Source organism: Ignavibacteriota bacterium, assembly GCA_016212665.1.
Taxonomy (GTDB): Bacteria; Bacteroidota; Ignavibacteria; order UBA10030; family SZUA-254; genus FW602-bin19.
In genome coordinates this window covers 1-106,372 of sequence record JACREZ010000028.1, presented here as the reverse complement: position 1 = coordinate 106,372, position 106,372 = coordinate 1, and the positions used below count along the sequence as shown (strand labels likewise).

Below are 106,372 nucleotides of genomic sequence, written 5' to 3'. Positions count from 1 at the left end.
TGGAACGACAAACGCGAATACGGAAACTGAATGCATTCCAACTGATCGAAGAAACAATTGAGTATATGAAATCGAAAAACCATGCTAAGATACTGAACGCCGCTTAATGAAAAGTTTACACAACATTTGGTTATGATTCACTTTCTTCCGTTTTATTCGTTTTCTATATAGCATTTTACACCAAATCAATCAGTATTTTAATTTTTTTCATGCGAATTGTCTCTCTATACTTTCTCTTGCTCTCAGCGCTTTCACTCGTCTTCGCGGATGAATCAAAAATGTTATCATTGAAAAAAACGACTGAGCGAATTTCCATTGATGGCGTCATTGAACCTGCCTGGGCAACAGCCGATTCTATCTCCGACTTCATTCAGCAACAACCGTTTCATGGTCAGCCCGGAACAAAGCGAACGGTGGCAAAAGTCCTCACGACTGACGAAGCATTGTATTGCATGATATACTGTGAAGACGATGTTACCAACATCCAGCAGAACACAGGAAAACAGGATGACTTCGGCGGCGATGTCGTTTCGATTATGTTCGATACGTTCGGAGACAAACGAACGGCGTACAAGTTTGCCGTCAGCGCATCCGGCATCCGCGCAGATTGCCGTTTACTTGATGACGCTCGCAACCGCGATTATAGTTGGGATGGCGTTTGGTTTGCCGATGCGAAAGTGAACGGCAACGGCTACATTATCGAAATGGAAATTCCGTATCGAACAATTCAGTACGATGAAAAACTGACCGAGTGGGGATTGGATTTCGACCGGTGGATTCCATCATCGAAAGAAGATTTATACTGGTGCAACTACGAGGAGAACGAAGGACAACGAATATCAAAATTCGGAAAGTTGAAGTTTGAAGATTTTACTCCGTCGGTTCATGGATTGAATTTGGAAGTTTATCCGGTCGGCATCGCAAAGGCAACACATCTTCGGGGAACTGATTACAAAGTGGAACCGGATGCAGGAATTGATATTTTCTATAATCCTTCTCAATCGCTCACGTTCCAATTGACAGGCAATCCTGATTTTGCGCAAATCGAAGCCGACCCGTTCAGTTTCAACATCTCCCGTTATGAATCTTACTTCAGCGAACGACGTCCGTTCTTTACACAAGGGAACGAAGTCTTCATGCCATCGGGTCGTGAACGGAATTCCGGTTTCTATCGTCCGCTTGAGTTATTTTATTCGCGTCGTATCGGCAAAAAACTTCCCGACGGTTCGGAAGTTCCGCTTCAGGTCGGAACAAAAGCATTCGGCAGATTTGAAGATTGGGAATACGGCGGCTTCCTTGCAAAGACCGGTGAGCAGGATTATATGCTCGACACTTTCTCGCTGACAGAACCACAAGCAATTTTTACTTCTGCAAGAATCAAGAAACAAGTTTTGGATAATTCATCGGTCGGAATGTTGTTCGTCGGCAAGCATACTTCAACAGATGACTACGGAGTGCTTGATATTGACGGAGCGATTCGTTCATCTGAGTGGCAGTTGGCGTATCAGTTTGCTCGCTCGTTCAAAGGTTCCGACGGAGACTTTGCCGCATCCGCCGGATTCACATGGTTCAAAGATGATTGGATGACACTCGTGCGCGGACGACACATCGGAAAAAATTTCGACATTAGTCAGGTCGGTTTCGTTCCGTGGATTGGAACCTCAAATCTCGTCGGCATTACGGGACCACGCTGGTATTCCGATGAAGGAGAAATCCGGACGATTCTTTTGTACGGCGGCTTCGCTCTTTATGATGAGCGAGTAGATAATTTCATGGATTATGCAGGGGTGCTTGGCTACAATATGCAGTTTCGTTCCAACTGGGGATTTGAAATCAATCTCGATGCGGGCAAATCAAAAGATTACAACATTGAATACGATTCGTACTCGGCAAGTTTTTCCAGTTGGTATAACATTTCTCCAACGTGGAATGCAAGTTTGTACGGTGGATATCAGAAGACATACAACTTCAACCGGAATTATCTTGCATCATATTCTTGGGGCGGAGTTTGGTTTGAATGGAAACCGGTCAATGTTCTTGAAATCGGAACTTCACTTGATATGTTCAGAGAAGGAAATCCCGACGGAGAACTCGAAGACCTGACGCTCAACTCACGACCGTTTATCTCCTTCACTCCGGTCAATGATTTGAATCTCCGATTTTATCTCGACAATGTATATGTGAACTCCACCGAACATGTCGAGCAGTTTATCGGCGGACTTCTCTTCTCGTATCAATTCCTCCCGAAGAGTTGGATATATTTTGCTCTGAATGAAGTCGCTGATCGAAGTTCGGAACGTGATGTTCTTGGAAATATTCTCCCCCAGCGTATGCACATAACCGATAGAGTCGGCGTGTTGAAGGTGAAGTATTTGTATTATCTCTAATCATCTTTGCGCCTCCTTCGCGTTCTCTGCGGTTAAAGAAACATTTCTCAACCGCAGAGAACGCTGAGAAGACGCGAAGGGCGCGAAGGGTATCTTGTGTTTTTCAAATAAAGTATTTTAGCGTAGAATAACCTTCCCCGAATCATTCGCCTTCACCCAATACCCTATACCTGGAACGATACTATCGCTAACAGCATAACCAGTTACAGTCGAGTAGCCATAGAAATTACTCGAAATTAAATTAGGAGGAATTGTTTCAAGACTATCCACAAAAACCGATTGAGAGATTGAGCCGATAATATTCCATCCCTTCCTCACAGCAAATGTATCAACAAGGACTTTCTTCCCGATAGCGAAAACAGAATGTGAGGAATCTGACTTCAACCAATAACCGTTTCCCACGTGTAACGATTCGGCAACACGGTATTTGCCATCATACTGAAATGCCTCAGAGGAAGTTGTTGAAAATACTCGTTTCTTCGTTTGAACAAATGTTTGAAGAGGAAGCGAAACCAAGTTCCATCCCTCTTCAAATGAAACGCTTTGAAAAATAATAGAATCAGAAAACGGATGCATCCACACACCATCGTTCGTTCCTGCAAGAAGCAACCCGTTATTGACGGAAAGAGAAAAGACAGATAAATCAGAAGGAAAGTCATCAGCAAAGGATGTCCACAGTTCCCCCTGATTTGTTGATTGAAAGACTCCTCCATGTTCCATTCCGGATAAGAGTGTTGTTCCGTTTTGAATTAAGGCATTTACTTTTATTGTTTCGGGAAGTCCAACACTTTTCCGCTCGAACATCGAATCAATGAGAGAGTATTTGTACACTCCGGAATCTAACGTCCCAATAAAAATGCTTTCATCAATACCTTTCATGACCGTAACAAAGTCAATCCTTCCATCAAATATAGGAGTATATGAACGACGATGCCAACTTGAGCCTTCATCAACTGAGTTAGTAATATAATTGAAGTATGACGTGAATAATTCTGAGTTAATGACAGTTAAACCAACCGAGCAATTCATCGGCAACGCGTCCCAAGTTTCACCTTCGTCTTGTGAACGATAAACATCTTGACCAATTAAACAATTATTGACCAATTGGTTTATAAAAAAAATTGAGTTTGAGGTCTGGACAAGACTACTTACACTTCCATTACGGAGTGTCGTTGATCGCCATTCTTCGCCGTGGTTTGTCGTTATATAGATTGGTGAAACATTATACCACATCAATCCCGCTATCATTCTATTTCCTCGTTCTAACAGCGCTGACACGTTGAATAGACCGATTATTCCCTTACTACTTGCATTCCACAATCCCCCGTGATTAAACGAACGAAATATTCCGTTCACCGTCCCCGCCAAATACACGCTGTCATTTGTCAGGAGTGCATTAACAATTTTCCCTTCCGTCCCCGGACATTGAAACCACTGTGCCAATCCATAGGAAGGAATCATCAACCATAAAACAAGAGCAAGAAGAAACGGCATCCCTCTGTTCTTCGTTCTCATTTGTTTATGATTCGCACATCTCATATCTCACAACTCACATGAGTCCCGACTTCTTCAACTCCCCGCTAATCATTTCCGCCGCTTGTTGTTTTGAAATCTGAAGTCGTGAGCCGGAGGCTGAGATTGCCTGTTCGAGTGTTCCTTGTTTTTGCGTAAGCCACCGGTACACATGATAGCCCAACCGGTTTCTGTCATTCGGTTCGACGGTGGGAATTGCACTGACGCTTGCATACGCTTTCGCTTCGATGCTCTCCGGTGAAAATTGTTGAACTGCTGATGCTGGTTTCGTTGCCATAATCTCGTTTCTTGTTTTTCGTTTGTAGTTTGTAAGACAACAAAAATATAACCAATCATCTGATGAAAATAAAACACTCCCGAAACACGTGTAACGAGTAACCGATAACGTGTAACTTCCACCGAACGGAGAACGAATTTTGCATTGCCTACGTTAGAGTGCTATATTCAATCACCAAAAAATGAGACTTTACCGATACATCCTCCGCGCTCACGCCGGTCCGTTTCTCTTCTCTTTCTTCACACTGATGTTCATCTTTCTTCTCCAATTCATCATGAAGTTTGTTGACCAACTCGTCGGGAAAGGATTGAGCGCAATCGTGATTGCCGAACTCATAATTCTCAATCTTGCATGGATGGTCGTGCTTGCCGTTCCGATGTCGGTGCTGGTGGCGACGCTTATGGGCTTCGGCGGACTTTCTTCCCGCAACGAAATCACCGCAATGAAAGCAAGCGGCATGAGTTTGTATCGGATGATGGCTCCGGTCATTTTCATGAGCATCCTTCTCGCGCTTCTTCTGTTTGAATTTTACAACGACATTCTTCCTGAAGCAAATCACCGATTGAAGACTCTCATCTTCGATATCAGAAGAAAGAAGCCGACCTTCACGCTCGTGCAGGGAATGTTCTCACAGGAACTTCCGGGCTACAGCATTCTCGTCCGGAAAACATTTGAAGGAACGAACGACCTCGAAGGCGTCACAATTTATGATTACACTCAGCCCGAACGAAACGCCGTCATCACGGCAGAACAAGGAAAAGTTTCATTCACGCCCGATTTCAGGAACCTCATTATGGATCTGGACGAAGGAGAAATTCACGAACTCACAACGACCGAATCAGACAAGTATCAACGCATCCGTTTCAAACAACATCGCATCGTGATGGATGTCGAGGGCTTTGATTTCGAGCGTTCAAGTCTGGGAACGTTCAGCCGCGGCGAGCGTGAATTGAAAGCGAACGAACTCAGTCGCTTGGTTGATAGTCTCAAACAAGAAAATATCACTGCAACCCAAGCAGGCGTTTCGGAAATTGAACGGGATTTTACAGCGCCTCGTTCGTACGCGCGGCAAATTCCTCAAGGAGCGTTCCTTACACCAAAACCGAATCCGCATGTTACCGCGACTGTGCGGGCAAGAACGACACTCAACTCCATCGCCGCGCAACTTGCGCTCATCAATTCCAACAACGACCGTATCAACGAAAACTTAGTTGAGTTGTATAAGAAGTATGCGATTCCTGTTGCGTGCATTGTGTTCGTGTTCATCGGCGCGCCGCTCGGCGTACTTGCGCGGCGAGGCACGTTTGGCATGGCGGCAACGCTCAGTCTCGGATTTTTTCTTGTCTATTGGGCATGTTTGATTGGCGGAGAAAAACTCGCTGACCGGAGTTTACTCTCCCCGTTAGTCGGAATGTGGATGGCGAACATCATCATGGGAACGCTGGGATTGTATCTCACTTTCCGCATCGGAAAAGAAACGCCGCAACTCCGCTTCGACCGCTTGAAGCGATTCATCCCGAAATCTCTCCGCTCGCCGGAAGAACAACCGACGGAGTAACATGCGCCAATTAGACAGATACATTCTCCGACAGTTTATCGTTACGGCAATCTTTGCTGTCGTGGCATTCGTCGTCGTCTTTCTCTCGGTTGATATGATGGAAAACCTCGATGACTTTATTGACCATAACGCGACGCTTGGAATTATCCTGACGTATTATCTCTACTTCATGCCGGAAATTATCAAACTGACAATTCCTGTCGGCATGTTGATGTCGGCGTTGTTCACAACGGGACGGCTTTCTACGTTCAATGAACTGACGGCAATGAAATCGAGCGGTATCAGTTTGTACCGGATGATGGTTCCTTTGCTTGTGTTCTCGCTTTTCGTTAGTGCGGCATCAATTTATTTTAACGGCTGGATTGTTCCTCAGGCGAACAAGAAAAAGTTTGCCATCGGGCGGACGTATTTCAAAAAAGGAATCGAGTATATTTCAAAAAATAATATTTTCATTCAGGATAATCCGACGCGCATCATCTCGCTCGGTCAGTATGATGACCTTTCGGATGTCGCAACAACAGTTTCGCTTCAGGAGTTTGATGCCGTTGACCCGACAATCATCACGGCACGATACGATGCACGGGAAATGCGCTGGCAACCTGATACAAAAACGTGGACTCTCGGCAACGGAACGATGCGCATATTCACAAACGGAAAAGAATCCATCAGCAAATTCACTTCGATGGCATTGACGCTGAACTTCACTCCCGACGATATCAGAAAAAAGCAAGAGCATCCCGACGAAATGGATTATACATCGTTACATCGTTTCATTGAAAATCAGAAACGCGCCGGGCAGGATGCGGCACGATGGGAAGTGGATTACTACGGGAAAATAGCGTTCCCGTTTGCTAGTTTTATTGTGGTGTTGTTTGGTGTACCGTTCTCATCCGTCAAACGGCGGGGCGGGCTTGGCGTGGAGTTCGGGATTGCTGTTGCAATTTGTTTCTTCTATATGATTTTTTTGAAAGTGAGTCAGGCGTTCGGCTACAACGGAGACCTCCATCCGGTTCTGACTGCGTGGCTGGCAAATGGAATTTTTCTTGTCTTGGGAATTTATAATTTGCTACGTGTACAGAAGTAGGGTTAAAGAATTGAATCATTGACGATTGCCTACGGCTCGTAGAGAGTCATTGACGATTTTTAATAATCAATGAATCATTGATTCAATCGTAAATCGTCAATAAAAACTATATCTTCACTCAGAAGGTCTTAACTTTTTCTATTTGGCTTACTACCAAATTATACCGCTCGCTATTTGGAGGTAGAATTGTTAAATACCGTTCAAGAATACCAATCATTTTTTCTTTTTCTGCTGTAATCCCATAAATAATGGTGAGATTTAGGTAGGCTGATTCCAAATTTTTATTTACTGCTATTGCCCTCATCAAATCTTTTTCCGATTCGTTCAGTTGACCCAGTCCTAACAAAATCTCTCCTCTTGCCGCAAGGAGTTCACCATCTTCAGGATTTCGTTGAAGATAAAAATTCATGTGTTTTAATGCTTCTTCTTTTTTTTCCTGACGTAGCAAGATGAGTACTAATTGTCTCCTTGCTTCAAGATGTTCGCCGTCATACTTCACTGCCAATCGAAACATTTGCTCACTTTTTCCAAGAAAGCCTTTGAGTGAAAATATCGTTCCAATTTTTCCTGCAAAGTTTACCAGATTTTGCTTATTCTCAACTTGTTCTAATCTGTTTACTATCCTCTCATCGAGAGTATGTTGATTCGAGTCCGGAGTTGGTTGAAAAAACCAAAATGTCGGACCGTTCCTTTTTTCATTAGGTGAAATCTCATGAAGCAATTTGCAAGTTGTCCTTAAAGAATCATAAAAATTGATGAACGTTTTATACTGTTGTGTATCTAAAACGTACCTGTCATAATCAAAACTACTTCCAATGATGTAATCAAAATTTCTGTACAAGTCGAGATGATAAAATGGTTCAACCGACTGCGGAAGGACCGGATGAAAAGGAATCGGAACGATAAAATAATTCCTTTCCTTCAGTTCCATTCCCAACGGCAGAGTGGCAATCGTTTTCCCCGGTGGCATGTTCTTTTTCATCCACTCTTTCGCGAGCGTTCTTGTGTCCGGCAATAAATATGTATTCTGATATTTCAACACCCCGATAGCAGGAGGAACAACACACACAAATCCAAGAATCGGAATAACAATAAACCTCAGAAACACCGGGGATATTTTGTTTACATATTTTTCTCTCAGCAACCTTCCCGCTGCAACGATACCTGCCGAACCAAAAAGCACGATAAACGGAAGTACGGGAAGCGCATATCGTTCCGCTCTCATCTCCCATGAAACCAATACGCCTAAATATATTACAGGAAATAAAACCAGGATGATTGATTCTTTCTTTCTCTTATAAACGACATAACCGAAAAAGAAACCTGCGGCTATTGCTATTGGAATCCCTACACTCGAAGGAATAGTATCGAAGAAATAATAACTGCTTGTATTTTGGCTGGGGTCAATTCCTAAATGTCCTGTTGCGACATGGTATTGTTCAAACGAAAAACTGTAATAGAACTCATCGAAGTGAGTCAGGATAAAAGGATTGATTACTATAAACACAATTCCAGATAAAGCAATCGCAATCAGAAAGTTAAGACTTACTATAGACTGTTTGGTATTTCGAGAAATTGATTGCATCAAATGTGCAGTCAAGAGTACAATAAGGAGAATCGCTCCATTATATTTTGATGCTGTTGCTAATCCGATAGCAACGCCAGAAAGTATGTACCATTTCTTTTTAGGTTGATTGTATAATTTCAATATGAAATATAGGGACAGAACTGAAAAGAAGGTTAAAGCGGAGTCAACACTGATAACATGGGATTGCTTGAGATGAATTGGATTAAGAGACAACAATAGGGCAACTAAGAAAGCTACAAATTTATCAAAATATTTTCGAGCAATGATGTAAAGAACAATTATGGTGCTTACATCAAAAAAAACTGAAACAAGCCGTCCGAGAACAATGAACGTACTTGGGTCATTTACGTATGCCTGATGATATGCTTGTACATTAGGATACAAACCCAAGACTGAACCAATGAGGTAGTGAAAAGTCTGTACAAGAAATTGTACATAAAATGTTAAGGCAGGATAATTAAAAAAGTGAGGATTGAAATCGAAACCTTGTCCATCCCAGTTCCAAAATTTCCATGCTATGTGAAACGGATATGCCTCCTCATATATCTCCGGTAAACTCCAATTGATATTCCATAATCGAATGGAAAATGCAAAGACAAGAATACTGAGTAAGAAAAGCCATTCTTTTCTGTTATCTCTTGAACCTATCATTATTCCTCTTTGCTATCTAACAAAATGAATCAATGACTCAATCGTAAATCGTCAATCAATTCAATCGTCAATCAAAAAGTATAATTCAACTTTAATTCTTTTATCGGAACCATCCCGAACGGCGTCGGCTGCATTTTCAGATTCACACGCGCTTCGAGTGCGTTGTTGTATCGCGCGGCTGTCCACGCGGCATCAAGCGCGCTGAGAACGTGATTGATGACGGCAACGCTGACCATCGTAGATGCTACATCGTAGTAATCATTCGCCTGTGCGCGCATCCGTGAATAGATTTTGAAACGGGAATCATTTGCCGGGGTAAAGTCGGACGGTTTGACTTCAATTTTCTTATCGCCCGTTGTCGGGTCTGCATCATCCCATCCGGCATAAAACTGCACGTACTTTCCAATCAACTCATAGTATTGTTGCTGACCATAATACGGAAGTGTGTGTGTGAATCCGTTAGTTGTTCCATCTGCAACCTGTCGTTCAACCGCTTGTAACTCTTCCCAATTAATACTACCAAACGGTGGTGTATGACGATTCGGGTCGTTCGGGTCATAACTGCTTGTATATACACTCGGGTCCCATGAAGCGCCTGAGTTCAGCATGGCAATATGACTTTCAATCCATTCCGCGTAACGCACCGCGCTCCAATGCTCGTTCGCATACGCCTCAAACAACACTGTCTGGTCGTCTCCTTTTTTGTCGTAGAGATAGGCGGTCACAAGCGTTCCGACTTCTATACCGAAGAAGATTGCACCTTTGAGATAATTCCCCGCGTACACTTCGCCCGCCCCGGGCACAAGAAGCGACATCGCTCCTGCAAGCCACGGCGATGTTGTATTTGTGGATGTCATCGCTTCATCCGATTGAAATGACGACGGAGTTGACAACTGAAACGTGTTCAACTCTCTCGTACTGAAAAAATCTACTTGCGGATTTCCGGTGAGATGAAGTTCTTTCGGTTCACCTGCAACAGCGAGATGAGCAAAAAGAAGAATACTGAAGAGCATTTGTGTGAATTTCATAGTGTCTTTCTATTGAACATTATTCTATAAAATTGTTAAACATTATGTGATACGGCTTTACGAATAAATTTAAACCACGAAGGACATAAAGAGTTTTTCACAAAGTTCACCAAGAAACAAATCAACTCTGTGTCCCTTTGTGAAATACGTTGAGGTCTTTGTGGTACATCAATCAAACTCAAACCCGAACAACACACCGAAATGGAATTGCCATTCTTTTCCGTACGTGACAGTTGTTTGTGCATTTCGAATTTCCCGGTCAAACTCGTCCAAGCCGTATGTTGCATTGAAGAAAACACGAGTCGGGAAAGCGTAGTACGAAAACGCTTCGAGTCGTAACTCAATGCCGACATCTTTCTTGAACTTCAATCCGCCCGGACTTCCTTCTTTCCACACATTTCCGACATCACTATACACGGCGGCGTAGAGTTTATCAAAGTATATGTGAAGCAGACGGAAATCAATTTTTTCAGAAATCGGGAAACGGTACGTGAGATTGCCGATGACAAATTCATTGCCGCCGAGCGAATAGAACGGATAGCCTTTCATCCCCGCAAGTCCGCCGATGTAAAAATCAAAAAAATTATCCACCGGAGGACCGAAAATAGTTCCGCCGCGCACATGCGTTGAAAGCGTGTGTCTCCAGCCGGGCAGAGCAATGTATTCTTTCCAACTTGCTTCAAGTTTATGGAACGATGGTCGGTCATATTTCGGAAGAAGGTAGCCGTCCTGAATTTCGTACTCACCTTCTGAATTGAACTTGTTGAACTCGTAATCGTAACGGAGCCGCACTTTCCTTCCGACAGGACGAATCTCCATCGTGCGCGACGGGGCGATTCCGTTGTACTCAAACTTTGCCGAGAGGTCATTGCCGATAAAATACAAATCACTGCTTGACTGTACTAAGTACGGAGCGTTGTTGCTGAGGTGAATGAGAAACTGACCGATGTTGGCAGTGTAACGGCTGTGAGCGAACCGTAATTCGAAATCGAGCGCTTCCGTAAACAATTTTTGCTTGAATGCAACATCGAACTCAATCAGGTTGTAAGAAATTTCCACCGGAAGCGTGTCGAGCGAGAGCCGTAGATAGGAATCGGTTTTGCGGGTAATGTTGTAAAACTCCAGCGACATTGCCGGTTCCAAACCAAGTTCATACAAACCCGGAAGTTTCCCGCGAAAATCAAAATTAAAAAATAAATCCCGCTCGAACTTGCTGTTCGCCGCCGCTCCGGCAAAAAAACCGTAACGCTCCAGCACATCGTATGAATACATGTAGAGTCCTGGCTTCAATATTTCCAATCCCGTGTTTTTCGGATTGTAGTTGTCCACTCTCAGGAACGGAATGAAGGATAAACTTGATGCGATGTTTTTGTATTCCGTCGAAGTATCAGCCGGAACTTTTGAATCATCATAGGAGCGAAGCGATTTCCAATCGAATATCGCGCTTACTTTGTTATGCTCTTCTGAAGCAAGTTTCACCGGCTGTTCATCCTGTTTGATGTAGTGACCGGCATTTTCCATCGGCGTTGACAACTGCGCCATCATGATTTTGTACCCGGTTGAAGTGTAGTTTGCAAAGGCAATTTTTCCATCACTGTTGAGCGAAGGCATGAACGCGCCGCCTAAGACATTTGTACGTTGTACTTTGTTCTTTGTGCTTAGGTTATATTCATAAAGATTGAAAATCCCTGTTTCATCCGAACTACATACAATCTTTCCGTCTTGTGTAAAGATTGCATTTCGTTCATCGGCAGATGTTTGCAGAACGAATGTTACTTCACCGCCGGTTGCAGGAATTGTCGCGATATCACGCCCGTCTTTGATGGAATAATCGAAGATAATTGTTTTCCCGTCGGGCGACCACTTGGGATGATAGACTTGTTCGCCGTTTGAATAGTTGGTGAGTTTTTGATAATTCTTTCCGTCTGCATCGGACGTTGCGAGATTCAACGTTCCATCCGAACCGACAACGAACGCGAGTTTTGTTCCGTCATTCGAGACGGAAACTGACGCGGCACGCCATCCGTGCGAGATACGTGTTTCTTCTTCCGTTTCAAGTTCATACACATACACATCGGAAAGATTCGACCAGTGCGGATTATCCCGTGTAATTTTGGTGTAGTAAATTTTCTTTCCGTCGGGAGACCAGGCAACCTGCGAGCGAACTCCTGCTTGCAGTCGTTTTTCTTCCTTCGTCGTCAAATCATACACATACAAACCGGAGAGACCGAAGTAATCTGCTTTCTTGTTCGAAACGTATGCAAGCTTCTTTCCGTTGGGAGAAAATGCGGGATAGAAATTTCCGAATCCTTCGAACGCAATCGTATCGAGCGGTGTCAAGGTTGCTTTGATGTTCTTCGTTCGTTCGTTGTAATCGCGTTGGAGATACTCGCGCCATTCGTTGTACACATCTTCCCCGTCCTTGCCAACCGCCCGTTTGATAGCGCCGCCGATTGTGAGTTCCGTCAGCAAAGAAAGATTACGTGAGATTTCAACAATCTTTTCCTGACCAAATCGTTCCGCAATGTACCGGACAAACGCAAAGCCCGCGTTGTATGATGATTCATTTCCCAAACTTGTCTTACCGAACACTGCCATCTCATTCCATGAAAGCATGTTTCCGTCGAGCGCGTACATGCGGAGAATCATATCACGGTGAGAGTCCCAGTAATCGTACGAAAGTTCATGACGGTTGTACTGAGCGACTCCTTCAGCGAACCAACTCGGAACCACAACGCCGGAAATCGGATACGAGACAACGACATTCGGAAACCCGTACAGCACATCCGTCCGCCGTTCCGATTCATAACCGAGCCATTGGAAATAAATTCCCGGTACGCGCCGACCGAATTTCATCGAGGTCTGAATCTGAATGATGTGAGTAAACTCGTGCGTGATAACGTTACGAAGCCAGTTGTGTGTTCCGCGCAAATCGAAATCGAGCGCGGGCGCCCAAATTTCTATTTTGTTGTCGAAGAAATATGCCGCACCATTTGAGTAATCATCATAATCTTTGATAATGAAACTGATTTTCTGGTCGGGCTTGTGGTTGTAGAGTGTCGTGACAGGTTCAAAAATCTCCTCGGCAATTTTTGAAACGACACGCGCTGTCCGCTCCGCTCCGTCGTGGTAGTGAACATAGAAATGTTCCGTCTCGATAGATTTCCACTCAAGTTCGGGATGATAAAATTCTTCCTGTGCATAGAGTGAGGTGTTGAACATCAACAACAAAAAACAGAGTACAAAGTACAAAGAACTAATTTTCATTCGATAGTAAACGTTCGCTTGGTGATAAAATCTTTTTGAACGACGATGGAATACGAACCCTGCTTCGTTCCCTTCTGCAGGAACAGTTCGACATTTTCTTTCACGCGGAATGTTCCTTCGTAACGGCGGCTGTTATCAAAAATATCAAATTGCTCGCCGACAGGAAGCGACTCGTGTTCGAGAATAAACTCGCCTTTGTAGTTTGATGTTGCCGTGATCTTTCCATCAATAAGGACGGGAATGGTACGGACAAAACTTGTATCATAAAGGTATTTGATAAAATATTTTCCGCTTGGAAATGTATCACCGATAGCATCGAAGAAATATCTCGGCAATGGTCCGCTCGAAGGAAAACCGGAGAACAACGTTCTCACAAATCGTTCCTTTGCATCATACACATTGATTTGCAGTCGCTTTGTTGTGTCGGTGACATAATAATTTGCCGTGTCCACCGGGAACGTACTCGTTCGTACATAGGTATAAAATACTTTCACCGACACGTTATCAAGCGCCACGCCATTCGTGCTTGTCACTTTGCCGTTGATTTGATACCCCAGTATCGGAACAGGCGCGTTGAAGGAATGATATTCCCGGCAAGAGAGCAACACAACGCATAATATTCCAAGCCAGACAATTCGCACACGCTCACTTCACAACGGCGATTTTGATGATTGCCATACCACTCTGCGATGCACCTTTTGCTTCGATGCGTGCAAAATAAATTCCGCTTTCGATGTTGGAGACATCCCACTCGATTTCGTTATCGAGTCCGCCTGTGCCTTGAGCGTTCAGCGTCGTTACCAAATCACCCGCTAAATCAAGAATCTTAATTTCGACCGAGGCATCTTCGCTGAGGAAATACCGGATGTGTGTTTTGAAATTATGTTCTGCACCGACCGGGTTGGGCCAATTGTACGCAAGCGATGTCGGAAGAAACTCGTTGCTTCGAGGATTAGGAACGCTTGCATCTTCGACTAAGCCGGTGTTTTGCGCGTCGTGCATGTATTGGGACCATGGATTATACCATCGAATTGATGGTTGAAAAAATTCCGGTAAAAAACCCAAATGCCATGTATAAACATACCCATCAACTCCAGCTACAGCTATTCCAATCCTTCCAGTATATCCGTCAAATGTTGGAAATACTGCGGGTGTTGAGCCGCCGTTCCTTCCTGCTTGAAGCGGAAGTCCTTTTGCTATCTCACCATTTTTATCATAGGCAACAACAAGCCCTTCTTGTGTTACTGCAACAATATCAACATCTATGTCTCCATCTATATCTGCAATGATTGGAGATGTGAGAATAGTTTTATCGGTTGAAACGATAATCGGGAAATTATCTAAGACCGCGCCTGCGGCATTGATTGCCCAAATCTTATTTCCGCTGAAGACAATAATGTCGCGTTGACCGTCTTTATCAATGTCAGCAAGGGCGGGAACATTTTTAATTTCTCCGTTCGTTGCAAAAGGAAATCCCGGCAGTACGTTCAAGTTTTCATCGGTAAGATAGACTTCTCCATTCGTCGAACCGAAGACGAGACATTCTCCTTTCACCGTTGAAATTGTTCCGGTTACAACAGGGAGTTTGTTGATGTTTGAAAAATTCTTTCGTCGAAAAATTCCATTCGACCGTACAAGAACAATATCTCCGTTCGATAGCGTCACGGCAAACCTATCCGGTTGTGCAAAGAGACTCATTCCCACAATATGTTCGCTTGTGTCTGCTGTGAGCGATACTTCGATGTGTGTTCCGTCAGATTTGTTGAACGATATAAGTCCATCCGACAATCCGAACGCAATGAACGAATCCGATGCAACAGGAGAAGTTACGGTCGAATTATAATCCAGTACAAATTCCTTCGTTTTATCAGATGTGCCATCGGAGTTTGTATCCTTCAACGACCAATACGAAACCAAGCTACCATGGGATGAAAGATGACACGCATTTTCACTTTGAACTATTTCAGGTTGTCCATCACCGCCGACATCTTTCAATACACCCGTTCCAAAAAATCCTTGTTGACAATTTGAATTTGATTGTGCTATTATTCCTGTTTGATTTCCGGTTGGGAAAAGCGGTGTATTTTGAGAAACATTCCAACTAAAAATAGAACTGTCTGTTGAAAGAACAATAATGGAACTACCACCGGCTATCTCCTGAGCATGAATAGAACTGTTTTTCAAATCTCCACCAATGTACTTAGGAAAACCATCCAATGGTTTCACATCATCCCCCACTTGAATCTTCACCGTCATCTGCGGTTTGCGAGCGGAGAAGTCTTTGAGATAGACGTGGCTGTTCGCTCCTGCGTAACTGTTGCTGTTCGGGAATGTCGTCGGAGTAAAAAAGTTTTTTCTGTTACGGACGGGGGCGGTGTTTCCTGAATACCAGAAATCGAGAGCGGTGCCGTCTTCACTGCCGGCGCCGGGTTCGAGAAACTCGTACGATTGCCCGATGTCCTGAGAGCCGTCCGCTTCTTCGAGGTCAACGCCGCGGTGGTCGGGATTGGCGTTCACTGAATTCGTCTGCAGGTTTGCTTCAATCACATGTTCATCAATATGCCAGATGAGCGCGCCGCCGTTGAACCACTCGTTCGTTTTCGTGTTGACTCCGCCGGGTAAACTCCAATCAAATTCGTCCACGTTAATAATTGTCCCGTAGAGCGAATCAATATCATACGCGTTAAAGTTTGTTGTATCGCGGTACCATGTTTTTGAATAGATGTTGCCGCCGAGTGAGTACGTAATTGTCACTCCATTGCTGTCTGCATCCCGGTTTCTATTTTCCAGCAGAAAATATTCTTTAGCGCTGATGAGAACTTTGTAAATTGTATCTTCCTGTCCGCTCTTGCTGACGGCGGGAAGCGAGTACAGCGAATCGCCGGAAGAAACCGTGATTGGATTCGCCCAACCGAGAAATGTTTTTTCCCACGCCGATGGTTCGGGAGGAAACACTCCGAACCAACTGAAAATTGATTGTCCGTCCATCAACCCGAAACGACCGATGCCCGTGCGCCCGGTTTTGGTATCAAACAAATCGGGCAAGCCGAGATGACTGCCAATGCTCGCTACCAGCAATCCGTTGATTCCGAGTTGCAGTAAATACGAGCCGAGAATGGTGGAAACTTTTCTGCTTTCCGTTTCCGGAAGAATCATCGTGTTCTTGATGAAGTACGAACTATCCGCAACGGGAACGCCCTGATACGTTGAACCGAATATTGTTTGAAGCGTCGGCAGGTTGAGATAAATCGAAGGAATATCGAACGGCGACGGGTCTAACTCTTTGATGTCCGATGCAACGTCGCGTCCTGCCCCGGCGTGGAAGATGATGAACGCGTCATAGTTGCCGTACTGAATTCCCGGAGTCACCGAATCAACAACTCTCCACGCGTCGTTCATAAACAATCCGAGTTTTGTGTTATCGTTACTGCTTCTTGGAGGACTGTAGTACGGCATCTGATTCGGAACGCGGTACACGCTGTCCAACACATCTCCGACAACGATAAACTTTCCATCCGATGCTTTGCGGAAATAATTTTGCGCGAACGTGAGATGATGTTCGAAATATTGTTTGTTGTGCGGCGCCGGGTCAATGACACGCGGGAGCGTGTCGGACAAATCGAAACGACCGTTGCCATTCGTTCTGCCGTCGTTATCTTCCTGAAACTCGACCATTGCACACAACACTCGAAGTGTTTCGGGAAAAGTACGCGTTGCTATAAATTGCTGTCGCGCGTTCGGACTGAATGAAGAACTACTGAGTTGATGGTCAAACACCACACGCGGCTTCTGCTGTGAATAACCCATGAGAGAAATTCCCAGAAGCATGGTGACAATGAAAAGATATTGACGGTTCACAATGAGCAGGCGATAATTTTTGAAAGGAGAATTAAATTTTCTGAGGTTATTCAAAAAGTACTATCGGTATCGTTCTGAGCGAAAGCGGAGAATCTCCCTTCGACTTCAGAGATTCTTCAGAGGCTGTCCAAAAAGTCCTAACAATGGTAGGACAGACATTCCTGTCTGTCGAAATCAATTGATATTCAAGGACATGACAGGCAAGAATGCCTGTCCTACTTATTTTTTGGACAACCACATTCAGAATGACATACCTGAATAGTTTTTTTTTGAATAACCTCAGATTCAATCAACGGAAAACCTTATTCCGGTTCTCCGACTAACAACGTAAAACGAAGAGTTTCTCCCAATGGATGGTTTTCTTCAACAGCCGAGAGATAACTGAAATCAAACCCGAAAATGCTGTACCGGATACCGGCGCCGAACGTCATAAACTTCCGGTTTCCGTTCTCAGGGTGTTCGTAGAAATATCCCCAACGAAGTGCAATGAGACGCGGGCTACCGTACCAGTATTCAAAACCGCCGCCGATGGTGAAATTCTTCCAAACATTATCCTGTTCCCACGTTGAGATGAGTGACTTCGGAAGGTCATCTACATGCGGGTCTATCACAGTTGAGTCCGTAATCGTTCCTAATGAATCGTACATATATGTTTTGATTTCCGGGTAACGGCGAATCAACAAGCGACTGAAATCTGCGGCAACAGTAAGATTGTTGTATTGACTTTTCAGGATTTGAAAACCAAGACTGACGCGAAGATTCGTCGGAAGCGGGTCTGCTTGCGCCGCATCAATGTACGTTACTTTCGGTCCGATGTTGGAAATGTTCAACCCGAACCTGAACCGGTCTTCAATATCTCCAATGAATGGAAGTACCAACGAGGTCGGTCGCCACATTGTTGCAATATCGAAACTGAATGTATTGGCAACACCTTCACGCCCCTGTCCCTGCACATCGAATGGCGCGAGTGAACTTCGGATGTACCGTAGATTCAAACCAACGCCTAAATCTTCAAATACCTGCGTCGCATACCCTGCTGTAACAGCAAACTCGTACGCTTTCCATGTATCGAGCGGAGTCGGGTCGTTTTCCGTTCGGACAAATTCTCCTAAGTTCAAATAGGTAATACTGCCGCCAAGCGTTCCGCCGATTTCGGGCATATACATTTTCCCCGCGAGATATTCATAAAACAAATCGGATTGGTTGAATTGCGGTAACCAATTGGAGTGCGTAAGACTTGCTTCACGCCCGCGTTGAAATGCCAGACCCGCCGGATTCCAACTAATGGCTGAAGCGTCATCGGCAAGCGCGCCGCCCGATTCTCCCATACCATCAGCACGCGCATCAGGCGCGATAAGTAAAAACGGAACCGCAGAGCCGCCGGCTTGCGCCCACACAGAATTCGGCACAAGCAACGCCAGCGCCATTAATCCAAGAAATCCATAGAGACCGAATCTTCGATTCATGGAGAACATCATATATCTTCCTTTGTAAATATGCTTAAAACGAGATGAATTAAAACTATTTGAAGCTTCACCCGTGTAAATGTATTGTCTTTTGTTTTGATATACAACTTTCATTTTCACAGGTTAGCGTAACACACTCAGCTTACCATACGCCTCGCCCGTCAACCGACGGTCGGAGGTTGTAACAATGACTTTATACAAATAAATTCCGTTAGCAATTTCATCCCCATCACGGTCTCGCCCGTCCCATGTCATGTTTATTATTTGATTGTTGACATTGTTTTGTTCGAGTGATTGAATAAGACGACCGGCAACGGTATAAATTTTTACTTCCGCATCAACACTTTCATATTGGTTATGTTCGATGCTGAAAATGGTAGATGAAGAAAACGGATTCGGATAGTTGAACACACTTGTCAATCTTAATCCTACAGAGTTGACAACGTCGAACACGGTTTCCGATGTCGAAGCGTTGTTGTAGGTATCCCATGCACGAAGACGAATCTTGTGCGTTCCGGGAGTCAGCGCGCCGAGCGAATATTCAACCGCTCCTTCCTGATACGTATTGAGATTACTTTTGTAGAACGCTGTCAGGTCTGCGCTTTGCGGATTCTCATCGAGCCACGATTCAATTCGATGACCGATTCCCGCGCCCGAAGTATTGATGCCGTGTTCATCTTCAAGGTCGGCGATAAGAAGCGGTGTTGCACTCACAACATCACCGCTCCGGAATGTTCTTCTATCAAGAAAGAGACGAATTGCCGGACCTTCCGTATCATTGCCTGCTGTGGTATCGGTTCCACCGATGCGAACGTTGGTCGTAAATCCCGCGCCGTCAGTTGTTCCATCCGAAAAATACACCGTCACACGACCTTGTTCATTTGTATAGGAAATATCTTTCGGGACAATAAATTGTGTCGTAAGTTTTCCGCTGTCAATTTTTGCTTCGCCGCGAAAGATGACGTTGCCATCGGTTTTGTAATCAAGCGGCTCGAATCCCTCTTGAACAATTCTCACCGTTCTTTCAGCATCGAACACAACAACCTGAGCTGTTCCATCATAAATGTTTATTATCGATTTCGTCGTGTCTCGGACAGTAGCGCGTAGAGACGAGTTACTCAAAGCCTGAAGTTGTGCTGTTTGCGAAGATGGAACTCCATTGATGCTATCAATTGATGCAAGCAATCGTGGAATTGCAATTCTAACTGCCGGATCTCCAAGCAAAACATATTTTCTGTCGTTAACACCCGTTTGATTTTGGCGGGTATGAAAAATAATGTCACCGAATCGTCGGGGGATGGTTTGTCCGGAAGAATTCTTCTCGAACAGTTTATTATATAATGTAGTATTCAAGTCGAAATTTTCCGGGGCATACACTGGACGAGTAGCACTATAAGTAGCAATTGCGCCCGCATTCGGAAGTAATACCAACACTTCACCACTACTCTGTTCGTTTAATAAATCAATTGCTGAATAATTGCAGGTGGCGGCAATGAGGAAAAAGTACTTTCCTTTATTTGACAACAATGGAAAATCAGTTTCTCGTACAAACACTTGCTCGTGAGTCCAAAGCCGTGGATTACCATGTCCCGCAAAATTTACTATGAGTGTTCCTTGATTAATATAATTACGAATCGTTTCGTTGACTGCCGGTTTTCTTCTTCCGTTAGCGGTGAAAACAATCGGGTATTCATGCAAAAATATTTTTTTTGTTTGAAATAATTGAGGGACAATATCAGATATATCTCTGATATTCTCCGCATGTTGGAATCCCTCGCGGTCACCGTGTTCAGGTGTCCACCCATCATCAGCAACCAGAGTAAGTCGTAACTTCCACAAATCTTGAACTGGATGAGTTTCATATTCTATAATTTTATCAACGACAGCATTCGCTTCAGAAAGTGTTCGTGAAGGAATTCTTCCCACTCCCAATGCAACCCGGTTCGATGAATTGAAAATGACAAAATCATCATCCGTCGTATAGGAATTAATCGGGTCAAATTCTGTCCCGGTTTCCCACACTGGAATTTTATTTGCTCGCTGAGTCAGAATTCCGCGATAATCGAAATCGCCATCACCAAACAGAAGTAAATATTTTGGTTTCTTTATCCAGTTATTGTAACAGTATTTGATATAATTTCTTATCGCATACGGACTTGGTAATCCGCCGCCAAACTCGTTGTAAATTTTTTCGATGTCAACGATAAGCGTTTTCAGATACTCGCTCCCCGGACGTTCCCGGTGCGTTTTCAACCGCTCCGCCGCTGACATGAATTCTGAATTTGTTACAATAATTTCATCTGCTTCTGTTGTATCTCCATGCAGATTTTGATTGTTCACTCGTGTCAAGGGTCCTACCGATAAGAAGCTATTTTTCCCAACAGCGAAAATTTCCCGTGAACTTCCCGAAGTCAATTGAAGCGTAAACGAACATGTGTCCACAGTAAGATTTGGATTGGTGTTGATGAGAACGCTATCATATCGCGAGGCATCAAACAGGAAAACCTGATTCGTCGTAAATCCGGGAATCTTGTATTGGGTTACAGCGGAAACATCATGTGTATGAAAGGCTAAACTGTTCCCCTGTGCTTTGGGAAATTGTTGATAGAATATTTCATACGAGTCCAGAAAGCCGTAACCGTTTCTGTCATCCGATGTAAATGCAAAACGGATACGGCTTTGGTCATCGGAAAAATTCGGCATCACTGAGTCTGTTAAAACTGCCGGGTACGTTCCGACAAAATATGGTCCGTAGCGAGCAATGTTTGTCGGATAAATCAGTGGCGTGGTAAGAATAACATCCGAGTGTTCATAGATTGTGAAATTCGAATATCCTAGTGCCTGTGCACCGACACGAAACTTATACACAATCGGCTTTGAACCATCAAGCCCCGACAAGGGATGAATGTAAGTAATGGATTCACCAAAGTTAAATTGCTGTCCGAGCCATTCAAGTCCCGAATTTGTTACATTGATTTTTTCATCCTCGCGATACAACTTCGCGTTTATCGTTGCCGGTTGATATTCCACGGGTTGCGTACTAAAAGTTAGCGGCGACATTTGTTTCGATGGGGAGTCATCAACTCTCAACCAATACACATTCGATTCGGTGAAGTGATTGAGAAAATGTGAAAATGTCTTCGTTCCTTCATTATATTTCCAACCCCGAACACCCTTGCCGTAGAAGAGAACGTAATCATCCGCATCTAACGTATTGTTTGATGTCGCATCAAAAGTATAGATGGCAACTTCGTTCAAATCATCCATCACGTTTGCCGTAACAGATACAGGTAGTTCTTCACCGCCGTTGTTATACAGTTTGATGTTGATTGGATTCGTGCCGGCAGGAATTCCCGTTGCGAGCAATGTACTCCCCTGGAGTTTGTACATTCCGCTTTCGTTGATGGAAAATTTGAACCACATTCCAGATGCGAGAAGACTGTTTTGTAACGAACTTGTCCTTACCGACTTTACAACTCTCGGAACCGATTGTAATTCTTTTTGATTGATTGCAATTCCTTCTACAAGTTCATCGGGGTGCTGGCTTACCGCATCGCTCGCTCCGAAATTTACACGAACGACAAGTCGTGTTATTTTTTTTACCGTTCTTGTCGCCGGATTGTATTGAAACGGACTGAACAATAAATTCCCCAGAATCACCCCGCGCGTCTCCCCGACATTCTTCAACTCAACAACTTTCTCCGGGAGAAATGAATTTTGTGAATAGGCATCTTTCTTCATTTCAAACAACGGCGACATTCCAACATCCGATTGTTGAAACGTCGGAACAGGTTGAAGCAGGATGTTTTGCATTTCTTCATACTCAAGATTCATTACTTCTACCGAATTTCCGTCTGCACCCATTAACCGAATCGGTAACGCGCGCATAAATAATTCAGGAAAACCCAGGCTTTGTTCCGTAGCCGGATAACAATCAGCGCCACGAAATCGGTAGAACTCTTCTACTCCGAATTTTACTTTAAGAAATTCGGTTGAAGTTGGTTCGTACTCAAGAGTGATTCCGTTTGCATCAGATTTTATGATACGAAAATCCTTTTCGATTGCTTTCACATCAACGATTGAAAAACAAACCAAAAAAATAATTATTGATTTATATTGATAGAGAACGTTCAGACTAAGCATAAGTAAATAAAAAAGCCGATGTCAGAACCCTGACACCGGCTGTATCAACACCCGTTAGTAAAATATCGTCAAAGGTTCAGAAAAAAAAATATACCAGCATGAATGTCGGATAGATTTCGACTGTTGCTGTAAAAACCTTTAACAAATATTTCTATAGAAAACTTTCTGTTTATTCCTGATTAAATGTAGGTGAATATAGAGAAGATTTTTCTGATTGTCAAATGCTTTTTGAAAATTTCAAAATATTTTTTCTGACCGTAAAAATCATTTTCTGAAAATTTGCATAAAAGTTAGCTTGTTTTTCTGTTGAAAAAATTGTACCTTGTAGACGAACTTCTGGATTTTATTCCATTTTTGAAGAAAAAAGGGCATGTCCAAACCATTAGACATTCTTTTCGTCGCGAGCGAAGTAGAACCATTTGCAAAAACAGGCAGCATCGCTGAAGTAGCTGCCGCACTCCCCAAGTTAGTGAAATCTATGGGGCATGAAATTCGAGTCATGCTTCCGGGATATGGCTTTATCAATGAACGCCGTAATCACCTGCACCGTTTACTCCGTATGAAAGACATTCCGATTCCTATGGGAAGCGGAAGCGAACTTGCATACGTCAAATCATCATATCTCGCCACAGATAATAAAAAGGTGCAGGTGTACTTTGTCAGCAACGATAAGTTTTTTAACCGAGTCGGATTGTATAGCCATCCCGAAACGAAACAATACTTTCCCGACAACGATGAACGATTCATTTTCTTCTGCCGCGGAATTCTTGAAACGTTGAAACGCCTCGGTTGGCAACCGAAAATTATTCATTGCAACGATTGGCAGTGCGGACTCATTCCGGTCTATTTGAAAACATTGTACAAAAATGACCCGTACTTCAAGAATGTGAAAACAATTTTCACAGCGTATAATCTCGCCTATCACGGTTCATTTCCAAGCACCTCAGTGGAAAAGACAGGATTGCCTTCTTCGATTTTTACTACAAACGGTTCAAAGACGGGCAAACTTGATTTTCTGCGGGCAGGGTTGGAATATGCGGATGTTATAACCACGGTTGGCGCAAAAGCCGATAAGAAATTTTCGACGGAAGAAAGTTTGATGGATTTATTCAAGCAACAAAAGAAATCCATCATCTCACTTACTTCGCCGATGGCAAACGGCAGCAAACATGAACAACTTGCTGAGAAGTTTGTTTCGATTTATTCCGACCTCGCAAAAATGCCGAAGTAAATGCACGTCGGCATTTTCTTCGACCGTGACGGTACTATCAATGAAGAGGGCAATTATCTTTCCTCGCCCGAACAACTGAAACTCATCCCGCGAGCAACAAAAGCGATTCTTGAGGCCAACACGACAGGCAGTAAAGTGTTTATTATTTCAAATCAGGCGGGAGTAGCACGCGGGTTCATGAGTGAACTGCAAGTTCAACTCGTCAACAATTCACTTCTTCAATTATTACACAATGAACATTGTACGATTGACAAACTCTATTATTGTCCGCATCATCCTGACTATGGTGAACCGCCATATCGTGCAAACTGTGAATGTCGAAAACCGAAAACAGGAATGTTGCTTCAAGCCGCTCTGGAATTTCACATCGACCTTGCATCCTCCTTTGTTGTCGGTGATAAATTGATAGACATTCAAACAGCAATCAATGCAGGCGCAACAGGAATTCTTGTTAAAACCGGCTACGGATTGAAAGAAATGAACCTTCTTCAACAAAACAACGTTCACCCTGCGTACATAGCGGAAGATAGTTACGACGCAGTACAATTCATCAAACAACAACTCACAGCAAGAGCAAACAAACAAGTTTCATGAAACAACAATTTTCTTTTTTCCTTTTTCTGATTTTGATTTTTTCAATTTGGCTCGGATGTAGCGACGACCCGAATTCCGTCGGTATCGGTTTACTACCGCCACAGGATTCTGTCGGCATTCGAACTCTTACAACGATAGCCACTCTCGATACATCATATCTCTCACGCATCATGGGCGGCTCGACACGTCAACTCGTCGGCATGGATGAAGGTATCGAAGCGAGGGCAATCATCCAATTCTCCGGAATTCCTACCGACGCGCCCAACGCAATTATTGATACTGCCATTTTACGTTTTCCGATTACGTACCGGTTCAAAGATTCTGTCGGTGAGTTCGGACTTCACATCCGACGGATGATACGCTCATGGACCAAAGACTCACTGACATGGGACAGCACTAATGTTCCTACTCTCGTTAGTACGGTTGATGATACATCGTTCCTGAAAAATATTACCGTGCTTGATTCAACCATTGAAATGCGGGTTGATGCTGTCGTCCGAAAATGGTTCCACGATACATTGAAACTCAGTTCTCCTTATGGCATCGTTCTCATTCCGACTTCAACATCGAATATTATCATCGGTGCATCAACTGTGTATGTTAGTAGCACCGATTCACGACCGGAGTTATATATTTCGTATCGAAGCGACACCAATACCTCGCGTTCGACCTTAACGCTAAAACCATTTCAACAGGTCTTTGTTGCTAACGGCTCTATTCCTTTAACGACTGATTCTCTTTTTTATCTTCAGGCAGGAATTGCTTACCGCGGCAAACTACACTTCGACCTTTCCTTGATTCCGAAACAAGCGAGCATCACTGCCGCAACGTTACAACTCTCACTCGAAAAAAATCAATCACTGAGAAATTCTCAAACATCGAACAGTTTCATAGCGCATCTTGACCTTGACGGCGCATCGCCACCGAAACTCAGTTCACTGACTGCCACCGGAAGTTTTGCAAGTGACACAGCAACGATTATATCACTTGATGTAAAAACACTCGTTCAACAACTCGCATCAAAGAAAGTATCGAACAACGGTTTCGTCATTCGTGCAGGAAACGAGTTTATCTCTGCCGACCGATATGCTTTTTATTCGAACGTAGCGAGCGATTCTACGCTCCGACCGCAATTGAAAATCACCTACACAATTTTACCGTGAGTCGAACATGAACCGATTTAGAATTTTTCTCTTTCTCATTTTCTCATGCAGTTCGTTGTTGATTTCAGGAAACGGCGGCTCAGGATATTCACGATACGGCATCGGCGACCTGAAATATTTTTACTCTGACCGCGCAAGCGGAATGGCTAACACCGGCATCGCAGCGTTTTCTTCCAGCAGCATCGAAGGGCTCAATCCGGCTTCGTGGTCAACAATTAACCGAACTCGATTCTCCATTGGTGCGATGTACGAAGGATATAACACAACCGATGGAACCAACTCTGCATTTCTCAGCGGGACATCGTTCGGCGGATTCATGGTTGCATTTCCTGTCTATACTCCGTCGGGAATTGTTCTCGGCGCGGGCATCACTCCGTTCAGCACCATCAACTATAATATTGTGTCGAATGCCTCGTTCGGAAGTTTGTTGTACAACATCAATCATAAAGGCGAAGGCGGAATTTCCGAAAGTCATCTCGGTCTCTCATTCGCCCCGCATCCCGATTTCAACATCGGAGCGAAATACACTTACTACTTCGGCACAATGCGGCATATCGTCTCACAGAAATTCAGCATCTCGGAGTATTCCAATGCGGAAGAAATTCGTTCGATGCAGTTGCACGGGATGGGCGCTTCGTTCGGTCTGATTTATTCCGGCTTGAACAATATTCTTCATCTCGATACAAGTCGCTCGTTGACGCTTGGTTTGATTGCCGCAACCGCTTCAACCGTTTCAGGAACGGAAGAACATTTTTTGAAATATGATGCGACGAATCAGAGCGTAACAACGCGTGACACAATTTCACTTCCCGAATCTCAGTTTACGATTCCGTTTCGATTCGGCATCGGCGTTGCGTTTCGTACGCCGGAATTTCTTGTTGCAAGCGACCTCCACGTCCAGCAATGGAGCAATTTCTCCGGCAACGGAGTCGTCACCGGAAACTTCCGCGATAGTTATCGCTTCAGCATTGGCGGCGAGTTGTTTCCACGTCGTGAAGGAACGGCAACATTTTTCCAGCGCATCGCATACCGTGCAGGATTTTTCTACGACGCATCGTATTACAAAATCAATAACGAGCCGATTGATGAACTCGGATTCACGGGCGGGTTCGGCGTTCCGATTTTCAGCGACACTCGATTGAACATTGCCGCAGAATACAGTTTCCGCGGAACAACGAACAACGGTTTGCAGAAAGATAAAATTCTTCGACTCTCCTTTACGTTGAGCGGAAGCGAGCGTTGGTTCGTTCCATCAGAAGAAGAATAGGTGATGTATGATTGCTCTCGGCGCAGACCACGCAGGTTTTGAATTCAAAGAAAAAGTAAAAGAACTCCTGATTTCACTTGACTACGAGTTCATTGATTTCGGAACGCACTCTACCGAATCGGTTGACTATCCCGACTTCGCACACAAAGTAGCATCAGGAGTTTCCTCTGGAAAATTTGAAACCGGAATTCTTGTCTGCGGAACGGGAATCGGGATGTGCATCGTTGCCAACAAACATGAAAACGTCCGCGCCGCCGTTGTTGAATCGGTTGACGCCGCACGCTTCACACGTCTCCACAACGATGCAAACATTCTCTGCCTCGGCTCCCGCATCATTCCTTGGGAACGGGCAATCGAAATCATCAAAACATTTCTCACTACAGATTTTGAAGGCGGACGACATCAGAAACGAATTGAAAAAATCCACACGCTTACTTCACTTTGATATGAGTTTTGAGATTTGCGTTTTGAGATTTTAGGATTCAAGATTTATGATTGAAGATTTAAGATTGATTATTCATGAACCAACTTCAACAAAACGAAAATTTCTTTGTGTCCTTTGCGTATCAACTTTGTGCCCTTTGCGGTTTATAAAAATGTGAAATGAAAACAACTCCCGAACAAGAACTATGAATACACTAAACAAACGCGACCCCGACATCTTCCAAGCAATTCAAAACGAAACCAATCGTCAAAACACCAAACTCGAACTGATTGCCTCCGAAAACTTCGTCAGCACGGCTGTGCTTGAAGCGCTCGGCTCCACTCTGACAAATAAATACGCCGAAGGCTATCCCGGCAAACGCTATTACGGCGGGTGCGAATTTGTTGATGTCGCGGAAAACATCGCACGAGACCGTGTGAAAAAACTGTTCGGCGCGGAGTACGCGAACGTTCAGCCTCACTCCGGCTCACAGGCAAACATGGCTGTCTATTTCACCTTCATCAAACCGGGAGATAAAGTGTTGGGGATGAACCTTTCGCACGGCGGACATCTCACGCACGGTTCGCCGGTTAATTTCTCCGGACAATTGTACAACTTCGTTGCGTACGGTGTGAAAAAAGAAACCGGCTACATTGACCTCGACGATGTCGAAGCAGTTGCAACTCGTGAGAAACCGAAAATGATTACTGTCGGTGCGAGCGCATACTCACGCAACATTGATTACAAGGCATTCCGTCAGATTGCAGATAAAGTCGGTGCGTTTCTCTTTGCCGACATAGCTCATCCCGCCGGATTGATTGCAAAGAAATTGCTGAACGACCCGGTTCCCCATTGTCATGTCGTTACTTCGACGACGCACAAAACCCTGCGCGGTCCCCGCGGCGGTTTGATTCTGCTCGGAAAAGATTTTGAAAATCCCTTTGGCTTGGTTGCGCCGAAATCAGGCAGAACAAAAATGATGTCTGAGTTACTCGATTCAATGGTTATTCCCGGCATTCAAGGTGGACCGTTGATGCACGTGATTGCGGCAAAAGCAGTCGGCTTCCTCGAAAATCTTCAACCGGAATTTGAAACGTACGCGAAGCAAATCATCAAGAACGCACAAGCGCTCGCAAGTAAGTTGATGTCGCTTGGCTACAACATCATCTCCGGCGGAACGGACAACCACCTGATGCTGATTGACTTGCGGAATAAAAATCTTACAGGAAAAGCCGCACAGGAAGCGCTTGACCTTGCAGGAATTACCGTCAACAAAAATGCTGTCCCATTCGATGACAAGAGTCCGCTCATCACCAGCGGCATCCGTGTCGGCACTCCCGCACTGACAACCCGCGGAATGAAAGAACCGGAAATGGAAATTGTCGGTGAGTTGATTGATGAAGTGTTGAGGAATGTTGGAAAGACGGATGTGTACCGAGATGTGGAGAATAAAGTGAAATTGTTGTGTGAGAAGTTTCCGTTGTATTCTAAGTTGGTATAAACATATAAATAGGAAGGTTTTATGATTCGGATTATTTTCATCGTCTTATTATTTTTCATTACTTTTTCATCTGTGTTCTCACAATTTCCATACAACTCATCGTTAGATATTCCCTCCGATTCTCGAAGCATTTCAATGGGTGAATCGTTTGTAGCAGTCAAACATCCTATTTCTTCCTTATTGTACAATCCGGCTTCATATTCAGGCAAAAGAGGATTGATAATTTCTTATTCCTTACGCCGAGCTAATTTTTTTGACCAAATTAATGAAACTAAGTTGTATAATTTTTCAATGAGTTATTCGTCCATCTTAGGAGAGTTTGGTTTCATGTATAATCGGTATGATTGGGGTGAAGGAGTTGTGACTCTCAACGACCCTACTCCAATAGGAAAAGTCCACTTCTATGATCATGTATTTTTAGCAAAGTATTCAAAACTACTTTTGAAAAATTTTTCGGTTGGGATAATTGTCAAAACTTTTAATTTTGTTGAATCGCAAACTGAGGGGATTCCAGTTCCTTTAAATGAGACTTCTTCTTTACCGATCCTTATTGATATCGGGTCAATGTATTCAACCACTTTGGCAAAACAACTTCAATCTATTCATGATGAATTAATTTTCGGATGTTCTATTCAAAATTATGGAACAGATTACCGTGTGAAATCTCCCCCTGATCCAGTAGGACAAATCGAAGAACATTTTGAAAAACTCCCCCGTTACCTGCGCTTTGGTTTTTCATATTCATTGAAGTTCAAATCACCTCTCAATGAGAATTTAACTCCAGTTCAACTTTTATTAACGGGAGAATACAGAAACCTATTGAATGCTGATGAACGACAAAATGACTCTCGCGATTTTTGGGGCTATGGTAGTGAGATTTCCTTTTTTGAAGTCTTCTCTTTTCGCTTAGGTGGTTACATTAATCCTTATAGGAGCGTTTATGGTGAAAAGGGTAAACCATCAACCCGTTTTGGATTTGGTTTGAATATCCCTTTCGAAAGAATCGTACCTAATATTCCAATCACACTTTCTTTTGATTACAGTAATATTCCCCTCAATACAAGTGTGTATAATGGATGGGATATCACTGCAAACAATTCTTTGGACGTTTTTACAATTAGTCTGAAGTACAATAAAAATCTTTTTAGTAAAACCGAAAGTGAATAACTCAGACGAACATATTTCATCGGAAGAGCCCACCACCGACGAACGCGAAATGACGTTCCTCGACCACCTTGAGGAACTCAGGTGGCGCATCGTCAAGGCGTTGATGGGATTGATTATCTGCATGGCAATCACCGGATACTTTGCCGATTGGATTGTCAATGATGTCGTGCTTCGACCCGGACGATTGACCACTCCTCCCATCGAAATCATCAACACCGTACCGTACGGGCAAATTACGTTTTATATGATGGTTGTGATTGTCTCCGGCTTAATCCTTTCCATGCCATGGATTTTATTTCAGGTGTGGAAGTTCATTCAGCCAGGGCTGATGCCGAAAGAGCGGAAACATATTTCATCAATTGTTTTTTTTACTTCATTTTGTTTCCTTGCAGGCGTATCTTTTGCGTACTTTATTATGCTTCCGTACATGTTGCAGTTCTTTGCCACGTTCGGAACCTCCGACATCAAGAACATGATTTCGGTAAACGAGTACATGAGTTTCGTGATTCAGTTGGTTCTCATCTCCGGTTTGATTTTTGAACTGCCGATGGTTGCGTATTTTCTTGCACGGCTCGGATTACTCACGCCTGCGTTCATGCGGCATTACCGTCGCCACGCAATCGTTGCGATCCTGATTCTCGCCGCAATCGTTACCCCGACCACCGACCCGATAACTATGGGCGTGTTCTCACTGCCGATTTTACTTCTCTACGAAATCAGCATTTGGATTGCCGGCATCGCGCAGCGCAAACGAAACGCTTCACTTTCAACACCATAAAAGAGTTTATGTCATTTTCTGAAATCAAAGAACCCATCCGTCACGAACTTGACCGGTTTGAAGACCGCTTCAAAGAAGCGATGCGCTCGAAGGTTGCCTTCGTGGATGTCATAGCGAAATACATCGTTCGGCAAAAAGGGAAAAAAATTCGCCCAATTCTTGTTCTGCTCACAGCGAAAGCATGTGGCGAAGTAAACGAAAGCACCTACCGAGGCGCATCGCTCGTCGAGATTCTTCACACCGCCACACTCATCCACGACGATGTGGTGGATGATGCGGACACACGACGCGGACTCGCCTCCATCAACGCTGTGTGGAAAAATAAAATCGCCGTGCTGATGGGCGATTACATGCTGGCGAAAGGATTGTTGCTTTCGCTCGATAACAACGACTTTCAGTTCTTGAAAATTATTTCCGATTCCGTTCGCAGAATGAGCGAGGCAGAGATTCTCCAAATCAAAAAAAGCCGCGACCTCGATATTGATGAAGCAACATATTTGAAAATCATCTCTGACAAAACCGCCTCTCTCATTTCAACCTGCACACAAATCGGAACTGCAAGCGTCACGAAGGATTCAATACTCCTTCAACGAATGAAAGAATACGGCGAAAATCTCGGCATGGTGTTTCAGATTCGGGATGACTTACTCGATTACACCGGAAGAAAAAGTATCACCGGCAAACCGACCGGCTTGGACATGAAAGAAAAGAAAATTACGTTGCCGTTGATTCACTCGCTCGCAAAAGCGCCGACAAAGCAATCAAAGCAAATGCTCAAAATCATTAAAGACGGAGCAAATAAGAAGGATTTACAGCAACTCGTCGAGTTCGCCTACGAATTTGGCGGCATTGAGTATGCAGCGAAGAAAGCAGAAGAGTATTCATCGCTTGCCAACGATGCGCTTCAATCGTTACCAACTTCCCCCGCAAAGAAAGCGTTGGAACGTTTCGTGGAGTTTGTGATGGAGCGAAGTAAATAAGGAGGATGGAAGCAAAGTCTTCTTACAGATTTTCCTTCGCCTCTGTTCGTTTCTTCAACTCCCGAACCTGTGTAAAGAACTCTTCGAGATTCATCTCTTTCAAAAAGATAAACCCCCGAGCCGCACGCAGACGCGGGTGAGAATTCTTCAAAAAGAACTCTTCGCCAAGACATGTTTTCAACATCTCGTATTGCTCGACCTGTATTTTCTGAGCGAGTTTTGAAAATGGTCCATCATGTTCGTAACTCGGAAATGAGGCGGCTCTCTGAGAACCAAAACAATTCATAAATGCAGAGTGCAACATCGAAAGTGAATTCAAAGAAACCGGAACAAACAAATTCGCTTCTGCAGGTTTGAACCGATACCAGACATTCCTGTATCCCCACACTTTCACATCAGAAATTTTCGCTTCTTCCTGATATTTTTTTAACGCCCCTGCTACCGCCTGCAATGCTTTGTAATGCGTGTCCGGTCCACTTCCTTCGGGGTCGAACGCGACGCTGACAATATCCGGTTTCACTTCTTTCATGTATTCATAAATCGGAAGCGCGTCTCGGTGCAACTCCGGCTCATCGGTAAAAATATCTCCCGTGTAAAATCCCAACCGCAACGGACGGATTGAACTCGCTTCAATTCCGAAATATGCCCAGAGCAACTCGACCTCGAATTCGCGAAACGTTCCTTTCAGTGTTTGAACATCGTGCTTGTCTCTCGCTCCGGGGTATTGCATGGTAAAATATTCATGTAACTGTTTGATATGCTGTTTCAACGCATTCATGTCGGATGTTTGATAAACATCCGACAAATTTCGGAACAAGCGATATGCTTCAGCACGCTTCTTCTTTTCCGGATTATTTGCGGCAACCCCATCGAGGAAAAGATACACGTCTGCCATCCGTGCGATGGTATTTTCCGAAGCGAAGTAATCGTCCTTCAACAATCGAAGAAGTTCGGCATCGTCTAAAAAATCTTCTAACTCTTTCAACGTCTCAAGGACAAACGCGTTTGTTACTGCCGTAAACCCGGAAGTCAGATTTGCAAAGTAATGCTGGTTTGTTGCATCGCGAACGAGATGATACAAATGCGCAAGATAGCCAAGCATGATGTCATCGTGGTGCGGTTCGGTGTGCAAGAAGGTTGTTTGAGAAACATGCTTCAACCCTTTTTCGATATTCTGTATAATTCGCTGACGTGCTTGCAACGTAATTTCGAGATGAGAAGATAACGTCTTTTTGAGAAGCATCGAAGCAAACTTATCGCTTTCAAAATCATCTTTCGTTAATTCATGGAGCGGTTTGTTCTTCGATAAAGAAAGTGAAATGACAACATCGTCTCGTTCTGCTTCTGAATAGTTTTCCCTTGATGAGAAATCAAAATATTTCCGTTCAACAAGTTCCGATGCCGCGCCTTTGGTGAGATAGAACCTCGCGTTCTCCAACTCCTGAAGCACCGAAGCAGGATACTGTGGATTCTTTTCATGTTGGATTGCATCGGAAACAATTTTTGCCTTCGCGTCTCCTGCAGCAATAATAATTGCTGTGCAAGTAGGGTTGTACGTTATCGTCGCAAGTCCGATAGTAATGACAAGACGATTGCGCGAGGTTTCCATTCCTCCCAAATCCGTAGCCGCGGCGGCTTGCGTTTCGTAATTCGTTCCGGTGAGGCGCGTTACAGAATACACGCTTGAACCACGGACATTAAACGCAATGTGTCCATCGGGACCGATACCGCCGAGGAAAAATCCTATGCCGCCCATCTCTCGAATCTTCGATTCATACTCCATGCAAAACTCGTCAACACGATTGATGACGCTTTTTTGCAGCCGCTCAAGTTCGGTTCGTGTTTGCCTGATACGAAGGGTCAAGTCAACAATGTTGTCGGGAAAAACCTCTTCCATGTTCTTTCCCTCAGGAAGTCCGAGCGAGGTTGAATCAATCAGCAATGTTTTTCGTGCATCAAGACTAAATCCCTTGATGTAAAACTCGTTCACATAATAATTGAAACTGTTCTGCTGACGGCTGTCCATCGGATAAAACTCATCAATCTGAACAAACGAGAGACTTTGCATGTCGGGTTTTGTCCTTCCATCTACTCCGTACAGTTCAAGCAACTGCTGAATGTCTTTTGACTCCCACCGAGAAAGAATCCTCTGAACCCATTTAATGAAATGTTCAGGAGTTTTTCCCGTCGGCAGAGAAATAACTCCACCGCGATTTTTCTGTACCCACTCGATAAACCGAAGCGCAGTTAACTTTCCGAGTAACGGAAAATTCTCCACTTCAATCACTTGTATTTTTTCTGTTGGGGAATAGATTGATTGGTGCTTGCTTCTTGATAGTTCGAATGCTTCAACGCTTGAACTTGAGTTGTAAATTATCTGTGTCAATCAGTGTTCCTTTCCGTGCATCTCCGCCCGAGGCGGACAGGCGTGGTGAATTCTTTCAACATCTCTTGCACTTTATTTGCGTTCACAACCTGTCGCTTGGCATTAAACATTCGGGCATCAGAATATTCGACAACATCACACACCGCTTTACCAACATGAATTTCTCCTGCTCCCGTTTCCTCTATAATTCTGTTTATGTTTGATAACGTAATCCCGCTCGCCGGCATGATGATAATTCTTCCATTTGCCTGATGCACAAGTTCCTTCAACAAAGGCAATCCTTCCTCTGCTGTGTTTGCCTGTCCCGATGTAAGAAGTCGGTTACAACCGCATTGAATTATTTCTTCCAGCGACTGCAAAGGAAGTTGCACAACATCAAACGCACGATGAAACGTTACGCTCATTGGACGTGCAAGAGCAATCAATTCTTTCGTTCGTGCAACATCAACTGAGTATTCTTTCGTTAAAACTCCGAACACAACTCCATCCGCACCGAATTGCTTTGCTGTGATTATGTCCCACTTCATCACTTCAAACTCGGCATCGGAGTAACAAAAATCTCCGCTCCTCGGACGAATCATCACATGCAAGCGAATGGTGAGTACTTTTCTTGCAAGAGCGATCATGCCTGCGCTTGGGGTTGTTCCTTCAGAAATTAAATCACCGCATAATTCTACGCGAGACGCTTCTCCTTCCTGCGCGGCGAGCGCGGATTTTATAGAATCAACACAAATTTCTAACTGAATGTTCTTCATCAAAATCAATCGTCAATGACTCAATCGTAAATCCCCAATCCTAATTCAATCCTTCAAAAACTTCGATTTCACAACTTCAAACTTCCCATCCCGATACACCGAATACTCAAATCTTTTCTTGTAGCAAAATCCACCATGCTCGCCATCTTTGTTGAAGGCACAGAAGCCGTAAATGAACTTGCTTCTAATCGTATTAATGGTTTTTCTCCAGATTTTTTCCATTTAACCCAATCTCTTCCGGTTGCAGAGTTATAATTTTTCCGGCTCTTGAGATAACTATCGGTTGTCCGAGGCGACGGTGTCTTTCTAATGCATCGGCAATTGCTGCTTTAATGCCTGCATCAATATTTTCTCGTAATTGTTTCTTCTCTTCAACTGTCATTGTGTTTCCTTAATTATTTGATCCCAAACATTCTGAGAATAAACTACAATACGGTCATCTTCAGTCAGTTCAGCTACCGGAATTGGCGATTCATCCGAATTGTCGTACACAATCCATGTATCTGCAATAGGACGATACAATGTGACGAAATTTTTCCTTCCGCTTTCAAATCTTCTTTTGATAATTTCCTCAGATACATGATGTCCGCCAGAACTGACCCGTTTTATACACGCTCGATTGCAAGTTCAAGACTATTAAGCCAAAGATAGATGAGGTGGAATGTGTACCCTTTTTCTTTTGCATCTTTTATTAACGGTACAAACGTTCGTGACGCTAACGTGGTCTCGAAAGCAAAATCTGTTTTTTCATCAATGAGTGAATGGATACGTTTAAGCATCAATCGTCCCGCCTCAATTGATACAGTTTGGGTTAAACGCAGATAGACCACTTGCAATAGTATCTGCATTGACAAACTCATTACATTGAAGAAAATTCAGTAGAAGTTTGCTTGCTGTAGTGGTTTTTCCGGAACCATTCGCTCCACCAATAATATACAATCGTGGCATGAAGTAAATTAACAATTACTTTTGTAATATGAAACGACTTTTTCTCAAATAATTTCAATGTATTTTTTTTCAATCTACGGACTCAGGTTCATACATGACTCAGACGTAAATCCTCAATCCTACATCAATCCTTCAAATACTTCGACTTCACCACCTCATACTTGCCATCCTTATACACCGAATACTCAAATCCTTTCTTGTAGCAAAATCCACCGTGCTCACCATCTTTGTTGAACGCGCAGAAGCCGACAAGAAAACCGTTGTCTGCTTTGTACTGTGGTTGTTTGTGGAGAATTCGTTCAAGCGCAAGTTGACATGCTTCCTGCGGAGATTTTCCCTGTCGCATCAACTCAACTATCAAAAAACTGCCGCACACTTTGATGACCGCCTCACCGATTCCCGTTGCCGTCGCCGCACCGACTTCATTATCAACGTACAATCCTGCGCCAATCATGGGCGAATCGCCGACACGACCGCGAATCTTCCACGCCATTCCGCTCGTACTGCACGCGCCTGCCATATCGCCGTTCGCATCCATCGCAATCAAACCAATTGTGTCATGGTTTTCTTTCCGCTTTTTGATTGATTCGTCACTCGATTCTTTCAGCCATTTTTCATATTCCTTCTTCGCCTGCTCGGTCAGCAAATTTTCTTTCGTGAATCCATTTTCTAAGGCAAACTGTAACGCCCCTTCTCCGGCAAGATACACATGCTGAGTTTTTTCCATCACCAACCGTGCAACTGAAACCGGGTGAAGAATATGTTCAAGAAACACGACCGAACCGCAGTTTCCGTTTCCATCCATGATGCTTGCATCAAGCGTAACTTTGCCGTCCTTGTCAGGAAATCCGCCGCGCCCCACGCTTGTCACTTCCGGGTCTGCCTCAGGTATCATCACGGCTTTTTCCACCGCATCAAGAACACTCCCCCCGTTGAGAATTGTTTGATACGCGGTTTCGGGGACGATTTGTTTATAATCCCACGTGTTCACAACCAAAGGAGTTTTGAGTTTTGGGTTTTGAGTTTTGGGTATCAAGCGCTGAGAGGTGGCTAACGTGACTCCGGCGAGTGATGTTGTTTTGATAAAGGTTCTTCTGTTCATTTTTTTCTGTGTTCTCCGCGTCTCTGCGGTTTAAATACTCTTTTAGTTAAAGTGTTGAAATAATTCTTCCGTCTTCCCTGCTCATGAAGAGAACCGAAGTTCGTTGCGCAGGAACAATAACGTGTATTGATGTTTTCGCTTCAATGTGTTTGAAATTGATTTTGGTATCCCGGTCAGTTTCAGAAACAAATGTGTACATCACTGAATCCTTGAATATCGTCGGTAGGATTAAAACGCCCAGCGCTTCTTCTTCTAACGAAAAAGTCCGCTCAACGTTTGCTTGCTTCAGCGCGAGCGAATACAATACAACCGTTGCCTGAATCTGCTCTGATAATTCCACAGGGAGCGGAGACCAAATAATGTTTCCTTTCCCTCGTGGAATCAGATGGACTCCACCCGCGAGGTGGAGTCCATCTTTGCTACTTCGAAGAACTGCTTTTTCAAGTCGTTGAATCTTATTCCCCCGGAAACTCAACTGAATTTCATTCCCGTCAATGTTCAAAAATTCTTCCTGCATGATTGGTTGAACTGTTGCACTCAATCCGAGTTGTTTTGTTCGTTCAACCGGCAGACAATGCTCATCCGAATCGAACACTCCGGTAATAAGAACTGTCGAACCAGCTTCTGCAAATTTCAATAACGATGCCCACGCTTGTTGATTCAGAATTCTTGGCGATGGCACAACAAACAACTTCGGCGGTTGTTTCAATAAATCAATATTATACTCAGAAACTGCACGCATCGGCACCCGACAATGATAACACATCGCTCGTACACATTTCTGTGTTGCTTCTGTCGCGAAGTTTCTCGTCGAAAACATTTGTGAATGAGGAATCATCATGACGACATCCTCATCAATCCTGCCGTTCATTAAGTGACCATTCTCAGCAAAAAATTTCGAGTACTTGAGTATTGGCTCAAGTTCCGGCTTCGCAGTTCCGTCAACACGATGCGCGCCAATCGCCGCTTCGTTATCCGACTTCATGTACGGATTCGTATTCCAAACCCATTCAATAAAACCCGCACCGTTCGCGCCAAGGGAGAAGGCAAGTTTTCGTTCAAGCAGGTTTGCAACTTCCTGCTCTGTTCGCCATGCACTGCCGCCGGGCTTTTCATAAAACATAACGCCTGTTTCTTCTACGAGATTTGGCTTACCGGGCGCTTTCGTCATGATGCTGTCCCACAACAGGTCATCATTGTACCACCAGTTGTGCAGGCAAGTGAAATCAACCACGCCTGCATAGAATTGCGGACTTGGTCGCTCGAAGGTTCCGCCTTCATCCTGTCCGACTGTAATGAGTTGATTCGGATTTCCGTTTGAACGAATCGCCTTTGTCATCTCCTTCACCCAATTGTTGAACATTTCTTGTGCGAACAAACGATAGTCAACAACTTTCATCGGACGCCGTTCATTGAAAATGTTCATGTCGGCAAAATCATCCAACGATGGAAGCGTGATTGCTTCGTCCGCCGTGCAACGATACACCTCCTGCAACTTCGTTGTCAACTCTTCATCACTCGTTGTTTGATATTTTTCCTTCAGCCACTTGTTCCATGCCTCTACTTCAAAGCGGTCGCCGTTCGGTCGCGTGAGCCAGAGTTGATTGGGATTCGAAAACGACGGCTCGTTGATAAAATCCCAAATGATGTCATTGACAGTTCGATACCGATGAGTGAATGCGGCAATAAATTCTTTCTGTGCATTCACCGAGCGCGGGTCAAGATACGGATTTTCTCCTCCCCACATTTCGGGCAGGAACGCGAAGAACGTGAAGATGACGGGAATGTCATGCTTCTTCGCCGTCAGCAGAAACGCATCAACAGCACGCAACACACCTTCCGTCGGAGCGCCGACATCGAGCATATAATTTTTCCACGCTGTCCAGATTCCTGTCCGTACCATGTTGATGTTTGCTTCTTTCATCTCAGCAAAATCATTCTCCCACACAAATACATTCGGCTCAAACAAAAACTTCCGATGCACATCCGAACCCATGTATGAGGTTCCGGTGACAGGATATGGTTTTCCATCACGAAGCAGATACGATTCATTTGTCGTGAACGGCTTTCCACGTTCCATCAGTTTTTTATCATACACCCAAAAGCCCGTTGTGTATGAAAGAAATTCTGCCCATTCCAAATGTGGAAAGCGAATCTTCTGTTTCACTTGCACTTGATAAAATCCCGGCGCGAATGAAGTTCGTTTCGATGTAAGATAGCCAGTCAATAATTCCCCATTTCCCTGAAGTTGAACTGCTTGTTTCTCAATTAATTTTCCTCTCTCATTCAAAATCTCAACAGAACATCCTCCATCACTCCACGACTCCGAAACTCCATTACTCCATCGCTCCATTACCCCCTTTGGATTTCTTAATTGAATTGTGAACGATGGAATTTCCCCTTCATGATAACACGCAAAAGAACATCGTGCAGTCAAATCCATGGCTCCGCATGCCGCCCGCTCAACAAGAACCTGAATCACAACCTTTTCGATTATACCCTTGAAGTTTACAAGAACCCAACGTCCACCAGCATAGTCGCCCATCATTCTGTCAATCTCGACGATTGGCGCGGCAACTTTTTTCTTGTCCTCAGAATATCCGTACGCAAGCGCTTTCAGGTTTGCATCACGAGCACCCGCGGGTCCATCTTCGTTTGGAAAATCTTTCGTCTCTGTGAAGCGAACATAGAGTTCATACACTTCTTCAACCGTTGTTAGGTGGACTCCACCCGCGAGGTGGAGTCCACCTGTTGCTACAGGAAATGCTTGAGTAATTCCAATCTTTTTATGATATGCCGTTTGACGAACTTCTTTCCTCCATCCATCTCCCTCTTTCACGACAGGAAGATCGAACGGAATGCCTCCAAGGTTCACCCAATTGCCGCCTGCTTTCAAATACTTGATGATTGCACCCCACGCCTGTTTAGGAAATGCAGAACCATACGGCAACACAAGCACATCGAACGATTGAACATTCAACCGCTCTTTCAACTCATTGAGATTGAGAAATTCGACATGAGAATCCTTGAGTGCATCGCGCAAAAATTCTTTTGTGATTGACATTCCATCTTCGACAGGAAACCCTTCGTCGAAGAAAACAGCAACGCGTAACTTCTTTTTCGATTCTTGTTTTTCGTCTGTGAACAGCGGAAACGAGTAGGCAACAGTTGCAAGGGCAAGCGTGCTTGTTGATTTGATGAATTCGCGGCGGTTATACTTCATTGCTTTTTATTAAACTCCTCCAACACTTCATCCACCGGTTCCCACAATTCAATCTTATTTCCTTCGAGGTCAACAATCCAACCGAACTTGCCGTAATCGTACACCTCAGTTTTCTCTTCGACGTGGACGCCTTCCGCTTTCAACTTCGCAAGCATCGCATCGAGATTCTTCACACGGAAGTTAAACATGAACTGTTTCTCGCTCGGCTGAAAGTACGTTGTTGTTTCTTTGAAGACGCTGAACTCTGTTCTTCCAATCTTCGATGGATGTTCCCGTTCACGCCACTTGAATGTGTTCCATGTATTTTCTCCGAAGTGTGTTCCGAGATGTTCGTCGTACCATGTTGTTAGCGCCTTCGGGTCTTTTGATTTAAAGAAGACTCCGCCCAATCCTTGGATTGCATTCTCATCTTCTTTGCCTTCAGAATATTTTTGCATGATATCAAACGGAATTTTTACATCAGCATATACTTGCCAGAGTTTAATCTTCCCATCCTCGACAATCGCTTTCCATGATGCAGGCAATCGCCAATGCGCATCAGGATTGTCACTCATTCCTCTAAATGTTCCACTTGCATAACCGAATATTGAAACTGTGTTTCCATTTTCAAACATTTGTTCAACTTCAATTTTGTAATCAGGAAACAACGCAAAGTAACCGAGCCAACCGGTTTTCATTTTCTCTTTACCGTCATACCTGTTACCGTGTGAATCAATGAATGTATGGTCATCAGACATTAACGATACAATTCCATCAACGAACACGGAATTGATATGCGAAATAAAACTCTTTACAACAGATAGCATTTGTTCATTTTTCATTTTGAATTTTGCATTGAATTTCATCTACAAACAACCACGCCTTCTCACCTTTGCCCTTGTGCCAATCGGGACAACGCCCCACATTCTTCGCTTGAACACGAACGTATCTCGCTTGTTGATTTTTCAGGTCCGCTGTAAATTCTTTCAGCAATGCCCCTTCATCTTCCGGCGAGATGTCATTTTGAATTGTCTGTTCATTCGCGAAATTCTTTCCATCATCAGAAAAAGAAAATGTTACAAGGGTAGGGAAGAAAATCCATGAGTTGTTGTCCTGCAAACAACCAAGCGTTACCTGCTGTATCTCCTTCGATGCACCAAGGTCAAGTACGGCATCAAGGTCAACTTCGTGATACCCTTGCCACTCACCATTTCTGAAATCCGTTCCGCCTCGGATGCCGTCAATGAGGGCATCGTTACCTCCGGCTGTATATTGAGCATCAAATTTTGTGTGAAGCGAAAGCATTCCAACCGACTTGAATTGTGTGAACACTGCGCTCATGAATCGGCTGTCAATCATTCCTTCTTTCACAGCGATTGCTTTTACAGTAGTTGTCTTGTTCAACCAAAGCGGAGACTGATACAGATGTGAAGATGTTGTTGGCATTGTTCCATCCAACGTATAAAATATTTTCGCATCGCTTGTTGATGTCACCAACCGAAGTACTGTTGAATCGGAAAATGTTTTTTCCGTTGCTTCGATATACGGAACAACAACAATTTCTTTTGTTGATGCTGAACTCTGTCTGACTTCGCTTCCCCATGCTTCGTTCGGGCGAGGACTCATTTTCAATTGCAGAGTTCCGCCATTTATTAACTCATCATGCAGGAAGAATGAAGACGAAAGCGGGTTTCCGTTCAGCACCGCAGATTGAATGTATTTGTTCTTTGATGAATTCTCGTCGGCTTGAATAACAAACGACTTCCCGTTTTCCAAATGAATTGTTACTTTCTTGAATAACGGACTGCCGATTGCATACGTCGGTTCGCCGGGGCAAACCTGATAAAATCCCAACGCGCTCATCACGTACCATGCAGACATCTGTCCGCAATCATCGTTGCCGCAAATTCCATCCGGCTTTTCCGTGAAGAGCGAATCCATAATCATTCGGACTGTTTCCTGAGTCTTCCATGATTTGCCTGCATAGTTGTACAAGTACGCAACGTGGTGACTCGGTTCGTTTCCCTGCGCGTATTGTCCGAACATGCCCGAAATATCCGACTGCTCTCTTCCCGTCATCTTCGATGAACTGTTGAACATCGAATCAAGCATCGAGACAAATCCATTCGCTCCGCCCATGAGTTTCATCATTCCATCAACATCGTGCGGCGCGAAGAAATTATATTGCCACGAATTCGCTTCCGTAAAATGAAACGTCACCGAAGTCGGGTCAAACGGTGTTGCCCACATTCCGTTCACTCGTGCCCGCATGAACCCCGTTGATACATCAAACATATTTTTATAGAACTGAGAACGCTCAGTGAATTGCTCAAACACATCATTCTTGCCAAGCGATTTTGCAAACTGAGCGATGCACCAATCGTCATAGACATATTCGAGCACCTTGGAAACCGACTCGCTCTCCTTTTCTCCGGGAATATATCCGTGTGTCCGGTAATGTTCGAGACCGTAACGATTCGCATTCGCACTTGCGAGCATCGCCTTCATCGCTTTCTCTGAATCGAAATTGTTGATGCCTTTCACATACGCATCAACAATCACCGGAACGGAATGATATCCAATCATGCACCACGTTTCATTCGAAGCAAGTTCCCACACCGGAAGCGTTCCGCTCTCATCAAACTTTGCCAACAATGACTTGACAAAATCGAGCGTCCGCTTTTGGTCAATAATGGTGAGGAGCGGATGTTCGCCCCGAAACGTATCCCACAGCGAAAAGACCGTGTACATGTCGAAGCCGCTCGCTTTATGAATTTTCCCATCCATGCCGCGGTACTGTCCGTCAACATCGGAAAAAATATTCGGCGCAATCATGGCGTGGTATAACGCTGTGTAAAATGTTGTGAGTTGCTCCTTTGTTCCACCTTCGACTTCAATCTTGCTCAATTCTTTTTCCCATGCCTGCTCTGCTTCTCTTTTCACCTTATCAAAATCCCATCCCGGCATTTCTTTTTCAAGATTTTTCCTCGCCCCTTCGATGCTCACCGAAGACAACCCGACCTTTACCACCAACGATTCCGTTCGTTCCGTCTTGAATCGCATAAAAAATTTCAGATTTGTCCCTTTCCATTCCGGGAAATAGGGCGTGATGGAATCGTTCTCGACAATCCCGAATGCTTTGAACGGCTTCGAGAATTTTGCTACGAAATAAATCCGTTGGTCTTTCGCCCAACCTTCCGAGCGGCGGTAACCGGAAACTTCCGTCAAATCAGAAAACTCAATCTTCGAATCGAGTACTTTATCGGGACCAAGTCCATGTGTCAAATCAATAACGATATTCGCGCTGTCGGTTTTTGGAAACGTGTAGCGATGCACACCAACTCGTTGTGTCGCGGTCAACTCGGCAAGGATGTTGAACGATTTCAATTTCACCGCGTAGTATCCGGGACTTGCCCGTTCTGTTTTATGATTGAAGACCGACTTCTTACTGAACGCACCGTCCTTCAATTCACCAACGCTCGGTGTGAAGAGAATGTCGCCGTAATCCGCAACACCTGTTCCGCTCAGATGCGTGTGGCTGAATCCGAGAATGAGCGAATCGGAATAATGATACCCGCCGCACGCATCCCATCCTTCAACACGAGTATCGGGACTGAGTTGCACCATCCCGAACGGAACAGTTGCACCCGGAAATGTATGTCCGTGTCCGTCCGTTCCGATGAATGGATTGACATGTTTAGTGAAGTTTGCAGGCTGAGAGAATGAAAATGAGAGAAGGAAAAGAAATCCTGAAAGAAGATAAATAAATTGTTTCATCGTTTGTTGCTTTTTCTTGTTGTACGATATGGAACGTATGGTTCATCAACCCGAAATCCTATCGGACGTTTTGGCTTTTCCGGCGGTATCATCAGTTGACGAATTGCATCGAAGACTATTTTGAATTGAGCATCATATTTTTTCTCAAGTTCTTCAAGTTTGTGAGCTAAATCTTTATTCGCCGTGAGAATCTCCCTCAAACGAACAAACGTTCTCATGATTTCGACATTTACATGCACTGCCCTATCGCTTTGTAAAACACTTGAAAGCATTGCTACACCCTGCTCTGTAAAGGCATAAGGTAAATATCTCGTACCACCCCAACTTGAGGTGCCAAATTGGTACCTCAAGTTATTCCATTCTTCTTGAGAAAGTTGAAAGACAAAATCTACTGGAAAACGATTTTTATTTCTCTTGACTGCACGCTTCAACGCCTTCGTTTCTACTTCGTACAACTGAGCAAGATGAAAATCCAACATCACTTTCTGTCCGCGTATCAGCAGAATTTTATTTTCAATTATTTCTTTGAGTATAATATTTGTGGTTGCCATAGATGTAAAATATTTGAAATTCCGAATTGAATATACGTTCTATTTCAACAAAAAACATCTCAAAAAAGAAGTGTTACAACATCTACGGTCATTGACACACGAGGTTCTCACAGAAGAACTTAATTAACAATTGACCGTTGACCATTCACTCACTGAGCCGTAGGCCATTGACAATTATTTATTAATCCTCACCAGAGCCACCCCATGCCACGGAACTTCCACATCAAACTGCTCTTCGTACATTCCTAAATCTTCCTGTCGCCACACATCACGCACGGTAAATCTTCCATTGAAGCCAAGACTTGAAGCAGGCAATGATATTATAGTTTTCGATTTCTTTTCCCATTCAAAATAATCCGCCGGAGATTTCTTTTCATCATCGCCAACATAAAACAATCCAACCGCTTTCGAACCGTCTTCCAACTCTTTCACCCAAATTTGTTTCCCGTCTTGATTGAAGATCCGTTCTGCCTGTTTGCCCAGCGGGTCTTGATTGATTTCGATGACTTCATCATTCGTAAGAAGGTTCAGCGTGAAATCATCCATGCGGCTCAAATCGCAGCCGATGAGAAGCGGCGATGCGAGCAAACTCCACAAACTGATATGCGTGTATTGTTCATCGGGAGTAAGACGCGATGGATGAAGTTGCGGTCCCCAACCGACCAGACCAACCACCAGCATATCCGGGTCGTTCCAATGTCCGGGCTTTGCATATCGTTCATGTCCCGACTCACCGAACCCAATCTTCGACATGCTTGACCATGTGTCAGTGATATCGCCCGTTGTTCGCCAGAGATTTCCTCCGACTTCCTCTCCCCATTCCCACACATTCCCCATTCCATATTGACACAAACTATACACGATGTCGCGTGGAACTTTATCGAGCGCGGAACGCATCACCTGATACGGTTTCTTCAACTCCGGCAAACTTCTGTCTTTCGCAATCCGACCGTACGAACACCAATCGTATTTCAAATAATCAATTCCCCATTCTCCGTATCGCTGTGCATCATGCAATTCGTACTGATAACTTGCAGTAAAACCAGCGCACGTGAGTGGTCCGGGTCCCGAGTAGATTCCCAGTTTCAATCCTTTGCTATGAACGTAATCGCTAAGCGCTTTCATGTCAGGAAATTTTTTGTTCGTGTTGACCATTCCTTCTGCATCTCGTATCTCGCCCTTCAGCAATTCATCATCTGTTTCCGGTTTGATCTCCCAGCAATCATCAATGTTAATATATGTCCAACCATGATTCACCAAACCGGAAGAAACCATCGCATCGGCTGAAGCGCGTACCTTTCCATCATCCACTGCGCACGCCCAGCAGTTCCAACTATTCCAACCCATTGGAGGCGTGAGGCAAATTTTCTCACCGACAGAAATTTTCAATTCACGTTCTGCTTGTCCAAGTTCATTCTTTGCAACGAGAGTTACGTCGTAATCGCCGCGCTTTTCAATTTTTCCTGTAATTTGTCCTGTTGATGCATCAAGAGATAATCCTTCCGGCAAGCCCTTTGCATCGAATGTCATCGGTCGCATGCCGGTTGCCGCAATAGTATAGAGGAACGGATTCCCCGGACGCACGCCAAACACTTTTGCGCTATTTATCTTCGGCATGTCGGATGGTTTTGGTGTGAGAATGTACGGCTCGACACTTCGCTTTGAGACAAGTCGAGAGGAAGAAACCGGCTCAGTCATTTCAAGTTTCGCATCACACCAATCGGCATGGTCGTAATCAATTCCATCATCACTCCCCGTGACAAGCAACCCAAGTTTGTTGATAGATGAAATATCAATATCAATCTTTCTTGCCGAATCTGTCGCTTTCATAATTCCGCTTTGCCAGAGAATCTTTTTATCACCAAGGATAATGAACTCAATGCTTGCAATTTCGTTTTCTGTTTCATCATCAACTCCTACAAACGCGGTGAACCGTTTTCCTTTTCCATCCAACTTCAGCAGGAACGTACTGACCGCGTGTGTTCCAACTCCTCGCTCAAATTTCTGTCCACCGACCGAGAGCGGGTTTTCATCAACCGACTTCTTTGCGTGCGGACTTCCCCAACCGATTTCCATCGCGGAAAGGTCAAGTTCATCAAGCCAGATGGTTTGGGAAAACAAAGGAGAAATTAGACAGAACAGAGAAATGATGAGAGAGAGAAATAGGTTTTTCATAGATGTTCCGATGGAGGTTACAGGTTTGAGGTTTCCGGTTTGTGGTCTTAAGTTCCAGGATTCATGATTGGAGATTTAGGATTGAAGATTATTGAAGTAAAACATTGACAGAAATCGAACAAGTTCTACTTATACCACGCAACAAAATAAACTATACTGCCACTCCCCGCTCATAATCAAAAACGGGGACGGAAACAATTTTTACCGGTTGAAATTTATGTTTTGCAATCGCCATAATTTCATCTGTTACTTCAGGAGAATATGTTCGTTCACCGCATCGTGTACAAACTTCTGCAGAAACATTCTCCACGAAGAGTTGCTTGTCTTTTTCTTCAAACACGAACGTAACTTTTTTACCTTCAATTGTTCCTCCACAAATGACACACTTGTTCATAATTATTTCCTTATGCTAAAATTAATCCATTCATTTTCGTCTGGTTCATAGACGGTTATTACTGCAACTCTCGGAGATACAACTGAACACGATATCAATCTTTTAGAATTGCAATTGCAAACCAACAATATCATTTCTGATCTTTTCAACTGTATCCTTTAGTGGTTGTAATTCCTTTTTAACTACCTGCCACGTCAATTTTAAATCCACACCGAAGTATTCATGGATTAATACATCCCGCATCCCTGCTATCTTCTTCCATGGAGTTTCGGGACTCATTGACTTCACATTCGTTGGTAAACGTTTCACTGCTTCCTCGATAATTTCCAATCTTCTGATAACCATATCTTGTATGCGGATTGATTGAAAAAAGTCAGTTTCAGCAATCCCTCGAGTATATTCTTCAATAAGAGCAATGCTCTCCAGAATATATTCAAGATAAATTTCCGGGTGCTTCTTGATAAAAGATTTCTTGTTCGTCAAGGATTGCATCCCGCAACCTTATGTGAACACCGTTATAGGTAACAACATCAACATCCATCCCGAGAAGTTCATTCAAATCAAGTTGAAGACCCACGAGATCAAATAACGATTTACCTTCTTGAAATTCAACTAGAAAATCAACATCACTTTGGTCTGTATTCTCGCCCCGAACAACTGAACCGAACAAAGCGGCTTTTTTCACGCCATTTTTTCTCAGAATAGGAATCGTCCGTGATTTTATTTGTTCTTTGTTTAACATAATTGTTTCAAGGTAGGAAAAATCAAAGCAAAACAAAAAACAACAAACTGGAAACAGAAAACTGTAAACTGGAAACCATCAACTGTAAACTGGAAACCATCAACTGTAAACAAAAAATCACATCTCCATCACTTGCAACTTGCGTGGCGTCTTCCATTTCCCATCTGTAAAATCAGGAAACTTTACCGGCTCGCCGTTCAGAGAAATTGATTTACCACTCAGTTCCGTTACAGCAGAAATTACTGCCGCATCATAGACATCCATATCGGGCTCAACTCCTTTCAACAATGAATTGATGAGACGATAATCTTCGATGAAATCCATGCCACCATGTCCAGCACCTTTGCTTTGTTCTTCCAGTTCAACCCAAATCGGGTGCATGTATTGTTTCATGTATTCCTCAATCGGTTCCCAGCGATGCGGTTCACTCTTTCCTTCGATGTAGATTTTTGGTTCAGGATATTTTCGCACGATGCCTTTCGTCCCCTGAACTAAAATATCCCGGCTGTATGGACGGGGAGAACTCGTGTCATGCTTCAGAATAATCGTTTCACCGTTCATTGTTTTGATGAGCGTTGTAACGACATCGCTCAGAACAAATTCCTCTTTCGCCTGCGGACTATCAGCGCCGAATTTTTCCACTGCATAGAGATGCAGTCCGCGGGTTTTCGTTCCGACAGAAACGAGATAATTGAAATAATTTCCCCGGTTGATATCCAGACATTGAGCGACGGGACCAAGTCCGTGCGTCGGATACAAATCTCCGTTCCGTTGCATCGAATGTTTCCTCCGCCAGAGTCCTTCACCTTCCATGTCATGCTTCACGTCGCGTAAGTCATGGAGATACCCGCACTCTGCATGAAGCAGTTCACCAAACATTCCTTTTTTCACCATGTTCAAAATCATCATCTCAACTTTATCGTAATTACAGTTCTCCATCATGATACAATGCTTGCGTGTCTTTTCAGATGTTTCAACTAATTGCCAGCACTGTTCAATCGTCAGGGCGGCGGGAACTTCCACTGCGGCGTGCTTGCCGGTCTTCATCGCTTCGAGACACATCGGCACATGCCACTCCCACGGTGATGCAATAAAAACCAAATCGAGGTCATCCCGTTCGCACATCCGTTTGTAGTCGGTGTCGCCGCGAGAATATCCATCGGGCTTTTTGAATCCTGCTTTTTCCACCATTTCTTGTACACGTTGCACCTTGCTTTCCACAATATCGCAGACTGCCCGAACTTCCGCTCCTTTAATCTTCAGAAGATTCTCGACATGTGCGCTCCCCATTCCACCAACACCAATATAACCGATGCGAACAACATCAAGCGGCGGAGCGTTGTAGCCCATCATGCTCTCTTGTGAAAGTGAAGCTCGTGCATCGTTGTGCAACATCCGGGTTGCAAGAACGCCGCTTAATCCGGCAGTTCCAATTTTTAAAAATTCACGGCGTTTAATTTCGTTCATTGTGTATTCCTTTTAATTGTTAGTAAAAGATGTTTTGTCATGCCGAATTTATTTCGGCATCCATTTCAACTTGAGATGGTAGATTCCGACATACGTCGGAATGACAAGGGAATTTTTTAACTCATTTAATAATTTCAAACGATTGCTTGCGTGCATAAAATTTAAACTCTTTAATTTTCCCCGGAGCGTTTCCACTCCTGGATTGATATTGAAAACCGGAAATTACATACTCATTTCCCAAATCAATCGCGATAGCATGAGGATGTGGCGGCTTCGCGCTTCCCCATTGGGTGTGCCAGATAGTTTCAATGTCATCATCAAACGCGTTCTCCGCTCTCCCATCTTCCGCCTTCAGTTCTTCACTTTCAACGGCAAAGATTTTCCATCCCTCACGCGGAAGTGGTTTCCCTTTTTCATCCAGCACAAACAACTCGGCAATGGATGCGAACGGGTCATTCCGTAAAGACGAGAGCGATTGCAAACAAATATATCTCGCATGTGTCGGTTTGAAGTTTTTCGTTTGAAGTGAATCGCCGGGAACGAATTCTCCATAACTCACTATATTGGTTTCATCAAGTTTTAACATTCCCGGAACTCTCACGGAAAACGATGGCGCAAGTTCATCCTGTTTCAATTCATTAAGAACCGGCTCTTTCAAACCTTGAATGGAATGAAAATCGGATTGTTCCAAATCCAACACGGTGATTTCATTGTCGCCTTCTTTCAACCAAACGCCCGGCACATACAGCGTTTGCTGCGGACCAATGTACCAGAAGCGACCAAGATTATGTTCGTTCACCCAGACACAACCTTTGTTCCAGCCCCGCATATCGAGAAATGTATCGCCCACTTTCGGAAGTACAATTGTGCTTCGGTACAACACCGGCGCGCTTGACGCTTGTTGAAACTCAAACCTGACATTCGACACATCATCGAACGGCAACGAGAAGATTTCCCAATCCGTTAATTCATTTCCATTGAATGTCACCTGTTCGGTAATTCCATTTCGGTTGTCTGTCAGTTTGTTACCGTAGTTGATGCGTCCTCCGTTCTCGATAAGAATATCAAGCGTGGCTGAATATCCTTCGATGTTGATATCAATTTTACTTTGCTTGTGTCTTCTATCGAGCGATGCAATTTTTGTTCTGTCAAGAAAGACCGCCGCATAGTCGCGCAAATCCTTGATGACTAACTTTCCCTCGCCATGTTGTTTGATTTGTGTTCGATATAAAATATAACCGTACGACTGTCCGACATCCTCCATTGTCAAAATCTTTTTTGATGAAATTGCATTCGGAAGCGATTCAAACAGACTTGCAGATTTACTTAGTTCAGTTCTTGGAATTTCGATAATCGAATTTGGCGGAGGAACATCCGGCAATTTCGTCCCTTCCGGAAGATGCTTTGCTATGATTTCTCTGAGTTTGAAATACTTTGGCGTCGGTCTTCCCGCTTCATCGAGCGGAGCGTCGTAATCGTACGACGTCGGCTGAGGCTGGAACTTCCCACCGTAGTTCGCCCCGTTCATGAATCCAAAATTTGTTCCTCCATGAAACATGTAGAGCGAAACCGAGATACCATTGAGCAACAACGTATCAAATTTTCCGATGAACGATTCAACGGGAACGATGGATTTTTCTTCTCCCCAATGGTCGAGCCAGCCCGGATAAAACTCCGGCACGAAGAAGGGACCTTTGCCGCCATTATATTTTCTCACGGTATCTTTTACCGACTGCGGATTGTAATCTCCGTTGATTCCGGGAAGAACTTCGTTCACATATCCATTCTTGCACTGACTTGGTCCGTCGGCTGTGAATAACGGAACATCGAAACCTGCGCTGCGGATGTAATCTCGCATCTTCCCCATAAACTCTTTGTCATCTCCGTACGAGCCGTATTCGTTCTCCACCTGAACCATCAATACTGGTCCCCCTTTGGTAATTTGAAGCGAGCCGATTTCTTCACCGAATCGTTTCAGGTAGCGTTCGCTTGCCTGAAGAAACCGCGCATCCTTACTTCTAACAAGTACATCTTTATCTTTGAGAAGCCACGCGGGGTAACCGCCGAACTCCCACTCAGCGCAAGCGTACGGACCCGGACGTACAACTACCCACAAACCTTCTTCCTGTGCGATGCGAATAAACTCCGTGATATTTCTGTTCTCTGTTGTGAAATCAAATTCTCCCGGTTTCGGTTCGTGGTAATTCCAGAAAACATATGTCGTTATCGTGTTCAATCCCATTGCCCGCGCCATCTTCAAACGATGCCGCCAATACTCTTTCGGAATACGCGCATAGTGCATCTCGCCTGCAATCATTTGAAACGGTTTTCCATCGAGAAGAAAATCATTATCGCCCAGCGCAAATGAATGTTTCGCTGATTGAGCTAACCCAAACGAGGAACACCAAAAAATAAATGCAAGAAGAATAAACGATTTCACTTTCATAAGACTATTCCATTAGAGAGTTACTCAACAATAATTTCATCAACAAATAACCACGCCTTGTCCCCTCTTCCAATGTGCCAGTCGGGACACAGTCCAACATTCTTTGCATTCACACGGACGTAACGAACGTTGATACTTGGAAACTCCTGTTGCACTTCTTTCATACTTGGCTCTTCGTTTTTCTTTGCAACCGGTATTTCTGTTCTTCGCACTGTTTGAAAATTGACCGAGTCTGTTGACACAGAAATTTCGACCGATTGCGGATGAAAAATCCACGATTTGGTATTTTGAAGAAAGTTCACTGAAATGGATGAAATGGAAGTTACATCGCCCAAATCTATCACGGCTTCAAAATCATTCTGATGGTAGCCTTGCCAGTTTCCGTCGTTGAAAGCTATTCCGCCGCGAAGTCCGTTTGTTAATGTTTGGTCGTCGCCATATCGCTCATACGGATACGTGATGGTAACATTCTTGAACATTGCTTTATGGAAAAGTATTTTTCGCTCTGTGAACTTGCTGAGAAGTTCGGCATCAACAAATGTTCCTGCCTGAATTACGGAGGTTTGATTTACAATGAACGGCTCTTTGTAGATTGGTGAGCGCGCTGTCGGCTTTGTTCCATCAAGTGTGTACCGGATTTCTCCGTTAGCCATTTCCTTCGATAAGGAAACCGAAACCCGTTTCGTCAACGTATCTATCGTCGGTGCAATTGAAACAAGGTACGCTGTCGTTGCATAGTTGTATCCCGCCGCTTCGTACCGTTCAAACTGTTTTTCCAAACGTTGGGAGAAATCATTCCAATTGCGTGACTCTTTCGGCGACCAGAGAACTTCCGCCATCGCCGCCATGCGAGGAAGTGTCATATACTGTGCGTGTTTCAGAGTAGGAATATATTCTGTCCAGACATTTGCCTGTGCGCCGAGAACATGCTTTGCTTGTTCAGTTGTCAAACTTTCAGGCACCGGTTCAAACGAGTACACTTTACTAAGCGGAGTGAATCCTCCAATCGCAAGCGGTTCACTTTCACGCGGTCCCTGATAATAATCGAAATAACAATGCGAGCCGGGTGTCATCACAACATCATGATTTTGTCGCGCTGCCGTTATTCCGCCTTCTACTCCGCGCCACGACATCACTGTAGCGTCCGGTGCGAGTCCGCCTTCGAGAATTTCATCCCAGCCAATCATCCGGCGACCTTTTGACACAATAAACTTTTCAATTCGTTTGACGAGATAACTTTGAAGTTCCGATTCATCCTTCAGTCCTTCATCTTTCATTCTCTTTTGACATTTCGGACACGCCCGCCATTCTTTCTTATCCGCTTCATCGCCTCCGATATGGATGTACGTTCCGGGAAACAAGTCCATTACCTCCGTGAGAACATCTTGCAGAAAATAAAAAGTACTGTCGTTTCCCGCACAATAAATATCAGTGACGGGCCAAACGCCGCCGGGAGGAACCTTGAACGGTCCGCCCGTGCAGGAATATTGGGGATACGCGGCAAGTGCTGCTGTTGTATGCGCGGGCATTTCAATTTCAGGAACGATGGTGATGTTTCGTTCCGCCGCGTATTTCACAATCTTTTTGATTTCATTCTGAGTGTAATATCCGCCGTAGGTCGCTTGCTCGTTATCTTTCGGCGGGTCTCGGAAATCCCAGTTTTGATGTTCTCTGTCAACGCGCCACGCACCTATTTCCGTCAGCTTCGGATATTTTTTAATTTCGATTCGCCACCCTTGGTCATCAGTCAAATGCCAGTGAAACACATTGAACTTGTGCATCGCAAGCATGTCGAGATAGGTGTAGATAAATTTTCTCGGAAAGAAATGCCGACTGACATCGAGATGCATTCCGCGCCATTTGAAACGGGGAGTGTCAACGATTGACACACTTGGAATAAACCATTTCAGTATTCGTTTATTTATTGTGATACTTGTTGCTTGCGAAGCCAATTGTGACAAAGACTGGACGGCATAAAACAATCCTTTCGAATGATGTGATTGTATAATTACCGAGTCGAGGTGCACTGCAACCCTATATCCTTCTTCACCTAAAGATTGGTCGTTGACGAATTGTAGACGAATAAAATTTGATTTTCCTGTTTTATTGTTTTTGGCTATCCGTAAAGGTAATCTTGTTTTTTCACGTAGAAACCTGATTGAGCGAAAGAATTCATTGTTGGTTTGGGAATTTGCATCAGCGACAATAATCGTTCTTTTGTTGATTTCGAAATGTCCCTTATGGAATTCAATCTTTGCAGGTTGAGGTATAATGCTCGGAGGGAGATATTTTTTTATTTTGAGAGTTCTTGCATCTCCGGTATAATTCAAACAGAAAAAACAAAAGACAACTAAAAACGCGTAATACTTCATGACAAAAAATGCTTTTGTAAATACTCCTTCACAATCGGAATATCTGATTGGTTCGTCAAATCAATGACATGCTCGGCAAGCGGAATTGTCCATACGGATTTCGGCTGAGACTGTGCAAGCATCTTCACCGCAACGGGAAGTTCTTTCTCGTTGCGAACAGGATGCAGCGGAATCGTTTCGAGAAATGGAAGAATATCCTCATACGTCAAACGAAAAATATTCATACTCACGCCAATCCTTCCTGATGAATCTTCTGCTTGATTGATTTCCTCAGCGGTTGGCTTTTCAACTATGTCAGTGAGAAATCCTTGTTCATCTTTTTTGATGACGGCAAATCCGAGAATTCGTTCTTCATCGAACCGAAGCGCGGCGCGGTCATAATCAATGAGTGCGTTTGCGTGTGTCTCTTTTAACAGCAATTGCAACGCGTTCACAGAGTACAGATTGTCGCTGTTGCACACCGTGAATGATTGTTCCTTCCACTCCGGCTTTGAACGAAGAGCGGCAAGAAGCGCATCGGCGGTTCCGAGCGGCTTTGTTCTCCCCGTCGGAATTGTTTGAGTAGCATAGGAAATATCTAAAAGTGGAAATTGATTTTTGCCGTTCAAATCATAGTACCTTCTAATCGAATCATCACGTTCACCAACGACAATAACAACATGACGATAACCTGCCCGCTCAACGTAGTTCAATAAATAATCGAGAAACGGGCGAGTATTGTTCCCGACTCCAATCATTGCCTTCGATTTTTCAAGCGCATCCTTCAGCAATTGCGGCTCGATGCCGTTAGTGTTATCCGGCATTTTTTTCATACGTGAAGAAATCCCCCCGGCAAGGATGACAATGTTCGGCTCGTTCATTTCACGTTCTCGATTCGTGTTCCTTCATCAACCCGAATAATGTATGCTTTGCCTCCTACCCGTTCGATTGCTTCTGCGACTTGTTCTGTATTACTTGGCGCATAGACAAACATACAACCGCCGCCGCCGGAGCCATTGATTTTTCCTCCGAGAGCGCCTGCACTCAACGCGGCATCAAGCATCCTGTCAATTTTCTTTGTTGAGATTTTCAAAACATCGCGTAAGATAGTTTGATGACGATACAACAACGCTCCGAACGTTTGCTCATCAAGTTTTTTCTTTTGAAGAACGTTCAACGCCTCAATGGTTATATCTCGATTCTGAAGCGTCCCCGATAACAAGGTTTGGTCAGTCTTGTTGAGGCTCACGTTGTTTTGTTTCCATTCTTCAGTGGAAATCGTTTGAAGTGAAAAACCCGAATTGGATTGTTGCAACCGACCGACAATTTCCAACACATGATGTTTCACCCGTGCAAGAATTTTCATCGTCTCCTTCGGTTGTTGAGAATCTCCGAGGACGAACGCTCCGGGGTTTGCTGAAATCGGTTTGACAATCAAACGGGGAAAAAACGAGAGATGGAGAATCCCGCCGTACGCAGTCGTGACCTGGTCCATCATCCCTCCCGGTTCCTGAAACTCCAACACTTCGGATTGATATGCAAATTGGGCACATTGCCTTGCAGTCAACGATTTCTTCTGGTCGCTCATTCGTGCAAGAAATTTACTCCACGAGACGGTCAGCGCAGAAGAACTCGATGTTCCCGCCGCAATGGGAATTTCTCCACGTACGACACAATCAAAACCGTGCGAAAAACTAAATCCATTTCGACGAAGGACGTTCACTCCGCTTCTGAAATAATCCCGTCCGTTCCGGTAGCGCATCTGCTTGTCGAGTGTGAATCTGACACGGGATTTGATGTCCGGTAATTCTATTCTGACAGTGGAATCGTTTCGTTGTTTTCCTTCGATGGAGACGCGGAGAGAAATGGCGACGGCAATGACCGGCAATCCGAGATAATCCTGATGCTCGCCGAAGAGGCAAATTCTCCCGGGGGTTGAGACAGTGAGCGATGGTATGTGTTTGCTCATGCCTTATGAATCTGTTCGATATGATTCTCTGCCAATTTCATTGACCAAAATGGATTTCGTTCGGGAAGAATATATCTTTTCTCGGAGGTAAATCAAAGAAAGAAAATTGAAAAAACAATCGGCAATAATTCAAATCAACATTCTTCGAGTTTGTCGCTGAACGATTTCGAGGAACAAAAAAACTTGTTTTGTCAAATGACGTTCATGTCTGCCCAAGAGTGGTTTATTATGAAATCCACTTGTCGGGCAGAAACACATCTGCTTTGAATGAAATATCAATCTAAAGTGAGCTTTTCGAGGATTCGAGCAAAACTACAGGACAACCTCAAAAACAGGCTATTTTTGAGGTTTTTATAACTTAGGGAAGATTTCTAAGTACTTAGCAAAGATTTTTAAGTTCATAGAAAACATTTCTAAGTACTCAGAAAAAATTTCTAAGTGCTTTGGGAAAAAAGTTAGGTTCTGAGAAGCCATTCCAAAGTACTCAGAGAAGAATTCTAAGAACTTAGGGAAGAAAGTTAAGTTCTTCGAAAACGTTTCTAAGAGTTCAGAAAATATTTCTCAAGGCATAGAACGGTAGGGTAGTGGTAGTGTTTCTAAAACAGTGTCATATGAACATTGAAGAAGAAAACAGAATCCTGAACCCGTTCAGAAAAGAATCATGTTTCCTGATTTGTAAACATGTTGACCTTCTTCCCTTTAAGAAAAAAATATGAACACACCGTTATACACAGAAATAATGCAACTCAGCATGAATGAGCGGTTGCAATAAGTAAAAAACCAGTGGGATAGTTTTCAGGCACAGCCTGACGAACTACCGCTTCAATCGTTAGAACATCATCCTACGATATAATCTCATCATCCTCTAACAGAAGACAACCATCCTCTAACAGAAGATGGCCATTCTCTGACAGAAGACAGCCATCCTCTAACAGAAGACAGCCATCCTCTAACAGAAGACAGCCATCCTCTGACAGAAGACAGCCATCCTCTGACAGAAACTCATCATCCTCTAACAGAAGACAGCCATTCTCTGACAGAATTTTGCCATCCGAAGAACGTACCGAAGGAATTGTCAATCCAAAAACTAATACATTCCTGTTTCTGAGGACATATGATCGAACCAAGATTGATATGTGCCTTATTTTGGATTTGTAAATGTATGTTGACATTCTTACCTTAAAGAAAAAATATGAACACACCCTTATACACAGAAATAATGCAACTCAGCATGAATGAGCGGTTGCAATTAGTTGAAGACTTGTGGGATAGTATTCAGGCACAGCCTGACGAACTGCCGCTATCGGATGAACATCAGGCAATTGTCGAACAACGACTTCAAGATTTAGAAAAATCTCCTTCACAAACTATTTCCTGGGAAGAACTGAAAGTTCATGCATCGCGTTCATTGAAATGAGCAGAGTTGAATTTTGGAAAGAAGCCGCCGATGAATTTCTTGATGCTGTACGTTGGTATGAAGAACGAAGTGCGGGGCTTGGCAGGGAATTTCTTCGTTCTTTAGATATTTGCCTTTCCAACATCCGGCGTTACCCCAAACTCTATCCTGAAATTTATCGAACTGCAAGGAGAGCATTACTAAGAAAATTTCCGTATGCGCTCTATTACGTTATTCAGGAAGAAACAATTATTGTCATTGCAATCTTACACACAAGCCGACATCCAAAGTTGTTAAGAAAGCGAATGAGGTAATTTCTTGCCCGATTTTCATAAATAAAAAACGCGCAGTGAACATGGTTAGTTCGCTGTGCGTTTCAAAAAAGAGGGGGTCTGTTACTTGTTCCGCGTGTAGGTTATTTCACCAGTCATAAAATCATCCATCTTGCCATACAGAGTGAGAACTTTTTCGCTTTGTTCGAACGTTCCTTCCATCGTAAAAACGCACCGAAGGAATTGTCAATCCAAAAACTTTATACTCCTATTGATGTGTCATCATCAATTCGGAAAACATATCCGAACCAATTCTTGATTGCACATCAAAGCGTTATTGAATCTGAATCTGTTGCTCGTCCAATTCCATTTCGAAGATTGGCAACTCCGTGGCTAACTCCTCCGTACCCAATGCACGGAACAAATGTGGTCCGAACGGACGGAAGAGTAAACGGGATTTGACGTTCCAAAATCCTGTTGCATTCGCTTTGAATTTGTATGTTGCCTTGTGCGAACCGAACGGCGGAATTGTTTTATTGTACACGGAATCAAGTTCGACAAGAATTCCTGTTTCATGTCCGTCCTTGTACAGTGTCCCGTTGAACAACGCAAGGTCTTTGTCTTCGTTCGGGCGAAGCGCGCTGTTTTTGTCCATCAAATCTCCGTTCGCATCGAGATGGCCGGAGCGATATACTGTGTCTGTTCCTTTCCAGACCGTAACTTCAATCCACATCTGGCGATTGAAAAATACTGACGTCGGCAAGTTATGCCCGGTTTTATCATTGCAAATTGTAACATGGACAGAAACACTATCGGAGAGATTTGCCTGCGTCGGAACATCAAGTTTGAGTGAAGCGGAGTTCTTCATGAAGGAATCTACTTCCGCTTTTTGTTCCGCTCTGAATGGAAAATCTGTTATCGCTACATCGGCGCCGGCGAATGTGTGACGATGTAAATCGTTCCGAACGGGACCGCCGACAGCGGCTTGACCGGTATAAGTTTTCATGTGGCACTTCTGGCACTCGACCGACATCGCTCCCCACGCGCTGTTCTGCCATTCGGTGAACGTGATTTCGAACGGAACGCCATTGAGAATCAAATCATGACATTGCCTGCATGATTCCGAACGGTCGTATGCCGGTTCAAATCCGTTTTCGTGCGCGGCATTAGCAACCGGATTCGACAGTACACCATATTTTATATTGCCGGGTTGAATTGTGTATTCAATTTGTTGATTGGTTGTTTTGAACGGCGGACGAAGAATATGGCAAATGTCGCAGTTGATTCCCTCACGCACAAGCGGGTCTAACTCTGAAAATTCAAACGATGGTTTGTACGTATCAGTCAGCCAGCCGATAGGTGAATGACATTGGAAACATGCTTTCCCCAAACCGCCGTTGGTGTGTGCTTGCAGGGAATTATTTGCAAGCCGCCAAATCGGGTCGCTCGTCGAATAGCGATGCATCGAACCACTCCACTCATCATAGTATTGCGGATGACAGGTCGAGCATTGCAACGACGGAGTAAAATCCGTGAGTTTGTATTTCGGTGTTTGAGGAACCGGTACAATTGCCGGTTCGTCTTCTTTACAGGCGGCAATCAAAAGAACAAAAAGAAATGATAGGCACGTGAACCATTGTTTCATGGTGTTGTCCATCGTTGATTATTGAGTAACACAAAGCCCGGTCGGCATTTTCCCGACCTCAAGAACTTTGACGACTTGATTAAGAACTGCATCAATAACACAGACATTGCCGATGTTATCGTTCGCGTAGCGCGGCACATATCCGGGCGTTGCATTTTCGTTCGAGATGAAAATATATTTTCCGTTTGATGAAATATCACACCCGTGCGGGTAGTCGAAGTAGCGGGGCGAGTTTGCAGTGATTGTTTCCATCACATGCCGCATCGGGATATGAATGACAGAAACCGTATGCCCCTCACGATTGGTAACATAACACCAATTTCCGTCGGGCGTGAATTGCAAATGCCATGGTTGTTGTCCGACTTGGAACGAATCAACTAACGCGTACGTGTGTGCGTTAAACATTCTCACTTCATTATTATCCGAACAAGTTACCAACAAGTAATTATCATCGGGCGAGACAGCAACTTCCATCGGAGAGTATTTTACCGGTCCGAACGGGTTTGCATCAAAGGCAAGCGGGATTTCCGCAACGACTGAATCGGTGGCAACTTCAATAACTGAAAGATAATCCGACATCATGTTGGCAACGAACACTTTCGTACCATCATGGCTTATCCTGATTCCGTGAGGCATTGTCATAACATTTATTGTTCTCGTTTGTGTCATGGTAGAAGTGTTGACGACGGAAATTTTATTCGTGCTCGATGACATGAACTGAGAAACATACAACTTGCTTCCATCCGGGGTGAGAGCAAGTAACGCAGGCGCGCCAAGAACGCTTGCTTTCTTTACCAATGTATCCGCATGTGCATCAAATTTCCAGACTTGCCCCGCGTTAATGAGCGAGACATACCAGAAATGGTCATTCGCAACAATAAAATGCGGACCTTCCGCCGCCGATGAATTTCCAACAGAAATAAATCGTGTTACAACCAAACTATCCTGGTCTATGATGGCAACGTTATCTTCCTGTTGATTCGGGACATACACTTTCTTCATCGAGTGTGCAAACGGAATAGCGCCGTCATCGTTCTTCGCACCTTCGGTAATCCATCGCTTCAGGAAATTACTTTCTGCCTGAGATAACGGAGAAGAAATTGCAGGATGTTGCCGACGCAACGTTGTTCCATCGAATAAATATGTGAGCAAACTTTTCTCCGCACGAAACGGGACGATAACATTTCCGAAAGTTGAGCCTTTGATAAGCCGTTGCCAACTTGATAAGGAAAGTCCGGCTGAACTTGTGGAATTATCATGACAACCGGAAGTTGCACACCGGTTCTGCAAAATCGGCTGAACGTGCTGTGAGTAGGAAATCGTCACGATAGAATCATAGTCAGGCGTAACGATTTGTTCATCCTCCCGACATGATTGAACAACAACCAACACAACAACAAGGTGAAGAAAAAATAAAATTCGTTTCACGAAAGTTCTTTCAATGATATTCAATAATTTGACAATGATTAATAACAGATTTATAAAATGATAAACATCTCAGAGAACCTGTACATACATTCTAAGAAAAAGTTGTGTAGGAAAGAAAACTATAGCATGTATTCTACGCTGAGGTCTTCCGACTGAGAACAGGTACACGCATATTCTGTCTGAATATGCTCGCGCATTTGCCTGCACGATTTACTGCAGTCGCGTAATCCTCGAAATACATCCGACGATTCCCATACTTCCCGAAAATCGAAATCGGTTATTCGTAAATCACCCGCATTTGCACTGAGGCCACTACATAACTGCACCTTCCCGTCCGCGCTAATGTATGCAAATCGTTTACCCGCAAGACAAAGATGCCGCCACTGAAATCCTTTTTCTTTGTCAAGAGGCGAATTGCTTTCGAATGATAACTCATTAAACCCGACATATCCGTATTGCACACATTGCGGTGAAAAATACATGTTGTCGGGACTGAACCGTTTTATCTTGGCAATGGCTTCAAGATATTCTTCAATTTGTTCTTCCGTATAATCGTTTTGTTTTCCTTTGGGTTGATTGTCCCGATTGAAATTCAGGTGACAATATAAGCCGCGTGCCGCGCGGCGAAAAGCATAATCATGCTCGAACGCCAACTCTCGAACTACGGGGCGATCAATCGTTGTTGCTAAATGAATTTCATACCCTGCACTTTTCAAGAGGCGAATGCACCGTTCGAGCGTATAGAACTCGGTCGTCCGCCGAAACCGCGTATCCATATCTTCAATGATGCAACCATCAATTGAAATACGAAAGACCCGAGGTCCAAACTCTGCATATTGACGAAGTAATTCCTGTGTAATATCTTCCGGAGGAGTTTCAAGAATCATTTTCAATCCAAGCCCTTGCCCGAACTCGACAATCGAAAAAATATCTTCCCTCTTGAGAAGATGCGACCCTGTAAAAACGATGATAGGTTTTGCCATCCGCGCGATACTTTCGAGCGTCTGCATACATTCTTCCGTATTCAGCGTTTTAACTTTTGTTTGAAAGATTCCGCTCGCGACGCTCCCGTTTTTACTCTGTTCAAGTTCCCACATAATTAAGCGTGGACGAAAATCTTCTTGCTCTACTTCGTATCGGAAATTCATTGCGTTCCCTATTGATAACTATTGATGAATTGATGATTGCTGTTGAGATTGTATTTCACATGCTTCTTCCAACATGGCAAAGGCGTCTGTTCCGTACCTTCGATGCCGAAATCAGTCAGACACGTTCCGCACCCGTCACCCTCGAAACAACCGGATACCCTCCGGGTGTCACTCGCATACCAATAATGTTGAAGTTTGCTCATCAAACTTTGTTTGCTTGTTTTGATTCTAAAGAACAAATCAGTAATTGTGAAATCCATTCCTGCTACTACGTCGGAAAAGACGTCAGTAACCTTTCTCAAAGTGGCAAGCATTATGCCAATAGAAACTGGCTCATGGTGTTGATTTTCAATCAAGATTGAAGTAAATCCATGCTTTTACACATTTTCTTCTCACAGATGACATTCCCTTCTCATGGATGAAAGAAATAGTCAGGTTGAGGTAATACATTGTTGATACTCCTCAGGCGTATTTACATTTCTTAATGATTGCTCAAACCGAATCCCCTCCTGAACAGATAACACAACTTTTCTTGAATTTCGCGTCTGTAAAAAGTCCATCACTGAAAACTGTTTTTCCTGTAGCCGTTCTTCTATACTTTGCATGGTTGATTTTTTATAGAAGCCACACAGCGGGTGAACAAATGAACCAAGAGAAGGAACAAGCACGTCTTCATCTGAAATTTTTTGAAGAAGAAAATAAATGAATTCAGATTGAATCAGCGGCGTGTCACACGAAACAATAAATACTCTTTCAGTAGGAGCATGAAGTAGCGCAGAATGAATACCACCAAGTGGACCACAATCTTTGTACATATCGGGAACAACAGGAAGTTGGAGAAATTCGAAACGCGAAGATTCATCGGCAACGAGAAAAACATTTCCGAATATTTCGGTGAGTGTGTTTGCAATTCGTTCGATAAATGGAATGCCATGTAAATGAAGGAGAGCCTTCTCTTTTCCCATGCGAGTACTTTTTCCTCCTGCCAGAATTGCCCCGCTGATGTCTGTTCGTCGCTTCACTAAAAGAAGAACATCAAACTCGCACCGATACCGGAGAAGTTGAACATCGGTCGTTTTACAACCGAATAAATTTTCCGCTGAAACTCTGCTTTGTTTTCCTGAGAGAGTATATCTTTGTAAGAACCGTCAATCGTGTAGAGATATTTTACTTCTACCTGCATTGCATTATTGGCAGTAAGCGGAATATACACTCCCGCCATTGCATGACCGCCTGCAAGACCGACTAACGCAGACGCATCGCCGCGAACACTGGTATCCACCCGAATCAAGGAAACAGATAATTTTTCTATGCCGCCATATCCTTCAACTCCGATTCCCAAAAAGGGTGTGATAGTTTCATGAGGATTTCCTCCGGTGAATCGGGCAACTACTGACGCCTGAAGATTGATCGCCCAAAATCCCACGTCGCCGGAATTAAATTGCCATGATGTATCCTGGAGAATCGGTACTCCTTCTCCACCAACCACTCCTCCCGTTAAGCGCAAACCAAACATCTCCCACAACCACTGAGTTCTGCCGATATGAATTCCGAAAATTCCATCGTACACATTGTTCATTTCTTCTTTTTGAAATCGTTGGTAACTTAACAACAGTCCCCACTTTGCATACGTTGAATCACCAATTGGTCGTGGTTCAATTGCAGTAAGTTGTGCCGATGCCTTCGTTAACGGAAACAAGAAGCCGGAAATGAAAAGCAGAAAAAACCAGACTGACCGCTTAGTATATTTCATGTGATTGTTCTGTAGTGAAGATGAACTTGTCTATCGCCGGTAAATCTATTAAAAGCTGTAGTGAAAAACAATTCCGGTAAAAAATACAGATGACTTGCTTCCGAGTGGTATAAAAAAATGCGCTCCGAATTTCCAAGAAACAAATTTCCGAAACGAACCGGTATGACCCTAAAGTGACTCAAAAAGAATATGATATTTATTTGATGAATGGGGAAAGTAAGGAACTGAAGAGTGTTACCGACACGACTTTCTATTATGAACAGGTACCGGTGTTTGTTGAACAATGAACTGAATTGTAATCAGAAGTTGTAAAGTTTCAGTCCCTTGATAAATCTGTAATCACGAACATTATTCGTATAGAGTTTGATATCATATACCAATGCAGTTGCGGCAATCAATGCATCCGGAATTTCTAAACGATGACTCAAAACATACGAATTCATTAATCCAAGAAATGTAGTTGAAATTAGTTCATCAAGATGAATAATAGTCAAACCAGACAGATCATTCATTATTTAATTAAGCTCTTTCTTGTTCCTTGCGCCATATACAAGTTCGGCAACAGTTATTGAACTGACTGCCATTTGTTCCTGTTTAACCTGCTTGAGGATTTCAATGACCTTCGGATTTCGCTTATAAAGTTCTATGAGAACATCCGAATCACAAAGAATCATTTTTTCTTTGACCATGCTTCAGCTCTGATTTTTTCGATTGAAATATCTCTACCTTCCCACATACCTGCTGACTCGAAAATATCACGCTTTTTCTTTTTGACTTTTGTAAGTTTTGCTTTTTGAACTTCTACGACATCAAACAATTTGAGTAATTCCAAGAAGGGAGCGAATTTTTTTTTATTTTTTATCGAAAGTGTTATGGTATCCATAATTTTGCTTTTTTCTAGTAGTAATATCCTTAAAAACCAAAATAGAAACAAACATACTTCAAGGATAACGTAACTTTTCCAATCCCCTTCTTAACCGCTTCACACCTTCCTCAAGTTCTTTCATTGAGCAGGCGTACGAGAGTCGGAGATAATTCTTCGCTCCAAACGCAGAGCCGGGAACAAGCACGAGATGTTCTTCTTCAATTAAATATTGGCAGATGTCCATATCATCTTTCAGCACCTTTCCGTTGTGCCGCTTTCCGGCAAACGCTCCGACGTAAGGAAAAAGTAAAAACGCTCCTTTGGGAAAATCCACTTCGACTTCGGGAACCTGCTTGAGTTGTTCGACTGCATAATCCCGTCGCCTTTTAAATTCCGTCACCATTTCACCAAGTTCGGAAGAGTGATTTGAGAGCGCAGCAACTGCGGCTTTTTGTGCAATCGAGTTTGCATTGGATGTTACCTGACTCTGAATCTTCGCCGCTGCTTGTGCAATTTCTTTCTTCGCTCCGAGATACCCAATACGCCATCCAGTCATCGAGTACGCTTTCGAAACACCATTCACCGTTACCACTTGCTCTTTAATTTGCTTGATGCTTCCGATGCTGAAATGTTTCGCACCGTCAAACACAACTTTCTCATAAATCTCATCCGACACAACATAGATTCCTGTTTCAGCAATCACATCGGCAAGTTCCTCAATCTCTCCTTGTGAATACACAGCGCCGGTCGGATTGGAAGGCGAGTTAAAGATGAGCGCTTTTGTTTTTGCATTAATTGCCTGTCGAAGTTGCCGTGCAGTAATTTTAAAACCGGCATCATGCATCGCATTGACAAACACAGGATTCGCATCCACCAACTTCACCATTTCGGGATAACTCACCCAATACGGCGCCGGGATAACAACTTCATCGCCGGGATTACAAATTGCCTGCAACGAATTGAAAATCGCCTGCTTCGCTCCAGTTGAAACAACAATCTGGTCGGGTTGAAAAACAAGATTATTATCCTTCTCGAACTTTTGAGTGATAGCTTTGATGAGTTGCGGAATTCCTTCGTTGGCAGTGTAGCGAGTGAAGTTTTCTTCAATTGCCTGAATTGCCGCCATCTTGATATGTGCAGGCGTTGGAAAATCCGGTTCGCCGGCTGTGAGACTGAGAACATCAACTCCCTGCTCTTTTAATTTGCGGGCAAGTGATGTAAGCGCGAGTGTTTGTGATTCTTCAAGTTGTTGGATTTTTAGAGAACAGGATTTCATGATACCCTTACAAAGAACTGTTAACGCTTGAATTTTTTCTTGAGTTTTTTGAGAACAATTTCCGGAACGAAGTCAGATACATCGCCAATGTGTTGAGCAATTTCTCTTACAAGACTTGAACTGAGGTACGTGTACTTTTCATGTGGCATGAGGAAAACCGTGGTCAGTTTTCCTGCAAGTTTTCGGTTCGTCAGCGCCATTTGAAATTCATATTCAAAATCGGAGACGGCGCGAAGTCCTCGCACCACGACGGATGCTTTTTTCTTTTTCGCGTACTCGACAAGCAATCCTTCGAAACAATCAACCTGAACATTCTTCAAATGCTGAACCGATGAACGAATCATTTCCAATCGTTCTTCATCCGTAAACAACGGATTCTTTGTTGAGTTCCGGGCGACCGCAACAATAACGTCAGAGAAAATCTCTGCCGCTCGCTCAATGATATCGAGATGACCGTTCGTAATCGGGTCGAAGGTTCCGGGATAGATAGCTTTTATTTTCATTGTTTCATTGACGATTGAGTCATTGACGATTGAAGAAACTAACTCTCGTTTGTCCAAACTCTTTTTGTACAGAAAGTTGAAATTTGTCAGACTGTTCAAATGTTATGTGTTTCGTGTGTTCAATGATAAGCAAACCATCGTTGTTGAGCAAGTTCTTTTCAAAAATTAATGACGGTAATTCTTTTGTTTGTTCGTATGCGTACGGCGGGTCGGCAAAAATCAAATCAAATTTTTCCCGGCATGAATTTAAATAATACAGTGCATCTAATTGTATGACTTCCGCTCGTTCATCGCATTTCAACAGTTCAATATTTTTTTGAATTGTTCTTACAACATTATTTGATGATTCAACAAACACCGTGTTTGCGGCGCCGCGGCTGAGCGCCTCAAATCCCAAATTGCCTGTTCCTGCAAACAAATCAAGAACATTCGCTCCATGAATCCGGAGACGATTTTGTAACATATTGAAGATTGTACTTTTTACGCGGTCGGTTGCGGGGCGTACACTATTGTCCCGGACAGAAACAAGTGTGCGTCCTTTGAATTCACCTGCGATGATTCTCATGAATGTTACTTAGAATTTCGTCCGGAATCAGGTAACATACAACCCACGCACGCGCTGAACCGATGTTCATGACCGAGAAAACGGGAAAAGTTTTTTACTTCGGGTGTAACACGGAATTTTCTAAATGGATTTAACGGAACAATGACACCCAGCGATGACTTCAATGCTTTAATCCATTCATACGAAAGCGCGGCGCCAAACACAAACATGGTTTCGGGTAAAACGTCAAGTAATTCGTTGGCTAAAAACTCGACGGCGGATTTTGGTTCCAACCCGATTGCATACCTGTGCATCGTCAGCGCTCCCGATTCGAACACAAGAACATCTAACCGCAAATGAGATATACTGAGAAGCGCAATTGTTTTTGTAGAAATTTCCGGATGAACGAGGCGGAGTGCACGTTCGGAAGTTGACGTGTGTAATTCAATCGTATCACATTGTAGATTTGATTTTTGAAACGACGCTTTTATTTCATTCAGCAACGAATGTTTGAGAATGCTTGAAAGTACAACATGCGTCTCTTCATTATTGGATTTCAACATTCTCGTTTGCCGGAGATACTCCCCCGAAGAAAATTCAGGGACAAAATTCTTCCATTCCCAATCAAGATGTTCCTCGCGTTCATCGGTTGTCAATGAAGCATCAAGCGGAAATGTTTGTAACACAGCGCGGTCTATTTCCATACTCACTCCGACTTTAGCAATCTTTCCGAACGGTTTCAATGCCTGCACCATCGTTTCAGGCAAAAAATAAAAAGGCAGTTCGTCTTGGCGAACTATTTCATCCAGATATTTCAGGTCGGTTCCGTCGTCTCTGAATTCTGCGGCAACGATTTGTGTCCTGTCGCCTGAAAACCCGATTCCAACACGAATTTCTTTTGTCATAAGTTACTTCTCAATCTTAATCATTGGTTTGAGCGCTTCAAATTTCTTTTCACCGATTCCCTTTACTTTCAACAATTCCTTCGCTGATTTGAATACTCCCCTCTCCTCCCTGTACATGATAATTCTCTCGGCGACTGCTTCACCTACTCCGGGAAGTTTCATCAATTCTTCTTTTGTTGCTGTGTTGATATTGACCGGAATAGTATCGTTCAGGTTCTTTACACTTTGATGTGTTGAATTGTTTCCCGTTTCATTGTGAACTGAATCTCCGTTATCATTTGAAGCGTTGAGAAGATTTGCCTTGCTTTTGAACTCAGAATCAATGGAAGAATAATCAAACTGTGGCGGTTGTTCCGTTGATACTCCGAGAAGATTCAATGTACCCCCGACAAGAAACGCTCCGATTAGAAAGAAAACAATTTTTCCTTCGTTAGGGGTGAAGCCGATAAGCAGACGTAACTTCTCGAAATATTTCATACCTCACTTGAAGATGTTTTTCATTTTCTCAAAAAAACTTCTCTCTGCATTTGCGGATTTGTCACCCTCTTTCGGTTTGATATTCTCCGAGGCATTCATTTGTTTTAACAAATCTTTTTCTTTGGAATTGATTTTCGTCGGGACCCAAACATTGACACGCACAAGTTGGTCGCCTTTTCCATATCCACGAAGTCGCGGGAATCCTTTATCTTTCATGCGCAAATATCTTCCCGATTGTGTTCCCGCATCAATTGATAACAATGCCTTGCCATACAATGTCGGTATTTCTACTTCTGTCCCAAGTACCGCATCGGGATAACTTATCAGTAAATCAAGCACAACATCTTCGCCGTTTCTGACAAACAAGGGGTGACGTTCTTCCTCGATGAGAACTATTAAATCTCCTGCAGGTCCGCCACGTTGCCCTGAATTTCCTTGCCCCTCCAATTGAATATAATTTCCCTCCGCAACACCTGCCGGTATTGTTACTTTCACCGTAGATTCACCTTGCACTCTCCCCTCGCCGCGACATTTCGAGCAATGTTCTTTTACAATTTCTCCTTCACCATCGCATTGATGACATGTAGAAATATTAACAAACTGACCGAAGATGGTTCGATTAGCCTGACGAATTTCCCCCGAACCACCACACACATGGCAGGTTGTTTTTGAACTTCCCGCTTTCGCTCCCGAACCGTTACACATCTCACATCCAACATAGCGTTTTACTTTCAACTTTTTCTCGATGCCTGTCGCGATTTCTTCAAATGATAACTTCAAGCGAATTTTTAAATCCGAGCCGGGAATTCCGCTCACCGTTCTTCCTCTTCCTCGCCCCTGATTAAAAACATCTCCGAACATACTACCACCAAACGCCTGTCCGAAAATATCCTGAAAATTCACAAAGATATCATTCACATCCCTGTAACCATGGAAGTCCATTCCCGGCTTCATGCCTTCGTGACCGAAGCGGTCGTAACGTGCGCGCTTGTCGTTATCGCTCAAGACTTCGTACGCTTCCGTTGCTTCTTTGAATTTTTCCTCCGCATCTTTGTTATTCGGATTCCTGTCGGGATGATATTTCATTGCCGCCTGCCGGTAGGCTTTTTTGATTTCATCCTGTGAGACCCCGCGATTCAGTCCGAGGATTTCATAATAGTCGCGTTTTGCCATTCCTTAATTCGCACCTTCTGTTGTTGCAGGTTCAACACTTTCGATCTGAGGAGGTTCTTCGACCACTTCTCCCGAAACAACAACTTTTGCATGACGCAGAACTTTTCCATGCATCATGTATCCCTTCTCTACTTCTTCGAGAATTGTATGAGGCGGAACATCGCTCTTTGGTAATTGCATCAATGCATCATGCAGATGCGGGTCAAATTCTTTCCCAATGACATCGTACGCTTCAACTCCCTGCTTTGCAAAAAGTTTCAGGCATTTTTGATAGATAAGCTCCACGCCTCGAAAGAATGAATCAAAATCTTTTTTCTCACGACTGAGTTTAAGTGAACGTTCAAAATCATCAAGCACGGGAAGTAAATCGTAGATCAAATCTTCGTTTGCATACTTCACCCGTTCCAAATAATCATTTTCTGTACGACGCTTGTAGTTCTCAAACTCTGCCGCTTTCCTGAGCAATTGGTCTTTCAATTGCACGATGGTCTTTTCCAATTCTTCCATACGATTATCGGGAACCTCTGTCTCAGGTTGTTCCTGAGCAATCGGTTCCGAAACTTCAGGCGTGTTCTGTTCCTCTATGATGTTCTCTTCCATGTTAACTTAATGATGATGATACTTCTTCTGCCATATAACTGACCAACGGAATAACCCTTGCATAATTCATTCGTTTTGGTCCGAGAATTCCGACCGTTCCCTGCACGTCACCGATGGTGTACGTCTTTAATATGATACTATAATTTTTCAACTTTGTGTTTCCATGTTCTTCCCCGATTGCAACTGCGACTCCTTGCTGTACTTCCTTCACGTCTGATTGTTCCAGAATATCCGCAAGGTTCGTTTCATCGTTAATGAGTTCGATGATAGTTCGAATGTTATCCTTTTCACCATACTCCGGTTGCTCAATGAGTGTCTGAGTCCCGCCGATGTGAAGTTTTTCCCGTTCCTTGCTATCATCAAAAATTCTCCCCGCCGAATTGACCATGAGATTAATGATGCCCGATTTATCATTGGCAAAATCTTTCACTCGCTCGCTGAACGTATCGCGAATAGTCTTCAATGTCAGGCCGGAAAGTTTCTCATTCAGATACTGACCGACATCAGCAAGGTGCATGGGTGAAATTTCAACAGGAATTTCCATCGTAATTGTCTTAATGATTCCCGATTTCACTTCCAACACGACTAATATTTTATGGGAAGCAATACAGATTAATTCGATTCGTTCAAGCACACCAGCGCTTAGATGAAGCGATGACACAACACTTAGTTGATGAGAAATTGTCCCAAGCAACCGCGCCGCCTCACGGAGAACTTCGTTCGACTCAATCATCAGGTCAAACTGGCGTCGGATATTACCTTTTTCACGCGGGGTAACCTGTTGTATTTCCATCAGCCAATCAACAAAATACCGATATCCCTTATCGGTCGGAATACTTCCAGCGGATGTATGCGGATGATGGATATAGCCCAACTCTTCCAAATCCGAAAGCACGTTCCGTATTGTTGCCGCGCTCAGATTCAAATGATGATGTTTGGAAATATAACGCGAGGCGACCGGCACAGCCGAATCAATAAAGCGATACACCACATAGCGGAGTATCTCCCGTTCACGTTCGTTGAGTTCTTTTTCCATTGATAAGCTACAATTTGCCTTGATTTTGATAAAATAATAATCATTTTTGATGAGTTTACCAAAGCAATTGTCTTTGGATAATTCTGTTGCTTTTGCTACTATCGTACAACACTTACATTGATAAAGTATGAAACTCTTTGGGAAAATCGGCATTTCAATTTTGCTTCTCTTCATAACGTTCAGTTGTGAAGAAGAAATTATTCAGTCAATTCCAGTCGAGCAGGAATTTCCGTTTGAAATTTCCGCGGCGGACTACTCTGATTCACATTTTTTCCTTGATACTATATACAGACATATTTTTGAAGATTATCATCAGACATATCCACCAAATATAACTTCTGAAATGATGGCTAATTCAATAAATGAAATTGACGTTTGGATTAGTACAACAAATATGGTCGAACTAAGTTTAATCTATGCAACAGCATACATTAACCTTCCATCAAAGGATAGCCCATCCTCTTTGTATGATACTACATACGATACCCTTATAAATCCAACACAAGGCAAATCAGAAGTGGGATTTTTCAGAAAACTGGTCTTAAACCAAGATTTTATAATTCATGATATGGAGGGATATATTTCTTTGAGAACAAAAGTGAATGATGACCAAGCAATTGCTGTGGCATACAGTACGAATGACAAAAAGTATTTTGGTGAATTTGCTGGAATCGATACAGCACCACATCCTTCATATACCTTAAAACTCATCAAACCCAAGTATCTCAATTCAAGCCTCAAACCCGCTTTTGATTTAATGTTAAAAAACATTTACAAACTCGATTCTTCTTTTTCTACTTTACAAGCAAAAGATTTTGATTTGGAGATAATGTTTAGAACTCAAAACCGAATCAAAGATACATTGTTTTTGGGAGAACATTTACTTCGCATCATCGGTTTTGATTATCATTCAGATACCGCAGGTTACATACCGGATAATACATTTGATTTCCTTCCCATGTTTACTATTGATAAAAAGTATGCGGAAATTATTTTTCCAACACTTCGTCCGTTTGATAAAGGAATCAAAAAATACTTTAAGCAGAAAAACCCTTCTGTAACAGTTCCGGATTCACTTCTCTTTAGCGCACCTTATGATTCTATGCAATCAATAGCACGAAGAAGCCCTATGAATCGTTTTTTTATCAAATGGAGAATTCAAAACCATTGACAAACTACCTCTGGAAATGTTCTTTGGTTGTTCACTCTCATTTCAGTATATTTTCACCGCCTTAAACGTTTTTTCCTTTTTAATTTATCATTTTTAATTGATTGGGGCTGTAGCTCAGCTGGGAGAGCGTTCGGTTCGCATCCGAAAGGTCGAGGGTTCGAATCCCTTCAGCTCCACAAATTTTTCTAATTTTGAATGTCCTTCTTTGTTTACATTCTCGTAAGTCTTGTAGATGGTTCCTTATATACTGGTCAAACTAGTAATCTTCAAAAAAGATTAGAAAGACATAATAAAGGATATGGAAAATCAACAAAAGCAAAGGCTCCTTTTAGACTCGGTTACTTTGAGACTTACTTAACTCGTTCAGAAGCTATGTGGCGTGAATGGGATCTTAAAAAAAACTTTAGCACTGAACAGAAAAAAGAACTCATAATGAAGTTTGATAAATCAAAGATTATACAATATTCCGAAGTCTAAATGGAGCGTTCGGTTCGCATCTCTACGAGCCGTAGGCCGAAAGGTCGAGGGTTCGAATCCTCTACGAGTCGTTGACCTTCAGCTCCACAAGTTTGGTGAGTGGTTAATTGGTGAGTGGTGAGTTACTGAAGTTCCGAAACACCAAAAAAATATCAATGGAGTAACCCCATCCTTTAGGATGGGGAGATAAACAATAGAACAACATTGGGCTTTAGCCCTGATGTCAGTGGCTAAAGCCACTTCTGTGTGGAGAATTTTTCCCCCCACGATAAATCGTGGGGTTAATACATGTATTTTTTACCCTTGCGTAACTTCCTTTAGTTAGTAACTTTTTAACAAATACACATCGTTAAATTTCACCTCATACAGCGTAATCCAAATTTTACTCACCACTAACGACTCACTCTCAATAAATCAGATTCACTTCCCTAATTGTCCTTCATGAAGAAATCAACAACTACAAACCGACTCATCAAAGAAAAAAGTCCTTACTTACTCCAACACGCATATAATCCCGTTGATTGGTTTCCGTGGGGAGATGAAGCATTTGAGAAAGCGCGAAACGAAGACAAGCCGATTTTTCTTTCCATCGGCTACTCGACGTGCTACTGGTGTCACGTGATGGAGCGTGAGGTGTTTGAGAATGAAGAAATCGCCAAGTTGATGAACGAAAAACTCATCTGCATCAAAGTGGATAGAGAAGAGCAACCTGATATTGACAGAATTTACATGTCGGCAGTACAGGCAATGACGGGTAGCGGCGGTTGGCCACTCTCCGTTTTTCTCACACACGATTTGAAACCGTTCTTCGGAGGAACCTATTTCCCGCCAACATCGCATTACGGGAAACCGGGATTCCGTCAGGTCGTTCAGCGAATTTCTACACTCTGGAAATCTGAAAAGAAAAATATTACGGAGTCGAGTAATTCAATTACTGAATATCTCACGAACCAAAAACACACCGCTCACCACTCACCACTTACGACTCACCAACTCACGAAAGCATTCGATTTATTCCATAACGAATTCGACATCGTTCATGCCGGCTTCGGTCGTGCGCCGAAGTTTCCCCGTCCATCCGTGTTCAATTTCCTGTTGAGATATTATTATCAAACAAGAAAAAAGGACGCGTTGGAAATGACGTTGCAAACTCTTCGCAAAATGGCGGAGGGCGGAATGTACGACCAACTCGGCGGCGGCTTTCATCGTTACTCGGTTGATGAGCAATGGCGGATTCCACATTTTGAAAAAATGTTGTACGACCAGGGGCAACTTGCCTGCTCGTATCTTGAAGCATATCAGATTACCCACGATGAGTTTTATGCAGATGTTGCACGAAATATTCTTGATTATGTTCTGCGTGTCATAACTTCTCCTGAAGGCGGTTTCTACTCTGCAGAAGATGCAGAGAGCGCATTCACCCACGAACATCCTCATGAAAAAGAAGAGGGGACCTTTTATCTCTGGACAAAAGTGGAAGTCAACACATTGCTCGGAAACGATGCTGACCTTTTCTGTTTTCACTTTGGAATAGAAGAACAAGGAAACGCTCTCTCCGACCCGCTTGGCGTTTTCCAAAAGAAGAATGTTTTGTTCATCAAACATTCACTCGAAGAAACGGCAACACAATTCAATAAACCGATTGAAGAAGTCGAACGAATCATCGTTTCATGCAAAAAGATTTTGTTTAAGAAACGGGAACAACGACCTCGCCCTCACCTTGATGATAAAATCATCACAGCATGGAACGGTTTGATGATTTCAGCATTTTCGCGCGCGTATCAGATTTTCAATGAAGAACACTATCTCAAAGCGGCTTTGAAAGCAACACGATTTATTACAAAATCACTCTACAATAAAGAAGCAAAAGCGCTTCACCGCCGCTACCGGGATGGGGAAGCACGATTTCATGGTTCGCTGCAGGACTATGCGTTCCTCATTCAAGGATTGATTGACCTCTATGAATCATCGTTCGATGTGCATTGGTTAACAACGGCAATCAATCTAACAAAACAACAAATCAGAATTTTCTGGGATGAAACTGATGGAGGCTTTTTTGATTCCGCATCAAACGATTCGTCCCTTCTTCTTCGACTGAAGGAAGATTATGACGGAGCCGAACCAACAGGAAACTCTGTTTCCGTTCTCAACCTGCTTCGACTCTCTCACATCACATCGAACAATGATTGGAAATTAAAGGCAGAACAAACTCTCAATCTCTTCGGTGCAAGTCTGAGTATGCATCCTCACGTTCTTCCCCAAATGCTTGTTGCGCTCGATTGGTTTTTATCCACACCGAAAGAACTTATTCTTGTCGGAACGAGCGCAGGGGAAACAAAACCACTGCTCAACGAGATTCACTCGCACTACATTCCGGGCAAAATATTGCTCATGGTTGATGAAAAGAACAGAACATCTCTTGAAAAATTCCTTCCGTTCATAAAAGATATGCAACCGATTGATGGCAAAGCGACGGCATACATTTGCAAAAATTTTGCATGTCAACTTCCAACTTCTGATATTTCGGTCGTGCGTGAATTACTTATGAAATAACACCGATGGACCAAGTCGTTCTAACACAAAGCAACGATGAAGTAAACGCCAATAGCAAGTTTGCGATGCGGCTCTCGCTTGGAGTCGGCGTCTTCATGCTGGTGGTGAAAATGTACGCGTATATTGTCACCGGCTCGGCGGCAATTCTTTCTGACGCGGCGGAATCGGTCGTTCACATTCTTGCAATTTCGTTTGCCGCGTACAGTTTGTGGCTCAGTCTCAAACCCGCAGACGATACACACCTCTATGGTCACGACCGCATCAGTTTTTTCTCTGCCGGCTTTGAAGGTGCGATGATTATCCTTGCCGCAATCTATATAATAGTGGAATCCATTCTCAAATGGATTCAGGGATTGCAAATTGAGAATATCGAGCAAGGAATTTATTTCACCGTCGCGGCAACAATCATCAACGGTGCTCTCGGCGGATATTTGTTGTACCGGGGGAAGAAAAATCACTCACTCATTCTCGAAGCGAATGGTAAGCACGTTCTTACCGATAGTTGGACAAGTCTCGGTGTCATCGTAGGATTGTTGCTGACAAAATTTACCGGATGGCTTCCGTTTGACCCGCTTGTTGCTATCGTCGTCGCGATTAATATTTTGTGGACAGGCGGCAATCTCATCCGTCAATCCATCGGCGGATTGATGGATGAAGCCGACCCTGAAGTCGGTGCGAAACTTCAATCAATCCTTCAAACTCAAACTCAAAAATTCAATATCGGATTTCATCACCTTCGACACCGCAACGCTGGAAACAAACTCCTCATCGAATTTCATCTTCTCTTCCCCGATAATGCTACGATTGCCGATGCACATCTTGAAGCAACAGTTATCGAACAGGAAATCAAAAAAGCATTTCCGATGCAGACGGAAATTATCAGTCATCTTGAGCCGAGCGAAAGTCACGATGAAGTTCACGCGCAACTTCTGAACGCACGCGGGTAGTTTTCTCTATGCGAAAGATTTTCAAAGAACATCTTTGGCTTCTCGTTGTATGTTTTTTGTTTTTCGTTTTTGGGTTATTGCGCGTTAGCGACCGGAATTTATTAACGCCCGATAGTAGCCAATATCTTCTCTGGGGAAACTCGCTCGCTCACCTTCAAGGTTTCGTTGACAATACTACTCCCGAACCAGACAAGTTCGTCAATCATGGTCCGTTGTATTCTCTTCTAATAGCACCTGTTGAACTCATTTTCCCGCTCTCTGTTCCTGCGGTAAAGGTGTGGACATTGTTCTTCGGGATTTCTGCTATCATACTTTTCTACATTCTCCTCCTTCGATTCTTTCACCAAACAACTACTGTAGTTGCGACTACATTTTTCGCTTTCAATCCGCTCTTGCTTCTCTACTCGACGGAAGTCCTCTCGGATGTTCCGTTCATTGTTGCAATCCTCGCTACATTTATTTTCTACTTCAAACAAGATGAAGAAACAGCACGGCAGAATTTATATTTCATTTTTCTCATCATCAGCATCGTCGCTGCAACATTACTTCGCGAAATCGGATTATCGCTCGTTGCAGTCGTCATCTTGATGTATGCAATGAGAAAAGATTGGAAACGAGCGTTCATCACAGCGGGATGTGTTACCGTTGCTCTCGGAATATGGAATATCCGAAATCATCTCCTCGTCGAACAAACAGTGTTCTCACAAACGGGAAATTCTCCATGGGTGTTCGACCACATCATGACTTCACTCGATACATCGTTCGTGAACGAACTCCTCGTTCGCTATTGGCACAACCTGAAAGCCTACTCGGATTTTCTTCTCGGCATGATGTTCTATCCGACATTTGCCACTCAACAACTTTCATCCATATTCAACGAAGCATCATGGCTCTACCAGTTTATCAGGCAAATATTTGAAACAGGCAGATATTTCATTTTCTTTCTTTTCCTTCCAACATTTTTTCTTGGACTCATTTCACCGCTCCAACACTCCAACACTCCGACACTCCATTATTCCATTGCTCCATTGTACAACAGCACTCGCGCTCCGCTGTTCCTCTTCATCCTCGCATACCTTCTGGTGCTGTGCATCTTCCCGTTCAACGACATGCGTTACATGCTTCCACTCGTTCCGTTCGTTCTTTTCTTTTGTTTGATTGGGTTGAATAATATTGTCAACAGGTTTTCTTGGTTTGATTTTTTCAAACAAAAAGTCTTCATTATTTTGTTGGCAGGAGTTGTTATCATCCCTAATGCCGTCAGCGTTTCAGAAATGATTCACCATACCATTCGCTCGAACAAAGCGAACGCGTTACCCTGGAGCGAACTTGGAACATGGATTCAGGAGAACACTCCTGAGAATAGTGTTATAGCAAGCCCGCTCAAAGACCTTGCTCTGTTCTCAGGCGGTGAACGAAAAGTTTTTTTGATGTATCCGAACATCGAAGTTCCTCCATTTGAAATTTCTCTTCGTGATAATCATACCGATTATCTTTTATCGCCTCATTTCATTGAAGACGCGACAATGTTTGAAATGAACATGCTCGAATCATCCCGATTTACGTTCGAGCATGTTTATACTGCCGGAAATCTCCATCTCTATAAAATACATTCGTTGCTGAAAGAACCGTTACGGGAAAAATTCGATGTCGAAAATACGACGAGCATCTCCGGGCATCTTGTCACAGCGCGAAGATTGATGTTGAATGAAGAATATAAGAGCGCCGAGAGAATACTCGATTCGATTATACAATTTGCACCCACTCGTCCCGACGTTATCTTTCAAAGATTAGTTTGTTTTTCTTTGCAAGGAAACGAAGTGCAGGCACAACAGGTTTATCAACAACTAACCACATTACCCTCGGATGTTGGCATTTATATTCAACCCGCGCAACGGCAACTCGAACTCCTCCGTCTTCTCCTTGAAGCCAAAACCTCGACTTCCGATGAAATCAGAAGTGTCAATAAATTGAAAGCCGCATCGGGATATTGGAACTCAGGGTATTACAATCGTGCTTCCTCATTGATGAAGAATACGCTGACTGACTCTTCTCAATTTTTCGAGGGATTGCTTTGGGGAACACACTTTGCCATTCAACGACAAGACTTCAAACAGGCAAGACATTATCATCAACAATTATGGATGATTGATTCAACAAACCCGCTTGTCCGTTCATACCGGAAAATTCTCGCGTTAAAAGATTCACTGAGAATTGATACAACTTCCTATTCCCGTTCAGTGTATCATTTCAATCTCGCTCAATTTTATCAGAAAATGGAAATGAAAGAAGAAGCGCTTGATGAAGCGGAACGAAGTGTGGGCGTCAATCCGAAAAATCAAGAAGCGGTTGAACTGATTACTTTGATTCAGAATAAAAAGTGAACTCACTATATTTGATTTATGAATCCTGAAACAAAGTCAACAAACTCATAACACAAAACTCAAAACTCGTATGACTCTCTCCGTTATCATTCCGATTTACAACGAACGTGCAACCGTTCTTGAACTTGTCCGCCGCGTGCAGGCTGTAGATTTTCCGAAAGAAATTATCCTTGTTGATGATTACTCAACCGACGGGACAAGAGAAATCCTGAAACAGTTCGAGCAAGATAAACCTGCAGGCATCAAATTTCTCTACCATGAAATCAACAAAGGAAAAGGTGCGGCATTCAGAACCGGAACAACCGTTGTCGCGGGAGATATTGTCGTTGTGCAGGATGCCGACCTCGAATACGACCCGAACGATTACTACAAACTCCTCAAACCAATTCTCGACGGCCGCGCAGATGTGGTGTTCGGTTCACGCTTTGTCGGTAGTGAAGAACATCGAGTGCTATACTTCTGGCATTACATGGGAAATAAATTTCTCACGCTCTTCATCAACATGGTTACCAATCTCAACCTCAGCGATATGGAAACATGTTACAAAATGATTCGCGCCGATGTGTTGAAAAAGATATCCCTTCAGGAAAACCGTTTCGGCTTCGACCCGGAGTTTACCGCTAAGGTTGCCAAACTCAAATGCAGAATTTATGAAGTCGGCGTTTCCTACAGCGGACGTGATTATGCTCAGGGAAAGAAAATTACGTGGAAAGATGGGGTGCGAGTGTTGTGGTGTATTGTGAAGTATGGGCTGTAATGAATTTCGGATTTGATAATATTGAAAAATATTGTATCATCTTATTGTAACTCTAATTTAGGAGATGGTGAAAATGACTCAAACGCTAATTGAATTATCTGATGAACAAATGAAAATTATTGAAGAAATGGCTACAAAACGTCATTTAACAATTATCGAATTCATTAAAGAAAAACTTGGACAATTTTTATTAAATGAAACGCGAAAACCGGACGTTCAGCAGAAACAACGCGCTCTATCCGTTGCGGGTCGTTTCAAATCCGGTTTACATGATTTATCAACTCGACACGATGACTATCTTGCGGAGAGTTTACGGCTGTGAAGGTGTTTTTGGATACTTCTGCTTTTCTCGCAGTATTAGATGAAGATGATGAAAACCATGAATCGGCAACGAATACCTGGAACGAACTTATTACAAACGACAAAATTCTCATAACATCAAATTATATTATTGTTGAGACATTAGCGTTAGCCCAGCATCGCTTCGGACTGGAATCAGTACGAGTATTTCAAGAGGATATTTATCCCTTACTCCAAATAGTATGGATGGATAAACTCACTCATGAACAAGCAATAAATAATTTACTTACTTTTTCACGCCGCAAACTAAGTTATGTTGATTGTACCAGTTTCCAGGTAATGCGTGAATTAAGTATAGAAGGTGTATTCTGTTTCGATGAACATTTTGTTGAACAAGGATTTACTGTTGTAATTCATTCATAAACAAAAAAAGGTGACCATCTCTGACCACCTTTTTCTACTGAACTACCTACCAATCACGTCCCCGCGCTGTAATCATTCATATATTTACTTTGTGCGGCAGTGAGTTTGTCAATCTTTATTCCCATGGTTGCAAGTTTTACTCCGGCTATTTCCTGGTCTTGTTCGGCGGAAATATCATAGACTTTATTTTCGAGTTTCTTTCCTTGCTTATGTGCTTCTGCCAAGCGTAACTGCGACATGAATTGATTTGCAAACGACATGTCCATCACTTCCGATGGATGTCCTTCTGCAGCGGCAAGATTGACAAGCCGACCTTTTGCAAGAACGAATACGCTCTTCCCATCGTTCATCACATATTCTTCATTGTTCGGTCGAACGTCTTTCACTTCTTTCGATATTCCTTGCAAATCAACCAAGTTTACTTCGCAATCGTAGTGTCCGGTGTTACAAACAATTGCGCCATGTTTCATCTTTTTGAAATGCCGTGCAACGATAATATCCTTCACACCTGTTGCAGTGATAAATACATCACCAACTTTTGCCGCTTCATCCATTGTCATCACTCTCATTCCGTCGAGCGTTGCCTTCAAAGCGGTCGTTGCTTTTATTTCCGTAACAATGACATTCGCTCCGAGACCTTTTGCACGCATTGCAACTCCGCGTCCGCAATGTCCGTAACCGGCAACCACAACATTCTTACCCGCAAGTAAAATACTTGTTGCGCGAAGAATTCCATCGAGTGTTGATTGTCCCGTTCCATACACATTGTCAAAATCCCATTTTGTCTCTGCATCGTTCACGGCAATGACCGGATATTTCAACGCGCCATCCGCCGCCATCGCACGAAGCCGATGAACGCCTGTTGTCGTTTCTTCCGTTCCGCCGATGACATACTTTTCTGCAAACTCAGGATGTTTGTTGTGAATAGTAAAAATCAAATCGGCGCCATCATCGAGCGTTAAATTCGGTTTGATTTTCAATGTCTCTTCGATGCACCAATAAAATTCCTTCACCGACATTCCATGCCATGCGAAAATGGAAATTCCGTCCGCCGCAAGCGAAGCAGAAACAGCATCGTTTGTGGAAAGAGGATTGCACCCGCTCCAACTGACTTTCGCACCTGCATCAACAAATGTTTTGACAAGCACGGCTGTTTCTTTCGTTACGTGCAAGCATCCCGCGATGCGATACCCTTTCAGCGGCTTTGTTCTTTTATACTTCTCGCGCAATGCCATCAAGACCGGCATTCTTGATTCCGCCCATGCGATAAGTTTCTTTCCTTCCGCTGCGAGTTTGAGATTTTTTACTTTGTAGTGTCCTGGTTTGTTGTCCATGTTATGGTGACTGGTTAGTGGTTAATTGGTTAGTTAAAAAAGTTAGTTGTGAGTTGTTAGTGGGTAGTTTTATTCGTTTTGTTGTCGCTTTTGATTTTGAAGATAGACAATATATCCATTTATTCTTTTCAACAATGTGTATGCTTCATTTTTTAGTTCTATGATTTTACTTTCGTCAATATATTTTTCATCATGGCATATATTCAAATCATCTATTAATTCCTCAAGCGAACCGCGTGACTGTCTGATAAATTGAATATTTTCCTGATAGTGAAATCGTCCATGACCTTCTGCTATGTTATTTGTGAGTGAAACCGATGCTCGTCTGATTTGTGACACAAGGTTGAATTTTTCATGTGCTGGGAGTTCCTTCGTTAAAGCATACATTTTAGCTCGGAATTCCCTTGCACTTTTGTAAACTTCTAATTCTTCAAATCCATATTTTGGTCGCTCTGCTTCCATAGTATCGAACTAACAACTCACCATTACCCACTAACCAATCAACGAACTGCTCTCTGCAACACTTTCACAAGGTCAAGTTTTTCCCATGTAAATTCTTTTTCGTTTCGTCCGAAGTGACCGTATGCGGCAGTTTTTCTGTAAATCGGGCGACGGAGGTCGAGCCGGGAGATGATGCCGCGGGGAGTTAAATCCATCGCTCCTCCTTCGACCGCATGTTCTTTCACAATCTTTTCTAATTCGTGGTCGGGAATTCTTCCTGTGTTGTATGTATTGACATGTATCGAAACCGGTTCTTTTACACCGATTGCGTACGCGACCTGAATCAAACATTCTGTTGCGAGTCCGGCGGCAACAATATTTTTTGCAATGTGCCGCGATGCGTATGCCGCGCTCCGGTCAACTTTCGTCGGGTCTTTACCGGAGAAAGCGCCGCCACCGTGCGGTGCGCGTCCGCCGTATGTATCAACAATTATTTTTCTTCCCGTCAATCCGCTATCGCCGTGCGGACCGCCAATTTCAAACATTCCCGTCGGGTTGACAAAGTACCGCGTCTTTTTATCAAGCATGCTCGCGGGAATCACTTTCTTTACAACATTCTCGATAACATCTTCTTTGATTTTCTTTTGCAAAATTTTCGGCGCGTGCTGTGTTGAAACAACAACGGTATGAACACGAACAGGCTTTTTGTTATCATACTCAATTGTCACCTGAGATTTTGCATCCGGTCTGAGGTACGGCATCAACCCGTTCTCTTTTTTCCTAATATCGGCAAGACGCTTTACTAACTGATGCGAATACATTATCGGCATCGGCATGAGTTCCGGTGTTTCCGTACATGCGTACCCGAACATCATTCCTTGGTCTCCTGCGCCCCCTTTGTCAACTCCCATTGCAATATCGGGAGATTGTGAGTGAAGCGCCGAAAGCACCGAACATGAATCTGCATCGAAACCGACACCGGCTTCGGTGTAGCCAATATCTTTGATAACATTGCGGACAATTTTCTGAACGTCAACGTATCCTTTCGTTGTTACTTCACCGCCAACAAGCGCAAGTCCGGTCGTAACAAAACTCTCGCACGCTACGCGTGAAGTGTTATCTTGTTCAAACAGCGCGTCAAGCACTGCATCGGAAATCTGGTCACAAACTTTATCGGGATGTCCTTCCGAGACTGATTCGGAAGTAAACAGGTAAGACATGATGAATCCTTTTAATTAATAAAAATCTATTTCTGAAGAATCGCCAACGTTAATACGCTTGAATCCGCCTTTCACCATTGCATGATTTCCGATAATCGAATTATCAAGCAACGAACGAAACACCTGCGCATCTTCACTGACGATGGAGTTACGAATCACCGAATCTGCAACAACGGTGTTTGCCGCGATGGTTGCGTACGGACCGATGACCGAATGAGTAATCTTTGCTTTGTTGGAAATATACACGGGCGGAACAACAACAACGCCATCAAGATTGTACACGGCTTGTTGTTTATCGAGCAGATGACGATTGGTAGAGAGAAGTGTTTCCGGCTTTCCACAATCGTACCAGCCATCAACCTGAAATGTTTTAATTTTGTCGCCACGTTCCATCATCAGTTGCAACGCATCAGTGAGTTGATACTCTCCTCTTGTCCGAATATCTTTTGCAAGCAACTCATCAATACATTGCTCAAGTAATTTCGGATTTTTAATCCAATATAAACCGACAATTGCAAAGTTACTTGTCGGATGTTCCGGCTTCTCAATAAACTTCGAGACAAATCCTTCGCGCAACTCTGTGATGCCGAACCGGCGCGGGTCTTCAACATACTTCACTCCAATCGAAGTGTGTTCGCTTGTAATCACCGGCTTGAGGTCAACATCAAAAATTGTATCGCCTAGGATGATGAGAAACGGTTCGTCGGTCAGCGTTCCTTTTGCTAGATGAATCGCATGAGCCAACCCCTTCCGTTCTTCCTGTTCTATGAAATCAACTTTGATGGAATAATTCGCATGAACATATTCTTTGATTTTTTCTCCCATGTATCCGACGATGATTGTTGCTTCGGTAAATCCATCAGCAATAATTTTATCAAGGATGTGACCGATGATTGGCTTGCCGGCGACATTGAGAAGAACTTTGGGAAGAGAATAGGTGTGCGGACGGAGTCGGCTACCGACTCCGGCGACGGGAATTACAGCAAGCATGTGGAAGTTATGTGTGTGGCTTTCATGCGGTACTCTGTCTCCCAAACTGGTTCTGCGTCAATGAATGACACAGAACCATGTGAGAGTTTTGTACCCCCAACGAGATTCGAACTCGTGTTACAAGCTTGAAAAGCTCGTGTCCTAGGCCTCTAGACGATGGGGGCTTTTTCCATTGCGGATTGCGGATTGCCAATTTCGGATTGACTCAATCCGAAATCCGAAATTCGCGATCCGCAATTGTTATGTTGGGTGCCCAAAGGGACTTGAACCCTCGACCTCCAGGGCCACAACCTGGCGTTCTAACCAGCTGAACTATGGGCACCATGTATAAGTTATATTCTTTTCTTGAGGTGGCACATTCTGGCGTTTCCTTATAACTATCAGGATTGAACTTCGAGACACCTTTATAACAAACGATGCTTTTTCCGCATTTTTGCAGATGTTGTTTTCTAATGTTCCATCTGATTATTTCACAGGAAAGGAACTCAACGCAAGGCATCGTGATTGAGTGGCGATAAAGATATGGAAAAAAGATGAATTTACAAAGCCATCCATTTCACTCATTAGTGGTACTTTCTCTCTCCTGCTCGAATTGCGAACGGCAAAAAATCCTCCCGTCTCGGAACGGCACAACTGTACTTCGCGCTGTAAGCACAGTACGGGTTGAATGCTTTGTTAAAATCAATTGTGTACTTGTAATTCGGGTCTGCAACTTCATTCCCGATTTCAACATACCGACCGACTTCGTACGTTTCCTTCCCGGTCGTTTCATCGGTAAACCAGACCGATAAATAATTACTCGCCGCATTTGCATCTTTATAGACGTTCAGGTTGAACTCTTCATCCCCTAATTCAATCTTGAAGTATCCATACTTCAGATACTTCCGTTCCTCACCTTTTGTCCCAAGCACTTTTACTTGTTCTGATGTATTATTCTTGTACAATCTTGATGTGAAATAAAATCGAACATCCGGCTCGAACCATTTGATGCCGGAAAAATGAGCCGCGGTATCCTGATTGAACGGAGAATCGGAATGATTCTTGAAAAATAATTCTGCTTCCTGACGGTGAGCGATAATCTCATTCACAATCCGAAGACTATCCTCTGTTGACCATTGACTTGTCTGTTCCTTTTTCTGACAACCGAACAATACAACACACACTACGAATACAACCACAACACGTTTACTCATATCTTGAATCCCACATCCCATATCAATCAGAGAGCATCAAGCATCAAGAACCAATCCGCAATTGGCAATCCGAAATCCGAAATTAACGGGTTTCAATTCCCGCCGCAATCTCCACCTTCAACTTCTGTTCACTCTTCGATTTTCCAACATTCAGAGTGACGGTGTATTCTCCCGACTTTACAAAGGTCTGTCCTTCTCCACCATAATCCGTTAGCAGTTCTCTTGACCATTTCAAATCCCAGATGATCCGATTAATGCCAGGAGTTCCCGCTCCGGAAAGATTGGCAACAACATGTCCTGAAGAATTCGTTACAGAGATTCTTGCTTGTTCTCCGGTGAATTCTTTTATGTAATAATTAATGATTGCTCCTTCCGGCGGATTTGACCCGTGGAATTCGCCTACACCGCCCCAATCCACCCAACCCGAAAGTAAATTGGAACCAAATGCGGGGCGAATAGAAAAGAGATGCGCTTCTTTCACTAAAACACTGTCAGCAAGTTCTTGCAACGGATTAATATCATCAACGACAAACAAACTACGTCCGTGTGTTGCAATCACTAAATCATTTTCTCTGGGATGAATAAGAATATCATCAACTGCTACGGTTGGAATATCGGCAAATTTCATCCACGATGCGCCGCCGTTGAGACTTACAAACAAGTTGAACTCGGTTCCGGCAAACAACAAATTCGGATTTTTCAAATCTTCCCGAAGAACTTTTACCGGACCATCAGCCGGTAAATTATTCGTGATGCTTTCCCAACTTTTTCCTCCGTCAATTGTTTTGAACGCAAGCGGAGAGTAGTTCCCTGCACGATGAGCATCAACAGCCAAATAAGCAACCTTCGTATCAAAATGACTCGCTTCGATTCTGCTGAACCACTGTCCCTGAATTTCACTCGGAAGATTCTTTGTCAGGTCAGTCCAGTTCACTCCATCATCTTCCGTGAGCCAGAGTTTACCATCATCCGTTCCAGCCCACAACAATCCTTTCATGATTGGTGACTCGGCGAGCGTATAGACAACGCCGAAATTCTCCGCACCGCTTCCCGTTGTAACAGTTTTATCGGGATGTTGTGTCGAAAGGTCCGGACTGATGACGCTGAATTTTTCTCCTTTCTCTGTCAACTTGAATACACGATTGCCCGCTAAGTACAGTGCGCCTTTCTGATGCACACTTCCGATAAGCGGAGAGTTCCAGTGAAAGCGAAACGCCTTTTGTCCTTCTGCAGGTTCAGGCCGCAATCCCTTTGATTCTCCGGTTTTCAAATTGAAACGATAGACATATCCTTGTTGAGCTTCTGCATAGACGATGTTTGAATCGAGCGGGTCGAATACACAATAAAATCCGTCGCCTCCTTCAATGTTTATCCAATCGGAATTCATGATGCCGTCTTTTGTTCGTGTGCGGCTCGGTCCCACCCAATTGAGATTATCCTGTAAGCCACCCGCGATGCGATATGGCGTACTCATATCAACAGCGATGCGATAAAATTCTCCCGCAGCAAAGTTGTTGAGAAAATGCCAACTCTTCCCTGAATTGAAACTTTGATATACACCACCATCCGTTCCAAGCAGAACTCGTTTGGGATTCTTCGTGTCAATTGTAAGCGCGTGACAATCGGGATGTACTTTTCCGAAATGGTCTTCACGGAACGTTATACCTCCATCCATCGAAACATGAACAGCATAACCAAGCACATACACTTTCATGCTGTCCGCCGGGTCAACACGAATCTGACTGAAGTAGAACGAACGGGGATTGAGTGCGTTCATTCGTGTCCATGTTTCACCTGCATCGGTTGAGCGAAACACACCGCCGCTTTTACTTTTCACTTCATCAATGCTGACCGTGCCTCCTTCATCGCTTTGGATGATTGCGTATAAAATGTTCGGGTTGTTCTTGTAGATTGTCAACCCGATACGTTGAGTTTGTTTTGGTAAATCGTTCTCAAGTTTCTTCCACGTCGCCCCTGCATCAGTTGATTTGAAAATTCCTCCGGCATCATATCCTGCTGTCAACTCAACACCGGAAGCGAACGACCACGGAGTGCGTTGTCGCGCATACATTGCCGCATAGACATTATTCGGATTCGACGGGTCAATCACAACATCGCCGCAACCGACTCTATCATTGAACGGTTTCGATGTAGTAAGAATTACGTTCCAAGTTTTTCCTCCATCAGTTGTTTTGTACAAACCACGCTCGCCACCGAACGACCACAAATCTCCCATCGCCGCGACATACACAATGTTGGTGTCTGCCGGATGCAGAACAATGCGTGCAATTGTTTTTGATTCCTTCAGTCCGACATTCGTCCACGAGCCACCACCATCGGTCGAGCGATACACACCGTTTCCCCAACTCGAACTGTTTCTGTCGTTTGCTTCACCGGTTCCGACCCATACATGATTCGAGTTTGCAGGTGAAACCGCAACAGCGCCAACCGCCGCAACCGATTCCTTCTCAAACACTGCATCGAACATTGCCCCGTTGCTTGATGTTTTCATCACACCTCCCGTTCCCAGAGCAACATAAAATGTGTAACTGTCATTCGGGTCAATGGCAATCTCCGAAACACGTCCACCCATAATCGCCGGACCGATGCTTCGTGCTTTGAACGTTTTGAGATGAACTTCTGAGAGTGCGAGTTGTGGCTGGACTTCCCGCTTCGGTTTTTGCTTACGTTGAGAGACACCATTGACAGAAATTAAAAGAACAGTAATAAAAATTATGATTGATGAAGTACGCATGGGAAATATAATATTGAGAAATTCTGTGTATTAATTTGTCCTAAATGTAAGAAGCAAACCAGTTATTACCAATTGCAGGTCTACGAAAAATTAAAGTAAATAAAATCAATATTTATCAACAAAAGATTTGAAATACTCACACTCATTGATTACTTCCTGATAATAAGAAGTCATAGTGTATTTGTCCTTCATGATTCTGAAATATTTTCGATATGAAAGATTTTTGATATTTCCATCTTGGTCATTCGGTTTATCCGTGTAGTATTTGTTCTGTTCACATTTTGCTGCCATAAAACAGCAGGTTGCCGCTAATTCATTATTACCCTGATCTTCAGCAAGATTCATCCCTTCAACGTAATGTTGTAACGCGAGTGTACAATCATAGAAATCATTAGTATCCTCAAACAGATAATCATCCCTATTTCGGTGATAATCAATTTTCTCACTCGCATTGCCAAAATGAGTGAGGTTGTAATACGCATTCCCTAATTGAAAATGATACTCTGCTGCATTTGCTGGGTCGCTTTGTAGTAATGATTGCAATTCCAACATTCGTTGTATCATAGTCAACTTATTGTAATGGGTACCAATATCAATTGCAAAATCACAATCCCGGCAATCGTTTATCCGACTGAGAAAGGGATCTGGTACAGATTCCTCAAACAATCCGGGTGGAAGTTTTCTAAAGATGGCTAAAGCATCCTCTAATTTATTTTTAGAAAATAGTATGGTTCCTTTTATCTCATTAAGAAAATTGATTGGACCTTCATTACCATTTCTAAAACTATTTTCGTAATTCCATTCAAACCATGAATTTGAAAGGTCAGCACGTTTCGTATTTAAGAGTATGAACTGTTCAATCCGTGACAATGGTTTTTTCTTAGCAAGCGACAACAACTCTTCAATTTGGTTCATTTGTGGATTAAGTTTTACTGAAGCGATATTATTGTAACATAAAAAAGCTTTTAAAGTATCACCTTGTTTTTCATACAATTTTTCAAATTTATTTATCATAAATTTCAGGAGGTTATTATTATCCGTTGAAACTACACGGTCATACATTTTCTCTTCAACTTCATAATCAATTTTTTGAAGTTGTGATAATTCTGAAATGATTTCAAAAAGGTAAACCATATTCCTCATTTCATCGTCTGTCGAATGCTGTAATAATTCATTATACATTTTATTCGCGCTCATTGCATCTCCAAGAAGATGGTAGGTATATCCAAGCGCTAATTTCCACACATCGGGATTTTTTGTGTCACCCTTTTGCACACAGTTATCAATAAACTTATGCAATTGAGTTAAATACAAAAACCACTCCGTTTTCATTTCATCATTTATTCCTCGAACTCCACGAAATGATTCTAACTTGGTTAAAATGTTATCATCAACTAATATTTTTTCAATTTTATTTATTTCTCGAGTTAATAGAACATTTAGGTAAGGAGAGTTTGAATCAAGTAAATAAATTTCTTTCATTTCCTCCAGAGAATTGCTGAACGATTCTGTTGCTCGTAAGAAATACAATGTAGTTTTTTCGTCCGGTGACTTGCATAAGCTTATACATGCACTCCATATACTATCGTTTTGAATCCTGAAACTTTGAATTGCTCTGTCTCTCATGCTTGGACATCGGCTAAACAATAGTGAGTACAGATATGCTGCTTCAGCTCGAGAATTTAATTTCCACAACGCACCAGCCTTATGACCTAACGCCCAATCTTTTATAATACTCCTAACAGTTAGTGGTTCAACATATTTTTGATAAAGGTCAAGGCAAGATTGAAATTTATCTAAATAATGGGCAAGCCGGACGATTTGGTACCCATACCGCATTTTCAAGTAATCTGATGTGCAAGTCGAATAAAATTGCTTTCCTTGCTCAATTAACATCTCCATAGAATTTCCGTTCTTTGCTAAACGTACTGTTCTGTCTTCTTCTGACCAATCCCAAATATTTGTCACAAAAGGTTCACATTCTTTGGCAAAGCATAAATACTTGATTGATTCAGAATCGTGTTGTTTCCACCAATAATGCAATAATGAATTTTGCAATATTGTATCATTTGGGATTGAATGATTTATAAATTCCTTTATTCGCTTGAGATCACTAAGCGGCATCTTGTACACCAAATATTGTATATCTTCCTCCTTCGGTGTATTCGAAAAATAACTTTTCCATTCCCGAATATTGTCATTCTCGTGAATAGATTCTTTCAACCCTTCATCTTTAGATTGGCCATGAAACATAAAGAATGGAGTATATTCAGGTTCATGAATAATAGTCGGATTAAAGAATTCCGTTATCTCTGGAGTTTCTTCATAACCATACCCACAGCTCTTTGATGTTTCAACTGCAGTAAACAATATGAGGGTAAAACTAATACAGAGAATTGCAAACAGTCGTAATGTCTTCATGGGAATATCTTTTAATAATTCTTTTATCAAGATGATAGAAAATAAGTTTACTCTTTTCACTATCAAAGTAATTTTTAAATATCTCAGTTGAATGGAGTAACTGCTCAACCGATACTTGCTCTATTCTGATTTTGTCATTTTTATACAAGTAAAAATAATCGTGATACGTACTCTGGGTAACATTCACATTATTTGAAGAAATAACATCAAATCTCCCTGAATCCTGAATATCATCCATTGTCAGATTATTAAGAAGATGAACCACCTGTCCTTTACGGATTACAACACCCCATGAAAATAGAGGTAATGCTATGTCAAGAGATAGTGAATAATTACCAAGATATTCTACATACTTCTCCGCAGTTTCAATATTCAGGATTGAGTTTAGTGTTGTCGGGTCTTCCAATTTTCCCATGTTATAAAACATAAGAACACCTCTATCAACAGGAGGCACACCGGTTATTTCTTTATATTTAACCTGATGTAATCGTATCGTGGCTGAAGTGTTAATTCCAATTGTGTGAAAATACGTGCGTATCTTTTTCAGAAAAAGAAAATACGTTTCTTTTGATTTCTCAGACCAATCGCAATCTATCTGAATTTCTTTTATTCCTTTTGAATGAATATTACTTGCTATCTCCTGAATTTTATTAGCAACTCGATTGCTAAGAACTTCTACTTCCCCGATGCGTATGTGGGTAAAAGTTCTATTTGTGATGAAAACGACCGGAATTATTTCATACTCCAAAATTGAATCTGTATCTAATTTAACAGAAGTTATAGGAAGAGGAATTTGTTGTACATCATCCCAATCAACATCGAAAAACTTTACATATAATTGTTCAACATTCAATATTTTTAAGTATTGAAATTCTTCTTCTGAAATAGTCAATGAAGATTTCCAAAAGTAAAAGGAAGGGCTGACAGTCTGCGATGAATCTCGCGAACAATTATAAAAACTTAGTGCTAAACAGCAAAATATACATAACCATCCGCGAGAATTCCGAGTTTTCATCTAAGTATTCTTATCGTATCAACACCAACTTCTTCGTCTCGATAAAACTCCCCGCCTGCAAACGATAGAAATATATTCCACTCGAATAGTTCGAGGCATTCCAGTTCACCGATTGAAAACCAGCCTGTTGTATTTCATCCACCAATGTTGCTACTTCACGACCGAGTATATCAAACACTTTCAATGAAACATTACTTTTCGCTTGTAACTGATAATGTATTACTGTCATTGGGTTGAATGGATTGGGGTAATTCTGTTCAAGACGATAACTGGCAGGAAGTTCCGGCGAAGTTCCGACATCGGTTGTTACATTGAAGACATGAATTGTATCAAACATCGAAAGTCCCTTTCGGGTCAACAAGTAGAGTGTATCTCCCGTTGGCATCGATGCGTTGGCGGTGTAGTCAATAATATTAACACGCCATGTTCTTCTCGTCATTCCGCTTACTTCTTCTTTGAAATACATATTAAAATACGTGGATGAACTTCCTGTTTTAAAATAGACCGATTTAATGAATTCACCGGTCGTTATATTCTTTACGCGATAACTTATTGGTTTTGCAGAAATCCGATTTGATGGCGTATTTGGATAGAGTGTATCAGCAAGTGAAGTATCAACAATTTCAGGATAAAAGATAACGGCATAATCGTTCGGCATTCTGAATCCATTATATCTCAGACTGCTACTACTCGTCCCCCAAAAAAACGGATAGAATGAATAATCTAATTGTTTTTCAGCCGAGTCATTCCATCCCGAACGGGATGAATCCAATACCGTTAGAATATCTTCGTTGTATAATGATAGTCCATCAAATATTGGAGATTCGTTGAATGGAAGTATTGGTTGCTGACTTACCACTTCATATCTCAACGTTGCATCAACAACCGAGAAATACTTTTTGTATTGCGTCGTTGTCGAATCTTTATCGTCAAAGGTGATGATGTAATCATGACCTGTTAATTGAGATGAATCTACGATGTTAACACGCAACGGAATTCGGGCAAAGCCTGAAACAATTTCCCTATGCGAAGCGGCAACACTATCACGCGAATGTATCTTTGTAAAATCATCCAACACAACCTCTGATGATGAATTTCCATCCGAAACAGATAGTTTGATTGTGAGTTTCTTCGTATTCGGGAGGGAAACAAGATTGATATGTACCGGTTGCGGTAATGTATCTGAGGCAACGGTCAGTGTTTGGGAAAGGGAAAACGTGTTTCCCTCGTCAATACTATACAACAGTTGCATGGACATGGAATCAGTTTCTACATCGGCAATTAATATTTCGACGCTGTGTGAATTCGTTTGTATGGTATCTCCTTTTTCAAATCCCTGATTCAACACTTTCAAAAACGGAACTCCATCCTGAATATTGTTTATGGAAACATCATGCGATTGAGCAAAAGCGTAAAGATTTCCTTGCTCATCTTTGATGAAGAGCCTGAAAATACCAAATGGAGTGTCTTGAAAATTCTCCGTTGCGAGTTGATATGAACCGGTATTAGATATTGATTTTTCGACTAACGTCCAATGCTCTCCATAATCAGAACTGTACCAAATATCCACAGTTCCGCCAGAGCGTGTTGAACTCCATTCGATTGTTTCGGTTCCACTTAATTCTCTATGGTTGTTCAAGTTCGTAAATGCTACAGAATGAAGAACCGAATCAATATTAAACTTCGAGTTCCATAATGCTCTTGCCGCAAGCACTTTCTGACCTATCTCATCTTTCGAGTATCCCATGATGAGAGCGGTAACAATTCTTTTTGTTTCATGAGAACCGAGCGAGAAATAATTTGTTCCAAAGATATTGTCGCCATCTTGAGGAGCGGGGATAACACTATCTATTTTGCCGGGTGTAAGATAATTCCAGAGAAATTCATCATCATTCATAGCTGGACTCGCACTAAGAGGGAAATAATGGAAACTTCCAATGTTATTTTCATCTGGAGTGTGAAGAAATGCCTCAGACATTACGCCTACTTTTTGTCCTTGGTTTCCAATGCCATCGGCATCGTAAGAATAAATATATTTGTTCTCTTTATCGATAAAGCAAAGGTCATCATTCAAATCTCCATCACCGCCAAGCATACTCCCTGTTATTTTCCCGAAGACAACTTTCTCATAGTTGTATGTTCCCATATTCGTGATATCATACATTTTTATCAACACATCATTGAAAAGGGGATGTGCAAGCTGGAAATATCTTACGGCAACAGAAATGCCGTATCCCTTCTTTGTTGAATCAGTGGTGTCCGGTAAGAAATACGAATTGAATTCATCATCCCAATAATCATCCATTTGAAAATATGTTTCAAGACCGGGGATAAATTGGTTAGGACCGAGGAAACCATTCCATACATTACTTCCCCATTCAGGATGGTCTGCCCACGTTGAGGGCCATGAAGAAGAATCATTACTTCTTGCAAACGTTGAGGTAGTGGGATTGAGAAATCCGGGGAGAGGATTAAATCCCCAAAAGTACCCATACACCGGATGCTTTTCATTCGATTGTCCATTTCTCGGACCTCGGCTAATAATTACAGGATGAAGTGTCTCGCCGCGCGCATCAACAAATTCAAGTCCAATCATTGGTATTGCATCGCCGATGTAATACTGACCTGAACCCCGGGGCCATTCGCCGCGAACATCTACACCGGTGTTAAACCCGGAAATCTGTCCGTCGTTATACACTGAAAGACCGATATTGTTACCATCCAGCACCGTCATCTTACGCAGTGTCGGGTCTCCGTGCTGAGCAAATAAATTAATAGAACTCAAGAACAAACAAATGATGCAACTGAATAATCGAAGCTTCATAGCTCCTCCTAATTGTTATGTGAATAGTATGGATTTGTTTGGGTGGAAAGTTACTTTATTTCATTTACAAATCAAACTACATTGACATAAAACCGGATTTTTCTTTCGCACTCAATGTCTCATTCATCGAGCCGGAGCGGTAGCCTTGCAAGTCGAGCGTAACGTAGGTAAAGCCGAGCGCTTTGAGATGCGATACGATTTGTTCGCGCACTGTTGCATCAAACAAACGCGCAAGTTCTTCCGGTGCAACTTCGATGCGGGCGGTTTTATCATCGTGGTGACGAACGCGGAAATATTTGAATCCCAAATCTCTCAGCAACGATTCTGCCGAATCAACTTTCATAAGGTTCTCCTTGGTAATTCCGAAATAATAGGGGAAGCGGGAAGCAAGACATGCGAACGAACCTTTCTCCCACGTCGGCAAGCCGAGATGTTTGGAAAGTTCCCGTACCTCCGCTTTCGAGAGTTCCGCTTCGAGTAACGGCGAGCGGACATTGTTTTCTTTCTTCGCTTTCATCCCCGGCCGGAAATCTCCGACATCATCGGTAATTGTTCCGTCGGCAATCCACGGAATATTTTTTTTCTCAGCAATGATGTGGAGTTTCGAGAATAATTCTGTCTTGCAGAAGTAACACCTGTTGGGAGGATTCTCCTGAAATTTGAGATTATCCGTTTCTTCCGTCGTAACTACTTCGTAGCGCGCGCCGAAACTCTCTGCAAGGTTCACCGCTTCTTCATATTCACGCGTCGGATATGTTTCGGATTTTCCGATGACGGCAAGCGCGTTCTTCCCAAGAACATCTGTTGCAACTTTCAGAAGAAGCGTGCTGTCAACTCCGCCTGAGTAGCCAATCACTACCGAACCGAGCGAACGTAACACTTCTGTTAGTTTAAGATATTTCGAGTGGAGAAGTGGAGTAATGGAGTGATGGAGAATATCGAGTGTTCCGTCTTTCATCAAAAAAATGTCTGAGTGATAGTTTTATATAGAATAATTTCACTGTAGGCGCGACCATTACGGTTGCGTCTCCGCATCAAACCGTAGACTTAAAATCAGAGTCTATTTTTTATACAGATTTTATTAAATGTTTCTACTTCGTTAGAAGAATATTGGTAAATTCTTTGATGGAACGAACGCCGGGGAATTCTTTTTCAAAACGTTTTCTGTTTTCTGGGTTGAGTTCAAACGCTTTCTTGAGTGTTTCGATGGCTTCGAATGTTTTCCTTTGGAGGAATAACACTTTCGCTTTGCTATAGAATGCGTCGCTCCACTCCGGTTTCAACTCAATACATTTGTTGAATGCTTTCAATGCTTCGCGATAGTAACCGTACTCCAGCAACGTTTCTCCCAGGTCCAGCCACGCTTCGAGATTGAGCGGGTCGTATCGAACAGCCATCTTGTATGCGATAATTGCTTCTCGCCATTTACCCAAGTTATAGGCAATATTCGCTTTCGCATACCACAGGTCAGGAATATTCTTCTTCACTGAGAGCGCTTTGGTGAAATCATTATACGCTTTCTTCGGCTGTTCCAACACATCATAACAACACCCGCGCGCAAACAACGATTCTACATGTAACGGCTCGTAGCGCAACGCAACCGTATAACACTTGATTGCTTCCTTCAACATTTCCATATCCTCGTACGCGCTTCCCATGTTGTGCCATGAAGCAATATCTTCGGGCTGAATACGGATGGATTGCTTGTAACATTCTATCGCATCATGTAATCGTCCTAAGTTCGCGAACGCATTTCCCTTGTTGAACCATGCATGGAAAAAATTTTCTTTGATGGCAAGAGCGAAATCGTAACTGTCAATTGCCTGAATATATTTTCCAATCTTGTTCAGTACAATACCTCGATTGTACCACGCGGCGTGATTATACGGGTCGCTGTCCAACGTCCGTTCATAGCACTTGAGTGATTCTTCAAACTGTTCAAGCACATCATAACAAAATCCGAGTTCGTGCCAGGCATCGGTCTGTTCGGGATTCATCAAAAGGAGAGATTTCAACGACGCTACAGCATCGTTCCAGCGATTCATTCGTTCAAGCGAAAGCACTTTGCTGATAAGCGCATCACTATCTTCCGGGTGTTGTTCCAGCACGGAATCATACCATTGAATCGCTTCATCGAACCGGGCAAGACTATCGAGCGAAAGTCCGCACGCGATGGAGAACTCCGATTCTGACGGGTCGAGACTTACCGCTTTACTAAAACTTTCCAACGCTTCCTGATGCCGCTCAAGATGGCTGAGTGCCAGCCCTTTGTTATACCAGTTCTCCGCACTGTAGGGAACATATTCTAACAGGATATTGGCAAAGTGCAATGCTTCATTGTACTTCGCGTACCGAAGATAAATCGAGACGATTTCTTCGAGAAGTTCAACATTGCCCGGGCTGAATTTCTCTTTTCTCAATCGCTCTTCTAATTCCTTGAGCGAATCGTCCGGATTATTCTTGTTCGCTTTCGATGCATCAGCATCGTTGTCGAAATTTTCAAAATCAAAATCTTGCATTACGTCTTTGTCGTTTTCAAACTCATTGATGGTGTTGCGCTAATATAAAGAAAAAAAAACCGAGAAGTCAAGAAAAATACACACGATTGTTGAAGAAAATCGCTTTGTTTATCAGGGTATTTTCTTGTATATTGACAGCCCTAAATTTCACCTTTTTTATACATAAGTACGTTGGTATAGCATGCCTTTAATGACAAGAATACGCGAGAACATGACGAAAGCATTTGCAATTTTTGCAGGTGTTTTTGTGGTTTATATCGTTCTCGATTGGGGAATGGACCTCACGGGACGAAAACAGGCTTCCCGCAACATCGAATCACAGGAAATCGGAAACGTCAACGGACACAGCATTTCTGCGAAAGACTTTGCAGAACTTGTCCGCCAAGCGGCTGAAAATCAGAAAGCACAGACAGGTCAGGAGCTTGATGAAAATCAGTTGCGCACGTTGAGAGACCAAATCTGGAATCAGGTCGTTGAAGAAAAGTTGTTTGAAGATGAAATTGCTCGTCTCGGTATTTCCGTTACCGACCAGGAAATTATTGACTGGGTAAAGGGAGACAATCCCCCTGCCTTTCTTGTTCAACAATTCACCGATTCGACCGGAACATTTAACCGGGCGGCGTATGATAACGCAATTCAAAACCCGCAGAACGCTCAAATCTGGGTTAAGGTTGAAGACTACCTCCGCAAACAACGCCAGCGTGAAAAACTCCAGAGCATGATTATGGCGGGAACGCGCGTTACCGAGAACGAAATTCTTCAACGCTTCATTGACCAGAATATTAAGTACGATGCTGATTGTATTCTCTTCGACCCGAACGTCATGGTAAAGGATGAAGAAGTTACGGTGACAGACGACGACATGAAAAAAGTCTATAACGAAAACTCAGAGGAATTCAAACAAGAAGCAACGCGAAAATTAAAGTATGTGAATTTCCCGGTTGCACCGTCAGCAGCAGACACAGAAGCAGTCATGAATGAAATGGCTGACCTGAAAAGAAAAGCATCGGAAGGAGCGGACTTTGTTGAACTTGCGAAAACATATTCCGAAACTCCGGTCGCAGAAACATTTTTCAAACACGGTGAACTGAACCCGGACAAAGAAACATCGGTCTTCGCCGCGAACGCCGGAGACGTAATCGGACCAACAACAGAACCCGACGGGTATCATCTCATCAAAGTGCTTGAGTTCAAAGAAGGCGCAGATGAATTTGTACGCGCAAGTCATATTCTCGTGAACATCGAAAATAATGACAGCGTAAAAGCGCTCAAAGAAGCAAAAGATATTTTTGCCAAAACAAAGACGGAAGATTTCGCTCAACTCGCCGTGCAATTTTCTAAAGATGGTTCGGCGGCGAAAGGCGGCGACCTCGGTTGGTTTGGAAAAGGAAGAATGGTGAAACCGTTTGAAGATGCTGCTTTCAAAGCAAAAGTCGGACAGATAGTCGGACCGGTGAAAAGCCAGTTCGGGTATCACATTATCAAAGTCACTGCAAAAGATAAGCGCGAAGTGAAGATTGCCGACATTCACATGCAGGTTCGGTTGAGTTCATCAACACGGGAAAATATTCTCCAGCAGGCACAAGACCTCGCGTATATTTCGAAAGAGAGCGGAGACTTGTTAAAACATGCAACCGAACTGAATTTTCAGGTAACGGAAACACAATCATTTCAAAAAGATGCTGTTATTCCCGGAATCGGAATGCACTCTGGTTTGAGTAAATTTGCATTCACCGGAAAACTTGGCGACGTGAGCGATGTTCAAACACTTCCCAACGGCGGATACGGCGTATTTATGATTTCCGATATTAAAGATGCAGGTCTCCGTCCGTTTGAAGAACTGAAAACGACGCTTGAACCCCGAGTGAAGCGTGAAAAGAAGATGGAGAAAATAAAATCAACCGTTGAACAAGTTCGACAACAATTTTCTCCTTCAGATAGTTTGAGTAAGATTTCAATCATTAAGCCGGGCTTTACCGCACAAAATCTCCGTCAATTTTCCTTGAATGGATTTGTTCCGAACATTGGCAGAGATTTGAAATTCTCCGGCGCAGTTTCCAAGATGAATGTCGGTGAATTATCGGGAGTAGTTGAAGGACAACGCGGGTATTATATTGTGAAGTTACTCAGCAAATCGAATTTTGATTCGACTGCCTATAATGCACAGAAAAACAATCTTCGTACTCAGTTGATGTCTGAACGACGCAACAAGGCATTCTCCGATTGGTCAACAAAATTAAAGAAGAATGCCGAAATCGTTGACAACCGTGACATGTGGTATCGTTAATCCGAATGTTGGATAATCGGATTACAGTAATGTAACCTTATGAGATTTTCAAATCAATGGAAAACCATCATCACGTTTGTGGTGATGGTTTTTTGTTTTCAGCCCGCTGAATCTCAAACATCCCGCTATGCGCTGTCGGTCAACGGCTCCATCACAACTTCCTCCCGGTTATTTTATCATCCATTTGACCCCGACGAAGTAACACGAAACCAATCTCTCCCGCTCAATGGAGTTTGGGGAGTTGGAATTGATATCCGTCGTGAACTCGGATGGAACATTCAGGTAGGAGTAAACATAGAACTACTTTGGAATGAGGTTGAAGTGGAAATTCCCGGCAATCAAAAGAAAATTCTTACTACCGATGGATATAGAGCGCTTCCGGTTGAACTTTCAGGATATTTCTCTATTCCCTTCAGTACGGAAAAATTTCGGATGTATATGGGAGGCGGGGTCGGAATGTATTTCGGTGAACGAAAATATTCCTACGCTGGTGTTGAGTCGAAAATTACCGAGCGAACTCCGGGAATCGGAATTCATGTATTAAGCGGATTTGAGTTCGCACTTACATCCGGTATCGCGATTCGCACTGAACTAAAATTTCGCGATGTGCAGTTTGAATCCACCAACGTCTTTCCGCTCGATGCAACATTCCCTCCTTCAACTCCGCTTCCGGAACAAACACCGTTTCCCTCGAAAATCAGTATTGACGGAATACAGTTTGGCGCGGGACTCGTGTATCAGTTTTAACCGTTTTTTTTTATGACAAAACACACGAGAATATATTTCACCGGTTTTATGGGAAGCGGAAAAAGTACGCTCGCTCCACCTGTTGCAAATGTACTTGGGTTTGATTCGCTTGATTTAGATGTGGAAATTGAACATCGTGTCGGTTACTCTGTTTCAGAAATATTTGAACAGCATGGTGAACTGTATTTTCGCAGACTTGAGCAGGAATTGTTACAAGAGTTTTCAACAAGACAAAATATTGTTGTTGCTCTCGGGGGAGGAACCGTGGCGTTTGAAAATAATCTCGAACAAATTAAATCAAATGGCTTGTTAGTCTACTTGGAAGTCGAACCGGATATTCTTCTCAAACGCATTCGACGAAAACAACATCGTCCACTCCTCAAAGATTCAAGCGGCGCACAGTTACCCGAAACCGCGATGCGGGAAAAAATTATTTCCCTTCTTCAAATTCGCGAGCACTATTACAATCAGGCAGATATAACAATCACTATGGATGACTCAAGTATCGCGTTGACAGTTGATAAAGTAGTCCGGCTTCTCCGAAAGCACGTTCAGGAATAACAGAACAGGCTTTTGCCTGTTACATCATACTTAGGTGAAACAGACAGGAATGCTTGTCCTGCCTACACAAATTACACACCTGTCGAAAACACAATCGTTCGCTTTCCCGAAATAATTATTCTCCGTTCGAGATGCGCTTTCACTGCACGCGCCAATACAATTCGTTCGATGTCGATCCCGATACGCGAGAGTTCTTCTATCGTCTGTTCGTGATTTACCCGTTCAACATCCTGCTCAATAATAGGTCCGCCATCTAACTCAGCAGTCGCATAGTGTGCGGTTGCGCCAATCATTTTCACGCCGCGCTCGTACGCCTGCTGATACGGACTCGCCCCCTGAAATGCCGGAAGAAACGCATGATGGATATTGATGATTCTTCCCGCGTATTCTTCAACAAACTCTTTTGATAAAACTTGCATATATCTTGCCATCACGACAACATCAATCCTGTATTGACGTAACAACTTTTGCAGTTCTTCTTCTTGTTTGATTTTTGTTTCCGGGGTTACGGGCAGGCAAACGAATGGTATCCGGAACTTATCTGCAATGTGTTCCAGCGCAGGACGGTTGCTGACGATAAGCGGAATCTCGCATGGCAATTCTCCCTCCTGCTGACGTACTAACAAATCATACAAACAATGCGGGGCTTTCGTTACAAGAATTGCCGTTTTCTGAATATAATCCGAATAATGTACAGACCAGCGGAGTTGATACTCTTTCCCGAACTCAGCGAATTCATCCTCCAATTGCTTGCGTGAAACGTTCAGTGAGTTCATGTCCAATTTCAGCCGCATGAAATACTGGTTTCGTTCGACATCAGTGTATTGCTGGCAATGCAGAATATTAAACCCGCGTTCATAAAAAAATGTGCTGATGCTTGCCACCAATCCTTTTCGGTCGGGACAATCAATGAGAAAGATAATGGAGTTCATAGATATGTTGAATAGTTTGTTGGATGAAAATACAGAAAGTCGAATGAAAACAAAAAGCCGATTCAATCATTGAACCGGCTTCGTACTATTTTCTGATTACTCAAGTACTGACTACTCAATACTCAAATACTGACTTCAATCATTCCCGATAAACTTCAACCAACCCCGCGTATCGTTTCCTTGGTGAACGACATCGAAGAATTGCCGCTGAACTTCTTTGGTAATTGGTCCGGGTTTTCCTTCACCAACGGGAAATCCGTCAACGGAACGAATCGGTGTAATTTCCGCCGCGGTTCCGGTAAAGAAGATTTCATCAGCGATATGCAGAAGTTCGCGGGCAACAGGCGCTTCGATGACACGGTAGCCGCTGTTGCGGAGTAACGTCATCACGGATGAACGTGTAACACCAGGTAAAATGCTTGAAGTCAGTGGAGGTGTAAGAACATCTCCATTCTTGATGATAAAAATATTCTCTCCGCTTCCTTCGCTGACAAAGCCGTGAACATCGAGAGCGATTCCCTCAACATACCCGCGCTTCACCGCTTCGGTTTTGATGAGTGATGCGTTCAGATAATTCCCTCCCGCCTTTGCAATTGTCGGCATCGTGTTTGGCGCGGGGCGCGCCCACGACGAAACGCAAACGTCAATGCCGTTGTTCAGCGCTTCGCCGCCGAGATACGTTCCCCAGTCCCACACGGCAATCGTAACATCAACCGGATTGTTGAGCGGGTTAACGCCGACATCGCCATAGCCGCGATACACAATCGGGCGGATATAACATGCGGGAAGTTTGTTGGCAAGAATAGTTTGAATGACAGCATCTTCAAGTTGTTGTTTCGTGTATGGAATTTCCGCATGATAAATTTTGCACGAATCATACAACCGTTCGAGATGTTTTTCGAGACGGAAAATTGCAGAGCCTTTCTTCGTGTCGTAACAGCGGATTCCCTCGAACCAACTGGAGCCATAATGAATCACATGCGAGAGAATATGAATCTTTGCATCGTTCCAGTTGACGAGCGTTCCATTCATCCAGATTTTTTCTACAGGTTTTACGGGCATACGGTTTTCTTTCTTAGTTAGAGTTGTTGTTCATAGATACGATACGTCTTATAGCATTTGGCGTTCATCAAATCAGCGGCGCGGTTCATCATCACGTTATCTTCCAGTACCCAACTTGCTTCACCGTAATCGTAACCTAACTTCTTCGCGCGTTTTGCAGTTTCATAAAACAGCACCGCCGCCGCGCCTGTCTTCAAATATTCAGGCACAACGCCAAGCACAATAATCCGTACTTGATTAATCAACTTTTTGTAACGAAATAAACAATACAAACCCGGCAATAAATAACCGCGTTTGTTGTATTTCAGTGGAGTATTTAAATCGGGAAGAGAAAGTGCAAACCCGATTGGCTCGCCTTTGTATTCGGCGATAATGACCAATTCCGGCTCCACGACCGGTTTCAAATCTTTTGCCAGCGCGTCAAACTCTTCATCGGTCATCGGCACTGCGCCCCAGTTATATTGCCATGCCTTATTGTAGAGGAGTTTGATTTTCCGTACTTCGTTTTCAAACTCTTTCATGTTGATACTTCGAAACGTCATGCCGACTTTTTGAAGCACCAGATTATTCACACGCTCAAGTTTTTCCGTATAAACCGTTTTCTGTGAAAGCAAATACGCGTATAAATCTTTTGCCTTCTTGAATCCTGCACGCTCAAGCAGTTGCGGATAATATTCCGGGTTGTACGGCATCAACACAACAGGCGGCAACATGAAACCATCAATCAGTAATCCGTACTCATCATTCACCGATGGACTTGCGGGACCACGCACCGCGGTCACGCCTCGTTCTTTCAACCACGACTTTGCGGTCTTCACCAATTCATCGGCGACATTCTGTTCGTTGATTGATTCAAAGAATCCGAAGAAACCAATGTTCTCGTTATGTTCTTTGTTATGGTTATGGTTGATGATTGCGCCGATTCGTCCGACCGCTTCACCGTTTCTCCGTGCGATGAAAAATTCTGCTTCAGCATGTTTGTAGAACGGATTCTTTTTTTTGTCCATCAACTTTCTTCTGTCCATGAGAAGAGGCGGAACCCAGAATTCATTTCGCTCATAGATTTTCCATGCAAGACGGATGAATTCTTCCCGCTCTTTTTTTGTGCGAACCGGTTGAATTGAAATTGAACTCATAACACGGAAAGAACGAGGATAGGATAATACAATGATGAAGAAACGTGGGAAACAAGAGAGAATAGCATGTTCAATCTCTCTGTCACGGAATCAATCCTAATTTTTTTCCGACAATACCAAACAGTTCCAAAATACGGTCGAGGTGTTCGTCCTCATGCGTTGCCATGTAACTTGTCCGCATCATCTGTAAACCCTGCGGCACACCCGGACTGATGAACGCATTGACAAACACGCCATTGTCATACAATGCTCTCCAGAATGTAAATGCCAGCATGTCATCTCCAACAATAACCGGAACAATCGCCGTTTTGCTTTCAATGATTTTGAAACCGAGTTGTTTGAATCCGTTCCGCATTTTGTTCGCGTTGTAGATGAGTTTGTCAATGCGTTCCGGTTCCGCTTCGAGAATATCAAGCGCGGCAAGAGCGGCGGCAACCGAAGCCGGAGTCGGACTTGCACTAAAGATGAGCGCAGGTGATGTATGTTTGATAAAATTAATCACTCGTTCTGTCCCGACGACAAACCCACCGAGCGATGCAAACGTTTTGCTGAACGTTCCCATCGTCATATCAATTTCTTTTTCAAGACCAAAATAACTCGCTGTTCCGCGCCCCCCTTTTCCAATGACTCCGACTGAATGTGCATCATCCACAAGAATACGCGCGTTGTGTTGTTTGGCAATTTCCACCAGCCGCGGCAATTCTACAATATCACCCGTCGTACTGAACACGCCATCCGTAACAATCAACTTTCCTGCATGAGCAGGCAACCGGGAAATCTGTCGCTCCAAATCGTTCATGTCGTTATGTTTGAAACGTATGACTTCCGCGAACATTCCCTTTGCCATCAAAGTCCCGGCAACGATACATGCGTGATTATCTTTATCAGTGAGAATATATTCGCCTCGCTGTGCAAGCGTCGGAATAATTCCCTGCGCCGTTTGGTAGCCGGTACTGAATAACAAACACGCTTCCGCGCCCATGTACTTTGCAAGACGCGCTTCAAGTTCGTTGTGCAGGTCAAGCGTTCCCGTCAAGTAACGCGAACCGGAACAACCTGTTCCGTATTTTTCCACTGCCTTGAGCGCGGCTTCTTTTACTTTTGGGTGCGCGGTCAATCCCAAATAATTGTTCGAGCCAGCCATAATCACTTTCTTGCCTTCGATTTGAACTACGGGACCTTCGTTCTCTTCGATAGCGCGGAAGTAGGGATAAAAACCGGCGGCTTTTATTTCATCAGCGCGGGTAAAATCCCAGCACTTCTGAAAAAGGTCAACGGGTTGCTTAGGTTGTTCTGTGATTGGTTCTTGAGTTTCGGGAATTGACTGTGACATAAAAATGATTTGAACGAAGTACTTCGATGAACGATTTCCTTGAAAAACGACTCACCTTCTCTGAAAAAATGAGAGGATTGTGTGGAAATTTTTTTTTGAATATACTCCAATATCCCTTAAAAAACAATCAGTTGTTGAACCATCCAAACTATTTGAAATCAGAAAATAAATGAAAGTTTTCATCACCGGAGCCACCGGGTTTATCGGCAGTCACCTCGCAGAATCGCTTCACGCAAAGGGTTACCAGTTACGTTGCCTGATTCGGAAAACATCGTCGCTTGAATACATTAAGCATCTTCCCATCGAATACGTGTATGGAGATTTATTCGATGACAAGGCATTGCAATCAGCAGTCGCCGATGTTGATTATGTTTATCATTTCGCCGGAGTCACGAAGGCGAAAACAAAGGAAGAATATTTTCGCGGCAATCATCTTGCAACAAAGAATCTCCTTCACGTCGTGTTGAAAACAAATCCTGAGTTGAAGCGATTTGTTCACGTCAGCAGTCAGGCGGCAGTCGGACCGAGTTTGGGTGATAAAGCAGTTGACGAACAAACACTGTTTCATCCAATCACGACATACGGCATCAGTAAGATGGAAGCAGAGAAGGAATGTTTACGGTTGCTCGATAAACTTCCTATCACGATAACTCGTCCTCCGGCAGTCTATGGTCCCCGCGACAAAGACGTGTTTGAATTTTTCAACACGATGAACAAGGGCTTACAACCGATGATTGGCTTCGGGAAAAAATATGTCAGTTTGGTTCATGTAAAAAGTTTGGTTGATGGAATTATTCTCGCCGGCGAACATCCGAACGGAGTCGGGCAGATATATTTTATCTCCAGCGAACGCTTCTATCATTGGAAGGAAATCGGAGAATTGACGGCAAGCATCATGCAGAAAAAAGTTCTCCGGCTGAAAATTCCCGAAGCAGGAGTTTACGTCATCGGCTTCTTTGCCGAAATCTTTTCCAAGTTTAGTTCGAAACCGGCACTGCTCAATCTTGAAAAAGTAAAAGACATTATTCAGGATGCGTGGACGTGCGATGTGACGAAAGCGAAAAAAGAACTTGGTTACCGTGAAACTATCAATTTGGAAGAAGGAATTCGAGGAACAGTCGAATGGTATAGGAAAAATGGTTGGTTAAAGTGATTTTGACGGCAGGGAACAATTTCGTATCTTAGCATCGCAATTTTGGTCGCGGGGTGGAGCAATTGGTAGCTCGTTGGGCTCATAACCCAAAGGCTGCAGGTTCAAGTCCTGCCCCCGCTACAAGTAAAGCTGATTTCAGAAGATGAAATCAGCTTTTTTATTATTCAGTTATGTCGTTTTGCATATACATCATATTGAGCAAGGAG

At 43.2% G+C, this 106,372-nt stretch carries 82 protein-coding genes, 4 tRNA genes and 2 pseudogenes; 28 read left to right on the top strand and 60 right to left on the bottom strand.

What is annotated here, in order from left to right:
• Window positions 1–209 precede the first annotated feature (209 nt).
• On the top strand, window positions 210–2,387 hold the full coding sequence (locus tag HY960_10245) for a carbohydrate binding family 9 domain-containing protein (GenBank protein MBI5216119.1): 2,178 nt from the start codon (window positions 210–212) through the stop codon (window positions 2,385–2,387).
• Window positions 2,388–2,504: 117 nt separating this feature from the next.
• Here HY960_10245 and HY960_10240 read toward each other — a convergent pair whose 3' ends face one another.
• Window positions 2,505–3,902 carry a hypothetical protein gene (locus HY960_10240; GenBank protein ID MBI5216118.1) on the bottom strand — a complete coding sequence of 466 codons (1,398 nt, stop codon included), beginning with the start codon at window positions 3,900–3,902 and terminating at the stop codon, window positions 2,505–2,507.
• 34 nt (window positions 3,903–3,936) lie between these two features.
• Window positions 3,937–4,197, bottom strand: a complete 261-nt coding sequence (locus HY960_10235; protein ID MBI5216117.1) for a hypothetical protein — start codon at window positions 4,195–4,197, stop codon at window positions 3,937–3,939.
• 181 nt (window positions 4,198–4,378) lie between these two features.
• On the opposite strand from HY960_10235, the gene HY960_10230 reads away from it, so the two are divergent.
• Window positions 4,379–5,755, top strand: a complete 1,377-nt coding sequence (locus HY960_10230) for an LptF/LptG family permease (GenBank protein MBI5216116.1) — start codon at window positions 4,379–4,381, stop codon at window positions 5,753–5,755.
• 1 nt (window position 5,756) lies between these two features.
• Entirely contained in the window at window positions 5,757–6,839 is a 1,083-nt protein-coding gene (lptG, locus tag HY960_10225; GenBank protein ID MBI5216115.1) for an LPS export ABC transporter permease LptG, read from the top strand.
• A 118-nt stretch (window positions 6,840–6,957) separates the two neighbouring features.
• Here lptG and HY960_10220 read toward each other — a convergent pair whose 3' ends face one another.
• From HY960_10220 to porU, 7 genes are all read right to left on the bottom strand, one after another.
• On the bottom strand, window positions 6,958–9,078 hold the full coding sequence (locus tag HY960_10220; GenBank protein ID MBI5216114.1) for a glycosyltransferase family 39 protein: 2,121 nt from the start codon (window positions 9,076–9,078) through the stop codon (window positions 6,958–6,960).
• Between the two features lie 71 nt (window positions 9,079–9,149).
• A complete protein-coding gene (locus tag HY960_10215) occupies window positions 9,150–10,106 on the bottom strand; it encodes a hypothetical protein (protein ID MBI5216113.1) in 957 nt (318 codons plus the stop codon).
• 168 nt (window positions 10,107–10,274) lie between these two features.
• Window positions 10,275–13,328, bottom strand: coding sequence for a PD40 domain-containing protein (locus tag HY960_10210; GenBank protein MBI5216112.1), 3,054 nt, complete (start codon window positions 13,326–13,328; stop codon window positions 10,275–10,277).
• A gap of 41 nt (window positions 13,329–13,369) precedes the next feature.
• Window positions 13,370–14,014 carry a hypothetical protein gene (locus HY960_10205; GenBank protein ID MBI5216111.1) on the bottom strand — a complete coding sequence of 215 codons (645 nt, stop codon included), beginning with the start codon at window positions 14,012–14,014 and terminating at the stop codon, window positions 13,370–13,372.
• A gap of 4 nt (window positions 14,015–14,018) precedes the next feature.
• The gene (locus HY960_10200) at window positions 14,019–17,285 is read right to left on the bottom strand and encodes a T9SS type A sorting domain-containing protein (GenBank protein ID MBI5216110.1); all 3,267 of its coding nucleotides are present in this window, start codon (window positions 17,283–17,285) and stop codon (window positions 14,019–14,021) included.
• A 248-nt stretch (window positions 17,286–17,533) separates the two neighbouring features.
• Window positions 17,534–18,697 (bottom strand): type IX secretion system outer membrane channel protein PorV, encoded by a 1,164-nt coding sequence (porV, locus tag HY960_10195; protein ID MBI5216109.1) that lies wholly within the window; start codon window positions 18,695–18,697, stop codon window positions 17,534–17,536.
• Between the two features lie 123 nt (window positions 18,698–18,820).
• A complete protein-coding gene (gene porU / locus HY960_10190) occupies window positions 18,821–22,792 on the bottom strand; it encodes a type IX secretion system sortase PorU (GenBank protein ID MBI5216108.1) in 3,972 nt (1,323 codons plus the stop codon).
• 418 nt (window positions 22,793–23,210) lie between these two features.
• Between porU and HY960_10185 the strand changes: the two genes are divergently transcribed.
• The 9 genes from HY960_10185 (at window position 23,211) to HY960_10145 (ending at window position 31,945) form a co-directional block, all read left to right on the top strand.
• Window positions 23,211–24,071 carry a glycogen/starch synthase gene (locus HY960_10185; GenBank protein ID MBI5216107.1) on the top strand — a complete coding sequence of 287 codons (861 nt, stop codon included), beginning with the start codon at window positions 23,211–23,213 and terminating at the stop codon, window positions 24,069–24,071.
• On the top strand, window positions 24,072–24,665 hold the full coding sequence (locus HY960_10180) for an HAD family hydrolase (protein ID MBI5216106.1): 594 nt from the start codon (window positions 24,072–24,074) through the stop codon (window positions 24,663–24,665). It abuts the gene before it with no gap.
• A complete protein-coding gene (locus tag HY960_10175) occupies window positions 24,662–25,828 on the top strand; it encodes a DNRLRE domain-containing protein (GenBank protein MBI5216105.1) in 1,167 nt (388 codons plus the stop codon). The genes HY960_10180 and HY960_10175 overlap by 4 nt, the downstream gene beginning before the upstream one ends.
• Before the next feature lie 7 nt (window positions 25,829–25,835).
• A complete protein-coding gene (locus tag HY960_10170; protein ID MBI5216104.1) occupies window positions 25,836–27,095 on the top strand; it encodes a hypothetical protein in 1,260 nt (419 codons plus the stop codon).
• A gap of 7 nt (window positions 27,096–27,102) precedes the next feature.
• On the top strand, window positions 27,103–27,540 hold the full coding sequence (rpiB, locus tag HY960_10165) for a ribose 5-phosphate isomerase B (GenBank protein ID MBI5216103.1): 438 nt from the start codon (window positions 27,103–27,105) through the stop codon (window positions 27,538–27,540).
• 184 nt (window positions 27,541–27,724) lie between these two features.
• Window positions 27,725–29,020, top strand: a complete 1,296-nt coding sequence (locus tag HY960_10160; protein ID MBI5216102.1) for a serine hydroxymethyltransferase — start codon at window positions 27,725–27,727, stop codon at window positions 29,018–29,020.
• A 21-nt stretch (window positions 29,021–29,041) separates the two neighbouring features.
• Complete coding sequence (locus HY960_10155; GenBank protein MBI5216101.1) at window positions 29,042–30,187, top strand: hypothetical protein; 1,146 nt, start codon at window positions 29,042–29,044, stop codon at window positions 30,185–30,187.
• 49 nt (window positions 30,188–30,236) lie between these two features.
• On the top strand, window positions 30,237–30,965 hold the full coding sequence (gene tatC / locus HY960_10150; GenBank protein MBI5216100.1) for a twin-arginine translocase subunit TatC: 729 nt from the start codon (window positions 30,237–30,239) through the stop codon (window positions 30,963–30,965).
• Window positions 30,966–30,973: 8 nt separating this feature from the next.
• The gene (locus tag HY960_10145) at window positions 30,974–31,945 is read left to right on the top strand and encodes a polyprenyl synthetase family protein (protein ID MBI5216099.1); all 972 of its coding nucleotides are present in this window, start codon (window positions 30,974–30,976) and stop codon (window positions 31,943–31,945) included.
• 22 nt (window positions 31,946–31,967) lie between these two features.
• Here the strand turns inward: HY960_10145 and HY960_10140 are convergent, their stop codons facing one another.
• From HY960_10140 to HY960_10055, 18 genes and pseudogenes are all read right to left on the bottom strand, one after another.
• A complete protein-coding gene (locus tag HY960_10140; protein ID MBI5216098.1) occupies window positions 31,968–34,331 on the bottom strand; it encodes a 6-phosphogluconolactonase in 2,364 nt (787 codons plus the stop codon).
• Window positions 34,328–35,086 carry a copper homeostasis protein CutC gene (locus HY960_10135; protein ID MBI5216097.1) on the bottom strand — a complete coding sequence of 253 codons (759 nt, stop codon included), beginning with the start codon at window positions 35,084–35,086 and terminating at the stop codon, window positions 34,328–34,330. Before HY960_10135 ends, HY960_10140 begins: the two co-directional genes overlap by 4 nt.
• Window positions 35,087–35,279: 193 nt before the next feature.
• Window positions 35,280–35,468 (bottom strand): hypothetical protein, encoded by a 189-nt coding sequence (locus HY960_10130; protein MBI5216096.1) that lies wholly within the window; start codon window positions 35,466–35,468, stop codon window positions 35,280–35,282.
• Window positions 35,465–36,034: pseudogene (locus HY960_10125) on the bottom strand (zeta toxin family protein). Before HY960_10125 ends, HY960_10130 begins: the two are co-directional and overlap by 4 nt.
• A 124-nt stretch (window positions 36,035–36,158) precedes the next feature.
• On the bottom strand, window positions 36,159–37,136 hold the full coding sequence (locus tag HY960_10120; protein MBI5216095.1) for a N(4)-(beta-N-acetylglucosaminyl)-L-asparaginase: 978 nt from the start codon (window positions 37,134–37,136) through the stop codon (window positions 36,159–36,161).
• Between the two features lie 46 nt (window positions 37,137–37,182).
• Window positions 37,183–40,359, bottom strand: coding sequence for a cellulase family glycosylhydrolase (locus HY960_10115; protein MBI5216094.1), 3,177 nt, complete (start codon window positions 40,357–40,359; stop codon window positions 37,183–37,185).
• Complete coding sequence (locus HY960_10110) at window positions 40,356–41,180, bottom strand: nuclear transport factor 2 family protein (protein ID MBI5216093.1); 825 nt, start codon at window positions 41,178–41,180, stop codon at window positions 40,356–40,358. The genes HY960_10115 and HY960_10110 overlap by 4 nt, the downstream gene beginning before the upstream one ends.
• Window positions 41,170–44,115: a glycoside hydrolase family 92 protein gene (locus tag HY960_10105; protein ID MBI5216092.1), complete on the bottom strand. Its 2,946-nt coding sequence runs from the start codon at window positions 44,113–44,115 to the stop codon at window positions 41,170–41,172. The genes HY960_10110 and HY960_10105 overlap by 11 nt, the downstream gene beginning before the upstream one ends.
• On the bottom strand, window positions 44,112–44,666 hold the full coding sequence (locus HY960_10100) for an ORF6N domain-containing protein (GenBank protein MBI5216091.1): 555 nt from the start codon (window positions 44,664–44,666) through the stop codon (window positions 44,112–44,114). Before HY960_10100 ends, HY960_10105 begins: the two co-directional genes overlap by 4 nt.
• Window positions 44,667–44,840: 174 nt before the next feature.
• Window positions 44,841–46,841, bottom strand: coding sequence for an NPCBM/NEW2 domain-containing protein (locus HY960_10095; GenBank protein ID MBI5216090.1), 2,001 nt, complete (start codon window positions 46,839–46,841; stop codon window positions 44,841–44,843).
• 151 nt (window positions 46,842–46,992) lie between these two features.
• Window positions 46,993–47,235: a YgiT-type zinc finger protein gene (locus HY960_10090; GenBank protein ID MBI5216089.1), complete on the bottom strand. Its 243-nt coding sequence runs from the start codon at window positions 47,233–47,235 to the stop codon at window positions 46,993–46,995.
• A 102-nt stretch (window positions 47,236–47,337) separates the two neighbouring features.
• The gene (locus tag HY960_10085) at window positions 47,338–47,697 is read right to left on the bottom strand and encodes a DUF86 domain-containing protein (GenBank protein ID MBI5216088.1); all 360 of its coding nucleotides are present in this window, start codon (window positions 47,695–47,697) and stop codon (window positions 47,338–47,340) included.
• Complete coding sequence (locus HY960_10080) at window positions 47,669–47,977, bottom strand: nucleotidyltransferase family protein (protein ID MBI5216087.1); 309 nt, start codon at window positions 47,975–47,977, stop codon at window positions 47,669–47,671. Before HY960_10080 ends, HY960_10085 begins: the two co-directional genes overlap by 29 nt.
• Before the next feature lie 117 nt (window positions 47,978–48,094).
• Window positions 48,095–49,444 (bottom strand): Gfo/Idh/MocA family oxidoreductase, encoded by a 1,350-nt coding sequence (locus tag HY960_10075; protein MBI5216086.1) that lies wholly within the window; start codon window positions 49,442–49,444, stop codon window positions 48,095–48,097.
• 121 nt (window positions 49,445–49,565) lie between these two features.
• Complete coding sequence (locus HY960_10070) at window positions 49,566–51,890, bottom strand: beta-galactosidase (protein ID MBI5216085.1); 2,325 nt, start codon at window positions 51,888–51,890, stop codon at window positions 49,566–49,568.
• A 20-nt stretch (window positions 51,891–51,910) separates the two neighbouring features.
• Window positions 51,911–54,262 carry a family 20 glycosylhydrolase gene (locus tag HY960_10065; protein MBI5216084.1) on the bottom strand — a complete coding sequence of 784 codons (2,352 nt, stop codon included), beginning with the start codon at window positions 54,260–54,262 and terminating at the stop codon, window positions 51,911–51,913.
• Window positions 54,259–55,122: an NTP transferase domain-containing protein gene (locus HY960_10060; protein ID MBI5216083.1), complete on the bottom strand. Its 864-nt coding sequence runs from the start codon at window positions 55,120–55,122 to the stop codon at window positions 54,259–54,261. The genes HY960_10065 and HY960_10060 overlap by 4 nt, the downstream gene beginning before the upstream one ends.
• The gene (locus HY960_10055; protein ID MBI5216082.1) at window positions 55,119–56,210 is read right to left on the bottom strand and encodes a GHMP kinase; all 1,092 of its coding nucleotides are present in this window, start codon (window positions 56,208–56,210) and stop codon (window positions 55,119–55,121) included. Before HY960_10055 ends, HY960_10060 begins: the two co-directional genes overlap by 4 nt.
• Window positions 56,211–57,402: 1,192 nt before the next feature.
• Here HY960_10055 and HY960_10050 point away from each other — a divergent pair.
• Entirely contained in the window at window positions 57,403–57,627 is a 225-nt protein-coding gene (locus tag HY960_10050) for an addiction module protein (protein ID MBI5216081.1), read from the top strand.
• Entirely contained in the window at window positions 57,624–57,920 is a 297-nt protein-coding gene (locus HY960_10045; protein MBI5216080.1) for a type II toxin-antitoxin system RelE/ParE family toxin, read from the top strand. Before HY960_10050 ends, HY960_10045 begins: the two co-directional genes overlap by 4 nt.
• Window positions 57,921–58,212: 292 nt before the next feature.
• On the opposite strand, the gene HY960_10040 is transcribed toward HY960_10045, so the two are convergent.
• From HY960_10040 to hrcA, 16 genes and pseudogenes are all read right to left on the bottom strand, one after another.
• Window positions 58,213–59,523 carry a hypothetical protein gene (locus tag HY960_10040; GenBank protein ID MBI5216079.1) on the bottom strand — a complete coding sequence of 437 codons (1,311 nt, stop codon included), beginning with the start codon at window positions 59,521–59,523 and terminating at the stop codon, window positions 58,213–58,215.
• Between the two features lie 18 nt (window positions 59,524–59,541).
• Window positions 59,542–60,951 carry a YncE family protein gene (locus HY960_10035; GenBank protein MBI5216078.1) on the bottom strand — a complete coding sequence of 470 codons (1,410 nt, stop codon included), beginning with the start codon at window positions 60,949–60,951 and terminating at the stop codon, window positions 59,542–59,544.
• 119 nt (window positions 60,952–61,070) lie between these two features.
• A complete protein-coding gene (locus HY960_10030) occupies window positions 61,071–62,099 on the bottom strand; it encodes a hypothetical protein (protein ID MBI5216077.1) in 1,029 nt (342 codons plus the stop codon).
• An 8-nt stretch (window positions 62,100–62,107) separates the two neighbouring features.
• Window positions 62,108–62,359 carry a hypothetical protein gene (locus HY960_10025; protein ID MBI5216076.1) on the bottom strand — a complete coding sequence of 84 codons (252 nt, stop codon included), beginning with the start codon at window positions 62,357–62,359 and terminating at the stop codon, window positions 62,108–62,110.
• A 171-nt stretch (window positions 62,360–62,530) separates the two neighbouring features.
• Entirely contained in the window at window positions 62,531–63,121 is a 591-nt protein-coding gene (locus tag HY960_10020; protein ID MBI5216075.1) for a molybdenum cofactor guanylyltransferase, read from the bottom strand.
• The gene (locus HY960_10015) at window positions 63,121–63,852 is read right to left on the bottom strand and encodes a hypothetical protein (protein MBI5216074.1); all 732 of its coding nucleotides are present in this window, start codon (window positions 63,850–63,852) and stop codon (window positions 63,121–63,123) included. Before HY960_10015 ends, HY960_10020 begins: the two co-directional genes overlap by 1 nt.
• A 299-nt stretch (window positions 63,853–64,151) precedes the next feature.
• Window positions 64,152–64,526, bottom strand: a pseudogene (locus HY960_10010) (type II toxin-antitoxin system VapC family toxin).
• Window positions 64,523–64,735 (bottom strand): hypothetical protein, encoded by a 213-nt coding sequence (locus HY960_10005; protein MBI5216073.1) that lies wholly within the window; start codon window positions 64,733–64,735, stop codon window positions 64,523–64,525. The pseudogene HY960_10010 and the gene HY960_10005 overlap by 4 nt, the downstream one beginning before the upstream one ends.
• Before the next feature lie 58 nt (window positions 64,736–64,793).
• The gene (locus tag HY960_10000; protein ID MBI5216072.1) at window positions 64,794–65,993 is read right to left on the bottom strand and encodes a pyridoxal phosphate-dependent aminotransferase; all 1,200 of its coding nucleotides are present in this window, start codon (window positions 65,991–65,993) and stop codon (window positions 64,794–64,796) included.
• A gap of 20 nt (window positions 65,994–66,013) precedes the next feature.
• Window positions 66,014–66,496: a pantetheine-phosphate adenylyltransferase gene (coaD, locus tag HY960_09995; GenBank protein MBI5216071.1), complete on the bottom strand. Its 483-nt coding sequence runs from the start codon at window positions 66,494–66,496 to the stop codon at window positions 66,014–66,016.
• A 19-nt stretch (window positions 66,497–66,515) separates the two neighbouring features.
• A complete protein-coding gene (gene rsmD, locus HY960_09990) occupies window positions 66,516–67,061 on the bottom strand; it encodes a 16S rRNA (guanine(966)-N(2))-methyltransferase RsmD (GenBank protein MBI5216070.1) in 546 nt (181 codons plus the stop codon).
• 5 nt (window positions 67,062–67,066) lie between these two features.
• Window positions 67,067–67,945, bottom strand: coding sequence for a hypothetical protein (locus HY960_09985; protein ID MBI5216069.1), 879 nt, complete (start codon window positions 67,943–67,945; stop codon window positions 67,067–67,069).
• A 3-nt stretch (window positions 67,946–67,948) separates the two neighbouring features.
• Window positions 67,949–68,422 carry a helix-hairpin-helix domain-containing protein gene (locus HY960_09980; protein MBI5216068.1) on the bottom strand — a complete coding sequence of 158 codons (474 nt, stop codon included), beginning with the start codon at window positions 68,420–68,422 and terminating at the stop codon, window positions 67,949–67,951.
• A 3-nt stretch (window positions 68,423–68,425) separates the two neighbouring features.
• On the bottom strand, window positions 68,426–69,595 hold the full coding sequence (gene dnaJ, locus HY960_09975) for a molecular chaperone DnaJ (GenBank protein ID MBI5216067.1): 1,170 nt from the start codon (window positions 69,593–69,595) through the stop codon (window positions 68,426–68,428).
• A gap of 3 nt (window positions 69,596–69,598) precedes the next feature.
• Window positions 69,599–70,195 (bottom strand): nucleotide exchange factor GrpE, encoded by a 597-nt coding sequence (gene grpE / locus HY960_09970; GenBank protein ID MBI5216066.1) that lies wholly within the window; start codon window positions 70,193–70,195, stop codon window positions 69,599–69,601.
• 1 nt (window position 70,196) lies between these two features.
• Window positions 70,197–71,231: a heat-inducible transcription repressor HrcA gene (gene hrcA / locus HY960_09965; protein ID MBI5216065.1), complete on the bottom strand. Its 1,035-nt coding sequence runs from the start codon at window positions 71,229–71,231 to the stop codon at window positions 70,197–70,199.
• A 127-nt stretch (window positions 71,232–71,358) separates the two neighbouring features.
• Here hrcA and HY960_09960 point away from each other — a divergent pair, with 127 nt between their 5' ends.
• The 9 genes from HY960_09960 to HY960_09920 all read left to right on the top strand — a co-directional run bounded on the left by HY960_09960 (window position 71,359) and on the right by HY960_09920 (window position 80,243).
• Complete coding sequence (locus tag HY960_09960; GenBank protein ID MBI5216064.1) at window positions 71,359–72,402, top strand: hypothetical protein; 1,044 nt, start codon at window positions 71,359–71,361, stop codon at window positions 72,400–72,402.
• A gap of 103 nt (window positions 72,403–72,505) precedes the next feature.
• Window positions 72,506–72,578, top strand: a tRNA-Ala gene (locus tag HY960_09955).
• A 19-nt stretch (window positions 72,579–72,597) separates the two neighbouring features.
• A complete protein-coding gene (locus HY960_09950; GenBank protein MBI5216063.1) occupies window positions 72,598–72,879 on the top strand; it encodes a GIY-YIG nuclease family protein in 282 nt (93 codons plus the stop codon).
• 441 nt (window positions 72,880–73,320) lie between these two features.
• A complete protein-coding gene (locus HY960_09945) occupies window positions 73,321–75,432 on the top strand; it encodes a thioredoxin domain-containing protein (protein MBI5216062.1) in 2,112 nt (703 codons plus the stop codon).
• 5 nt (window positions 75,433–75,437) lie between these two features.
• Window positions 75,438–76,379, top strand: coding sequence for a cation transporter (locus HY960_09940; protein MBI5216061.1), 942 nt, complete (start codon window positions 75,438–75,440; stop codon window positions 76,377–76,379).
• An 8-nt stretch (window positions 76,380–76,387) separates the two neighbouring features.
• On the top strand, window positions 76,388–78,763 hold the full coding sequence (locus tag HY960_09935; protein MBI5216060.1) for a glycosyltransferase family 39 protein: 2,376 nt from the start codon (window positions 76,388–76,390) through the stop codon (window positions 78,761–78,763).
• A 70-nt stretch (window positions 78,764–78,833) separates the two neighbouring features.
• Window positions 78,834–79,520, top strand: coding sequence for a glycosyltransferase family 2 protein (locus HY960_09930; GenBank protein ID MBI5216059.1), 687 nt, complete (start codon window positions 78,834–78,836; stop codon window positions 79,518–79,520).
• Between the two features lie 73 nt (window positions 79,521–79,593).
• Window positions 79,594–79,842, top strand: coding sequence for a hypothetical protein (locus tag HY960_09925; protein MBI5216058.1), 249 nt, complete (start codon window positions 79,594–79,596; stop codon window positions 79,840–79,842).
• On the top strand, window positions 79,839–80,243 hold the full coding sequence (locus HY960_09920; protein MBI5216057.1) for a PIN domain-containing protein: 405 nt from the start codon (window positions 79,839–79,841) through the stop codon (window positions 80,241–80,243). The genes HY960_09925 and HY960_09920 overlap by 4 nt, the downstream gene beginning before the upstream one ends.
• A 53-nt stretch (window positions 80,244–80,296) precedes the next feature.
• On the opposite strand, the gene HY960_09915 is transcribed toward HY960_09920, so the two are convergent.
• From HY960_09915 to HY960_09855, 13 genes are all read right to left on the bottom strand, one after another.
• On the bottom strand, window positions 80,297–81,577 hold the full coding sequence (locus HY960_09915; GenBank protein ID MBI5216056.1) for an adenosylhomocysteinase: 1,281 nt from the start codon (window positions 81,575–81,577) through the stop codon (window positions 80,297–80,299).
• A gap of 69 nt (window positions 81,578–81,646) precedes the next feature.
• On the bottom strand, window positions 81,647–82,039 hold the full coding sequence (locus HY960_09910) for a four helix bundle protein (GenBank protein ID MBI5216055.1): 393 nt from the start codon (window positions 82,037–82,039) through the stop codon (window positions 81,647–81,649).
• A gap of 38 nt (window positions 82,040–82,077) precedes the next feature.
• Window positions 82,078–83,238: a methionine adenosyltransferase gene (locus HY960_09905; GenBank protein ID MBI5216054.1), complete on the bottom strand. Its 1,161-nt coding sequence runs from the start codon at window positions 83,236–83,238 to the stop codon at window positions 82,078–82,080.
• Window positions 83,239–83,253: 15 nt separating this feature from the next.
• Window positions 83,254–84,228, bottom strand: a complete 975-nt coding sequence (locus HY960_09900; GenBank protein MBI5216053.1) for an NTP transferase domain-containing protein — start codon at window positions 84,226–84,228, stop codon at window positions 83,254–83,256.
• A 91-nt stretch (window positions 84,229–84,319) separates the two neighbouring features.
• A tRNA-Glu gene (locus tag HY960_09895) sits at window positions 84,320–84,392 on the bottom strand.
• Between the two features lie 84 nt (window positions 84,393–84,476).
• Window positions 84,477–84,550, bottom strand: a tRNA-His gene (locus tag HY960_09890).
• 241 nt (window positions 84,551–84,791) lie between these two features.
• Window positions 84,792–85,421 carry a DUF1684 domain-containing protein gene (locus HY960_09885; protein MBI5216052.1) on the bottom strand — a complete coding sequence of 210 codons (630 nt, stop codon included), beginning with the start codon at window positions 85,419–85,421 and terminating at the stop codon, window positions 84,792–84,794.
• A gap of 82 nt (window positions 85,422–85,503) precedes the next feature.
• The gene (locus HY960_09880; protein ID MBI5216051.1) at window positions 85,504–88,176 is read right to left on the bottom strand and encodes a hypothetical protein; all 2,673 of its coding nucleotides are present in this window, start codon (window positions 88,174–88,176) and stop codon (window positions 85,504–85,506) included.
• Window positions 88,177–88,281: 105 nt separating this feature from the next.
• Window positions 88,282–90,597 carry a hypothetical protein gene (locus tag HY960_09875; GenBank protein ID MBI5216050.1) on the bottom strand — a complete coding sequence of 772 codons (2,316 nt, stop codon included), beginning with the start codon at window positions 90,595–90,597 and terminating at the stop codon, window positions 88,282–88,284.
• Window positions 90,560–91,489 carry a hypothetical protein gene (locus HY960_09870; GenBank protein ID MBI5216049.1) on the bottom strand — a complete coding sequence of 310 codons (930 nt, stop codon included), beginning with the start codon at window positions 91,487–91,489 and terminating at the stop codon, window positions 90,560–90,562. The genes HY960_09875 and HY960_09870 overlap by 38 nt, the downstream gene beginning before the upstream one ends.
• 133 nt (window positions 91,490–91,622) lie before the next feature.
• On the bottom strand, window positions 91,623–93,359 hold the full coding sequence (locus HY960_09865) for a T9SS type A sorting domain-containing protein (protein ID MBI5216048.1): 1,737 nt from the start codon (window positions 93,357–93,359) through the stop codon (window positions 91,623–91,625).
• A 1,153-nt stretch (window positions 93,360–94,512) separates the two neighbouring features.
• Window positions 94,513–95,394: an ATP-dependent sacrificial sulfur transferase LarE gene (gene larE / locus HY960_09860; GenBank protein MBI5216047.1), complete on the bottom strand. Its 882-nt coding sequence runs from the start codon at window positions 95,392–95,394 to the stop codon at window positions 94,513–94,515.
• Between the two features lie 133 nt (window positions 95,395–95,527).
• Entirely contained in the window at window positions 95,528–96,955 is a 1,428-nt protein-coding gene (locus HY960_09855; GenBank protein ID MBI5216046.1) for a tetratricopeptide repeat protein, read from the bottom strand.
• Window positions 96,956–97,166: 211 nt separating this feature from the next.
• Here HY960_09855 and HY960_09850 point away from each other — a divergent pair, with 211 nt between their 5' ends.
• From HY960_09850 to HY960_09840, 3 genes are read left to right on the top strand one after another with little or no spacing between them, the layout of a single operon-like run.
• Entirely contained in the window at window positions 97,167–99,242 is a 2,076-nt protein-coding gene (locus HY960_09850; GenBank protein MBI5216045.1) for a peptidylprolyl isomerase, read from the top strand.
• 39 nt (window positions 99,243–99,281) lie between these two features.
• Complete coding sequence (locus HY960_09845; GenBank protein MBI5216044.1) at window positions 99,282–99,989, top strand: outer membrane beta-barrel protein; 708 nt, start codon at window positions 99,282–99,284, stop codon at window positions 99,987–99,989.
• Between the two features lie 12 nt (window positions 99,990–100,001).
• A complete protein-coding gene (locus HY960_09840; GenBank protein ID MBI5216043.1) occupies window positions 100,002–100,550 on the top strand; it encodes a shikimate kinase in 549 nt (182 codons plus the stop codon).
• Window positions 100,551–100,621: 71 nt separating this feature from the next.
• On the opposite strand, the gene purU is transcribed toward HY960_09840, so the two are convergent.
• From purU to HY960_09820, 4 genes are all read right to left on the bottom strand, one after another.
• Window positions 100,622–101,482 carry a formyltetrahydrofolate deformylase gene (gene purU, locus HY960_09835; protein MBI5216042.1) on the bottom strand — a complete coding sequence of 287 codons (861 nt, stop codon included), beginning with the start codon at window positions 101,480–101,482 and terminating at the stop codon, window positions 100,622–100,624.
• A 135-nt stretch (window positions 101,483–101,617) separates the two neighbouring features.
• On the bottom strand, window positions 101,618–102,544 hold the full coding sequence (locus tag HY960_09830; protein ID MBI5216041.1) for a branched-chain amino acid transaminase: 927 nt from the start codon (window positions 102,542–102,544) through the stop codon (window positions 101,618–101,620).
• Between the two features lie 17 nt (window positions 102,545–102,561).
• The gene (locus HY960_09825) at window positions 102,562–103,680 is read right to left on the bottom strand and encodes a hypothetical protein (GenBank protein MBI5216040.1); all 1,119 of its coding nucleotides are present in this window, start codon (window positions 103,678–103,680) and stop codon (window positions 102,562–102,564) included.
• 82 nt (window positions 103,681–103,762) lie between these two features.
• Window positions 103,763–105,013 (bottom strand): pyridoxal phosphate-dependent aminotransferase family protein, encoded by a 1,251-nt coding sequence (locus tag HY960_09820; protein MBI5216039.1) that lies wholly within the window; start codon window positions 105,011–105,013, stop codon window positions 103,763–103,765.
• Window positions 105,014–105,182: 169 nt separating this feature from the next.
• Here HY960_09820 and HY960_09815 point away from each other — a divergent pair, with 169 nt between their 5' ends.
• Both HY960_09815 and HY960_09810 read left to right on the top strand, forming a co-directional pair.
• Window positions 105,183–106,166: an NAD-dependent epimerase/dehydratase family protein gene (locus HY960_09815; GenBank protein MBI5216038.1), complete on the top strand. Its 984-nt coding sequence runs from the start codon at window positions 105,183–105,185 to the stop codon at window positions 106,164–106,166.
• A 47-nt stretch (window positions 106,167–106,213) separates the two neighbouring features.
• A tRNA-Met gene (locus tag HY960_09810) sits at window positions 106,214–106,286 on the top strand.
• The last annotated feature ends 86 nt before the right edge of the window (window positions 106,287–106,372 follow it).

Excerpts from the sequence above, each read along its gene's own strand:
- HY960_10240 (MBI5216118.1), bottom strand. The coding sequence starts at position 3,902 with ATGAGAACGAAGAACAGAGGGATGCCGTTTCTTCTTGCTCTTGTTTTA.
- HY960_09925 (MBI5216058.1), top strand. The coding sequence starts at position 79,594 with ATGACTCAAACGCTAATTGAATTATCTGATGAACAAATGAAAATTATT.
- HY960_09950 (MBI5216063.1), top strand. The coding sequence starts at position 72,598 with ATGTCCTTCTTTGTTTACATTCTCGTAAGTCTTGTAGATGGTTCCTTA.
- HY960_10065 (MBI5216084.1), bottom strand. The coding sequence starts at position 54,262 with ATGAAGTATTACGCGTTTTTAGTTGTCTTTTGTTTTTTCTGTTTGAAT.
- HY960_10060 (MBI5216083.1), bottom strand. The coding sequence starts at position 55,122 with ATGAACGAGCCGAACATTGTCATCCTTGCCGGGGGGATTTCTTCACGT.
- HY960_09915 (MBI5216056.1), bottom strand. The coding sequence starts at position 81,577 with ATGGACAACAAACCAGGACACTACAAAGTAAAAAATCTCAAACTCGCA.
- HY960_09850 (MBI5216045.1), top strand. The coding sequence starts at position 97,167 with ATGACGAAAGCATTTGCAATTTTTGCAGGTGTTTTTGTGGTTTATATC.
- HY960_10000 (MBI5216072.1), bottom strand. The coding sequence starts at position 65,993 with ATGAAATCCTGTTCTCTAAAAATCCAACAACTTGAAGAATCACAAACA.
- HY960_10055 (MBI5216082.1), bottom strand. The coding sequence starts at position 56,210 with ATGAGCAAACACATACCATCGCTCACTGTCTCAACCCCCGGGAGAATT.
- HY960_09880 (MBI5216051.1), bottom strand. The coding sequence starts at position 88,176 with ATGCGTACTTCATCAATCATAATTTTTATTACTGTTCTTTTAATTTCT.
- HY960_10115 (MBI5216094.1), bottom strand. The coding sequence starts at position 40,359 with ATGAAGTATAACCGCCGCGAATTCATCAAATCAACAAGCACGCTTGCC.
- HY960_10075 (MBI5216086.1), bottom strand. The coding sequence starts at position 49,444 with ATGAACGAAATTAAACGCCGTGAATTTTTAAAAATTGGAACTGCCGGA.
- HY960_10120 (MBI5216095.1), bottom strand. The coding sequence starts at position 37,136 with ATGAACAGAAGAACCTTTATCAAAACAACATCACTCGCCGGAGTCACG.
- HY960_10210 (MBI5216112.1), bottom strand. The coding sequence starts at position 13,328 with ATGTTCAACACCTCACTCTATGCACAGGAAGAATTTTATCATCCCGAA.
- HY960_09945 (MBI5216062.1), top strand. The coding sequence starts at position 73,321 with ATGAAGAAATCAACAACTACAAACCGACTCATCAAAGAAAAAAGTCCT.
- HY960_09910 (MBI5216055.1), bottom strand. The coding sequence starts at position 82,039 with ATGGAAGCAGAGCGACCAAAATATGGATTTGAAGAATTAGAAGTTTAC.
- HY960_10030 (MBI5216077.1), bottom strand. The coding sequence starts at position 62,099 with ATGAATTTCCGATACGAAGTAGAGCAAGAAGATTTTCGTCCACGCTTA.
- HY960_09900 (MBI5216053.1), bottom strand. The coding sequence starts at position 84,228 with ATGCTTGCTGTAATTCCCGTCGCCGGAGTCGGTAGCCGACTCCGTCCG.
- HY960_09840 (MBI5216043.1), top strand. The coding sequence starts at position 100,002 with ATGACAAAACACACGAGAATATATTTCACCGGTTTTATGGGAAGCGGA.
- larE (MBI5216047.1), bottom strand. The coding sequence starts at position 95,394 with ATGAAAGACGGAACACTCGATATTCTCCATCACTCCATTACTCCACTT.
- HY960_10080 (MBI5216087.1), bottom strand. The coding sequence starts at position 47,977 with ATGTTAAACAAAGAACAAATAAAATCACGGACGATTCCTATTCTGAGA.
- HY960_09815 (MBI5216038.1), top strand. The coding sequence starts at position 105,183 with ATGAAAGTTTTCATCACCGGAGCCACCGGGTTTATCGGCAGTCACCTC.
- tatC (MBI5216100.1), top strand. The coding sequence starts at position 30,237 with ATGACGTTCCTCGACCACCTTGAGGAACTCAGGTGGCGCATCGTCAAG.
- hrcA (MBI5216065.1), bottom strand. The coding sequence starts at position 71,231 with ATGGAAAAAGAACTCAACGAACGTGAACGGGAGATACTCCGCTATGTG.
- HY960_10045 (MBI5216080.1), top strand. The coding sequence starts at position 57,624 with ATGAGCAGAGTTGAATTTTGGAAAGAAGCCGCCGATGAATTTCTTGAT.
- HY960_09940 (MBI5216061.1), top strand. The coding sequence starts at position 75,438 with ATGGACCAAGTCGTTCTAACACAAAGCAACGATGAAGTAAACGCCAAT.
- dnaJ (MBI5216067.1), bottom strand. The coding sequence starts at position 69,595 with ATGGCAAAACGCGACTATTATGAAATCCTCGGACTGAATCGCGGGGTC.
- rpiB (MBI5216103.1), top strand. The coding sequence starts at position 27,103 with ATGATTGCTCTCGGCGCAGACCACGCAGGTTTTGAATTCAAAGAAAAA.
- HY960_10130 (MBI5216096.1), bottom strand. The coding sequence starts at position 35,468 with ATGACAGTTGAAGAGAAGAAACAATTACGAGAAAATATTGATGCAGGC.
- HY960_10220 (MBI5216114.1), bottom strand. The coding sequence starts at position 9,078 with ATGATAGGTTCAAGAGATAACAGAAAAGAATGGCTTTTCTTACTCAGT.
- rsmD (MBI5216070.1), bottom strand. The coding sequence starts at position 67,061 with ATGAGAATCATCGCAGGTGAATTCAAAGGACGCACACTTGTTTCTGTC.
- lptG (MBI5216115.1), top strand. The coding sequence starts at position 5,757 with ATGCGCCAATTAGACAGATACATTCTCCGACAGTTTATCGTTACGGCA.
- HY960_09820 (MBI5216039.1), bottom strand. The coding sequence starts at position 105,013 with ATGTCACAGTCAATTCCCGAAACTCAAGAACCAATCACAGAACAACCT.
- HY960_10070 (MBI5216085.1), bottom strand. The coding sequence starts at position 51,890 with ATGAAAGTGAAATCGTTTATTCTTCTTGCATTTATTTTTTGGTGTTCC.
- HY960_09845 (MBI5216044.1), top strand. The coding sequence starts at position 99,282 with ATGAGATTTTCAAATCAATGGAAAACCATCATCACGTTTGTGGTGATG.
- coaD (MBI5216071.1), bottom strand. The coding sequence starts at position 66,496 with ATGAAAATAAAAGCTATCTATCCCGGAACCTTCGACCCGATTACGAAC.
- HY960_10100 (MBI5216091.1), bottom strand. The coding sequence starts at position 44,666 with ATGGCAACCACAAATATTATACTCAAAGAAATAATTGAAAATAAAATT.
- HY960_10005 (MBI5216073.1), bottom strand. The coding sequence starts at position 64,735 with ATGGATACCATAACACTTTCGATAAAAAATAAAAAAAAATTCGCTCCC.
- HY960_10135 (MBI5216097.1), bottom strand. The coding sequence starts at position 35,086 with ATGAAGAACATTCAGTTAGAAATTTGTGTTGATTCTATAAAATCCGCG.
- HY960_09855 (MBI5216046.1), bottom strand. The coding sequence starts at position 96,955 with ATGCAAGATTTTGATTTTGAAAATTTCGACAACGATGCTGATGCATCG.
- HY960_10185 (MBI5216107.1), top strand. The coding sequence starts at position 23,211 with ATGTCCAAACCATTAGACATTCTTTTCGTCGCGAGCGAAGTAGAACCA.
- HY960_10025 (MBI5216076.1), bottom strand. The coding sequence starts at position 62,359 with ATGGATTTCACAATTACTGATTTGTTCTTTAGAATCAAAACAAGCAAA.
- HY960_10160 (MBI5216102.1), top strand. The coding sequence starts at position 27,725 with ATGAATACACTAAACAAACGCGACCCCGACATCTTCCAAGCAATTCAA.
- HY960_10110 (MBI5216093.1), bottom strand. The coding sequence starts at position 41,180 with ATGAAAAATGAACAAATGCTATCTGTTGTAAAGAGTTTTATTTCGCAT.
- HY960_09885 (MBI5216052.1), bottom strand. The coding sequence starts at position 85,421 with ATGAGTAAACGTGTTGTGGTTGTATTCGTAGTGTGTGTTGTATTGTTC.
- purU (MBI5216042.1), bottom strand. The coding sequence starts at position 101,482 with ATGAACTCCATTATCTTTCTCATTGATTGTCCCGACCGAAAAGGATTG.
- HY960_10175 (MBI5216105.1), top strand. The coding sequence starts at position 24,662 with ATGAAACAACAATTTTCTTTTTTCCTTTTTCTGATTTTGATTTTTTCA.
- HY960_10105 (MBI5216092.1), bottom strand. The coding sequence starts at position 44,115 with ATGAAACAATTTATTTATCTTCTTTCAGGATTTCTTTTCCTTCTCTCA.
- HY960_09905 (MBI5216054.1), bottom strand. The coding sequence starts at position 83,238 with ATGTCTTACCTGTTTACTTCCGAATCAGTCTCGGAAGGACATCCCGAT.
- HY960_10245 (MBI5216119.1), top strand. The coding sequence starts at position 210 with ATGCGAATTGTCTCTCTATACTTTCTCTTGCTCTCAGCGCTTTCACTC.
- HY960_10040 (MBI5216079.1), bottom strand. The coding sequence starts at position 59,523 with ATGAAACAATGGTTCACGTGCCTATCATTTCTTTTTGTTCTTTTGATT.
- HY960_10170 (MBI5216104.1), top strand. The coding sequence starts at position 25,836 with ATGAACCGATTTAGAATTTTTCTCTTTCTCATTTTCTCATGCAGTTCG.
- HY960_10015 (MBI5216074.1), bottom strand. The coding sequence starts at position 63,852 with ATGAAATATACTAAGCGGTCAGTCTGGTTTTTTCTGCTTTTCATTTCC.
- porV (MBI5216109.1), bottom strand. The coding sequence starts at position 18,697 with ATGAATCGAAGATTCGGTCTCTATGGATTTCTTGGATTAATGGCGCTG.
- HY960_09980 (MBI5216068.1), bottom strand. The coding sequence starts at position 68,422 with ATGAAATATTTCGAGAAGTTACGTCTGCTTATCGGCTTCACCCCTAAC.
- HY960_09825 (MBI5216040.1), bottom strand. The coding sequence starts at position 103,680 with ATGAGTTCAATTTCAATTCAACCGGTTCGCACAAAAAAAGAGCGGGAA.
- HY960_09935 (MBI5216060.1), top strand. The coding sequence starts at position 76,388 with ATGCGAAAGATTTTCAAAGAACATCTTTGGCTTCTCGTTGTATGTTTT.
- grpE (MBI5216066.1), bottom strand. The coding sequence starts at position 70,195 with ATGGAAGAGAACATCATAGAGGAACAGAACACGCCTGAAGTTTCGGAA.
- HY960_09960 (MBI5216064.1), top strand. The coding sequence starts at position 71,359 with ATGAAACTCTTTGGGAAAATCGGCATTTCAATTTTGCTTCTCTTCATA.
- HY960_10230 (MBI5216116.1), top strand. The coding sequence starts at position 4,379 with ATGAGACTTTACCGATACATCCTCCGCGCTCACGCCGGTCCGTTTCTC.
- HY960_09985 (MBI5216069.1), bottom strand. The coding sequence starts at position 67,945 with ATGACAAAAGAAATTCGTGTTGGAATCGGGTTTTCAGGCGACAGGACA.
- HY960_10180 (MBI5216106.1), top strand. The coding sequence starts at position 24,072 with ATGCACGTCGGCATTTTCTTCGACCGTGACGGTACTATCAATGAAGAG.
- HY960_09930 (MBI5216059.1), top strand. The coding sequence starts at position 78,834 with ATGACTCTCTCCGTTATCATTCCGATTTACAACGAACGTGCAACCGTT.
- HY960_10235 (MBI5216117.1), bottom strand. The coding sequence starts at position 4,197 with ATGGCAACGAAACCAGCATCAGCAGTTCAACAATTTTCACCGGAGAGC.
- HY960_10145 (MBI5216099.1), top strand. The coding sequence starts at position 30,974 with ATGTCATTTTCTGAAATCAAAGAACCCATCCGTCACGAACTTGACCGG.
- HY960_09865 (MBI5216048.1), bottom strand. The coding sequence starts at position 93,359 with ATGGGATACTCGAAAGATGAGATAGGTCAGAAAGTGCTTGCGGCAAGA.
- HY960_10090 (MBI5216089.1), bottom strand. The coding sequence starts at position 47,235 with ATGAACAAGTGTGTCATTTGTGGAGGAACAATTGAAGGTAAAAAAGTT.
- HY960_10050 (MBI5216081.1), top strand. The coding sequence starts at position 57,403 with ATGAACACACCCTTATACACAGAAATAATGCAACTCAGCATGAATGAG.
- HY960_10095 (MBI5216090.1), bottom strand. The coding sequence starts at position 46,841 with ATGAAAAACCTATTTCTCTCTCTCATCATTTCTCTGTTCTGTCTAATT.
- HY960_10215 (MBI5216113.1), bottom strand. The coding sequence starts at position 10,106 with ATGAAATTCACACAAATGCTCTTCAGTATTCTTCTTTTTGCTCATCTC.
- HY960_09875 (MBI5216050.1), bottom strand. The coding sequence starts at position 90,597 with ATGAAGACATTACGACTGTTTGCAATTCTCTGTATTAGTTTTACCCTC.
- HY960_09830 (MBI5216041.1), bottom strand. The coding sequence starts at position 102,544 with ATGCCCGTAAAACCTGTAGAAAAAATCTGGATGAATGGAACGCTCGTC.
- HY960_10155 (MBI5216101.1), top strand. The coding sequence starts at position 29,042 with ATGATTCGGATTATTTTCATCGTCTTATTATTTTTCATTACTTTTTCA.